Annotated in this window: 111 protein-coding genes and 1 tRNA gene (2 of these 112 only partly in view); 40 read left to right on the forward strand and 72 right to left on the reverse strand. The window is 72.0% G+C overall.

The window, feature by feature from the left end; translation table 11 throughout:
- The 4 genes in view from resB to FBY41_RS03625 are tightly spaced (at most 9 nt apart) and all read right to left on the reverse strand, a layout consistent with a single transcriptional unit that may run on beyond the window.
- Nucleotides 1-229 carry the start of a cytochrome c biogenesis protein ResB gene (gene resB, locus FBY41_RS03610; RefSeq protein ID WP_141842015.1) on the reverse strand. 1,397 nt of this gene lie to the left of the window's left edge, so 229 of the gene's 1,626 nt are visible here — the first part of the coding sequence; its start codon is at nt 227-229; the stop codon falls past the left edge of the window.
- Nucleotide 230: 1 nt separating this feature from the next.
- Nucleotides 231-974 (reverse strand): cytochrome c biogenesis CcdA family protein, encoded by a 744-nt coding sequence (locus FBY41_RS03615; protein WP_141842016.1) that lies wholly within the window; start codon nt 972-974, stop codon nt 231-233.
- Between the two features lie 9 nt (nt 975-983).
- On the reverse strand, nt 984-1,598 hold the full coding sequence (locus tag FBY41_RS03620; protein WP_141842017.1) for a TlpA family protein disulfide reductase: 615 nt from the start codon (nt 1,596-1,598) through the stop codon (nt 984-986).
- Complete coding sequence (locus FBY41_RS03625) at nt 1,598-2,278, reverse strand: histidine phosphatase family protein (RefSeq protein WP_141842018.1); 681 nt, start codon at nt 2,276-2,278, stop codon at nt 1,598-1,600. The genes FBY41_RS03620 and FBY41_RS03625 overlap by 1 nt, the downstream gene beginning before the upstream one ends.
- Before the next feature lie 147 nt (nt 2,279-2,425).
- On the opposite strand from FBY41_RS03625, the gene FBY41_RS03630 reads away from it, so the two are divergent.
- A complete protein-coding gene (locus tag FBY41_RS03630; RefSeq protein ID WP_141842019.1) occupies nt 2,426-3,043 on the forward strand; it encodes a LysE family transporter in 618 nt (205 codons plus the stop codon).
- Nucleotides 3,044-3,176: 133 nt separating this feature from the next.
- Here FBY41_RS03630 and FBY41_RS03635 read toward each other — a convergent pair whose 3' ends face one another.
- The 9 genes from FBY41_RS03635 to FBY41_RS03675 form a co-directional block, all read right to left on the reverse strand.
- Complete coding sequence (locus tag FBY41_RS03635; protein ID WP_185748873.1) at nt 3,177-3,797, reverse strand: antibiotic biosynthesis monooxygenase; 621 nt, start codon at nt 3,795-3,797, stop codon at nt 3,177-3,179.
- Between the two features lie 207 nt (nt 3,798-4,004).
- The gene (gene hemL / locus FBY41_RS03640; RefSeq protein WP_141842020.1) at nt 4,005-5,339 is read right to left on the reverse strand and encodes a glutamate-1-semialdehyde 2,1-aminomutase; all 1,335 of its coding nucleotides are present in this window, start codon (nt 5,337-5,339) and stop codon (nt 4,005-4,007) included.
- 166 nt (nt 5,340-5,505) lie between these two features.
- Nucleotides 5,506-6,003, reverse strand: a complete 498-nt coding sequence (locus FBY41_RS03645; RefSeq protein ID WP_185748874.1) for a MarR family winged helix-turn-helix transcriptional regulator — start codon at nt 6,001-6,003, stop codon at nt 5,506-5,508.
- 38 nt (nt 6,004-6,041) lie between these two features.
- A complete protein-coding gene (gene hemB, locus FBY41_RS03650) occupies nt 6,042-7,013 on the reverse strand; it encodes a porphobilinogen synthase (RefSeq protein ID WP_141842021.1) in 972 nt (323 codons plus the stop codon).
- Between the two features lie 15 nt (nt 7,014-7,028).
- A complete protein-coding gene (locus tag FBY41_RS03655; RefSeq protein ID WP_141842022.1) occupies nt 7,029-8,675 on the reverse strand; it encodes a uroporphyrinogen-III synthase in 1,647 nt (548 codons plus the stop codon).
- Nucleotides 8,672-9,649 carry a hydroxymethylbilane synthase gene (hemC, locus tag FBY41_RS03660; protein ID WP_141842023.1) on the reverse strand — a complete coding sequence of 326 codons (978 nt, stop codon included), beginning with the start codon at nt 9,647-9,649 and terminating at the stop codon, nt 8,672-8,674. The genes FBY41_RS03655 and hemC overlap by 4 nt, the downstream gene beginning before the upstream one ends.
- The gene (locus FBY41_RS03665) at nt 9,646-11,004 is read right to left on the reverse strand and encodes a glutamyl-tRNA reductase (RefSeq protein ID WP_141842024.1); all 1,359 of its coding nucleotides are present in this window, start codon (nt 11,002-11,004) and stop codon (nt 9,646-9,648) included. Before FBY41_RS03665 ends, hemC begins: the two co-directional genes overlap by 4 nt.
- The gene (locus FBY41_RS03670) at nt 11,001-11,681 is read right to left on the reverse strand and encodes a redox-sensing transcriptional repressor Rex (RefSeq protein ID WP_141842025.1); all 681 of its coding nucleotides are present in this window, start codon (nt 11,679-11,681) and stop codon (nt 11,001-11,003) included. Before FBY41_RS03670 ends, FBY41_RS03665 begins: the two co-directional genes overlap by 4 nt.
- Before the next feature lie 150 nt (nt 11,682-11,831).
- Nucleotides 11,832-12,086, reverse strand: coding sequence for a glutaredoxin family protein (locus FBY41_RS03675; protein WP_141842026.1), 255 nt, complete (start codon nt 12,084-12,086; stop codon nt 11,832-11,834).
- 223 nt (nt 12,087-12,309) lie between these two features.
- On the opposite strand from FBY41_RS03675, the gene FBY41_RS03680 reads away from it, so the two are divergent.
- Together FBY41_RS03680 and FBY41_RS03685 are read left to right on the forward strand one after the other, a co-directional pair.
- Nucleotides 12,310-13,023 carry an RNA polymerase sigma factor gene (locus FBY41_RS03680; RefSeq protein WP_141843095.1) on the forward strand — a complete coding sequence of 238 codons (714 nt, stop codon included), beginning with the start codon at nt 12,310-12,312 and terminating at the stop codon, nt 13,021-13,023.
- A 60-nt stretch (nt 13,024-13,083) separates the two neighbouring features.
- On the forward strand, nt 13,084-14,331 hold the full coding sequence (locus FBY41_RS03685; RefSeq protein WP_141842027.1) for a hypothetical protein: 1,248 nt from the start codon (nt 13,084-13,086) through the stop codon (nt 14,329-14,331).
- 148 nt (nt 14,332-14,479) lie between these two features.
- On the opposite strand, the gene FBY41_RS03690 is transcribed toward FBY41_RS03685, so the two are convergent.
- The 6 genes from FBY41_RS03690 to FBY41_RS03715 form a co-directional block, all read right to left on the reverse strand.
- Entirely contained in the window at nt 14,480-16,396 is a 1,917-nt protein-coding gene (locus tag FBY41_RS03690; RefSeq protein ID WP_260439539.1) for a 1-acyl-sn-glycerol-3-phosphate acyltransferase, read from the reverse strand.
- A complete protein-coding gene (locus FBY41_RS03695; RefSeq protein ID WP_141842028.1) occupies nt 16,393-17,439 on the reverse strand; it encodes an NAD-dependent epimerase/dehydratase family protein in 1,047 nt (348 codons plus the stop codon). Before FBY41_RS03695 ends, FBY41_RS03690 begins: the two co-directional genes overlap by 4 nt.
- 206 nt (nt 17,440-17,645) lie before the next feature.
- Nucleotides 17,646-17,744, reverse strand: coding sequence for a 30S ribosomal protein bS22 (locus FBY41_RS03700; protein ID WP_003792170.1), 99 nt, complete (start codon nt 17,742-17,744; stop codon nt 17,646-17,648).
- Nucleotides 17,745-17,971: 227 nt separating this feature from the next.
- Nucleotides 17,972-18,172 (reverse strand): helix-turn-helix domain-containing protein, encoded by a 201-nt coding sequence (locus FBY41_RS03705; protein WP_141824631.1) that lies wholly within the window; start codon nt 18,170-18,172, stop codon nt 17,972-17,974.
- 208 nt (nt 18,173-18,380) lie between these two features.
- Nucleotides 18,381-19,697 carry an aspartate--tRNA(Asn) ligase gene (gene aspS, locus FBY41_RS03710; protein ID WP_185748875.1) on the reverse strand — a complete coding sequence of 439 codons (1,317 nt, stop codon included), beginning with the start codon at nt 19,695-19,697 and terminating at the stop codon, nt 18,381-18,383.
- Nucleotides 19,698-20,211: 514 nt separating this feature from the next.
- Complete coding sequence (locus FBY41_RS03715) at nt 20,212-21,408, reverse strand: acetoin utilization protein AcuC (RefSeq protein ID WP_141842029.1); 1,197 nt, start codon at nt 21,406-21,408, stop codon at nt 20,212-20,214.
- Between the two features lie 50 nt (nt 21,409-21,458).
- Between FBY41_RS03715 and FBY41_RS03720 the strand changes: the two genes are divergently transcribed.
- Nucleotides 21,459-22,127, forward strand: coding sequence for a potassium channel family protein (locus FBY41_RS03720; RefSeq protein ID WP_141842030.1), 669 nt, complete (start codon nt 21,459-21,461; stop codon nt 22,125-22,127).
- 166 nt (nt 22,128-22,293) lie between these two features.
- On the opposite strand, the gene FBY41_RS03725 is transcribed toward FBY41_RS03720, so the two are convergent.
- The 4 genes from FBY41_RS03725 to FBY41_RS03740 form a co-directional block, all read right to left on the reverse strand.
- Nucleotides 22,294-22,821, reverse strand: a complete 528-nt coding sequence (locus tag FBY41_RS03725) for a GNAT family N-acetyltransferase (protein ID WP_141842031.1) — start codon at nt 22,819-22,821, stop codon at nt 22,294-22,296.
- Between the two features lie 147 nt (nt 22,822-22,968).
- Nucleotides 22,969-23,451 (reverse strand): GNAT family N-acetyltransferase, encoded by a 483-nt coding sequence (locus FBY41_RS03730; protein ID WP_141842032.1) that lies wholly within the window; start codon nt 23,449-23,451, stop codon nt 22,969-22,971.
- A 26-nt stretch (nt 23,452-23,477) separates the two neighbouring features.
- Nucleotides 23,478-24,284, reverse strand: coding sequence for a pyrroline-5-carboxylate reductase (gene proC / locus FBY41_RS03735; RefSeq protein WP_141842033.1), 807 nt, complete (start codon nt 24,282-24,284; stop codon nt 23,478-23,480).
- An 11-nt stretch (nt 24,285-24,295) separates the two neighbouring features.
- Entirely contained in the window at nt 24,296-25,246 is a 951-nt protein-coding gene (locus FBY41_RS03740; protein ID WP_141842034.1) for a proline dehydrogenase family protein, read from the reverse strand.
- A gap of 120 nt (nt 25,247-25,366) precedes the next feature.
- Here FBY41_RS03740 and FBY41_RS03745 point away from each other — a divergent pair, with 120 nt between their 5' ends.
- From FBY41_RS03745 to FBY41_RS03770, 6 genes are all read left to right on the forward strand, one after another.
- A complete protein-coding gene (locus FBY41_RS03745) occupies nt 25,367-26,167 on the forward strand; it encodes a maleylpyruvate isomerase N-terminal domain-containing protein (protein WP_260439540.1) in 801 nt (266 codons plus the stop codon).
- A gap of 15 nt (nt 26,168-26,182) precedes the next feature.
- Nucleotides 26,183-27,556, forward strand: a complete 1,374-nt coding sequence (locus FBY41_RS03750; protein WP_141842035.1) for an alpha-hydroxy-acid oxidizing protein — start codon at nt 26,183-26,185, stop codon at nt 27,554-27,556.
- Nucleotides 27,557-27,619: 63 nt separating this feature from the next.
- A complete protein-coding gene (locus tag FBY41_RS03755) occupies nt 27,620-28,372 on the forward strand; it encodes an SAM-dependent methyltransferase (protein WP_141842036.1) in 753 nt (250 codons plus the stop codon).
- Nucleotides 28,373-28,657: 285 nt separating this feature from the next.
- A complete protein-coding gene (locus FBY41_RS03760) occupies nt 28,658-31,279 on the forward strand; it encodes an ATP-dependent Clp protease ATP-binding subunit (protein WP_141842037.1) in 2,622 nt (873 codons plus the stop codon).
- An 86-nt stretch (nt 31,280-31,365) separates the two neighbouring features.
- Entirely contained in the window at nt 31,366-32,637 is a 1,272-nt protein-coding gene (locus tag FBY41_RS03765; protein ID WP_141842038.1) for an LCP family protein, read from the forward strand.
- Entirely contained in the window at nt 32,634-33,179 is a 546-nt protein-coding gene (locus FBY41_RS03770; protein WP_141842039.1) for an amino-acid N-acetyltransferase, read from the forward strand. Before FBY41_RS03765 ends, FBY41_RS03770 begins: the two co-directional genes overlap by 4 nt.
- A 90-nt stretch (nt 33,180-33,269) precedes the next feature.
- On the opposite strand, the gene FBY41_RS03775 is transcribed toward FBY41_RS03770, so the two are convergent.
- Entirely contained in the window at nt 33,270-34,160 is an 891-nt protein-coding gene (locus tag FBY41_RS03775; protein WP_141842040.1) for a LysR family transcriptional regulator, read from the reverse strand.
- An 87-nt stretch (nt 34,161-34,247) separates the two neighbouring features.
- On the opposite strand from FBY41_RS03775, the gene FBY41_RS03780 reads away from it, so the two are divergent.
- The gene (locus tag FBY41_RS03780; RefSeq protein ID WP_141842041.1) at nt 34,248-35,513 is read left to right on the forward strand and encodes an MFS transporter; all 1,266 of its coding nucleotides are present in this window, start codon (nt 34,248-34,250) and stop codon (nt 35,511-35,513) included.
- Between the two features lie 105 nt (nt 35,514-35,618).
- Here FBY41_RS03780 and FBY41_RS03785 read toward each other — a convergent pair whose 3' ends face one another.
- Genes FBY41_RS03785 through FBY41_RS03795 form a run of 3 tightly spaced genes read right to left on the reverse strand, consistent with a single transcriptional unit; the run spans nt 35,619 to nt 38,159 of the window.
- Nucleotides 35,619-36,551, reverse strand: a complete 933-nt coding sequence (locus FBY41_RS03785; protein ID WP_141842042.1) for an ABC transporter ATP-binding protein — start codon at nt 36,549-36,551, stop codon at nt 35,619-35,621.
- Nucleotides 36,548-37,372 carry an ABC transporter permease gene (locus FBY41_RS03790; RefSeq protein ID WP_141842043.1) on the reverse strand — a complete coding sequence of 275 codons (825 nt, stop codon included), beginning with the start codon at nt 37,370-37,372 and terminating at the stop codon, nt 36,548-36,550. Before FBY41_RS03790 ends, FBY41_RS03785 begins: the two co-directional genes overlap by 4 nt.
- The gene (locus FBY41_RS03795; protein WP_141842044.1) at nt 37,365-38,159 is read right to left on the reverse strand and encodes an ABC transporter permease; all 795 of its coding nucleotides are present in this window, start codon (nt 38,157-38,159) and stop codon (nt 37,365-37,367) included. The genes FBY41_RS03790 and FBY41_RS03795 overlap by 8 nt, the downstream gene beginning before the upstream one ends.
- 77 nt (nt 38,160-38,236) lie before the next feature.
- On the opposite strand from FBY41_RS03795, the gene FBY41_RS03800 reads away from it, so the two are divergent.
- Complete coding sequence (locus FBY41_RS03800) at nt 38,237-38,776, forward strand: gluconokinase (RefSeq protein ID WP_141842045.1); 540 nt, start codon at nt 38,237-38,239, stop codon at nt 38,774-38,776.
- A gap of 3 nt (nt 38,777-38,779) precedes the next feature.
- Complete coding sequence (locus FBY41_RS03805) at nt 38,780-39,169, forward strand: PPOX class F420-dependent oxidoreductase (protein WP_141842046.1); 390 nt, start codon at nt 38,780-38,782, stop codon at nt 39,167-39,169.
- A gap of 221 nt (nt 39,170-39,390) precedes the next feature.
- On the opposite strand, the gene FBY41_RS03810 is transcribed toward FBY41_RS03805, so the two are convergent.
- The 3 genes from FBY41_RS03810 to radA are packed head-to-tail and all read right to left on the reverse strand — an operon-like array spanning nt 39,391 to nt 42,858.
- On the reverse strand, nt 39,391-40,284 hold the full coding sequence (locus FBY41_RS03810; protein WP_141842047.1) for an A/G-specific adenine glycosylase: 894 nt from the start codon (nt 40,282-40,284) through the stop codon (nt 39,391-39,393).
- A 26-nt stretch (nt 40,285-40,310) separates the two neighbouring features.
- Nucleotides 40,311-41,387 (reverse strand): DNA integrity scanning diadenylate cyclase DisA, encoded by a 1,077-nt coding sequence (gene disA / locus FBY41_RS03815; protein WP_141842048.1) that lies wholly within the window; start codon nt 41,385-41,387, stop codon nt 40,311-40,313.
- A 55-nt stretch (nt 41,388-41,442) separates the two neighbouring features.
- Nucleotides 41,443-42,858 carry a DNA repair protein RadA gene (gene radA, locus FBY41_RS03820; RefSeq protein ID WP_141842049.1) on the reverse strand — a complete coding sequence of 472 codons (1,416 nt, stop codon included), beginning with the start codon at nt 42,856-42,858 and terminating at the stop codon, nt 41,443-41,445.
- Between radA and FBY41_RS03825 the strand changes: the two genes are divergently transcribed.
- Both FBY41_RS03825 and FBY41_RS03830 read left to right on the forward strand, forming a co-directional pair.
- Entirely contained in the window at nt 42,830-43,177 is a 348-nt protein-coding gene (locus FBY41_RS03825; protein WP_141842050.1) for a hypothetical protein, read from the forward strand. The two genes, radA and FBY41_RS03825, sit on opposite strands and share 29 nt — an antisense overlap.
- A gap of 137 nt (nt 43,178-43,314) precedes the next feature.
- The gene (locus FBY41_RS03830) at nt 43,315-43,653 is read left to right on the forward strand and encodes a histone-like nucleoid-structuring protein Lsr2 (RefSeq protein ID WP_141842051.1); all 339 of its coding nucleotides are present in this window, start codon (nt 43,315-43,317) and stop codon (nt 43,651-43,653) included.
- A gap of 137 nt (nt 43,654-43,790) precedes the next feature.
- On the opposite strand, the gene ligD is transcribed toward FBY41_RS03830, so the two are convergent.
- Nucleotides 43,791-44,681 carry a non-homologous end-joining DNA ligase gene (ligD, locus tag FBY41_RS03835; protein ID WP_141842052.1) on the reverse strand — a complete coding sequence of 297 codons (891 nt, stop codon included), beginning with the start codon at nt 44,679-44,681 and terminating at the stop codon, nt 43,791-43,793.
- Nucleotides 44,681-45,628, reverse strand: a complete 948-nt coding sequence (locus tag FBY41_RS03840; RefSeq protein WP_185748876.1) for an ATP-dependent DNA ligase — start codon at nt 45,626-45,628, stop codon at nt 44,681-44,683. The genes ligD and FBY41_RS03840 overlap by 1 nt, the downstream gene beginning before the upstream one ends.
- 18 nt (nt 45,629-45,646) lie before the next feature.
- Between FBY41_RS03840 and ku the strand changes: the two genes are divergently transcribed.
- Genes ku through FBY41_RS03855 form a run of 3 tightly spaced genes read left to right on the forward strand, consistent with a single transcriptional unit; the run spans nt 45,647 to nt 48,746 of the window.
- Entirely contained in the window at nt 45,647-46,627 is a 981-nt protein-coding gene (gene ku, locus FBY41_RS03845) for a non-homologous end joining protein Ku (RefSeq protein ID WP_141842053.1), read from the forward strand.
- A 34-nt stretch (nt 46,628-46,661) separates the two neighbouring features.
- Nucleotides 46,662-47,888 carry an acetyl-CoA hydrolase/transferase family protein gene (locus FBY41_RS03850; protein WP_141842054.1) on the forward strand — a complete coding sequence of 409 codons (1,227 nt, stop codon included), beginning with the start codon at nt 46,662-46,664 and terminating at the stop codon, nt 47,886-47,888.
- A gap of 60 nt (nt 47,889-47,948) precedes the next feature.
- The gene (locus FBY41_RS03855; protein WP_141842055.1) at nt 47,949-48,746 is read left to right on the forward strand and encodes a sugar phosphate isomerase/epimerase family protein; all 798 of its coding nucleotides are present in this window, start codon (nt 47,949-47,951) and stop codon (nt 48,744-48,746) included.
- 100 nt (nt 48,747-48,846) lie between these two features.
- Here FBY41_RS03855 and FBY41_RS03860 read toward each other — a convergent pair whose 3' ends face one another.
- From FBY41_RS03860 to FBY41_RS03885, 6 genes are all read right to left on the reverse strand, one after another.
- Nucleotides 48,847-49,581 (reverse strand): SDR family oxidoreductase, encoded by a 735-nt coding sequence (locus tag FBY41_RS03860; protein WP_141842056.1) that lies wholly within the window; start codon nt 49,579-49,581, stop codon nt 48,847-48,849.
- A 36-nt stretch (nt 49,582-49,617) separates the two neighbouring features.
- On the reverse strand, nt 49,618-50,547 hold the full coding sequence (locus FBY41_RS03865) for a Ppx/GppA phosphatase family protein (RefSeq protein WP_141842057.1): 930 nt from the start codon (nt 50,545-50,547) through the stop codon (nt 49,618-49,620).
- 116 nt (nt 50,548-50,663) lie between these two features.
- Nucleotides 50,664-51,398 carry an ABC transporter permease gene (locus FBY41_RS03870; protein WP_141842058.1) on the reverse strand — a complete coding sequence of 245 codons (735 nt, stop codon included), beginning with the start codon at nt 51,396-51,398 and terminating at the stop codon, nt 50,664-50,666.
- Nucleotides 51,395-52,153, reverse strand: a complete 759-nt coding sequence (locus tag FBY41_RS03875) for an ABC transporter ATP-binding protein (RefSeq protein WP_141842059.1) — start codon at nt 52,151-52,153, stop codon at nt 51,395-51,397. The genes FBY41_RS03870 and FBY41_RS03875 overlap by 4 nt, the downstream gene beginning before the upstream one ends.
- Before the next feature lie 10 nt (nt 52,154-52,163).
- On the reverse strand, nt 52,164-52,790 hold the full coding sequence (locus FBY41_RS03880; RefSeq protein ID WP_141842060.1) for a TetR/AcrR family transcriptional regulator: 627 nt from the start codon (nt 52,788-52,790) through the stop codon (nt 52,164-52,166).
- A gap of 9 nt (nt 52,791-52,799) precedes the next feature.
- Nucleotides 52,800-54,092 carry an ankyrin repeat domain-containing protein gene (locus FBY41_RS03885; protein WP_141842061.1) on the reverse strand — a complete coding sequence of 431 codons (1,293 nt, stop codon included), beginning with the start codon at nt 54,090-54,092 and terminating at the stop codon, nt 52,800-52,802.
- 279 nt (nt 54,093-54,371) lie between these two features.
- Between FBY41_RS03885 and FBY41_RS03890 the strand changes: the two genes are divergently transcribed.
- Together FBY41_RS03890 and FBY41_RS03895 are read left to right on the forward strand one after the other, a co-directional pair.
- Nucleotides 54,372-55,226 carry a hypothetical protein gene (locus tag FBY41_RS03890; RefSeq protein ID WP_141842062.1) on the forward strand — a complete coding sequence of 285 codons (855 nt, stop codon included), beginning with the start codon at nt 54,372-54,374 and terminating at the stop codon, nt 55,224-55,226.
- Entirely contained in the window at nt 55,226-55,915 is a 690-nt protein-coding gene (locus FBY41_RS03895; protein WP_141842063.1) for a class I SAM-dependent methyltransferase, read from the forward strand. The genes FBY41_RS03890 and FBY41_RS03895 overlap by 1 nt, the downstream gene beginning before the upstream one ends.
- 257 nt (nt 55,916-56,172) lie before the next feature.
- Here the strand turns inward: FBY41_RS03895 and FBY41_RS03900 are convergent, their stop codons facing one another.
- Genes FBY41_RS03900 through FBY41_RS03925 form a run of 6 tightly spaced genes read right to left on the reverse strand, consistent with a single transcriptional unit; the run spans nt 56,173 to nt 61,900 of the window.
- A complete protein-coding gene (locus FBY41_RS03900) occupies nt 56,173-56,799 on the reverse strand; it encodes a flavin reductase family protein (protein ID WP_260439541.1) in 627 nt (208 codons plus the stop codon).
- The gene (nadC, locus tag FBY41_RS03905; RefSeq protein ID WP_141842064.1) at nt 56,796-57,689 is read right to left on the reverse strand and encodes a carboxylating nicotinate-nucleotide diphosphorylase; all 894 of its coding nucleotides are present in this window, start codon (nt 57,687-57,689) and stop codon (nt 56,796-56,798) included. The genes FBY41_RS03900 and nadC overlap by 4 nt, the downstream gene beginning before the upstream one ends.
- On the reverse strand, nt 57,686-59,512 hold the full coding sequence (locus FBY41_RS03910) for an L-aspartate oxidase (protein WP_260439542.1): 1,827 nt from the start codon (nt 59,510-59,512) through the stop codon (nt 57,686-57,688). The genes nadC and FBY41_RS03910 overlap by 4 nt, the downstream gene beginning before the upstream one ends.
- A gap of 12 nt (nt 59,513-59,524) precedes the next feature.
- Nucleotides 59,525-59,968: an aspartate 1-decarboxylase gene (gene panD / locus FBY41_RS03915; protein ID WP_141842065.1), complete on the reverse strand. Its 444-nt coding sequence runs from the start codon at nt 59,966-59,968 to the stop codon at nt 59,525-59,527.
- Nucleotides 59,969-60,005: 37 nt separating this feature from the next.
- Nucleotides 60,006-60,941 carry a pantoate--beta-alanine ligase gene (panC, locus tag FBY41_RS03920; RefSeq protein WP_141843107.1) on the reverse strand — a complete coding sequence of 312 codons (936 nt, stop codon included), beginning with the start codon at nt 60,939-60,941 and terminating at the stop codon, nt 60,006-60,008.
- Between the two features lie 50 nt (nt 60,942-60,991).
- Entirely contained in the window at nt 60,992-61,900 is a 909-nt protein-coding gene (locus FBY41_RS03925) for a Rossmann-like and DUF2520 domain-containing protein (RefSeq protein ID WP_141842066.1), read from the reverse strand.
- A 23-nt stretch (nt 61,901-61,923) separates the two neighbouring features.
- On the opposite strand from FBY41_RS03925, the gene FBY41_RS03930 reads away from it, so the two are divergent.
- Together FBY41_RS03930 and FBY41_RS03935 are read left to right on the forward strand one after the other, a co-directional pair.
- Nucleotides 61,924-63,078, forward strand: a complete 1,155-nt coding sequence (locus FBY41_RS03930; protein WP_260439543.1) for an SAM-dependent methyltransferase — start codon at nt 61,924-61,926, stop codon at nt 63,076-63,078.
- Between the two features lie 5 nt (nt 63,079-63,083).
- Nucleotides 63,084-63,617, forward strand: coding sequence for a copper resistance CopC family protein (locus FBY41_RS03935; protein WP_141842067.1), 534 nt, complete (start codon nt 63,084-63,086; stop codon nt 63,615-63,617).
- Between the two features lie 22 nt (nt 63,618-63,639).
- Here the strand turns inward: FBY41_RS03935 and FBY41_RS03940 are convergent, their stop codons facing one another.
- Together FBY41_RS03940 and FBY41_RS03945 are read right to left on the reverse strand one after the other, a co-directional pair.
- Nucleotides 63,640-64,026 carry a VOC family protein gene (locus FBY41_RS03940; protein WP_141842068.1) on the reverse strand — a complete coding sequence of 129 codons (387 nt, stop codon included), beginning with the start codon at nt 64,024-64,026 and terminating at the stop codon, nt 63,640-63,642.
- The gene (locus FBY41_RS03945; RefSeq protein WP_141842069.1) at nt 64,019-65,290 is read right to left on the reverse strand and encodes a cytochrome P450; all 1,272 of its coding nucleotides are present in this window, start codon (nt 65,288-65,290) and stop codon (nt 64,019-64,021) included. The genes FBY41_RS03940 and FBY41_RS03945 overlap by 8 nt, the downstream gene beginning before the upstream one ends.
- 90 nt (nt 65,291-65,380) lie before the next feature.
- On the opposite strand from FBY41_RS03945, the gene FBY41_RS03950 reads away from it, so the two are divergent.
- Nucleotides 65,381-66,568 (forward strand): NADH-quinone oxidoreductase subunit D, encoded by a 1,188-nt coding sequence (locus FBY41_RS03950; RefSeq protein WP_141842070.1) that lies wholly within the window; start codon nt 65,381-65,383, stop codon nt 66,566-66,568.
- The gene (locus tag FBY41_RS03955) at nt 66,565-66,783 is read left to right on the forward strand and encodes a hypothetical protein (protein WP_141842071.1); all 219 of its coding nucleotides are present in this window, start codon (nt 66,565-66,567) and stop codon (nt 66,781-66,783) included. Before FBY41_RS03950 ends, FBY41_RS03955 begins: the two co-directional genes overlap by 4 nt.
- Nucleotides 66,784-66,828: 45 nt before the next feature.
- On the opposite strand, the gene FBY41_RS03960 is transcribed toward FBY41_RS03955, so the two are convergent.
- The 10 genes from FBY41_RS03960 to FBY41_RS04005 form a co-directional block, all read right to left on the reverse strand.
- Entirely contained in the window at nt 66,829-67,305 is a 477-nt protein-coding gene (locus FBY41_RS03960) for a DUF3180 domain-containing protein (protein ID WP_141842072.1), read from the reverse strand.
- Nucleotides 67,302-68,201 carry a 2-amino-4-hydroxy-6-hydroxymethyldihydropteridine diphosphokinase gene (folK, locus tag FBY41_RS03965; protein WP_141842073.1) on the reverse strand — a complete coding sequence of 300 codons (900 nt, stop codon included), beginning with the start codon at nt 68,199-68,201 and terminating at the stop codon, nt 67,302-67,304. Before folK ends, FBY41_RS03960 begins: the two co-directional genes overlap by 4 nt.
- Complete coding sequence (gene folP / locus FBY41_RS03970) at nt 68,201-69,178, reverse strand: dihydropteroate synthase (protein ID WP_141842074.1); 978 nt, start codon at nt 69,176-69,178, stop codon at nt 68,201-68,203. The genes folK and folP overlap by 1 nt, the downstream gene beginning before the upstream one ends.
- Nucleotides 69,179-69,212: 34 nt before the next feature.
- Nucleotides 69,213-69,785, reverse strand: coding sequence for a GTP cyclohydrolase I FolE (gene folE / locus FBY41_RS03975; protein ID WP_141842075.1), 573 nt, complete (start codon nt 69,783-69,785; stop codon nt 69,213-69,215).
- A gap of 3 nt (nt 69,786-69,788) precedes the next feature.
- Nucleotides 69,789-71,912 carry an ATP-dependent zinc metalloprotease FtsH gene (gene ftsH / locus FBY41_RS03980; RefSeq protein WP_141842076.1) on the reverse strand — a complete coding sequence of 708 codons (2,124 nt, stop codon included), beginning with the start codon at nt 71,910-71,912 and terminating at the stop codon, nt 69,789-69,791.
- Nucleotides 71,913-72,070: 158 nt separating this feature from the next.
- Nucleotides 72,071-72,895, reverse strand: a complete 825-nt coding sequence (locus tag FBY41_RS03985) for a DUF1028 domain-containing protein (RefSeq protein WP_141842077.1) — start codon at nt 72,893-72,895, stop codon at nt 72,071-72,073.
- 9 nt (nt 72,896-72,904) lie between these two features.
- The gene (gene hpt, locus FBY41_RS03990) at nt 72,905-73,456 is read right to left on the reverse strand and encodes a hypoxanthine phosphoribosyltransferase (protein WP_141842078.1); all 552 of its coding nucleotides are present in this window, start codon (nt 73,454-73,456) and stop codon (nt 72,905-72,907) included.
- Nucleotides 73,457-73,565: 109 nt separating this feature from the next.
- On the reverse strand, nt 73,566-74,564 hold the full coding sequence (gene tilS / locus FBY41_RS03995; RefSeq protein WP_141842079.1) for a tRNA lysidine(34) synthetase TilS: 999 nt from the start codon (nt 74,562-74,564) through the stop codon (nt 73,566-73,568).
- Entirely contained in the window at nt 74,561-75,679 is a 1,119-nt protein-coding gene (locus FBY41_RS04000; RefSeq protein WP_141842080.1) for a zinc-dependent metalloprotease, read from the reverse strand. The genes tilS and FBY41_RS04000 overlap by 4 nt, the downstream gene beginning before the upstream one ends.
- A 99-nt stretch (nt 75,680-75,778) precedes the next feature.
- Entirely contained in the window at nt 75,779-77,338 is a 1,560-nt protein-coding gene (locus FBY41_RS04005; RefSeq protein WP_141842081.1) for a D-alanyl-D-alanine carboxypeptidase/D-alanyl-D-alanine-endopeptidase, read from the reverse strand.
- Between the two features lie 181 nt (nt 77,339-77,519).
- Between FBY41_RS04005 and FBY41_RS04010 the strand changes: the two genes are divergently transcribed.
- Nucleotides 77,520-78,038, forward strand: a complete 519-nt coding sequence (locus tag FBY41_RS04010) for an inorganic diphosphatase (protein WP_141842082.1) — start codon at nt 77,520-77,522, stop codon at nt 78,036-78,038.
- A 216-nt stretch (nt 78,039-78,254) separates the two neighbouring features.
- Here the strand turns inward: FBY41_RS04010 and FBY41_RS04015 are convergent, their stop codons facing one another.
- Nucleotides 78,255-79,796, reverse strand: a complete 1,542-nt coding sequence (locus FBY41_RS04015) for an MFS transporter (protein WP_185748877.1) — start codon at nt 79,794-79,796, stop codon at nt 78,255-78,257.
- Nucleotides 79,797-79,804: 8 nt separating this feature from the next.
- The gene (locus tag FBY41_RS04020; protein WP_141842083.1) at nt 79,805-79,999 is read right to left on the reverse strand and encodes a hypothetical protein; all 195 of its coding nucleotides are present in this window, start codon (nt 79,997-79,999) and stop codon (nt 79,805-79,807) included.
- Nucleotides 80,000-80,253: 254 nt separating this feature from the next.
- On the opposite strand from FBY41_RS04020, the gene FBY41_RS04025 reads away from it, so the two are divergent.
- The 6 genes from FBY41_RS04025 (at nt 80,254) to FBY41_RS04050 (ending at nt 85,846) form a co-directional block, all read left to right on the forward strand.
- On the forward strand, nt 80,254-80,802 hold the full coding sequence (locus tag FBY41_RS04025) for a TetR/AcrR family transcriptional regulator (RefSeq protein WP_141842084.1): 549 nt from the start codon (nt 80,254-80,256) through the stop codon (nt 80,800-80,802).
- Between the two features lie 22 nt (nt 80,803-80,824).
- Nucleotides 80,825-81,754: an LLM class F420-dependent oxidoreductase gene (locus tag FBY41_RS04030; protein ID WP_141842085.1), complete on the forward strand. Its 930-nt coding sequence runs from the start codon at nt 80,825-80,827 to the stop codon at nt 81,752-81,754.
- A 149-nt stretch (nt 81,755-81,903) separates the two neighbouring features.
- The gene (locus FBY41_RS04035; protein WP_141842086.1) at nt 81,904-83,451 is read left to right on the forward strand and encodes a hypothetical protein; all 1,548 of its coding nucleotides are present in this window, start codon (nt 81,904-81,906) and stop codon (nt 83,449-83,451) included.
- A complete protein-coding gene (locus tag FBY41_RS04040; RefSeq protein ID WP_141842087.1) occupies nt 83,448-84,032 on the forward strand; it encodes a hypothetical protein in 585 nt (194 codons plus the stop codon). The genes FBY41_RS04035 and FBY41_RS04040 overlap by 4 nt, the downstream gene beginning before the upstream one ends.
- A 133-nt stretch (nt 84,033-84,165) precedes the next feature.
- Entirely contained in the window at nt 84,166-84,624 is a 459-nt protein-coding gene (locus FBY41_RS04045; protein WP_141842088.1) for a MarR family winged helix-turn-helix transcriptional regulator, read from the forward strand.
- Nucleotides 84,625-84,631: 7 nt separating this feature from the next.
- Nucleotides 84,632-85,846, forward strand: a complete 1,215-nt coding sequence (locus FBY41_RS04050; protein WP_141842089.1) for an MFS transporter — start codon at nt 84,632-84,634, stop codon at nt 85,844-85,846.
- 255 nt (nt 85,847-86,101) lie between these two features.
- Here the strand turns inward: FBY41_RS04050 and FBY41_RS04055 are convergent, their stop codons facing one another.
- Together FBY41_RS04055 and FBY41_RS04060 are read right to left on the reverse strand one after the other, a co-directional pair.
- Complete coding sequence (locus FBY41_RS04055; RefSeq protein ID WP_260439544.1) at nt 86,102-87,451, reverse strand: MFS transporter; 1,350 nt, start codon at nt 87,449-87,451, stop codon at nt 86,102-86,104.
- A gap of 24 nt (nt 87,452-87,475) precedes the next feature.
- Complete coding sequence (locus tag FBY41_RS04060; protein ID WP_221629198.1) at nt 87,476-88,915, reverse strand: NAD-dependent malic enzyme; 1,440 nt, start codon at nt 88,913-88,915, stop codon at nt 87,476-87,478.
- Nucleotides 88,916-89,104: 189 nt separating this feature from the next.
- Between FBY41_RS04060 and FBY41_RS04065 the strand changes: the two genes are divergently transcribed.
- Nucleotides 89,105-91,528, forward strand: a complete 2,424-nt coding sequence (locus tag FBY41_RS04065) for an HAD-IC family P-type ATPase (protein ID WP_185748878.1) — start codon at nt 89,105-89,107, stop codon at nt 91,526-91,528.
- 298 nt (nt 91,529-91,826) lie between these two features.
- Here the strand turns inward: FBY41_RS04065 and FBY41_RS04070 are convergent, their stop codons facing one another.
- The 11 genes from FBY41_RS04070 to FBY41_RS04120 all read right to left on the reverse strand — a co-directional run bounded on the left by FBY41_RS04070 (nt 91,827) and on the right by FBY41_RS04120 (nt 103,390).
- Nucleotides 91,827-92,303 carry a GNAT family N-acetyltransferase gene (locus tag FBY41_RS04070; protein ID WP_141842091.1) on the reverse strand — a complete coding sequence of 159 codons (477 nt, stop codon included), beginning with the start codon at nt 92,301-92,303 and terminating at the stop codon, nt 91,827-91,829.
- Nucleotides 92,304-92,460: 157 nt separating this feature from the next.
- Nucleotides 92,461-94,002: a M28 family metallopeptidase gene (locus tag FBY41_RS24135; protein ID WP_311769353.1), complete on the reverse strand. Its 1,542-nt coding sequence runs from the start codon at nt 94,000-94,002 to the stop codon at nt 92,461-92,463.
- 164 nt (nt 94,003-94,166) lie between these two features.
- On the reverse strand, nt 94,167-95,270 hold the full coding sequence (locus tag FBY41_RS04080) for a cation diffusion facilitator family transporter (protein WP_141842093.1): 1,104 nt from the start codon (nt 95,268-95,270) through the stop codon (nt 94,167-94,169).
- Nucleotides 95,267-95,653, reverse strand: a complete 387-nt coding sequence (locus tag FBY41_RS04085) for an ArsR/SmtB family transcription factor (protein WP_260439545.1) — start codon at nt 95,651-95,653, stop codon at nt 95,267-95,269. The genes FBY41_RS04080 and FBY41_RS04085 overlap by 4 nt, the downstream gene beginning before the upstream one ends.
- A 97-nt stretch (nt 95,654-95,750) precedes the next feature.
- A tRNA-Thr gene (locus tag FBY41_RS04090) sits at nt 95,751-95,824 on the reverse strand.
- Between the two features lie 110 nt (nt 95,825-95,934).
- A complete protein-coding gene (locus FBY41_RS04095; RefSeq protein WP_141842094.1) occupies nt 95,935-97,704 on the reverse strand; it encodes an alpha/beta hydrolase in 1,770 nt (589 codons plus the stop codon).
- The gene (locus FBY41_RS04100) at nt 97,698-99,251 is read right to left on the reverse strand and encodes an alpha/beta hydrolase (RefSeq protein ID WP_141842095.1); all 1,554 of its coding nucleotides are present in this window, start codon (nt 99,249-99,251) and stop codon (nt 97,698-97,700) included. The genes FBY41_RS04095 and FBY41_RS04100 overlap by 7 nt, the downstream gene beginning before the upstream one ends.
- 95 nt (nt 99,252-99,346) lie before the next feature.
- Nucleotides 99,347-100,507, reverse strand: a complete 1,161-nt coding sequence (locus FBY41_RS04105) for a DNA polymerase III subunit delta' (protein WP_141842096.1) — start codon at nt 100,505-100,507, stop codon at nt 99,347-99,349.
- Nucleotides 100,504-101,247 carry a dTMP kinase gene (tmk, locus tag FBY41_RS04110; RefSeq protein WP_141842097.1) on the reverse strand — a complete coding sequence of 248 codons (744 nt, stop codon included), beginning with the start codon at nt 101,245-101,247 and terminating at the stop codon, nt 100,504-100,506. Before tmk ends, FBY41_RS04105 begins: the two co-directional genes overlap by 4 nt.
- A 291-nt stretch (nt 101,248-101,538) precedes the next feature.
- Nucleotides 101,539-102,573: an aspartate-semialdehyde dehydrogenase gene (locus FBY41_RS04115; protein WP_141842098.1), complete on the reverse strand. Its 1,035-nt coding sequence runs from the start codon at nt 102,571-102,573 to the stop codon at nt 101,539-101,541.
- 58 nt (nt 102,574-102,631) lie between these two features.
- A complete protein-coding gene (locus FBY41_RS04120) occupies nt 102,632-103,390 on the reverse strand; it encodes a MerR family transcriptional regulator (RefSeq protein ID WP_141843120.1) in 759 nt (252 codons plus the stop codon).
- A gap of 169 nt (nt 103,391-103,559) precedes the next feature.
- Here FBY41_RS04120 and ddaH point away from each other — a divergent pair, with 169 nt between their 5' ends.
- From ddaH to FBY41_RS04155, 7 genes are all read left to right on the forward strand, one after another.
- Entirely contained in the window at nt 103,560-104,330 is a 771-nt protein-coding gene (gene ddaH, locus FBY41_RS04125; protein WP_141842099.1) for a dimethylargininase, read from the forward strand.
- A gap of 66 nt (nt 104,331-104,396) precedes the next feature.
- Nucleotides 104,397-105,269: a tryptophan-rich sensory protein gene (locus FBY41_RS04130; RefSeq protein ID WP_221629199.1), complete on the forward strand. Its 873-nt coding sequence runs from the start codon at nt 104,397-104,399 to the stop codon at nt 105,267-105,269.
- Nucleotides 105,270-105,419: 150 nt separating this feature from the next.
- Nucleotides 105,420-106,667, forward strand: a complete 1,248-nt coding sequence (locus tag FBY41_RS04135) for an NAD(P)/FAD-dependent oxidoreductase (RefSeq protein ID WP_141842100.1) — start codon at nt 105,420-105,422, stop codon at nt 106,665-106,667.
- 226 nt (nt 106,668-106,893) lie between these two features.
- Complete coding sequence (locus FBY41_RS04140) at nt 106,894-107,694, forward strand: DUF4397 domain-containing protein (RefSeq protein WP_141842101.1); 801 nt, start codon at nt 106,894-106,896, stop codon at nt 107,692-107,694.
- 186 nt (nt 107,695-107,880) lie between these two features.
- A complete protein-coding gene (locus FBY41_RS04145; protein WP_141842102.1) occupies nt 107,881-108,537 on the forward strand; it encodes a class F sortase in 657 nt (218 codons plus the stop codon).
- Between the two features lie 21 nt (nt 108,538-108,558).
- Entirely contained in the window at nt 108,559-109,131 is a 573-nt protein-coding gene (locus FBY41_RS04150) for an RNA polymerase sigma factor (RefSeq protein ID WP_141842103.1), read from the forward strand.
- Nucleotides 109,115-110,002 carry an anti-sigma factor gene (locus FBY41_RS04155; RefSeq protein ID WP_141842104.1) on the forward strand — a complete coding sequence of 296 codons (888 nt, stop codon included), beginning with the start codon at nt 109,115-109,117 and terminating at the stop codon, nt 110,000-110,002. Before FBY41_RS04150 ends, FBY41_RS04155 begins: the two co-directional genes overlap by 17 nt.
- A gap of 37 nt (nt 110,003-110,039) precedes the next feature.
- On the opposite strand, the gene FBY41_RS04160 is transcribed toward FBY41_RS04155, so the two are convergent.
- A complete protein-coding gene (locus FBY41_RS04160) occupies nt 110,040-110,579 on the reverse strand; it encodes a MarR family winged helix-turn-helix transcriptional regulator (protein WP_260439546.1) in 540 nt (179 codons plus the stop codon).
- Between the two features lie 94 nt (nt 110,580-110,673).
- Between FBY41_RS04160 and FBY41_RS04165 the strand changes: the two genes are divergently transcribed.
- A protein-coding gene (locus FBY41_RS04165; RefSeq protein WP_260439547.1) for an MMPL family transporter crosses the window boundary here: on the forward strand, nt 110,674-112,204 show its 5' portion. It continues 521 nt past the right edge of the window; only the first 1,531 of its 2,052 coding nucleotides appear in the window; the start codon lies at nt 110,674-110,676; its stop codon lies beyond the right edge, outside the window.

The raw sequence follows: 112,204 nt of genomic DNA on the forward strand, positions 1-112,204 counted from the left end.
TGGGGTTCTGAGCGATGTAGTCGGCGACGCGGCCGGCATCGATGTTGCGCTGCGGGAAGATCGAGCCGGGCACGGCCGCCACCGACAGGAGCAGCAGGAGGAAGAGCGCGGTGCGCATGCTCGTCAGCTGGCGCCAGGCCCAGCGGACCCAGCCGAGCGCGCTGAGCCTGGGCAGCGACGGGTCGGGTTGGGTGCGCTTGCGCGGCCGCGGCGGGGTCTCGGTCGTCATCTCAGATCGCCACCTGGAAGCCGCTGACGAGCTGTACCTGGAGCCACACGATGACGTCCTCCCAGACCCCGGTGACCATGAGCAGGCCCACCGCCACGAGCATGACGCCACCGACCGTCTGCAGTGCCCGGCGGTGCTCACGCAACCAGTCGCTGGCGCGGCCGGCGCGCTCCCAGAGGGCGGCCATGAGCACGAAGGGCAGGCCGAGGCCGATGGAGTAGACGGCGGCCAGTGCGAGGCCCCGGCCGATCGAGCCCGACTGCGCCGACAGCGGCGCGGCCATCGCCTGGATGGCGCCGAGGGTCGGGCCCATGCACGGCGACCAGCCGATGGCGAAGGCAGCCCCGAGCAGCGGAGCCCCGGCGAGACCGGCACGCGGGCGCCAGCTGACCGGTGCGGCATACGACCGGCCGAGGCCGAGGAACATCAGGCCCATGACGAGCACGACGGCGCCACCCACGCGCATCAGCGCAGCCTGGTGCTCGCGGAAGGCGAGCCCGATCGTCGACACGGCCGCGGCGGCGACGAGGAAGACGGCGGTGAAGCCGAGCACGAAGAGCACCGCGCCGAGCACGAGCCGGCCGCGGGAGCGCCGCTCGAGGGAGACGTCGGACAGTCCCGTGACGTAGCCGAGGAAGCCGGGCACGAGCGGCAGCACGCACGGCGAGGCGAACGACACGAAGCCGGCCACGAGGGCCACGGCAGCCGCGATGACGAGCGAGCCCGTGGCGATCTGCGCGTCCATGGGGGTGCCTCAGGCCCTCTCGTCGATGGCGTCGTCGATGAGACCGAGGAGCGTCGTCGTCGTGACCGGCCCGGAGACGCGGGCGGCGATGCGGCCCTGCGCATCGAGCACGAGCGTCGTCGGGGTCGCGGACGCCTTGCCCTGGAGGGAGAGGATCGGCACTCCCCCGTCGTAGGCGAGCGAGGGGTAGGTGACTTTGTTGGCCTTCTGGAAGGCGAGGCCGGTCTCGGGGCTCTCGAGCTTGTCGAGGCCGACGAAGTCCACCTTCTTGCCGTCGGCCTGGACCTTCTCCCACGCCTTCTGCAGCGCCGGGGTCTCCTCGATGCACGGCGGGCACCACGAGCCCCACACGTTGACGACGACGACCTTGCCGGCCCGGTCGGCGAGGCTCCAGGGCTGGCCCTCGAGGGTCGTGCCCGACAGCGCGACCGGCGCGCCGCGCTCGGAGACCGCGAGCTGCTCGATCGAGCCGTCACCGGCGACGTAGCCCTTGCGGTCTCCCGAGCGGGCCTGCTCCTCGACCGAGTTGGGGTCGGTCGAGCAGGCCGCGGTGACGGTCACGAGACCACCGGCGATGGCGAGGGCGCCCCACCTCAGTGCGGTGCGCCGGGCGGGTTGGCGCATCAGGCGCCCACGCTCTTGCTGGCCTGCCCGAGGAGGGCGCCGGCCGGCTCGGAGTAGGTGATCGACGAGAGCTCCTCGCCGGAGTACGTGAGCGAGGTGAGGGAGGCGAGCGTGCACTCCCGGTGGCGCGGGTCGTGCCAGAGGTGGTGGCCGGCGAGCTTGTTGCGCGCCGTCCAGATCGGCAGCTGGTGGCTCACGATGACGGCCTCGTGACCGTGGGCGGACCGACGGACATCCTCGATGGCGGCGATCATGCGCGCCGCGATCTCCTCGTAGGGCTCGCCCCACGACGGCTTGCGGGGGTTGCTGAAGAGGTGCCAGTTGCGCGGGTGGAGGAGGTCGGCCATGCCGACCGAGCGACCCTCGAAGTGGTTCGCGGCCTCGATGACGCGCTCGTCGGTCTCGATCGGCAGCTCGTGGTCGGCGGCGAGGGGCGCTGCCGTCTGCTGGGCGCGCTCGAGCGGCGAGGCGACGACGTGGGTGATGTCGTTGGGCTCGAGGTGCCGGGCGACGACCGTCGCCATCTGCTGCCCGAGGTCGGAGAGCCGGTAGCCCTCGAGCCGTCCGTAGAGCAGTCCCTCGGGGTTGTGGACCTCCCCATGGCGCATGAGGTGCACGACCGTCAGCTCGGGGGCGTCGGCCGTCCCGTCCGCTGGCATCCCGGTCGTGCTCGCACTCATGGTCGACAGTCTCTCAAACGCGCAGGCCAGGACCGAATCCGCTCCGGCGGGGTGGGGAGGGCGGCGTGCCCGAACAGGGCGGGCGGCACGTCGGCGGCAGGTGGACGCCACCGGACGGCATACCGGCTGGGTCGTAGGATCCGCGTCGTGTCGTGGTCACTGTGGCTCACCCTCGTCGCCGCCGGCGCGCTCATCTCGTTCACCCCCGGGGCCGGCGCGATCAACACGATGGCCAACTCGCTCGGGTCCGGGTGGACGCGTTCGATCTGGGGCATCCTCGGGCAGCAGGTCGCACTCGTGGCGCACATCGCCATCGTGGCTGCCGGCGTAGGGGTGCTCGTCGCGGGCTCACCCGTGCTCTTCGGCGTCATCCGGTATGCCGGTGCGGCCTACCTCGTCTATCTAGGTGTGCGCCAGTTCCGTTCTCGCGCAAAGGCGGTCACCATCGGCGAGACCGAGCCGGAGGCCGCGGGGTCGATGTTCCGCCGGGGGCTGCTCGTGAACCTCACCAACCCGAAGGCCGTCGTCTTCTTCCTCGCCTTCATGCCGCAGTTCATCGTCACCGACCGTCCGCTGCTGCCGCAGTATGCCGTGCTCGCCGCCACTGTCGTCGCCATCGACGTCGTCGTCATGTGGTTCTTCTTCGCCGCGGCCGCCCGCGGGCTCGGGCGCCTCGCCCGGCGCGAGAAGGGGCAGCGCACGCTGAACCGGGTCTTCGGTGGCCTCTTCGTCGGCGTCGGCGTGCTCCTCGCGACCGTCCACTGACGGTGACGCGGGTGACATCGCTCACCTCGCATCCCCATCCCGGGGCCTCCCCGCGCAGCCCGCACACACACCCACCTTCGTTCGCGGTGGTCGCGGCGCCCACGTGGGGGTCGCGACCACCGCGAGACGGCCGTCAGACGAGCTCGGGGACGTCGAGGTGGGCGACGGCGAGCGAGAACTCCCCCACCTCGGTGATACGCATGCCCGTCTCCTGGGCGAGGTCTGCCCGCAGTCCGATGGCGGCGTCACGCGTGACAGCCATCGCCGGCTCCGAGTCGTAGGTCACGGTGAGGCAGCCGCGCCCCGACGGCCGGTCGACGAAGAGGCTCGCGCTGCAGAAGCCCTCGAGCTGCTCGACGTGCGGCATGATCCCCATCTTGAAGGCGTCGATGACCCGCTCGACCGCTGCCGGGTCGCAGGCGGTCCACGTCACCCGCGCGCAGGCGCCGTCAGCCGCGCGGTGGTCGCGGTGGAGGTAGGCGACCTCCCACTCGTCGACGGTGGCCTCGCCGCCCATCATGGCCGCCGCCTCGGCGCGCATCGACATGACGGCTCCGGCCGTGGCCTTCATCGCGTCCTCGTCGCGCCACGCGGTCGTCACGATGCAGCGTCCGGTCGCGCGGTCGGCGAGCACGGACATCCCGATGCACCCCTCCATCGCCCTGACCTTCGGCATCACCACGTCCCGCGCGTGCGAGATGCCCGACTCCATCATCCCCGGCTGGCCCATCACGGTCGTGGATCGTGCGTGCACGGCCCACCTCCCTCACTCGAGGCGGCACCCCGACGGCGCCGCCGTCACCGACCAGCGTCCTCCTCGACGTGGCACCTTCACAATGCCCAGCAGGACCCGGCCGTATGCCGTCCGGCGCCCGCGCGCCGCCCCCTCCCCCGGTTGGAGGTCATCCCGGCCCCCGCGTGGCGGCCGGGATCACCTCGAACGGAAGGTGGAAGGGGTGCCTCAGTCCGGGGTGGCTGCGGCACGGGCGGCCGCCGGGAGGGCGCTGAGCACGTGGTCGACGGCAGCATCGTCGTGCGCCGCCGAGACGAACCACGACTCGAAAGCGCTCGGCGGCAGGTGCACGCCCTGCCCGAGCATCGCGTGGAAGAAGCGGCGGAAGGCGTCGGTGTCCTGGTCGCGGGCGTCGTCGTAGCCGGTCACGGCTGCGTCGCGGAAGAAGACGGAAAACATCGAGCCGGCCCACTGGATCGTGTGCGGCACCGACGCGCTCGTCAACGCTGCCGACGTCGCGTCGGCGATGGCGCGGCTGACGACGTCGAGCCTGGCGTAGACCTCCGGGGTGCAGCCGCGCAGGGTCGCGAGGCCGGCCGCCGACGCGACGGGGTTACCGGAGAGCGTGCCTGCCTGGTAGACGGGACCCTGCGGCGCCAGCATGGCCATGACGTCGGCTCGGCCACCGAAGGCTGCCGTCGGGAAGCCGCCGCCCATGACCTTGCCGAAGGTGTAGAGGTCTGCGGCGCCGGAGGGGTGCTCCTCGAGCCCGTGGTAGCCGGACGGCGAGCAGCGGAAGCCGGTCATCACCTCGTCGGAGATGAGCAGGGCCCCGTGGTCGGCGGTGATGCGGCGCAGCCCCTCGGTGAAGCCGGGCGCCGGAGGCACGACCCCCATGTTGCCCGGCGCCGCCTCGGTGATGACGGCAGCGATCTCGTGGCCCCGCTCTGCGAAGGCCGCCTCGAGCGCCGCGAGGTCGTTGTAGGGCAGCACGATCGTCTCGCCGGCGCTCGACCGGGGCACCCCGGCGGAGTCGGGCAGCGCGAAGGTCGCGACGCCGGAGCCGGCCGCGGCGAGGAGGGCGTCGACGTGTCCGTGGTAGCAGCCTGCGAACTTCACGACGACGTCGCGGCCGGTGAAGCCGCGGGCGAGTCGCAATGCCGACATCGTCGCCTCGGTGCCGGAGTTGACGAGACGCACCTGGTCGACGGGATCCATGCGCGAGACGATCTCCTCGGCGAGCAGCACCTCGTTCTCCGAGGGTGTGCCGAACGAGAAGCCTTTGGCCGCAGCGGAGTTCACCGCTTCAAGCACGTCAGGGTGCGCGTGCCCGAGGATCATCGGGCCCCACGAGCAGATGAGGTCGACGTAGCGGTTGCCGTCGACGTCGGTGAGCCACGGGCCGGAGGCGCTTGCCATGAAGCGCGGCGTGCCGCCGACGGCGCGGAAGGCTCGCACCGGCGAGTTGACGCCGCCCGGGATGACCCGGGTCGCGCGCTCGAGCAGGGCTGCGGACGCCGGGACGTCGGTGGTCGGCTGGGGGGTCACGATGGGCGAGCTCATGACCCCAGTCTCCCAGCCGTGCGCCGGGACCCCCACCGCCCCCTCCAGTCGAGTGCCCACTTCCCCACCGTCAGGAACTGAGCACTCGACGCCGGAGAAGTCGAGTGCCCACTTCCCCACCGTCAGGAACTGAGCACTCGACGGTGGAGAGGACGAGGGGCCCCGGTCAGCGGCCGCTCGTGCCGTCCGGGTCGAGGTGGTCGCGCACGATCGCCATGGCGTCGCCGATGGCCTGGAACTGCTCGGGCGTCATGATGTCGACGAGGTTGTCGCGCACGCTCTCGACGTGCACCGCCGCGATGTCACGCACCGCGGCGAGGCCGCCCGGGGTGAGCACGAGCTCGACCCCCCGCTTGTCGTTGGCACACTGCTCGCGCGTCACCCAGCCGCGGTCCTCGAGGCGCTTCGCGGTGTGCGTCAGGCGGCTGCGTGACTGCACGACCATCGAGGCCAGCTCCGACATGCGCAGCCGGTGGTTGTCGCTCTCGGAGAGCATCGAGATGATCTCGTACTCCGAGAGCTGCAGTCCCGACGCGTCGAGCGCGTCGTCGAGGGCCCTCTCGAGCAGTCGGGTGCCACGCAGGATGGCGCGCCAGGACGCCTGTTCCGCGTCGCTGAGCCACCGCACGTCGCCACGACCGCCATCCCCTGTTGCGGGCGCCATGGTGTCACCTCCACTCTCAACTGCCGATCGTAGTGGTGTCAGGCCAGCCATTCGGCGACGTCGAGGGCGAAATACGTCAGCACGATCTGTGCCCCCGCCCGGCGGATCGAGGTGATTGACTCGAGCGCGGCCCCCCGCAGGTCGATCCAGCCGTTCGCGGCGGCCGCCTGGATCATGGAGTACTCCCCCGACACCTGGTATGCCGCGACCGGCACCGACGCGCGCTCCGCCGCTGCTGCGACGACGTCGAGGTAGGACATCGCGGGCTTGACCATGACGATGTCGGCACCCTCGGCGATGTCGAGGTCGATCTCGCGGAGCGACTCGACGATGTTGGCCGAATCCTGTTGGTACGTACGGCGATCGCCCTGCAGGCTCGACTGCACGGCCTCGCGGAAGGGCCCGTAGAACGCGGACGCGTACTTCGCGGCGTACGCGAGGATCACGGTGTCGGTGAAGCCCTCGCTGTCGAGCGCCTCGCGGATCACGGCGACCTGGCCGTCCATCATCCCCGAGGGTGCGACGACGTGCGCTCCGGCGCGCGCCTGCGCGACGGCCATCGCGGCATACAGCTCGTTGGTGGCGTCGTTGTCGACCCGGCCACGGTCGTCGACCACGCCGCAGTGGCCGTGGTCGGTGAACTCGTCGAGGCACGTGTCGGCCATGACGACGAGATCGTCACCGACCGCGTCCCGCACGGTGCGCAGGGCGACGTTGAGGATGCCCTGCGGGTCGATGCCCCCGCTGCCGGTCGCGTCCTTGTCACGGTCGCGGGGCACGCCGAAGAGCATGATGCCGCCGAGACCCGCGTCGACGCATCGCCGCGCGACCTCGACGACGCTGACCAGAGTGTGGTGCACGACGCCGGGCATCGACGCGATCGGCGCCGGCGCGTCGATGCCGTCGGCGACGAAGACCGGCAGCACGAGGTCGCGCGGGTGCAGCCTCGTCTCGGCGACGAGGGACCTCAGGGCCGGGGTCTGCCGGAGCCGGCGCGGCCGCTCGATCATCGCGTCGCCCCGTCCTCAGCGGGCGCGGCGGCGGGACGCCGGGCGCTTGTCGCTCGGACGCTGGACCGGCTGGCCTGCCTCCGCCGCCGCGACGGCGAGGCCCACCCCGTGCCCGGCGAGGGCGTCGACGAGGCTGATCGCCGACGCCTCGGGGGCGAGCACGTCGACGCGCAGCCCGTGCTCCTGCGCCGTCTTGGCCGTGGCCGGTCCGATGCAGGCGACGACGGTGGCCGGGTGCGGCTTGCCGGCGATGCCGACGAGGTTGCGCACCGTCGAGCTCGAGGTGAAGACGACGGCGTCGTAGTCACCGCCCTTGATGGCATCGCGGATCTCGGCCGCGGGGGGCGCGGCGCGCACGGTGCGGTACGCCGTCACGTCGTCGACCTCCCAGCCCATGTCGCGCAGGCCGGCGACGAGCGTCTCGGTCGCGATGTCGGCCCGCGGCAGCAGGACCCGGTTGATCGGGTCGAGCACCTCGTCGAAGGGCGGCCAGTCCTCGAGGAGACCGGCGGCGGACTGCTCGCCGCTCGGCACGAGGTCCGGGTTGATGCCCCACTCGCGCAGCGCGGCGGCCGTGACGCCGCCGACGGCCGCGACCTTGAGCCCGGCGAAGGCACGCGCGTCGAGGCCGAACTCCTCGAAGCGCTCGCGCACCGCCCGCACCGCGTTGACCGACGTGAAGCCGATCCACTCGTAGCGTCCGGTGACGAGGCCCTTGACGGCCTTCTCCATCTGCTGCGGGGTGCGCGGGGGCTCGACGGAGATCGTCGGCACGACATCGGCCGTGGCGCCGTAGCCCTCGAGCCGGTCGACCATCGGACCGGCCTGCGCCTGCGTCCGCGGCACGAGGATCTTCCAGCCGAAGAGCGGCTTGGTCTCGAACCAGGAGAACTCGTCACGCAGGTCGACGTTGGGAGACACGATTGCCATGGTGGCACCGAACGCCTCCTTGCCGCTGAAGAGCCGCTCGACGGCACCGAGCGAGGTGGCGACCGACGACTGGTTCACCGTCGTCGCGCGCTCGCTGAGCGCCACCGGCGACTCCGCCGAACGGCCGGCGGCCAGCAGGCCGGCCAGACCCGCCCGGATCGACTCGGGTGCACCCACGAGGACGACCGTGTCGTCGCTGGAGGCGTATGCCGTGAAGTCGAGACCGCGGTCGACGCTGAGCACGTGGAGCGCACCGGACGCCTTCGACGTGAGGGGCACACCGGCATACGTCGGACCTGCGGTGACGGCGGAGACACCCGGCACGACGTCGAAGCTGAGGCCGGCCTTGCGACAGGCGCGGACCTCCTCGACGAGGCCGTTGAAGGTGGCCGGGTCGCCGTCCATGAGGCGGACGACGAGACCGGACGGCCCGACGGACTTCGCGGCCTTGACGAGGAGCTTGGCGCGCACGGCCTGGGTGAGCTCCTGGCCCTGCTCGCCGTGGCCGGCGTCGATGATCTCGACGTCGGGGCGTGCGTGACGGCGGACCTCGGCCTCGCTCGTCACGCGGTCGAGGATGACGGCGTCGGCCGCCGCGATGAGGTCGCGGCCGCGGAGGGTCAGCAGTCCGGGGTCACCGGGACCGGATCCGACGAAGGCGACGCGTGCCGGCGTCGTCGGAGCCGAGGTGGCGGGCGCCGTCGTCTCTGACGGCTGGTGGGTACGAGTCACGAGACATGCTCCGAACGGTGTGGGGCGCGGTCTGGGGTCGGGGCGACGGCCCCGATGGCGGTGGTGGTGGTGAGGTCGGCGGCGCCGTCCTCGAGGAGGATCTGGGCGAGCCGGGCCCCGAGGGACTCCGGCTCGGTGTAGGAGCCGACGAGCGAGCGCCGCAGCTCGAGGCTGCCGTCCTCGCTGCCCGCGAAGGCGCGCAGGGAGAGCTCGAGCCCGTCGTCTCCCTCGACGACCTCGGCCAGCGCTCCGACAGGGGCGGTGCAGCCGGCCTCGAGGGTCGAGAGCAGGGAGCGCTCGGCGATCACGCAGGTGCGGGTGTCGGCGTCGTCAAGCGCCGACACGGCGGCGACGACGTCGGCGCGGTCGGCGCGGCACTCGACGGCCAAGGCGCCCTGCCCCGGCGCCGGCAGCACCTGGATCGGGTCGATGACCTCGGTCGCCTCGGCGAGGCGGCCGAGCCGGGCGAGGCCGGCTTGGGCGAGCACGACGGCGTCGAGCTCGCCGGAGGTGACGAAGCGGATGCGGGTGTCGACGTTGCCCCGGATCGGGCGGATGTCGAGGCCGAGCCCCAGCGCCGCGAGCTGCGAGGCGCGCCGGGGCGAGCCCGTGCCCACGACGGAGCCGACGGGGAGCTCACCGAGGGTGAGGCCGTCACGCGCGACGAGGACGTCGCGGCTGTCCTCACGCAGCGGGACCGCTGCGAGCACGAGCTCGGGGTCGGGCGCCGTGGGGAGGTCCTTGAGCGAGTGGACGGCGACGTCGATGCGACCGTCGTGCAACGCCTCGCGGATCGCCGAGACGAAGACGCCGGTGCCCCCGATCGTCGTGAGCAGCGCGCCGCTGCGGTCACCCTCGGTCGTGATCTCGACGAGCTCGACCTCGTGACCGAGGTCGGTGAGACGGTCGGCGACCCAGCGTGACTGCGTGGTCGCGAGGGCGGAGCGGCGGGTGCCGAGGCGCAGCGTGGTCACGGGGTCACCCGCTTCGGCGGGTGCGAGACGTTGGCGACGTCCTTGGGCTCGAGGTCGAAGAGCTCGCGCAGGGCGGCGGCGTAGTCGTCACCGCTGCCCTCCATGGCGAACTCCTTGACGCGTCGGGTCGGGGTGTGGAGCAGCTTCTCGACGACACGGTGCACCGCGAGGGCCACCTCGGCGCGGGTCTGCTCGTCGAGGTGCGGCAGGCGCTGGTCGAGGCGCTCCATCTCGGCGGCGACGAGGCTCGCCGCCCGGGCTCGCAGGGCGGCGACGGTCGGGGTGACGGCCTTCTCCATGCGCCGCGTCAGGTAGTCGGCCACCTCGGCCGTGACCAGGGCGCCGACCCGGCCGACCTCGGTGCGGTCGGCGCGGCCCTCGAGGAGACGCCCGAGGTGCTGGAGGTCGACGAGCGTGACACCGGGGGCCTGGCCGGTCCACGACTCGGCGGGCTCGACGTCGCGAGGCAGGGCGAGGTCGACGACGACCTGCGGGCGACCGCCGCGGAGGCGGGCACTGCGGGCGAGCACCTCACCGGTGATGACGTGACCGACGGCGCCCGTGCACGTGATGACGAGGTCGCTCTCGGCGACGACGTCGGGCAGGTCGGCCCACGGGCGGGTGCTGCCCCCGGTGGCACCGGCCAGGCGCTCGGCCCGCTCGCTCGTGCGGTTGGCGATCGTCAGGGAGCCGATGCCGGCCCGGCTCGTCGTGGCTGCCGCGAGGCCGCTCATGCTCCCCGCCCCGATGACGGCGGCGCTGCGCTGCGTGAGGTCGCCGAGCTGCTCGGCGGCCTGCTCGAGGGCGATGTGCACGAGCGAGACGCTGTGCTGGTCGATGTCGGTCTCGGCGTGCGCGCGCTTGCCGACCCGCAGGGCCTGCTGGAAGAGCGCGTTGAGCGACTCGCCGACCTGGCCGTGTGACTGGGCCGTGGCGAGCGCGTCGCGCATCTGCCCGAGCACCTGGGCCTCCCCGACGGCCATCGAGTCGAGCCCGCAGGCGACCGTGAAGGCGTGAGCGACCGCACCCTCGTCGTGGCGCACGTAGAGGTGGTCGGCGAGCACCTCGGCGCGGTGGGGCAGGTCGTTGGCCGGCGCGGGAGAGGAGGGCTCGGAGGAGACTCCGGCAGCGAGCGCGAGCGCCTCGCCGATGGCGGCGACGGCCGGGTGGAAGGCCGGCACCTCGGCATAGACCTCGAGGCGGTTGCACGTCGAGAGGACGACGACCTCGGTCGCGGTCGCCGACGAGAGGGCTGCGGTGGCGATGGCACCGGACCGGTCGGGGTGCTCGGAGAGTGCCTCGAGCACCGCGAGGGGTGCGGTGTGGTGCGACAGGCCGATGACGAGCAGGCTCATGAGAGGACCGCCGCCCCGAGGTGCCCGGCCGCGAGCGCCTTGCGCTGCGCGTGGAAAGCGAGGATCTGCAGCTCTGTCGAGAGGTCGACCCGGCGCACGTCGACACCTTCCGGCACCGCCAGCACGGCAGGGGCGAAGTTGAGGATCGAGCTGATGCCGGCGCCGACGAGGCGGTCGCAGACGGCCTGCGCCGCCGGCGCGGGAGTCGCGATGACCCCGATGGAGATCGGGTCGACGGCGTGCTTGTCGTCGAGCTCGGAGAGCGGCCGGATCGCGATGTCGACGACGCGCTCACCGACGAGGGCCGGGTCGTCGTCGAAGAGGGCGACGATGCGGAACCCCTTGGTGACGAAGCCGGAGTACGAGGCGAGCGCGTGGCCGAGGTTGCCCATGCCGACGATCGCGACGGGCCAGTCCTCGGTGAGGCCGAGGGCCCGCGAGATCTCGAGGGCGAGCGTCTCGACGTCGTAGCCAACACCCCGCACGCCGTAGGAGCCGAGGTGGCTGAGGTCCTTGCGCAGCTGGGCGGACCGCACGCCGACAGCAGCAGCGAGCTCTTCGGAGGACACTGACGGGACGCCGTCCTCAGCGAGCCGGGACAGGGTGCGGAGGTACTCGGGGAGCCGCGCGACGGTTGCGTCGGGGATCTCGCGACGCAGTGCGGGGTCGGCGGACACGCTTGCTCACCGGCTCCTCTCGCTGAGGCGTTCTCACGAACGCGGAGCACCTGGGGACCCGATCAGGCTAGACGTTTGTGAAGCCATGCACAAAGTTGACGTGAGCGACCTATCACGACACACGACCGGGCCGTATGCCGGCCGGTGGGCTCAGGCGAGCGCCGCGCGCAGGCGCCCCTCGTCGACGCGCCAGAAGTCGTGGCGCCGGCCGTCGACGAAGGTCACCGGGATCTGCTCGGCATAGCGCCGCAGCAGCTCGGGGTCGTCGTCGATCGAGCGCTCGACCCACCGGACGCCGAGCTCCGCCGAGACCCGCGCGATGACCTCGCGGGCGTCGTCGCACAGGTGGCAGCCGGGGCGGCCCAGCAGCACGACGCGGGCAGCGGAAGGCTCGTCAGCACGCATACGTCCACTCTAGGCGGCGGCCGGTCGCCCGCGGATGGCCCCGGAGTGTGCGGCTGGCAGGGACGTGGGCGCGTCACGGGCCACCTCCGTGGGTATGTGAGCCGGGATGAGCCCGTTCAGGGGATCGGCACGCCGACGAGTCGCCGCTGTCGAAGCGGCACCTTCCCGGGCCGAGGTCGCCCGCATCTCATCCGTTTTGCGAAGAATAGGGATTGTGTCCGCCATGGGTGACTGCGCCGGCGCTGTCGCCATCACCGGGGCGCCACTCTCCGGCTGGCGGCCGGGCCTCGACGCCATCTGGGCCGCCATCGGCAGCAGCAACGACACGGCCGGAGACGGCGGCGCGCCGCCCCCGGCAGGCGGCTCCGGGCCCGTGCACGAGGACCGCGTCGACTCGCGGATCGTTGCCCTCGTCGAGCTCGCCAAGAGAGGTGACCGCGACGCCTTCGGGCAGCTCTACGACGCCTACGTCGACACCGTGCACCGCTATCTCCTCGTCCGGGTCGGGCAGCGTGCCCTCGCCGAGGACCTCACCTCGGAGACCTTCGTGCGCGCCCTGCGCCGCATCGACACCTTCACCTGGCAGGGCAAGGACATCGCCGCCTGGTTCATCACCATCGCGCGCAACCTCGTCGCCGACCACATGAAGTCGGCCCGCTTCCGCTTCGAGGTGACGACAGCCGACATGCGCGACGCCGACGGGCACGTCGACGCGCCGGACGAGGAGGTGCTGACCCGGCAGCGCGACGAGCAGCTGGTCACGGCGATCACGTCGCTCCGACCGGAGCAGGCCGAGTGCATCACCCTGCGCTTCCTCCAGGGCCTCACCCTCGCCGAGACCGCCCGGGTGCTCGGACGCTCCGAAGGCGCCGTCAAGCAGCTCCAGCTGCGGGCGACCCGCGCCCTGCGCGTCTCGCTCGAGGGGATGGACCGGTGAGCGGCGTGACGGCGCGGGCCCGCGTCTCGTTGACTCTGCGGGACGGGTAGGAGGATCAGCATGCAGTTCGGGGCGAACGCCGACGGCGCGCTGCTCCAGCATGCCCTCGAGGGGCGGCCGGTCGACGACCCCGAGATCGTGCCTCTCGTCGCCGTCGTCCGCGAGGTCGAGGCCATGGACAGCTCCGGGCTCGCCCCCCGCCCCGACTTCGTGGCCGCCCTCCGACAACGCCTGCTCGACGAGCCGCCAGCCGGAGCTCACGGAGCCCCGGCCGACGGGGCACCGGACGACGACCGCAACCCGGGGCCGGCGGTCGTCCGCTTCGGCCACAGGTCGCGGATCCTCGTCGCGGCGGCCGCCGTGCTGCTCGTCCTCGCGGGTGGCCTGGGCGCCCTCTCCCGCTCCGCGCTCCCCGGCGACACGCTCTATCCCGTCAGGCAGCTGCTCGATCGCGTCGCGCTCGAGTTCCAGCGGGAGCCGCTCGAGCTCGGCCTGACCCACCTCGCCCAGGCGCGCGAGCACGTCTCCGACACCGATCAGCTGCTCGTCAGGGCCCGGGACGGCGCGGCTGTAGCCGGCCGCGACAGCACCATCCGCACCCCTGCGCCTGACCTCGACACCGATCTCAGCACCGCCCTCGACGCCGCCACGCAGTCGTCCACCGAAGGCCACTCGGTGCTCCTCGACGCCTACCGCACCCTGCGGAAGGGGGAAGCCCTGACCGCCCTGGCCGACTACTACGCCGAGGTCGTGCCCGCTGTCGACGCGCTGCGCGAGCGGACCCTACCCCCTGCAGCCACGGTGGCCTGGCAGCGGCTCCACGACGTGCTCGCACGCGACAGCGACTCCACCCTGCGCGAGCTGGCCACCTGCACCGTCTGCGGCGATGCGTCGGCGCGGGCCCGCTCCCTGCTCTCGCGCGAGACCGCGACCACCACCTCGCCCGGCACCACCGCCCCGGAGGCGACGAGCACGCTCGCCCCGGGTTCGACTCCGGCCCGAGGAAGCGCGACGAGCACCCGCGTGCCGGCAGGTTCGCGAGACCCGGGCAGCGCCGGGGGGCCTGACGGGTCCGGCGCCGCCTCGTCGTCGCCGGCCGGCAGCGTCAGGCTGCCCTCCGTCAGCGTCACGAGCACCGGAGTCTCCGCCGGGAGTGGCGGGGTCACGGTGCCCGGGGCCACGGTCAGCCTGCCCGGCGTCGGCGTCAACACCTCGGGTGCCACCGTCGGCGGGGGCGGGGTCACGCTGCCCGGCGCCACGGTCTCGGTGCCGACCGTCACGGTGCCGCTCCCGGCCCCCCTGCCCTGACGCGCGATCGGCACCTTCCAGCCCCGAGGGGTGCCAGACGCATGACCTAACGCGCGATCGGCACCTCCCAGCCCCGCTGAGTGCTCAGGCGGTATGCCGTCCGGGCCGGACGGCATACCGGCGCGGTGGGCGTGTGGCGGGGGCGCCGTCAGAGGAAGACGGACTTGCGCTGCATGAGCAGGCTGTAAAGCGTCTGCTGGATGGTCTCGCGCACCTGGTCGGTGAGGTCGAAGACGAGCATCGGGTCGTCGGCGGCGTCGGGGCCGAAGCTCGTCGTCTCGATGGGCGGCCCGAACTCGATGAGCCACTTGCTCGGCAGCGGCACCATGCCGAGCGGACCGAGCAGCGGGAAGGTCGGCGTGATCGGCGCGTAGGGCAGGCCGAGCAGCCGAGCCACGGTCGGCATGTTGCCGAGGATGGGATAGATCTCCTCGGCCCCGACGATCGAGACGGGCACGATCGGCACCCCGGCGCGCAACGCCGCCGACACGAAGCCCCCGCGCCCGAAGCGCTGGAGCTTGTAGCGCTCGCTGAAGGGCTTGCCGACGCCCTTGAAACCTTCGGGCCAGACGCCGACGAGCTCACCCTTGCGCAGGAGCCGCTCGGCGTCGGTGTTGGCGGCGAGGGTGGAGCCCGACCTCCGGGCCATCGTTCCGACGAAGGGCATCTGGAAGACGAGGTCGGCTCCGAGCATGCGCAGGTGGCGGTGCTCGGGGTGTTCGTCGTAGACCGCGACCTGGGTCATCAGGGAGTCCATGGCGATGGTGCCCGAGTGGTTGCCCACGACGAGCGCGCCACCGACGGACGGGATGTTCTCGATGCCGCGCACCTCGACCCGGAACCACTTCTGGTAGAAGGGCCGCAGCAGCGGGAGGTGGACGTTGACGGTGTAGTCCTCGTCGAAGCCGAACTCGTCGACGACGTAGTCACCCGTCAGGCGGCGGCGGAGGTAGGCGAGGGCGTCGGCGACCTGTCGCTCGACCTCCTCGGCGGGCAGACCCGCGGAGGTGGCGGCCGCCCGCAGCACGTTGACGGCGAGGTCGACGAGCTCGGCCGGGCCGGGGCGGGCCTCGCTGCTGAACTCGGCGGCCTCGAGCACCGCGCCGACCAGCCTCTCGGCGCGCGACTGCAGACCCGAGGTCAGCGAGTGCTCCCAGCCGCCGGTCTCCGCGCTGGGTGTCACCTCGGCGTCGGTGAGGATGTCGCCGAGGATGCTGTCGCTCGGGGTCGTGCCGGAGCCCGCTCCGTCTGCCGTATGCCGTGCCGCCCGGTTCGCGCTGATCGCGGACCTCGGCGGCCGGGCCGGACGCGAGGGACGGGCGGGCCGGGCAGAGCCGGCCATGGCCGGGTCGGACGCGGGAGTGTCGTCGGGCACCGAGGGCACCGCGCGCAGTCGGGTGGGCTCGCCCTCGGCCGTGCGGCGGGCGCGCATCGACGCACGCGTCGGTCGGCGGCGCGGCGCGGGCGCGGGCTCGTCGGTCGCGGACGCGTCGGCGGAGACCTCGCCGGCGTCCGAGGCCGGAGCAGCCTCGGACGTGCTCGAGTCGGTCACGTCAGTCGTGTCTGCCCGTCCGTCGGCGGCCACGGTCGACTCCGTCGGGGTGAGGTCGGCCGGCGTCTCTCCTGCGGCCAGCTCCGCAGGGGCGCCGACGACGGGAGCCCCTTCGAGCATCGCGAGGCGCCGGGCCGCGCTGACCTCGACGGGCTCGCTCGGCAGGAGTGGGGTGCCGCTGCGACGGCGGCGCTCCCCCGACGCCCGGGCGGCGCCGGCTGCAAAGGCGCCACGCGCGGGTCGCGCGGCCGCCGCAGTCTTGCGCGCACCGGTCGCGGTGCTCGCGCTGGAGGTGCTCGTTGTGGCTGCGGGCGTTGTGGCCGCCGCGGCCTTCTTCGGGCCTGCGGCCTTCTTCGGGCCTGCGGCCTTCTTCTTCGACGTCTTGGACGCCTTCGGCTTGGCGGGCTTGGGCCGCTCCTTGGCCCGCTCCATGGCCTGCCCCGCGGCGCGCTCCGGCGCGTCCTCCGGGACGGGCTGCACGGCGCCCTGCGTCGCGGTCGTGTCGTCGCTCACGGCTGGATCCTGTCGAAGACGCGGGCGATGGCGGCCGCGGTGCCACCGGCGGCGTCGGAGACCGCGTCACCGACGCCGTCGACCCCGGGCACCGCGGGCCGCAGGTGGCGGGCGAAGTCCTCGAAGGCCGAGCGGCTGGTGTACTGCGGCTCGAAGCCGAGGACGGTGCGCATCCGGGTCGTGTCGAGCCCGCGGCCGAAGGCGAGGAGCGTGAGCTGGTCGGTGGAGAAGTCGGCGAGGCCGCTGCGCTTGACGATCGCCCCGAGCAGCGAGCCGCTCGAGAGCGGCACGGGGAAGACCGGCCGCCGGGCGAGCGCCGTGCACTGCGTCACCGTGACGAAGCCGTCGCCGGCGACGTTGACGATGCCGACCGCGGGACCCGTCGTGGCGAGCATCATCGCGGCGATGGCGTCGTCCTCGTGGACGAGCTGGAAGCGGGCGTCGAAGCCGAGCGGGATGGGCACGATCGGCAGCGAGAAGTAGTCGGTGATCGACGTGTGGATCGTCGGACCGACGACGTTGGCGAGGCGCAGCATCGTGATCTCGACGTCGGGGCGTCGGCGCGAGAAGCCGCGAACGTAGCCCTCGACCTCGACCGAGTCCTTGCCGAAGCCGGTGCGGGGCAGGCTCTTGGGACTCATGTCCTCGCTGAACATCGCGGGGTCCTTGGGCGAGGAGCCGTAGACGGCCGCAGAGCTCTTGACGACGAGGCGAGAGACGGACTCCGACTTCTGGCACGCAGCGAGCAGCTGCATCGTGCCGATGACGTTGATCTCCTTCTGCGTCACCCGGCCGCCCATGTCCTTGGGCGTCGCGATGACGTTCATGTGCACGACCGTGTCGACCCCGGCCTGGCTCATGATGCGCCCGATCATCGGGTTGCGGATGTCGGCCCGCACGAACTCGGCCCGCCCGATGGAGTGCCGGGGAGGCACGACGTCGACACCCAGGATGCGCTCGATGGACGGGTCGTGCGACAGGCGCCGGGCATAGAGGCCGCCGAGGTAACGGGACACACCCGTGACCAGCACGACGTTGGCCATACGGCTCCTCCTGTCGCCCGGCGGTCGGACTGTCCTGGGCCTGGGCGGCGTGGTGCTCCGCCCGTGCACGGCCAGCCTACAGACGCCACCGGACATCCGTGGTCGCGGGCACACGTGAGGCACCACACGGCGTACCCCGGACAACGCGAACGACCCCCACCGGCAGGTGAGGGTCGTTCGCGTTCGAGCGCGTCTCCGCGCTCAGGTCACTTCTTGTTGCGACGCTGGTGGCGCGTCTTGCGCAGCAGCTTGCGGTGCTTCTTCTTCGCCATCCGCTTGCGGCGCTTCTTGATGACAGAGCCCATGGTTCGTCCTTGTCGTGAGACGGGTGTGTGAACGTGCGATGTGCCGGCGGTGCCGACAGACCGTCGCTAGACAGGTACGCCGAACTTCACGAGCCGAACTGGACCCACAGCGTAGCGCGTGCGGGCCCCGGACCCCAAAAGAACGACAGCAGCCCCGCCAAGAACGCCCGAGGGGGCGGCTCGGACGCTGGTCCGGGCCGCCCCCTCGGGGTGCGATGCGACGCTTTTCACGCGGTGTCGATGTAGGCCGTCTGCAGGTACGTGTGCACCGCGTCCTCCGGAACCCGGAAGGAACGCCCGACGCGCACGGCAGGGAGGTCCCCGCCGTGGACGAGCCGGTAGACGGTCATCTTCGACACGCGCATGATCGAGGCGACCTCGGCGACGGTCAAGAACCGCACCTCGGCGAGCTGACGCTCATTCGACATGTGAAACCCCGATCTTCTGGTGGAGTGCACCCGCGCGTCGCCGGCTTCCCCTCCGGCGAAACGTCACGCAGGTACAAGAAGCAACATTAGGTGCTGCTGTGACTGGAGGGGAAGTGCCGAGAACGAGTTCTTCGCCGAACGCAAGGAGGCGCGCCGACGGGCGACCTCTCGATACGAGGCCGCTGAGTCGGCTCGTCACGGTCCGGGGCTACGGCGCGAGGCGGTGCAGGTCCCTCGGGAAGAGCGTCACCTCGCGAACGTTCTCGGCGCGCGTGAGCCGCGCCACCCACCTTTCCAGACCGATGGCGAAGCCGCCATGCGGAGGCATCCCGTGCGAGAAGGCGTCGAGGTAGCCGCCGAGCAGCGCCGGGTCGGTGCCGGTGCGCTCGAGAGCCGCCGCGTAGTCCGACGGCCGGTGCAGGCGCTGCCCCCCGGTCGTCAGCTCGAGACCGCGGAAGAGCAGGTCGAAGCTGTTGCTCCACCGCTCGTCGCCCGGCTGCGGGCACGTGTAGAAGGGGCGCTTGGCCATCGGATAGCCCTCGACCGCAAGGAAGTCCGAGCCGTATGCCGTCTTCGCCCACTCGCTGAGCGCCCGCTCGTGCGCGGGGCTGAGGTCGGGCTCGTCGGGGTCCGCGCCGACGCGCGCCAGGGCGTCACGGAAGTGGATGACGGGGAACTCCGCGGGCACCTCGGGCAGGTCGACGCCCAGGAGCGCAGCGGCCTCGGCGGCATACCGCTGGATGGACTCGACCATGCCCGCGATCGCCGCGCGCAGGACGACGAGCACGTCGCGATGGTCGCGGATGAAGCCGAGCTCGGCGTCGAGCGAGGTGTACTGCGCGAGGTGGCGCACCGTGTCGTGCGGCTCCGCCCGGAAGACCGGTCCGACCTCGAAGACACGCTCGAAGACCCCGACGAGCATCTGCTTGTAGAGCTGCGGGCTCTGCGCGAGGTAGGCCGTCTCGCCGAAGTAGTCGACGGTGAAGACGTTGGCGCCGGACTCCGTGGCCGTGCCGACGAGCTTCGGCGACGCGATCTCCGTGAAGTCGAGCGCGCCCAGCGCAGAACGGAACCCGGCCATCGACGCGCTCGCCAGCTGCCACGCGGCCCGGTGTCGCGGGTGGCGCAGCGTCACCGCGGCGTGGTCGAGGTGCGTGGGCAGACCGGCGCCGAACGTCGGGCGCCACAGCTCCACCGGCGGCGGCAGCGCCGGCTCGGTGAGCGCGATGATCGTCGGGGCCGTGAGCTCGGCGCCGCCCGGGGCGGAGTCGTTGGCCGAGACCGTCCCGGTCACCTCGACGACGGTCTCCTCCGGGAGCCCGTGCAGCTGCTCGATCGTCGCGGGGTCCTTGACGACGACCTGGGCGAGGCCCGTGCGGTCACGCAGCACGAGGAAGGTCACGCTCGCGAGAACGCGGCGGCGGTGGATCCAGCCGGCGAGGGTCGCCGGCTCGCCGGTGGGCAGGCTCGCGAGGTCGCGAGCGAGCACGCGCAGCGCAGGGGTTGTCGTGTGGGTGGGTTGCATTCCGTTCACCTCCGTGGGGTCGTGCCCCGGAGGTGTGGGCGATGGGGAATGTCGCTGTGCCACCACACCTTCGCCATCCGCAAACCGCGGTCGGCCTCTGGTCGTGCTCGGCTCAGGATCGTCAGGCCCGTCGTCGCCGTGTCGAGAAGGCTACCCGGGTACCCCACCGCGAGACCAACGGGTTTCGGGTCCCAGCCGAATGGCCGCGACGAAGCGAGGCGCCGAGAACAGGCCGCGGCGCCGGCGTCGCCTGGACGCAGCGCAGCGAGCGAGGAACGAGCGAGCGGAGCGGAGGAAGGCGACGCCTCGAGGGCGTCGCCTGGACGCAGCGCAGCGAGCGAGGAACGAGCGAGCGAAGCGGAGGAAGGCGACGCCCTCGAGGGCGCCGCGGCGCGTGCCGCAGCGAAGCGAGGCGCCAAAGACGCAGCGAGCGAGGAACGAGCGCGCGAAGCGGAGGAAGGCGACGCCTGAAGGGCGCCACCGCCGCGCCGCAGCGAAGCGAGGCGCAGAGAATTCAGTCGAAGTGGACGTCGAGGCCGTGGAGGGGGAAGACGGCGCTGCGGGTCGCCATGATCGCGCGGTCGACCTCGCTCGCCGGGTCGTAGCCCATCTCCCACGACCGCCACCAGAGCGGCCCGTCCTCGGTCGTGAGGTCGCCCATCCGGCGTGGCCCGGGGCGGCCGGTCACCCGCTCGACGTGGTCGCGCCAGTCCTGCGGCACGTCGGCCGACGTCTTGATCGGCACGTGGGCAGCGATGGCGGTCAGGTGGGTCCACGTGCGGGGCACGACATCGACGACCTCGTAGCCGCCACCGCCGAGGGCGACCCAGCGCCCGCCGCACACCTCGTGCGCGAGCCGGTGCATCGCCTCTGCCGCCGCGCGCTGGGCGTCGACCGACACGGCGAAGTGGGCGAGCGGGTCCTCGACGTGCGTGTCGCAGCCGTGCTGGGTGACGAGCACGTCGGGCTTGAAGGAGCGCACGAGGGCCGGCACCGTCGCGTGGATGGCCCGGAGCCAGCCGGCGTCGGTCAGCCCGGGCGGCAGCGACACGTTGACCGCGTCGCCCTCCGCGTCGGGGCCCCCGATGTCGGTCGGCCAGCCCGTGCCGGGGAAGAGGGCGCGCCCGCTCTCGTGCACCGAGATCGTCAGCACCTGCGGGTCGTCCCAGAAGATCCGCTCGACACCGTCACCGTGGTGGACGTCGAGGTCGACGTAGGCCACCCGCTTCGCGCCGTTGGCGAGCAGCCACCGGATGCCGACCGCGGCGTCGTTGTAGACGCAGAAGCCACTGGCCGCCCGCGGCATGGCGTGGTGCAGGCCGCCGCAGAAGTTGACGGCGTGCTCGGCCTCGCCGCGCCACACCGCCTGACAGCTCTCGAGGGTGCCCGTGACGACGCGCGCGCTCGCGTCGTGCATGCCGAGGAAGGCCGGGTCGTCCTCCGTGCCGAGGCCGTATGCCGGCTCGGCACTCTGGGGGTCGACCGAGGCCGCGCGGACGGCCGCGACGTACTCGGCGTCGTGCACCGTCTCGAGCACCTCGTCGCTCGCCACCTCGGCGCCGACGACCTCGACCCCGGGCGCGTCGAGCACTCCGAGGGACTCGCAGAGGCGGGCGGTGAGGTCGAGCCGGATGGGCGCCATAGGGTGCGTCGGGCCGAAGTCGTACCTCGTGAACGCGGTGTCCCAGACGACCCTGGCCTGACTTGGCATGATTGAGACGCTATCGCGGACGCACCCGCAGACGACGGAGGTTATGACCCATGGCACGCAACCGACTCTTCGACGATGACGTCATCGTCATCGGGATGGGGCGGTTCGGCTCGGCCGTGGCGCTCGAGCTGACCCGGCTCGGTCACCGGGTCATCGCGGTCGAACGCAACAACCAGCTCGCCGAGAGCTTCGTCAACAAGGTGGCCAAGGTCGTCCACGCCGACATGGCGCAGGCGAGCGCGCTCGAGATGATCCGCAGCGCCGAGCCCAAGATCGCCGTCGTCGGCATCGGCAGCTCCGTCGAGTCCTCGGTGCTGGCCGCGGCGAACCTCGTCGACGCCGGGGTGCCCTCGATCTGGGCCAAGGCGCTCTCGCCGGAGCACAAGCGCATCCTCGACCGCATCGGCGTCCACCACGTCATCTCGCCCGAGGCCGACTCCGGGCGGCGGGTGGCGCACCTCGTCAACGGCAAGCTGCTCGACTACATCGAGTTCGACGACGGCTTCGCCATCGTCAAGATCAAGCCGCCGAGCGAGACGATCGGCTTCACGCTCGAGCAGAGCCAGGTGCGCCGGAAGTACGGCGTGACCATCGTCGGGGTCAAGGCGCCCGGCGAGGACTTCACGTATGCCGTGCCGCAGACGAAGATCTCGGCGCACCACATGCTCATCGTCAGTGGTCCGACCGAGCTCATCGAGCGCTTCGCCGCCCGCCCCTGAGGCCGCCGCGCCCCAAGCCGATCGAAAGAGCAGTTCGTCGCCGTCGAGCGCGCCTGTGCGGTCTCGCGGAAGGGCGACGAACTGCTCTTTCGATCGTGAGGGTGGCCCCAGGTCGTCGGTGCAGCGCGGACTGCGGAGGTGCTGACGAACTGCTCTTTGGATCGCGTCAGAGGCGGGGGGCTGCTCCGGGCTCGCTGCCGAGCGCGAGGACCATGGCGATCTCCTCCTCGCCGTCCTCCTCGCTGACGACGCCCATCGGGCGGCGGTAGTCGGTGGGCCGGAAGCCCATGCCGCTCGCGAAGGCGACGGCGCGACCGTTCTCGGTGCCGACCCAGTAGACGAGGTGCGACTGGCCGCGGGCTGCCGCGAGGGAGGCGCCGTTCTTGACGAGACGCGTCGCCACCCCCGACCCGCGCGCCTCCGGGTGCACCCAGAGCCCGAAGAGCTCGCCGGCGTTGCCCTCGTCTGAGTCCGCCTTGCCGACACTGACGACCCCGACGGCGCGGCCCGACCGCTCGGCGACGAGACGAGCAGAGCGTCGCATCCGCTCACGCCAGAGGGCCTCGTCGAAGGACTCCTCCTCTTCGGCCGTCGCCACGAAGGCCTCGGGCGACTCGCGCAGAGCCGCGAGCCGGACCGAACGGTAGTCCTGCCAGTCGTCCTCGCCGAGGGTGCGCACGCTGATGTCGGTCATGGGGTCAACCTTCGCACGCCGGGCCGTCCCGACGCACCCGCTGGATCTCGGACGATGAGTGAACGTTCGGCGCTCCCCTGCGCCCCTCCGTAGAGGGTGTCCACCGGACATGGCCAATCGGCCTGTCCTCGGGTGGATCCACCGACGTCAGAGGTTGCACACCATCTCGACCTCGTGGATCTCGTCCTTGCGCGGATGGGGGTGCGTGGCACCCGTCACGACGAAACCGCAGCGCTCGTAGAGCGCTCTGGCGGCTGCGTTGTCGCTCGCGACCTCGAGCACGATCTCCGACTTGCCTCGGCGCCGAGCCTCCTCGAGCACTGCGGCGACGAGCGCCTCGCCGACGCCCCGGCCACGCGCACGAGGCGTGACGTACATCCCGAAAAGCGTTGCCACGGTTGCCCGCTCGGGCTCCCAGTGCAGGCCGAGACCGGCGCTGCCGAGCACTCCCTCGTCGTCGCGAGCCTGCACGAGCCACGCGCCCTCGATGCGCTCACGCCAGTCGGCCTCGTCATAGGCCGCCTCGTCGGCGTAGGTGAACCAGAAGGCGTCCGGCGCGTCGAGCAGCCCCTCGAGACGCAGGTCGCGATAGGACTGCCAGTCATCGGGATGCACCTCGTGGAGATGCATCCTCGGGTGCTGCTCCCCCACCTGGCTCACCCCTGGCCGGAGGCGAGCTGCTTCGACCTCGCTGCGGCGGCCTCGATGGCGGTGACGAAGGCGGCGCGCACCTTGTGGTCGTCGAGCTGGCGCAGGGCGGCGACGGTCGTGCCGCCGGGCGAGCTCACCTGCTCGCGCAGCACGGTGGGGTGCTCGCCGGTCTCCCTGAGCATCGTCGCCGCGCCGTAGAGGGTCTGCACGACGAGCTCGGTCGAGGTCGCGCGCGGCAGCCCGAGAACGACTCCTGCCTCGATCATCGCCTCGACGACGTAGAAGATGTAGGCGGGCCCGCTGCCGGAGATCGCGGTCACGGCGTCGAGGTGCTTCTCGGCGAGCCGCACCACCTTGCCGCACGAGCTGAGCAGCGCCTCCGCCTCGGCGAGGTGCTCCTCCGTGCAGTGCCGACCGGGCGAGATGCCGGCCATGCCCTGGTCGACGAGGGCTGGGGTGTTGGGCATGACCCGCACGACAGAGGTGCCCTCCGGCAGGCGCGACTCGAGCAGCTCGGTCGTGATGCCCGCGGCCAGCGAGATGACGGTGTTGCCCGGGGCGACGTGGTCGCGCAGCTCGTCGAGCAGGCCCGTCATGTCCTGCGGCTTGACGCAGAGCACGAGCGTGTCGGCGAGGTCGGCCGCCTCGGCGTTCGACAGGGCTCGCACGCCGTAGCGCTGCGCGAGGGCGTTGACCTTGTCGGGGGTGCGCCCGGTGACGACGAGGTCGCCCGGCTCACGCCCGGAGCGGATGAGGCCGGAGACGAGGGTCTCGCCCATCACCCCGGCGCCGAAGATCGCGGTCGTCGACATGGTCGCTCCCGTCAGCTCTTCGAGGCCACACCGCGCAGGAAGAAGGCGACGTTGGCCGGCTTCTCGGCCATGCGGCGCATGAGGTAGCCGTACCACTCCTCGCCGTAGGGGATGTAGACCCGCATCTGGTCGCCGCGGTCGGCGATCCGCTTCTGCTCCTCGGGCCGGATGCCGTAGAGCATCTGGTACTCGAACGACCGGGGATCACGCCCGGCCTGGCCGGCGAGCGCCCCCGCGATCTCGACGAGGCGCGGGTCGTGCGAGGCCACCATGGGGTAGCCCTTGCCCTGCATGAGGATCTTGAGGCAGCGCACGTAGGACTTGTCGACGTCGGCGCCGGACTGGAAGGCGACCGACTCAGGCTCCTTGTAGGCACCCTTGCAGAGGCGCACCCGCGACCCCTCGTACGCGAGGTCACGGCAGTCGGCCTCGGTGCGGTAGAGGTAGGACTGGAGCACGGCCCCGACGGTCGGGAAGTCGGCGCGCAGCTCGCGCAGCGCGTCGAGCGTGAGGTCCGTCGTCGTGTGGTCCTCCATGTCGAGGGTCACGGTCGTGCCCGCCTCACGGGCCACCTCGCAGATCTCTCGGGCGTGGTCGAGGGCGATCGTGTTGCCGTCGCCGGGCAGCGCCTGCCCGAGGGCGCTCAGCTTGAGCGACACCTCGACCGCTCCGCCCTCGGTGAGCCCCTGGTCCTTGAGGGCGGTGAGCAGCGACACGTAGGCGTCGCGGGTGTGCTGGGCCTGCGCGAGGTCGGTCGTGTCCTCGCCGAGGTAGTCGATCGTCGACATGCGCCCGGAGGCGGCGATCTCGGTGGCCGCACCGACGACGTCGGCGTTGTCGACGCCGGGCACGAAGCGGCGCACGACCGAGCGCGAGACCGGTGCCTTCTCGATGACGTCTCGGATCTTCTCCTGCTTGGACAGCTGCAGGAGCGAGTTGCGCAGCAGGTCGCTGGCGTCCACGGGTGGCCTCCGGTCGGTCTCGGGTGCGGGGTCCTCGCAAATCTACCGCCGAGACCGCCGTGCTCCGTCCGGTCCGTGCGGCAGACTCGGTCGCGACGACGAGGAGCGGCAGGAGGGCGCGTGCACGAGAGACCACCGGACGGCATACCCCTGCGGGTGCCGTCGCTCGAGGAGCTCGGCGACGCCCTCGGGGCGGCCGCCACCGTGCTGCGCGCCAACGCCGCCGCAGCGGGGCTGGGCGCTGCGGTGCCGACGTGCCCGGAGTGGACGGTTCGTGACCTCGTGGTCCATCAGGGGATGGTGCACCGGTGGGCCGCGAGCCACCTGCGAGGCGCCCCTGACACCGACCCCGAGGCCATCGCGCGGGAGGGTCTGGCCTCGTCGGACCTGCTCGGCTGGTTCGACGAGGGCGCGACCGCTCTGCTCCAGTCCGTCGTCGACGCGCCCGACGACCTCGAGGCGCTCGTCTTCCTCCGGGACGCACCCTCGCCGCGACTCTTCTGGACCCGCCGGCAGTGCCACGAGACGACGATCCACGCCGTCGACGCGCTCTCGGCCCGGCTGGGTCGCGCTCCGCGCGCCGAGGAGACGTGGATCCGCCCGTCCATCGCGCTCGACGGCATCGACGAGCTGCTGACCGGCTTCGTCCCCCGGCCCAGGCAGGGGGTGCGGCACGAGCCGCTGCGGATTCTCGTGGCGCCGATGTCGACGACCCGGGCGTGGCTGCTCGACGTCGCGCTCGACCGGGCCCCCACCGCAACGCGCCTCGAGCTCGATGCAGGAGTCCCCGTGCCCGCCCACGACGCCGTGCTCACCGGCGAGCCGGTCGAGGTGCTCCTGCGCCTGTGGAGCCGCGGCGGCGGGCCGCGCGACGAGCTCGAGCGCTGGTGGACCGACACGGTGTCGGTCACGTGGTCATGACCAAGGAGACAACGTATGCCGTCCGTCGGGTTCGGTCGTAGCGTCCAGTCCGCGATCTACGGAGCGGGAGCCTTCGGGCACCGACCGCTCGTCCCCACGGACGGGACTGCGCTGGAGGCCGCTGCACGAAAGGCCATGTCCCGCAGGGGCTTCGCCTACGTCGCGGGCTCGGCAGGATCCGAGGCGACGGCGCGGGCCAACGTCTCTGCCTTCGACCGGTGGCAGGTGGTGCCGCGCATGCTCGTCGACACGACGTCGCGTGACACCGGTGTCGAGATCTTCGGCCGGCGTCACGAGAGCCCCCTGCTCGTGGCGCCGGTCGGCGTGCTGTCGATGGCGCACGAGGAGGCCGACCTCGCCGTGGCCGCCGGGGCACGCGCCCAGAGCGTCACGCAGATCATCAGCACCCAGGCGTCGGTGCCGATGGAGGAGGTCGCGCGGACCCTGCGCGGCTCGGGCCACTGGTACCAGCTGTACTGGAGCAGCGACGACGACCTCGTCGCGAGCCTCGTCGCGCGGGCGGAGGCCTGCGGGAGCGAGGCGATCGTCGTGACGCTCGACACGGCATACCTCGGCTGGCGGCCGCGCGACCTCGACCTCGGGCACCTGCCCTTCGCCCGCGGCGAGGGGATCGCGCAGTACACGTCCGACCCGGTCTTCCAGCGCCGGGTGGCGGAGCGGGTGGCGGAGCGGGTGGCGCAGCCGACCTCCGAGCCGGCGGCGCCCGCGGCGCCTGCGACCCCCGCGAAGGGACCGGACGGCGCGGACGCTCGTCCCGCGCGTCCGCGCCCCACCGCGGCGGCGCTCGGGACGCTGCTCGCCATGAGCCGCAACCACCCCGGACGCACGCGCGACAACCTCACCGCCAAGGAGCCCCGGGCCGCCGTCGAGACCTTCCTCGAGGTCTTCAGCCGTCCGTCGCTGACGTGGGCCGACCTTCCGCGGCTGCGCGAGCTGACGAGCCTCCCGATCGTGCTCAAGGGGATCCTCCACCCCGACGACGCCCGCCGGGCCATCGACGCGGGGGTCGACGGCATCTACGTCTCCAACCACGGCGGCCGACAGGTCGACCGGTCGGTGGCAGCGCTCGACGCGCTGCCCGGCGTCGTGGCAGCGGTCCGTGATGCCGGCTCAAGCGCTCCCGTCATCTTCGACAGCGGAATCCGTTGCGGCGCAGACGTCTTCATCGCACTCGCGCTGGGCGCGACAGCAGTGGGCATCGGCAGGCCGCACGTCTACGGACTCGCCCTCGCCGGCGCCGACGGGGTCGCCGAGGTGTTGCGCAACCTGCGAGCCGAGCTCGACCTGCAGATGGGCCTGACCGGCTGCACCTCCGTCGACGACATCACCACCGACCGACTGCGTGAGGCGCTCCCGCCGCTCGGGTGATCCCGGCCACTCGAGTCGTGAAACGGCTCGACGCCCTCGTCGGCGGTGGCGCAGGATCGAGACATGCCCGCCCTCGACCACCTGAGCAAGGACGCCTACCCGAAGTCGGCAACCTACGACGCGCGGTGGCTCGTCGACCTCGACATGGGTCCCCACCCGCTGTGGCTGCTCGAGGACCTCGCGACCGACCTCGCCCTGCGTCCGGGCATGCGCGTGCTCGACCTCGGCTCGGGACTCGGGGCGACGTCGGTCTTCCTCGCCAAGGAGTACGGCGTGACCGTCGTGGCCGCCGACCTCTGGGTCGACCCCACCGAGGCGGCCGCCGTCTTCCGCAAGGAGGGCGTCGCGGACCGGGTGCTCCCGATGCGGGTCGACGCGGGAGCCCTGCCGTTCGGGCACGGCACCTTCGACGCGATCGTCAGCATCGACGCGTGGGAGTACTTCGGAACGGCCGACAGCTACCCTCCCTACCTCGCGAAGTTCCTCGTGCCCGGTGGACAGCTCGGCGTCGCCACCCCGGCCCTGACGACCGAGGTGCGCGAGCTCGGCGAGATCCCCGAGCACATCGACCGGGTCGTCGGCGCCGAGAGCGCCGCCTGGCACACGGCCGAGTGGCTGCGCAGCCAGTGGGAGTTCAGCCGGGCGTTCGCGTCGGTGACGGCCCGCACCCAGCAGGACGGGTGCGCCAACTGGCTGCTGTGGGAGCGGGCCGTGCTCGAGCTCAAGGGAGAGCACAGCTCGCCCGTGCAGGGGATGCTCGAGGCCGACGACGGCGCCTTCATCACCTTCGCCCTCGTCACGGGCACGGTCGCGTAGCTCGCCTGCGGCCGGGTCCCCTCCGCCACCCGTCTTTCCTCCCGGAGACCTGCCTGAAACACCGCCGCAACAGCGTGAGCGGAGACTGTTGGGGTACGACACGCATACGGACCGGGCCACCACGCCCCGGGCATCTGTCCGCTCACGGCGAACAGAGGGCAAACCTGAGCCGGTGACGCTCAGGATGGGGAACAGGAGGTGCACCGGCGACGTTGGTCGGGGTGTGCTCATCGACAGTGGGCACGGATAGCATCGAGATGTCTCTCGATCAGTCAGGAGAAGAACATGTTCGAACGGTTCACCGACAGGGCCCGGAGGGTGGTTGTCCTCGCGCAGGAGGAAGCACGCCTGCTCAACCACAACTACATCGGGACCGAGCACATCCTCCTGGGTCTGATCCACGAAGGCGAAGGCGTCGCCGCGAAGGCCCTCGAGTCGCTCGACATCTCGCTCGAAGCGGTCCGGGCCCAGGTCCAGGAGATCATCGGCCAGGGGCAGCAGGCCCCGACCGGCCACATCCCCTTCACGCCCCGCGCGAAGAAGGTCCTCGAGTACTCGCTCCGCGAGGCGCTCCAGCTCGGCCACAGCTACATCGGCACCGAGCACATCCTGCTCGGCCTCATCCGCGAGGGCGAGGGCGTCGCCGCCCAGGTCCTCGTCAAGCTCGGGGCAGAGCTCAACAAGGTGCGCCAGCAGGTCATCCAGCTGCTCTCGGGCTACCAGGGTGGCCAGAGCGGCGACAAGGCCGGCGCCGGTGTCGGGCCCGGCCAGGCCGAGGGCACCCCGGCAGGTTCGCTCGTGCTCGACCAGTTCGGTCGCAACCTCACGCAGGCTGCCCGCGAGGGCAAGCTCGACCCGGTCATCGGGCGTGAGAAGGAGATCGAGCGGGTCATGCAGGTGCTCTCGCGCCGCACGAAGAACAACCCCGTCCTCATCGGCGAGCCCGGCGTCGGCAAGACCGCCGTCGTCGAGGGCCTCGCCCAGGACATCGTCAAGGGCGAGGTGCCCGAGACGCTCAAGGACAAGCAGCTCTACACCCTCGACCTCGGCTCGCTCGTGGCCGGCAGCCGCTACCGCGGTGACTTCGAGGAGCGGCTGAAGAAGGTCCTCAAGGAGATCCGCACCCGCGGCGACATCATCATCTTCATCGACGAGATCCACACGCTCGTCGGTGCGGGTGCCGCCGAGGGCGCCATCGACGCCGCGTCGATCCTCAAGCCGATGCTCGCCCGCGGCGAGCTGCAGACGATCGGTGCGACGACGCTCGACGAGTACCGCAAGCACATCGAGAAGGACTCGGCCCTCGAGCGGCGCTTCCAGCCGATCCAGGTGCAGGAGCCGACGCTGCCCCACGCCATCGAGATCCTCAAGGGTCTGCGTGACCGCTACGAGGCCCACCACCGCGTGACGATCACCGACGGTGCGCTCGTCGCGGCTGCCAACATGGCCGACCGCTACGTCAACGACCGCTTCCTGCCCGACAAGGCGATCGACCTCATCGACGAGGCGGGCGCGCGACTGCGCATCCGCCGCATGACGGCTCCGCCGGACCTGCGCGAGTTCGACGAGAAGATCGCGGCGCTCGTGCGCGAGAAGGAGTCGGCCATCGACGGCCAGGACTTCGAGCGCGCGGCCCGCGTCCGCGACGACGAGAAGCGGCTGCGCCAGGAGAAGGCCGCCCGTGAGGCCCAGTGGAAGTCGGGCGACATGGACGTCGTGGCAGAGGTCGACGAGGAGCTCATCGCCGAGGTCCTGGCTGCGAGCACCGGCATCCCGGTGTTCAAGCTGACCGAGGAGGAGTCCAGCCGCCTGCTCCACATGGAGGACGAGCTGCACAAGCGCATCGTCGGCATGGACGACGCCGTCAAGGCGCTGTCCCAGGCGATCCGCCGCACCCGTGCAGGCCTCAAGGACCCGCGCCGCCCCGGTGGCTCGTTCATCTTCGCCGGCCCCACCGGTGTCGGTAAGACCGAGCTCGCCAAGACGCTCGCCGAGTTCCTCTTCGGCAGCGAGGACGCGCTGATCCAGCTCGACATGTCCGAGTACTCCGAGAAGCACACGGTGAGCCGCCTCTTCGGCTCGCCCCCCGGCTACGTCGGTTACGAAGAGGGCGGGCAGCTCACCGAGAAGGTGCGCCGCAAGCCGTTCTCCGTCGTGCTCTTCGACGAGGTCGAGAAGGCCCACCCGGAGATCTTCAACTCGCTGCTGCAGGTTCTCGAGGACGGCCGCCTCACCGACTCCCAGGGTCGGATGGTCGACTTCAAGAACACCGTCATCATCATGACGACCAACCTCGGCACGCGTGACATCTCCAAGGCCAACATGGGCTTCTCGGCCGGGCCCGACAGCCGCTCGGACTACGAGCGGATGAAGGCGAAGGTCACCGACGAGCTCAAGCAGCACTTCCGGCCCGAGTTCCTCAACCGTGTCGACGACACCATCGTGTTCCCGCACCTCAACCGGGCGGAGATCACGCAGATCGTCGACCTCGAGATCGCCAAGCTCGACAAGCGGCTCAAGGACAAGGACATGGGCATCGAGCTCACGCCCGCGGCCAAGGACCTGCTCGCCAAGAAGGGCTACGACCCCGTGCTCGGTGCGCGCCCGCTGCGTCGCACCATCCAGCGCGAGATCGAGGACGCCCTGTCCGAGAAGATCCTCTACGCCGAGTTCCTCGCGGGTCAGTACATCCGGGTCGGCACCGAGGGTGAGGGCAAGGAGGAGAAGTTCACCTTCTCCGACATGGCCCACCCCGACGCCTCGCGCCGTCCGGCCGACGACCTGGCGGAGCTCCCGGAGGGCCCGGCGCTCGACGACGCGCTCGGCGTCAACATCGCGGCCGGTCCCTCGACGGTGCCCGACGACCAGGTCTTCCCCGACTCCGGCCTCACCGGCACGGAGCGCTGACCGCTCGCACCACCGCACGACCGGAGGGGCCTGGGACATCGTCCCCGGCCCCTCCGCCGTTCCCGGTGTCGTCTACCGTGGGCCCCGTGATCTCACCGTCCCGAGCGGCCCGAGCGGCCCGAGCGGCCTGCGCGGTCCGCGCGGCCCGACCGGCTCGCCGGCAGCGCCGCGCACCGGTCGCGGTCCTCGCCGCGGCGTGCGTCGTCGGTGCAGCGCTCGGCGCCTGCACGAGCAACGGCTCCGACAGCCCCTCGGGCCCGACAGGCACTGCCGGCTCTGCGCCGGCGGGAGCTCCGACGTCCGGCGCCGGTGGCGGCTCCTCCGCCTCGGGTGTCACGGTGACGGGAGCCCCCGCCGAGCTCTCCGCCCTCGTGACGAGGCTGTATGCCGGGAGCGACCTCGGCGGGTCGGCCTCGCGCAGCGCGGCCGCCGCCCTCAAGACCCGCACGGCCGGTCCGGCGACCGTGGCGGCCACGGCGTCGGTGGGTTCCTGGATGGGAACCCCCGTCGCCGTCGTCACGGCCGCTGACGACGTCACCCTCGCCGTCGGCCCCACGTGGCGCGTCGTCGGCGGCTGGTGGCCCTCCCTCGGGGTGTCGCAGCCCAGCCTCGGCGCCGGCGGCCCCCGCTGGGTGCTCGCGATCGGCTCCGACGCCCGCAAGGGCCAACCCCTCGAGCGCACGCGCGCCGACGTGCTCCAGGTCGTCGGAGTCGACGGGCGCGGCGGGGGCGGGGTCATGGGCCTGGCTCGCGACCTCTGGGTGCCGCTCAGCACCGGCGGCAAGGGCAAGATCAACGCGGCCATGGTCTTCGGCGGGCCGCAGGCACAGGTCGCGACCGTCAAGGCGGTGACGGGCCTCCCGCTCGAGGGCTACGTCGTGCTCGGGTTCTCCGGCTTCAAGAAGATCGTCGACGACCAGGGCGGCCTGCCGATCGTCATCCCGAAGACGGTCGTCGCCTCACACGCGAAGAACCTCGTCATCAAGGCGGGGCCCCAGACGCTGTCCGGCGCCGAGGCCCTGGCCTACGCCCGCGAGCGCAAGACCCTGCCCGACGGCGACTTCGGTCGGTCGCGGCACCAGGGCGAGGTCATCCTCGCCGCCGCGGTCAAGGCCAAGCTGGCGGGACCTGCCGCGATCCCCAGCGCGCTCACGAGCTTCAGCGAGGTGGGCCGGAGCAACCTGTCCGCCGAGCAGATCCTCACCTTCACCGCGGGGCTGCACACCCTGAGCCCGTTGCAGGTCGGACGCGGGGTGGCCAAGGGCTCGTTCGGCACCGCCGCGGGCCAGTCGATCGTCGTGCTCGGTGCCGAGTCACGGGCGCTCTTCGCATCCTTCCGAGACGGGAACCTCCCATGACCGCCGACGCCTCCGTCGACCCCGACGACCCGGACGCGCTGCGCCGGCGCACGGTCATCCGGCGGGCCCGCACGGCCGACGTGCGCGGCATACGGGACCTCGTGGCGCCCTTGGCAGCACGTCGAGTGCTCGTCAGCAAGGAGGCGGTGACCTACTTCGAGAGCCTCCAGGAGTTCCGGGTGGCCGAGCTCGACGGGCGCATCGTCGGCTGCGGGGCGCTGCACGTCATGTGGGAGGACCTCGCCGAGATCCGCACCCTCGCCGTCGCCGACGACATGCTGGGGACCGGGCTCGGCGGCCGGCTGCTCGAGGAGCTCGTCGACGACGCCCGCCAGATCGGCGTCGAGCGGCTCTTCTGCCTCACCTTCGAGGTCGGCTTCTTCGCCCGTCACGGCTTCACGGAGATCGAGGGGCAGGCGGTGTCGGCGGAGGTCTACGCCGAGCTGCTGCGCTCCTACGACGAGGGCGTCGCCGAGTTCCTCGACCTCGAACGGGTCAAGCCCAACACCCTCGGCAACCACCGGATGCTGCGCACCCTCTGAGCCCGACTGGCTTGCTGGAGCCAGCCCCACACCCCGGGGTCAGCCGTATGCCGTGTGCCTCCCTCCGCGATGTGCGCCGGGCCGGCGCGGTCAGCGGGGCTGTTCCGCCAGGCGGGCGGCGAGGTGGGCGAGCAGCGCGTCGACCGCCGGCGCACGGTCACCGAGCCGCGCGATGACGCTGAGATCCCAGACGGGCCGGCGGGCGAGGGGCACCACGGCAACCCCGGTCGCGCCGAACGCCGTCTGCTCGGGCACGAGGGCGACACCGAGACCCGCCACGACGTAGGCCGGCACCGTCGACAGGTCCGGGACCTCGATCGTCACCCGGCGGCGCAGGCCTGACTCGCGCAGCCAGTCGTCGACGGCCTTGCGGGTGCCGAAGCCGACGGGCATCTCGATGAAGTCCTCGTCGAGCAGGTCCTCGACGAGGACCACCCTCCCCCGCGCGTGGGCGTGCTCGGGTGGCAGCACGGCGACGAACGGCTGGCGGCGCAGCAGCTGGGCGTGCACGCCGACAAGATCGCCCAGCGCGAGTCCGCAGAACGCGACGTCGACCCGCGAGCGCCGCACGTCGTCGACGAGGCCGGTGGAGCCGCGGGGCGACGTGCGCATCGACAGGTCGACGGCCGGGTGTTCGCGATGGAAGTCCCCGAGCACTTCCGGCAGTCCGAGCGACTCGAGGTTGGTCAGCATGCCGATGCGGATCGTGCCCTGCACCCTGCCGCCGGCCCGCGCCCCGAGGTGCCGCATCTGCGTCACGGCCTCGACGGCCGCTCGTGCCTGCGGGAGCAGCGCGCGACCCGCCGCCGAGAGTGCGACGTGCCGCGTCGACCGGACGAAGAGGGGCGCACCGACCTCGCGCTCGAGCGAGCTGATGCCCGCCGAGACCGTCGACTGCACCGCCTGCACGCGGGTGGCCGCGCGGGTGAAGCTCAGCTCCTCGGCGACGGCGACGAAGAACTCGAGATGCCGGGTGTCCACGGTCACCATCATTCACCAGAAGGATCGATGAATCTGCCTGATAATGTTCGTTGGACACGATCAATGGTGCCAGCGCACCCTTGAACCATGTCAACGACCACCTTCCCCACGGCCCCCGCCGCACCACGAGCACGGCACTCCGACGCCACCCGAGCTCGGCATCGGCGCGGTTTCTGGGTCCTCGTCGGCGCCTTCACCGTGCTCATGGCGTTCACGACGCTGCCGACGCCGCTCTATCCGCTCTACCAGCAGCTCGACGGCTTCCCGACCGTCGTCATCACGCTGATCTTCGCCGCCTACGGCCTCGGCGTCATGGCCGGGCTCTACCTCGCGGGCCACGTCAGCGACTACCTCGGCCGCCGCCGGGTGCTGCTCGCCGCCACCGCGGTCGAGGTCGTCAGCGCCGTGATGTTCGTGCTGCTCCACGACACCGGCAGCCTGCTGATCGCCCGCTTCCTCTGCGGCCTCGGCATCGGGGCCGTCACGGCCACGGCGACCGCCCACCTCGCGGAGCTGCACGCGATCGGCCGCCCCGACGCGGACGGCCGGTTCGCCGCGATCGTGGCCGGCGCGGTCAACACCGGCGGCCTCGCCCTGGGCCCGCTCGTCGCAGGCCTGCTCACGCAGTGGCTCCCCCACCCGCTCACGCTGCCGTATGCCGTGTGGATCCTCCTGCTCGTCGCCGCCTTCGCCGCCCTCCTTCTCCTCGTGCCCGAGACCGTCGACCGCCAGGGCCCCACCCCGGCTTACCGCCCGCAACGCGTCGGCGTGGAGCCGGCCGTGCGGCCGCACTTCTCGGCCGCGGCGGTCGCTGCGGCAGCAGCCTTCTCGGTGCTCGGCGTCTTCACCTCCCTGACGGCGAGCTTCGTGGGAGGCACGCTGGGGCTGCACTCGCGGCTGCTGACCGGTGCGCTCGTCTTCGGGGTGATCGGGGCTTCCGCCCTGTCGCAGGTCGTGCTGGGCACGCGCGATGTCGCCGACCGGCTCCGCGTGGGAATGTGGGCGATGTCCGTGGGCCTCGGGCTCGTCGCGGTCGGCGCGTGGTCGGCGTCGCTGCCGGTCTTCGCCCTCTCCGGTGTCGTGGCAGGGGCCGGCGTCGGGCTCGTCTTCAACGTCGCCATCACGACGGCCGCCGCCATCTCCTCCGCCGAGCACCGCGGCGAGACCCTCGCCGGCATGTTCCTCGCGGCGTATGCCGGCATCACCGTGCCGGTCGTCGCGGCCGGCGTCGCGCTGACCTGGTTCGCGGCGCCGGTCGTGCTCGTCGTCTTCGCGGGGACGGTCCTCCTGGCCGTGCTGACCTCGACGACGCGCCTCCGTCGCCTCCTCGCCAAGGACCCACACACCGCCTGACCCACGAGCCACGACCCCACGACCCCACGCGACCCCACCGCCCACACCACCTCGAGTGGCGACGCGGCCACTCGACCGCGGTGGGCGGCATACCGCCTCGGGTGGTCAGCCGCGGCCGGAGGCGGCGTAGATGCGGCGGACGACGTCTTCGATGTCGGGCTCCTCGATGGTGAGGTCGCGCACGCCGTGTCGCGCCGACACGTGGGCCAGCACCGCCGCGGCGGTCGTCGCCTCGGCGTCGAAGGCGAGCCGCTGGCGCAGGCCGCCGGACTCGCTCTCGACGAGGGTGGTGTTGGGCACGCCGGTGAGGTCGAGGCTCGGCTCCGCCAGATCGATGACGAGCATGCGCTGCGCCCCGACCGTCGCGGCGAGCCCGGGCAGGGTGCCGTCGAAGGCGAGCCGCCCGTGGTCGACGACGAGAACCCGATCGCAGAGCCGCTCGATGTCGCCCATGTCGTGCGTCGTCAGCAGCAGTGTCGTGCCCCGCTCGCGACGCTCCGCGACGAGGAACTCGCGCAGGCGCTGCTTCGAGAGCACGTCGAGGCCGATCGTCGGCTCGTCGAGAATGAGCAGCTCGGGCGTGTGCAGGAGGGCGGCCGCGATCTCGGCTCGCATCCGCTGACCGAGCGACAGCGAGCGCACGGGTGTGCCGAGCTGCGGGCCCATCTCGAGCTGCTCGACGAGACGGTCGGTGCGGGCGGCGGCGGCCGCCGGATCGAGACGGTGGATGGCAGCCAGGATGCCGAACGACTCGCGCAGTGGCAGGTCCCACCAGAGCTGGGAGCGCTGGCCGAAGACGACGCCCACGCGGCGCGCCACCCCGATGCGGTCACGCATCGGGTCGATGCCGCAGGTGCGCACGGTCCCCGAGGTCGGCTTGAGGATGCCGGTCAGCATCTTGATCGTCGTCGACTTCCCGGCGCCGTTCGCGCCGATGTAGCCGACGGCCTCGCCCGGCTCGACCGCGAGCGTCAGGTGGTCGACGGCTCGGGTCCGCTTGAAGTCGCGGACGAGGTCGCGGGTCTCGATGATGCTCATCCACCGGCTCCTTGGTAGTGACGGGTCCCGGATCTCCAGCACAGGCCCGCGAGGGCCCAGGCGAGGGCCGCGGCGAGCGGCGTGCACCACGCCAGCCACGTCGGGGCGAGGGGGTCTCCCGGTAGGTCGAGGATGGCGACGGCCGGGAGGTAGGCGACGAAGGCGGTCGGGATGACGAAGGTCCAGAAGATGCGCAGCGGGTCGGGGAAGATCTGCTGGCTCTGCTGGGCGGCATACTGCCCGCCGTAGGTGAAGGCGTTGGTGAACTCGGCACCGTCGACGAGGAAGAACTGCAGGCCTCCGGCGGTGGTGAACAGGGCGGAGAAGATCGCCGTGCCGCTGACGATCGTCAGGAGGATGAGGGCCACCGTGGCCGTCGACCAGCTGATGTCCGCGGTCGTGAGGGCGACGATGAGGGCCACGAGCGCGACGGACAGTCGTCCGACCCTCCGGAGCGACAGGTCGCTCGTCATGAGCTGGGCGAGCAGCGGCAACGGACGCACGTAGAACGCGTCGACCTGACCCGCCCGGATGTAGCGCGGCAGCTGGTCGAGGTGCCCGACGAACATGTCGGCCAGCGAGAAGGCGAGATTCGACAGGGCGAAGACGAGCAGGGCCGCCGTGAAGTCGAGGCCGCCCAGGACGTCGACGTTGTGGAAGATCACCCACACCTCCGCGAACTCCGCGAGGCCGACTCCTACGGTCCCCAGGATGTCCGTGACGAACGAGGTTCGGTACTGCATCTGCGCATGCGCTCGAGAGGCGAGCAGCACCCGGTAGGGGCGCAGCCGGACGGCGAGGTCGAGACGGCGGTCAGCCACCCTGCACCTCCAGACGACGCCGGCCGGCTCGCAGCACGACCTGCCCGAGGGCGAGCAGGGCCGTGACCCAGAAGAGCTGGATCGCCAGAGACGTCGCGATCCCGGCACCGACGACACGACCGGCCAGGATGTCGATCGGCTGCTGGAGCATCGAGGGGAACGGCGACCAGGTGGCGACGGTGCGCAGCCAGTCGGGGAACCACGGCACTGGGAGGTAGAGGCCGCAGAGCAACCCGCCCGTGATCATCCACAACAGGGTGATGCCGCGGATCTCGACGAGCCAGAAGGCGAGCAGGTTGATGACGAAGTTGCCGGCGAAGGCGACGATGACGGCGAGCAGGACCGACACGGCGCCTGCGGCCCAGCTGAGGCCCGAGGGCGGCCAGGCGATGTCGAAGAGGAGGGCACCGAGCAGGATCGCGGGGATGCCGCGGCCGATGAGGTTGATGCCCGCTCGTCCGAGATCGCCTGCGAGATAAGCGAGCTGCGGGTCGAGGGGCCGGAGGAAGTCGATCGCGATGTCGCCGGTGCGCACGCGGTCCTTGACCTCGGCGAAGCCCCAGAGGTTGACCGTGCCGAGCAGGGCCTGGCCCCACCAGACGAAGGCCACCGCCATCGATGCGTCGTAGCCGCCGATCGAGGCGCCGGCCGAGGCGAGTGCGGCCAGCAGGATGTAGGCACGGATGATCCCGAAGACGGAGTTCGTCGTCATGCCCGCGAGGAGCGCCAGCCGGTACGTCGAGTGCCGCCGGAAGCCCGCCCGGACGAGGAGCCAGAAGGTCTTCACGGGACACGGGCGGGGGCAGGCACAAGGGGCCACGCTACTCACGGATGCCGTCCCGATCAACGAGGTAGTTTCAGGGCATGCCGGACAGCCCCCCTCCAGTGCCCTCACCGCCCGACATCGTCGTCGTCATGGGGGTCAGCGGCAGCGGCAAGACGACGATCGCGACCGGGATCGCGGCGGCGACAGGGTGGGAGTTTGCCGAGGGCGACGACTTCCATCCCGCGGCCAACGTCGAGAAGATGCGGGGCGGCATCCCGCTGACCGACGACGACCGCTGGCCCTGGCTGGAGACGATCGGCGCGTGGATCAGCGCCAAGGAGGCGGCGGGCGAGTCGGCCGTCGTGACCTGCTCGGCACTGCGCCGGGCCTACCGCGACGTGCTGCGCCGAGGTCGACCGCACGTGCGCTTCCTCCACGTCCAAGCGCCCGGGGCGGTCATCGCCGACCGCGTGGAGCACCGGGCGGGGCACTACATGCCGCCCTCGCTCCTGCCGAGCCAGCTCGCGACGCTCGAGCCGCTCGGCCCGGACGAGCCCGGCGTCACCGTCACCGCCGAAGGCGCTGCCGACGCGGTCCTCGCCCGCTGCCTTCTCGCCCTCGGACTCCAGGAGGTCTGACCGATGTCCTTCGCTCCCCGGGACCTCACCCCAGCGGCCCTCGACTTCCTCACCGTTCGCCACCTGGCGACGCTGACGACGCTGCGCCCCGACGGCACGCCGCATGTCACCCCCGTGGGCTTCACGTGGGACCCCGAGACCGCGACGGCGCGCGTCATCACGAGCCGCGGGAGCCGCAAGACCCGCAACGCTGCGGCCGGCGGACCGGCCGCACTGTGCCAGGTCGACGGTCGGTGGTGGCTCTCGCTCGAGGGCACGACCCGCGTGCTCGATGACCCCGAGTCCGTCACGGACGCCGAGCGCCGGTATGCCGCCCGCTACCGCGAGCCCCGCCCCAACCCCGAGCGCGTCGTCATCGCGATCGCGGTCACGAGCATCCTCGGCAACCTCTGACCGTCGCTGCCCGGCCGGCGCGGGGTGTCGGGAAGTGGGCACTTGACTCGGGGTGTGCGTCGGGAAGTGGGCACTCGACTCGGGGTGAGCGTCGGGAAGTGGGCACTCGACTCGGGGTGAGCGTCGGGAAGTGGGCACTCGACTCGGGGTGAGCGTCGGGAAGTGGGCACTCGACTCGAGGTGAGCGTCGAGGAATGGGCACTCGACTCGGGGTCGGCGGGTCAGGCCGGGAGGCGGAAGCGACCTCGGGCGAGCGGCTCGATGAGTCCGTCGGCGACGAGGGAGTCGAGGCAGCGCATCACCTGGTCCGGGTCGTCACCGGCGTCGACGAGCGTCGCGAGCGGCACCGAGGCGTGCGCCTCACGCAGCCGCCGCAGGATCTCGCCGCGCACCTGGCGGTCTGTGCCGTGCCAGGCCTGCCCGCGACGGGGCGGCCCGTCGTAGGCCGGCCGGCCGTCGAGATTCCAGGCACAGAGGTCGGCGACCGGGCACTGCTCGCACCGTGGCCCCCGCGCCACGCAGACGAGAGCGCCGAGCTCCATGACGGCGACGTTCCACGTGTTGGCGCGGTCGCGCTCGGCCGGCATCGCCTCGCGGGCGAGGTCGGACTCGGCCCGGTTGAGGGTGACGTGCGGGAGTGCCTTGCCCTCGAGGGTGCGGGCCAGGACCCTGCGCACGTTCGTGTCGATGACGACCTCGGGGTTGCCGAAGGCGAAGCACGACACGGCCGCGGCCGTGTAGGCGCCGACCCCGGGCAGGGCGAGCAGCGCCTCGTGGTCGCGGGGGACCTCGCCGTCGTGCCGCTCGACCATCGCGGTGGCCGCCTCGTGCAGCCGGAGGGCTCGGCGGGGATAGCCGAGACGTCCCCAGGCACGCACCGCGTCACCGGGCGCGGCGCCCGCGAGGTCGGCCGGGGTCGGCCACCGGGCCATCCACTCGCGCCAGATCGGCTCGACCCTGGACAGCGGCGTCTGCTGCGACATGACCTCGGACAGGAAGACGCCCCACGGGGTCGCGTCGGGTGCCCGCCACGGCAGCTCCTTGCGGCCGGCCTCGGCGTACCAGCCGTTGACGCGCTCGTGGAGCAGCGACAGCGGGAGCTCGCGGGACGGCATACGGCAGGGGACGGCTGCGGGGCCGGTCAGACGTAGCGCTCGAGGATGCTCGACTCCGCGAGGCGCGAGAGGCCCTCGCGGACCGCGCGCGCACGGCCCTCGCCGACGCCGTCGACGAGCATGAGGTCCTCGATGCCGGCCGCGAGCAGCCGCTGGAGCGACTCGAAGTGGGCGACGAGGCGGTCGACGATCGCGGTGGGCAGGCGCGGCACCTTCGTGAGCAGCCGGTACCCCTGCGGGCTCACCGGAGCGTCGAGGCTGTCGCCCACGACGGAGAAGCCGACGGCTCGCGCGCCGGCCGCGAGGTCGAGCAGCTCGACGGAGTTGAGCTGCTCGAGGTTCTCGAGCGCGTCGTCGAGGCTGAGGCTCGACTTCGTCGCGGGGAGGTAGTCGCGGATGACGAGCTCGCGGTCGTTGCCGAGGCCGCCGATGAGCTCCTCGAGCTGGAGGGAGAGCAGGCGCCCGTCGGTGCCGAGCTCGACGACGTAGTCCTGGATCTCGGCAGAGATGCGACGCACCATCTCGAGACGCTGGAGCACCGCCGTGACGTCGCGGATCGTGACGAGGTCCTCGATCTCGAGCGCCGAGAGCGTGCCGGTGACCTCGTCGAGACGCGCCTTGTAGCGCTCGAGGGTCTGCAGGGCCTGGTCGGCCCGCGAGAGGGTCGTCGGAGAGCCCTCGATGACGTGGCGGAGGTCGCCGACGTAGAGCGCGACGACACCCATCGACTGGCTGACCGAGATGACGGGGAAGCCGGTCTGCTTGGCGACACGCTCGGCCGTGCGGTGGCGGGTGCCCGACTCGGTCGTCTCGATGCTCGAGTCGGGGACGAGCTGGGTCGCAGCGCGCAGGATGCGGGTGCCCTCACGGTCGAGCACGACGGCGCCGTCCATCTTGCACAGCTCGCGCACGCGCGTGGCAGAGAACTCCACGTCGAGCACGAAGCCGCCGGTGCAGATGGAGTCGACGATGCGGTCGTAGCCGAGCACGATGAGGGCGCCGGTGCGTCCGCGGAGGATGCGCTCGAGGCTGTCACGCAGCTCGGTGCCGGGAGCAACGGCAGCAAGGGCTGCACGCAGCAGCAGCTCGTCGTTGCGGTCCATCACATCCCTGTCAGCGAGGGGGGCGCCGAGCGCGACCACCCCGGTCGCACGCAGTCTAGACGCTGGCAACGGCGTGCGTGTCTGTTGGCCGCGGCCCGGCCAGACGGCCCATCGCCTCGATCGCGCGCGGCACGTCGGCGACCTCGTGCGTGCGGATGCCGTCGGGCAGCGCGGCGCCTCCGTCGAGGCTGCCGGGCGGCACGAGCGCGTGACGGAACCCGAGCCGTGCGGCCTCGGCGAGGCGGCGCTGCAGACCGGTCACCCGGCGGACCTCGCCTGCGAGCCCGACCTCCCCCAGGGCGATGACGTCGGTGGCGAGGGGACGGTCGATGACCGAGGAGGCGACGGCGCAGACGATGGCGAGGTCGGCGGCGGGCTCGGTGAGCCGGACCCCCCCGACGGTGGCGGCGAAGATGTCGCGGGAGCCCACCGGGGCGCCGGCACGCTTGTCGAGCACCGCGATGATCATGGCGAGGCGAGCGGCGTCGAGGCCGCTCGAGGTGCGCCGCGGCGACGGCAGCGTCGACGGCGCGACGAGCGCCTGGACCTCGGCCACGAGGGGCCGGCGACCCTCCAGCGTGACGGTGACGCAGGTGCCCGCGACCGCGAGGTCGCGCCGGGTCAGGAAGAGCCCGCTCGGGTCGGGCAGGCCGACGATGCCGACGTCGGACAGGTCGAAGCAGCCGACCTCGTCGGTGGGGCCGAAGCGGTTCTTCACCGCGCGGACGAGTCGCAGCCGCGAGTGCCGGTCGCCCTCGAACTGCACGACGACGTCGACGAGGTGCTCGAGCACCCGGGGCCCGGCGATCGAGCCGTCCTTGGTGACGTGACCGACGAGGAGCACGGCCATGCCGCGCTGCTTGGCGGCGCGGATGAGACTGGCCGCGACCTCTCGGACCTGCGAGACGTTGCCCGCCTGCCCCTCGATCTCGGCGCTCGCCACCGTCTGCACGGAGTCGACGACGAGCAGGTCGGGCGAGCGGGCCTCGACGTGGCCGAGAACGGTCGCGAGGTCGGTCTCGGCGGCGAGGTAGAGGGTCGCAGCGATGGCGTCGATGCGCTCGGCACGGCCGCGCACCTGCGCCGCCGACTCCTCACCGCTGACATAGAGCACGGCCGCACCCTCGCGCGCCGCCCGCGCCGCGACGTCGAGCAGCAGGGTCGACTTGCCGACACCGGGCTCCCCCGCGACGAGCACGACGGAGCCGGGGACCAGCCCGCCGCCGAGCACCCGGTCGAACTCGCCGACACCCGTCGGCCGTGCTGCCGCCCGCGTGAGGTCGACCTCACCGATGGGGGGCGCCGGGGTGACCGCCGTCGCCGCCGTCGTGCGCGCCGGGGCATCGCCGACCTCGGCGACACTCCCCCAGGCCTGGCACTCGCCGCAGCGACCGACCCACTTGACCGCGCTCCACCCACACTCCGAACAGCGATAGCCTGCCGTGCGCCGCGACGCCGTCCTCGTTGCCATGGCCGCCACCGTACGGGTCACCTCCGACATCGCGGCCCGCCGCGCTGATGGTCCACCCGAGATCCCGTGCGAAAATGGCCGCATGGACTCCGTCATGCCCTACGTGCTCGCACTCGTGCCGACGATCGGCATGGCCACCCTCTTCTACTTCGTCATCAAGAGCATTCTCGAGGGTGACCGTCGCGAGCGCATTGCACACGCGAAATGGGAGAAGGAGCACCAACTGGCTGACAACGGCACACAACCCGCACAATCCGCACCCTTTACCACCAGCGATGACCGAACCGGGAGCGCGACGCCTGATATCACAGGGCGCTGAGTTCGTCACACTGCAAAGAAGTGCGGCTGTGCATACCGTGTAAAGCCTTTTCTGCGCCGCGGGAGTGTAAATTGATCCTGTCCGCGGGTTGTCGACGCGGATAAACCCCTCCTACAAGACAATGCAGATGGAGAAACATGGCTCAGCGTGTCGAAGTGAAGTTGATCGACGACATCGACGGCGGTGACGCCGCCGAGACAGTGTCTTTCTCGCTCGACGGAATCTCGTACGAGATCGACCTTTCAGACAAGCACGCCAAGAAGCTGCGCGACGAGTTCGCCACGTGGACGGGCCACGCCCGTCGCAGCAGCACGGGCGGCAGATCCACGTCGCGCCGGCGCTCCGCCTCGACCGGCGGCGCCAAGCGTGGCGACCTCGGTGCCGTGCGCGAGTGGGCCCGGGCCAACGGGCACCAGGTGTCGGACCGCGGCCGGATCTCGGCCGAGGTGCAGGCGGCCTACGACAAGGCCCACTGACAGGCACCGACGTGCCCCGGCAGGCACCGACAGGCACTGCCGACGCACCATCACCGCGAACGGCCCGGCGGCACACCGCCGGGCCGTTCGCATGCCCGCCGCCTCGCCGACCTCCTCGAGCGTCTCATCGCGCCCCCTCAGGTGATGCTCTCCGCGAGGTCGCCGTCGGCCTCCACGCGAGCCAACACCTCGTCCATGCGCAGCTGCGCCAGCCCCCTGCCCCCGGACGCCTCCGCTCCCGCCTCGATCTCGGCCCACGAGCGCGGCGCCGCGACGGTCGGCTCGTCGCGGCCCCGCAGGGAGTAGGGGCACACGGTGGTCTTGGCCGCGACGTTCTGGCTCCAGTCGAGGAAGACCTTGCCCGGGCGCAGCTCCTTGGCCATCTTCCACACGACGAGGTCGGGGTGGGCCTTGGTCAGTTCCTGGGCGAGCTGCTGCACGGTGTCGCGGATCTCGTCGCTCGTGTGCGCACCGGGCAGGACGGCATACAGCTGGAGACCCTTGCTGCCGCTCGTGACGGGCACGGTCTCGAGGCCGATGCGCCCGAGGCGCTCGCGCACGATGAGCGCGACGCGAGCGCACTCGAGCAGGCCGGTGCCCGGCCCCGGGTCGAGGTCGATGACGAGGCGGTCGGGGTTCAGTGCGACGGCGTCTCGTCCCTCCCCCTCGTAGCGCCACTGGTGCACGTGCAGCTCCAGGGAGTTGAGGTTGGCGAAGTAGGTCAACCCGGCGAGGTCGTCGATGAGCGGGAAGACGGGGTCGCGCCCGGCGCGCCGGATCCACGCCGGCGTGCCGGCCGGGATGTTCTTCTCGAAGAACTGCATGTCTCCCACGCCGTGCGGGAAGCGGATCCGCGTCACGGCGCGGTCGCGCAGGTGCGGAAGGATCGCCGGCGCGATGCGCGCGTAGTAGTCCAGCACCTGCGCCTTGGTCGTGCCGGTCCGCGGGAACATCACCTTCTCGAGGCTCGACAGCCGCAGCCGGTGGCCCTCGACCTCGACGGTGACCTTCGTGGGCTCGTAGGCCATCACTCACCGAGTCCCTGCTCGTCGACGTCGCCGGGCGTGAGGTCGACCCGCAGGCCCTTGTATGCCGGCTGGCGCAGTCTGCCCTGACCGCCGAGTCCCAGCGACTGCACGTCGGCGACGAGCACCGGGTGCACCCACGTCGCCCCCAGCGCGTCGACCGCGGGCACCTCTGTGCCGAAAGGTGACTCGTCGGAGGCAAGGGGCTCGAGCTCGCGCATCAGTGCCGTGCCGAGCTTGCCGGCCAGCCCCGAGCCGACGCGTCCCAGGTAGCGCAGGCCGCCCGGTCCGGGGACCCCGACGAGCACGGCGCCGAGGCGACTGCGGACCGTGCCGGTCGACTCGGGTCGCCAGCCACCGATGACGACGGAGACGGTGCCGCGGTGAGGAGACTTGAGCCAGAAGGGACTTCGCACTCCGGGGGTGTAGCGGGAGTCGACCCGCTTGGAGACGATGCCCTCGAGACCCTGCTCCTTCGTCGCCTCGTGGAGCACGACTCCGTCGTCGAACGTCGGCGGCGTCTGCCACCTCGGGCTGTCGAGCTCGAGCCGCTCGAGCGTCGCCCTCCGGTCGCTCCACGGCCGGTCCATCAGCTCGACACCGTAGAGGCGCAGCAGGTCGAAGGTCATGAGCGTCACCGGCGCCTGCTCCGCCAGCTGGCGGGCCTTGCGCGCGTCGGTGACGTGGAAACGCTCGGCGAGGGCGGCGAACGACGGCGTGCCGCCCTGCATGGAGACGATCTCGCCGTCGAGGAGCATGTCGGCGTACTCGGTGGCCAGCCCGCCCAGCTCGGGGAAGGCCACCGTGACGTCGCGCTCGGTGCGCGACCACACGGTCAGCGCGCCCTCCGAGACGTCGGCCAGCACCCGCATACCGTCCCACTTGACCTCGTGCTGCCACGCGTCGCCGGACGGAATGGTCACCGTCGGCGTCGCGAGCATGGGGCGCATGGGTGCATTCTTGTTCTCATGCGAGCCATCTGGAAAGGCGCGGTGTCCTTCGGACTCGTCAATGTCCCGGTCCGTCTCTTCTCGGCGACCGAGAACCACGACGTGCAGTTCCGGCAGGTCCACGAGAAGGACGGCGGGCGGATCCGCTACAAGCGCGTCTGCGCCATCGACGGCGAGGAGGTGCCCTACTCCGACATCGCCAAGGGATACGAGGCCGCCGACGGCCAGATGGTCGTCCTCTCCGACGAGGACATGAGGAGCCTTCCGTCGCGCTCGACGAAGGAGATCTCGATCGAGAAGTTCGTGCCGTCGGAGCAGATCGACCCGCTCCTGTTCGACAAGTCCTACTACCTCGAGCCCGACAAGACCGGCCTCAAGCCCTACGTGCTCCTGCGTGACGCGCTCGAGAAGGCCGACCGCATGGCGCTCGTGACGGTCTCGGTGCGGTCGCGGATGACCCTCGCCGTCCTGCGGGTGCGCGACGGCGTCATCGTGCTCCAGACGCTGCTCTGGGCCGACGAGGTGCGTGCGCCCGAGTTCGAGTCGCTCTCGGAGGAGACCCACGCGACGGCCAAGGAGCTCGCCATGGCGTCCTCCCTCGTCGACTCGCTGTCGGGCGACTACGTGCCCGACGAGTTCGAGGACGACTACTCCGAGGCCGTCGAGGCCCTCGTCGCAAGCAAGATCGAGGGCGGCGAGATCACGGCGACTCCCGAGGCGGAGGGCGAGGAGACCGAGGTCGTCGACCTCCTCGCGGCCCTGCAGCGCAGCGTCGACAAGGCCAAGGCCGCCAAGGCGGGTCCGGCCGCCACCGCAGGAGCGACCGACGACGCGTCGAGCGACGACGCCGCGACCGGTGCGAAGAAGTCGACCGCGAAGAAGTCGGCGGCCAAGAAGTCCACCACCGGCACCACCAAGACGGCGGCCAAGAAGACGGCCGCCAAGAAGTCCACGTCGGGCACTGTGACCAAGAAGGCAGCGACGAAGAAGGCAAGCTGACCCGGCACGGTCCGGTCTACGCCACGATGGGAGGGTGCAGACCGTCACCGTGGAGGACCTGCAGGCGCGGTTGCGTGCCCTGCCCACCAACCCGCGCGTCGTCGTCAGCGGCAACACCGCGATCCCCTGGGAGGGCGTGCGGGCCGTCGACGGGGCGCTGGAGCGCTACATCATCCATGCGCTCAACGCGCCACGCGGCATACCTGATCGTGAGGGCGTGACGGCCGAGACGTGCTTCGTCGGCCCCGGTATGCGTCACCACCCGCAGCTGCACTACGTGCCCTCGCGCCTGTCGCTCGTGCCGCTGCTCTTCGCCCGCACCCTCGTGCCCGACGTCGTGCTCGTCCACTGCACCCCTCCCCAGGGAGGGCACGTCAGCCTCGGGCTCGAGGTCAACATCCTGCCGGCGGCGATCGACTCGGTCCGCGCTCACGGGGGCCTCGTCGTCGCGGTGCTCAACCGTTCGATGCCGCGCACGTCGGGTGACGCGCTCGTGCCCGTCGAGTACATCGACCTCGCGATCGAGGTCGACGAGCCGCTGCCCACCCACGCCCCGCTCGAGCCCGACGACGAGAGCCGTCTCATCGGGGAGCGCGTCGCCGCCCACGTGCGCGACGGATCGACGCTCCAGCTCGGCATCGGCGGCGTGCCCGACGCCACCCTCGGCGCGCTCACCGGCCGGCGCGGCCTGCGGATGTGGACGGAGATGTTCTCCGACGGCGTGCTCGCCCTCGACGCCGCGGGTGCGCTCGACCAGGACCACCCCCTCGTCACGTCGTTCTGCTTCGGCTCGGCCGAGCTCTACGAGTGGATCCACGACAACCCGCGGGTGCGGATGCTGCGCACCGAGAAGACCAACGACCCCGGCCTCATCGCGCAGCAGCGCCACATGACCTCGGTCAACACCGCCCTCGAGGTCGACCTCTTCGGCCAGGCGAACGCCTCGCGCATCAACGCCCGCATCCACTCCGGCTTCGGGGGCCAGACCGACTTCATCGTCGGGGCCCTGCACTCCCAGGGTGGGCAGTCGTTCATCGCGCTGCGGTCGTGGCACCCCAAGGCCGACGTGTCGACGATCGTGCCGCTCCTCGACGAGCCGGTCACGAGCTTCCAGCAGAGCGCGGTCGTCACCGAGCACGGCATGGCGCAGCTCTGGGGCCGCAGCGAGCGGGAGCAGTGCCACGACATCATCGAGGAGTGTGCGCACCCGCGCGTGCGCGACGACCTCCGCGAGGAGGCCCACGCCCTCGGCCTCGGCTGAGACCGAAGCCCGGGGCCCTCCCGGCGCGAGCGGCGAGGCGCGGTGACGGAGAATGACGCCATGACCATCCGCATCGGGCTCTCGTCGTCGTCGGTCTATCCCGACAACGCCGCGACCGCCTTCGCGACGGCCGACCGCCTCGGCTACGACGGCGTCGAGATCATGGTGTGGACCGACCCGGTCACCCAGGAGGCCGGGGCGCTCAACGCGCTCGCCGAGCTGCACGGCATACCGGTGCTGTCGGTGCACGCGCCCACGCTCCTGCTGACCCAGCGCGTCTGGGGCACCGACCCGTGGGGCAAGGTCGACCGCTCGATCGAGCTGGCGCTCGAGGTGGGCGCCGACACGGTCGTGCTGCACCCGCCGTTCCGCTGGCAGCGCGAGTATGCCGCCGGGTTCGTCGAGGGGATCGCCCGCCGCGAGCGCGAGTCGGGGGTGCGCCTCGCGGTCGAGAACATGTATCCGTGGCGCACGGCCCGCCGCGAGGTGCTCGCCTACCTGCCGCACTGGGACCCGACGACCCAGCCCTACGACAACGTCGTCATCGACCTGTCGCACACGGCCACCGCGGGCTCGGACGCCGTCGAGATGGTGCGGTCGCTGGGGCCCCGGCTCGCCCACCTGCACCTCGCCGACGGGCTCGGCTCCTTCAAGGACGAGCACCTCGTGCCGGGGCGCGGCACGCAGCCCTGCACGGAGGTCCTCGAGCTGCTGTCGGACTCGGGGTGGCAGGGCGACGTCGTCGTCGAGGTGTCGACCCGCAAGGGCACGCGCGACCAGCGCGACCTCGACCTCGCCGAGTCGCTGGCCTTCGCCCGCTTCGGCCTGCTGCCGACGATGGGTGCCTCGCGGATCTGAGTCGCGCTCGACCGCTCCGGCCGAGGGCTCAGTCCGAGGCTCAGTCCGAGGCTCAGTCCGAGGCTCAGTCCGAGGCCCAGCCCGAGGCTCAGTCCGAGGTTCAGTCCGCGTCGGGGCGCCAGCCGCGCGGGCGGACGGAGACGAGGTCGACGCTTGCCCGGGGACCGGCCTCGATCGCGAGCCGCGCCGCGGCGACGACGGAGTCGACGTCGAGGTAGGCCGTGGCGTCGTAGTCGGCCCCCTCGTGCCCGACGAGCTCGTGCTGCATGTCGGTGTCGACGCGGCCCGGGTGCAGCGACGTGACGCGCACGCCGTTGCCCCGCTCCTCCTCGCGCAGGGCGTCGGTGAGGGCGCGCAGGGCGAACTTCGACGCGCTGTAGGCACCCGACTGCGCACCGGAGGTGAAGCCGGACCCTGAGTTCACCGCGATGACGAGGCCGTGCGCGGCGCGCAGCGCTGGTAGCAGGGCCCGGGTGACGGCAGCGACGGCGACGACGTTGACGGTCATCGACTCGGCCCAGTCCGAGACCGTCGCCTCGGCGAGGCTGCCGTGGCGCAGGATGCCCGCGGAGTGCACGAGCACGTCCACCCGGGGCACTGTCGGCACGAGGTCCTCGAGCGCTCGCTCGAGCGAGCCGCCCGGCGCGCAGTCCCCGAGGTCCGCGACGAGGCCCTGGGCCGAGGGCAGCTCGGCGACGAGGCGGCCCACGGTGTCGGCGCTGCGGCCGCCGACGACGACGTGGTGCGTGGGGGCGAGGTCACGCACGATGCCGAGGCCGATGCCGCGGGTGCCCCCGGTGACGACGGCGACGGGACGGGTCTGCTGGGTGCTCACCCGCAGAGCCTACGAGGGACGCCGGTCGGGACCGCCCTACGGAGCGAGCTGGTCGAGGCGACGCAGGATGAGTCCCTCGCGCAGCGCCCACGGGCAGATGTCGATGCGCTCGACCTGGAGCAGGTCGAGGGCGGCCTCGGCGACGAGCGCGCCGGCGAGCATCTGCGCGGCCCGGCCGGCCGACACGCCGGGCAGCTGCGCCCGCTGCGACGCGCCCATGGCGGCGAGGCGGTCGACGATGCCGTGGAGGTCGTCGCGGCCGAGCCAGCGCGGCACGAACGGGCCCTCGGCGCGCGGTGCGGCACCCGCGATCCGGGCGAGCGAGCGCATCGTCTTCGAGGTGCCGACGACCCGGTCGGGTGCGCCGACGGTGAGCAGCGGCCGCATCTGCTCGGCGAGCGAGGTGCGCACGTAGGACCGCAGCGCCCGCACGTCGGCCGCGTCGGGCGGGTCACCGGCGAGCCGCTCCCGGGTGAGCCGGCCGGCCCCGAGGGGCAGGCTGAGGGCGACGTCGGGCTCCTCGTCGATGCCGGAGGCGAGCTCGAGGGAGCCGCCCCCGATGTCGATGACGAGGAGGCGCCCGCTCGACCAGCCGAACCAGCGACGGACCGCGAGGAAGGTCATGCGAGCCTCGTCCTCGCCGCTCAGCACGTCGAGGTCGATGCCGGTCTCCTCGCGTACCCGGGCGATGACCTCGTCGCCGTTGGGCGCCTCGCGCAGGGCCGAGGTCGCGAACGCGAAGACGTCCTGCACGCCCTGGTCCTCGGCCACCCGCAGGCACTCGCCGAGGAAGTCGACGAGCCGGTCAGCCGTCGCCGGGTCGACCCGCCCGTCGTGGTCGAGGCTCTCCGAGAGCCGCAGCTCGGTCTTGTGCGAGAACGCCGGCAGCGGGTGACCGCCGCGGTAGGCGTCGACGACGAGGAGGTGAACCGTGTTGGACCCGATGTCGATGACGCCCAGTCGCATGCTCTCACCCTAGTGGCGCAGCCGCCCTGCGCCCCGCGCTCACGGGCACTCTCGCAGACTGCCGGCATGCCGTCCGGTGGCGTCGTGCGCCCTGCTGCCGTTGCTGCCGTATGCCGTCAGGCTGAGCGGCGGCTCAACGTGAGTGACGCGAGGGCGAGCGCCCCCACGATGAAGCCGAGGACGATCCCGAGGTCGCCCGCGACCGCCGAGAAGGGGTCGGTGTTGCGGGTGATCTCCTTCATGGCGTCGACGGCGTAGGAGAGGGGCAACAGGTTGCTGATCCACTCGAGCAACGGAGGCAGCAGCTCACGCGGGATGAGCAGCCCGCAGAGGAGGAACTGCGGCAGGATGAACGCCGGCATGAACTGCACCGCTTGGAACTCGGTGCGCGCGAAGCCGCTCGCGAGCAGCCCCAGTGCCGTGCCGAGCACGGCGTCGGCGACGGCCACGACGACGAGCAGCCAGAGCGGCCCGGCCACGTCGAGGTCGCAGACCCAGACGGCGAATCCCGTTGCCACGACGGCCTGCACGACGGCCAGCAGACCGAAGCCCACGGCATACCCGATCATGAAGTCACCCTTGCCCATGGGCGTGGTCAGCAGCCGCTCGAGGGTGCCCGACTGGCGCTCGCGCAGCGTCGCGACCGAGGTGACGATGAACATGACGACCATCGGGAAGACACCGAGCAGGGCCGGCCCGATGCGGTCGAAGACGGGCGTGCCGGTGTAGATCCAGGCGAGCAGGCCGAGCAGGACGCAGGGCACGACGATAATGAGGGCGATGGTGCGGTGGTCGGTGCGCACCTGGCGCAGGACCCGGCCCGCGGTGGCGAAGGTCAGGCCCGGGTTCACGACGCGCTCCGGTGGCTGGCGGCCTCGGCGTCGATGAGGGCGAGAAAGGCGGCGTCGGCGTCGACGGCACCGGTTCGCACGAGCAGCTCGTCGGGCGTGAGGTCGGCGAGCACCTCGCCCTCGCGGAGGAGGACAAGACGGTCGCAGCGGGTGGCCTCGTCCATGACGTGGCTCGACACGACGAGCGAGTGGCCCTGCTCGGCGAGGCGCGCGAAGAGCTCCCAGAGGTCGCGGCGGAGCACCGGGTCGAGGCCGACGGTGGGCTCGTCGAGGACGAGGAGGGTCGGACGCCCGACGAGCGCTGCGGCGAGGGAGACCCGCGACTCCTGGCCCCCGGAGAGGTCGCGGACGAGCTGCCCCGCGAAGTCGACGAGGTCGACCTCGACGAGCGTGCGGTCGACGGCGTCTCGCAGCCCGGTGCCGCGCAGACCGACGGCCCGGGCGAAGTAGGCGATGTTCTCACGCACCGTCAGGTCGTCGTAGACGCTCGGGGTCTGGGTGACGTAGCCGACCTCCCGGCGCAGCGCCGCGGAGCCCGCGGGGTGGCCGAGCACGGTGACTGTGCCGGCCTTGACGACCTGCACGCCAACGATGCACCGCATGAGAGTGGACTTGCCCGAGCCGGAGGGCCCGAGGAGGCCCACGACCTCGCCGGCGGGCACCTCGAGGTGGAGGCCGGGGATGACGTCGCGGTGGCCGCGCACGACCTGCAGGCCGCTGATGACGACCGCTGGCCCGTCATAGTTATTCATCATGTGATGAAATCTACTCCTGTCGCCGCGGCCCGTCCACCAGATAGCCCTGGAGGACCGGTCCGAGATGCTCCACGAGGTCGGCAGGGCTCGCCTCGGCGAGACCCGGGACGCGCACGACGTAACGGGCCATGACGAGACCGATCATCTGGGAGGCCGCGAGGGCGCCACGCAGCTGCGGGTCCGGGGCGCCGGTCGATGCCGCGATGCGCCCGAAGACCTCACGCCCGAGGAACTCGCGCAGCATCCGGGCAGCCTCCTCGCTCGACATGCTCGAGCGGGCGAGCGCGACGATGGCCTCGCGCCGCTCCGGCGGCTCCCAGACCGCGAGGAAGGTCTCGACGAGCCGCCACCCGAGCCGGTCCCGGTCGCCCGCGATGACGTGGGCGATGACCTCGGCGGGGTTGACCGGCACGGCCATGGTCTCGGCGAAGAGCGCCGCCTTGCCCTCGAAGTAGTGGTGCACGAGGGCAGGGTCGACCCCGGCATCACGGGCGATCCCGCGCAGGCTCGACTTGTCGTATCCCTTGGTGGCAAAGGAGCTTCGCGCCGCATCGACGATCGCGGCGCGGGTGTCGGGGCCGCCCGGTCGGCGTCCGCGTCCGCGCTGCGCGGCACCGTCCTCGACGCGTGGGCTCATGCCCCAACGCTAGCCCCGCCCGTCGCCCTCCGGCCCGTATGCCGTCCGGGTGGCCCTCGCTCTCCGCCGGGCCTCCGCCTCGCGCAGCAACCGCTCGGCCTCGACGTTGCGACCCCACTGGGCCCAGCCGGCCGGGGTCGTGCCGTGCACGGCATCGACCACTGCCGGGTCGGCACCTGCCTCGAGGAGCTCGCGGATGAGGTCGAGGTCGCCGAGCAGCGCGGCCTGGTGCAGCGCCGTGCGGCCGTCGTCGAGGTGAGGCGAATCGGCAGCGTGTGGCACAGCGGGCCGCAGTGTGTCCAGCGTGTCCAGGGTGTCCAGGGTGAAGCCGTGGGCTGCGAGCAGTGCTGTGCGGCGGGCGAACCCGTGGCTCGCGGCCCAGTCCAGCTGCCGGGTCATCATCTCCTCGAGCGACTCGGCCGCGACCCCGAGTCGGTGCGCCCACACCTCGCCGGCGGGGCGGCCGAGCCCGTGGTCGAGGAGCAGCTCGAGGTGGCTGTCGTCGCGGCCGAACATCCGGTTGTAGAGGGCCTGCCGGTCGTTGGGGTCGGCGCCCCTCTCGAGGAGCAGCAGCGCAAGCTCGTGCCAGGCCGGGTGGCGCGGCTGACGCCCCGGCCCGGACTCGCCCTCGCCGAAGATCCCGGTCAGCACGGTGAACGGGGTCGGCAGACCCTGCCAGAGGTAGCCGCTGTCGGGGTCCGCCCCACCGTCGAGCAGGAGGCGCGCACTGCCCACGGCATCACCCTGAGGCACCCGGGAGTAGGCGAGGTAGAGGATCGGGGGCCAGTCGAACGGGCCACCGGACCGCGTTGCCGCTCGCGGGTCGTCGTCGAAGTGGCGACGCAGGATCTCAAGGTCGCCGACGGTCGCCGCGACGAAGACGTCGTGCTCCGGCAGCCCTGGGTGCCGCTCGAGCAGCTCGCCTGCCCTGGCCCACCGCATCGGCTCGTCGGCGCCGTCGTATCGCAGGCAGGCGAGGGCGGGCACGGACCGAGCCGCGCGCTCGAGGGGGTCTGCGCCCGAGTCATCCGGCTCCTCGACGAACGCGGCCGGGTCGCGGCGCAGGCCCTCGCTGCGCCGGAGGTAGGCGCGCAGCCGGGGCCAGCTCCCGAAGCCGTAGGAGCGGGCGAGCACGAGCTGCGCCTCGGCCAGGGTGAGGCTGCCGCCCTCGGCAGGAGACGGATGGTGTCGCGCGACGAGCGCGAGCGCCTGCGGGGCCCCGTCGCGGGCGCCGCGCTGCAGCCGGCGCGCATCGCGACGGAAGCGCTCGAGGTCGGGGTTGCCGGGCAGTGACAGGGCCATGACGGCCTCCTCTCGTCGTGCCCGGCGTGCGCTGGTCGGGCCGAAAGGAGGTCGGGCCGAACGTCGTTCACCACCAGGGAGGCTGTGCCCCTTCCCGCGCACCGGAGGCGACCTGGACGCCCCCGCCAGCCTACTGCGCGAGCCCGCCCCACGGCATACGCCGGCGAAGCCCAGAGGCCCTCCCGATCGAGAGAGCAGTTCGTCGGCCTCCTCAGCGGGCGCATCCGCCTGATGAGCGCGCCCAGCGCACGGTCGAGCGTCACGACATAAGGTGTCCCGGTGGCTGAAGCACCGTTGGACCTGCCTCGCGTCTGGGTCGAGTTCACCGACCCGGCGGACGAGAACCAGCGCTACCGCTGCGACCTCACCTGGCTGACGAGCAGCTGGACCTGCGTCTACGGCAGCGGGTGCAAGGGCATCTACGCCGACCGCCCCGACGACGGCTGCTGCACGCTCGGCGCGCACTTCACCGACAAGGACGACCTCAAGCGGGTGGCTGATGCGGTGGCCGAGCTCGGTGAGGACGAGTGGCAGTTCCACTCGGTCGGCACGGCGACCGGCTCGCGCTCCGACTGGACCGAGAAGGAGGACGGCGCACGCAAGACGCGCGTCGTCGAGGGCGCCTGCATCTTCCTCAACCGGCCGGGGTTCCCTGCCGGTGACGGGTGCGCGTTGCACCAGCACGCCGTGCTCACCGGTGTCCAGCCGCACACCCTCAAACCCGACGTCTGCTGGCAGCTGCCACTGCGTCGCACCTTCCGCACCGTCGAGCTGCCCGACGACACGAGCTATCTCGAGGTGACGATCACCGAGTACGACCGGCGCGGCTGGGGCCCGGGCGGCCACGACCTCGACTGGTACTGCTCCGGCAACTCCGAGGCGCACGTCGGACGCGAGCCCGTCTATCGCTCGAACCGCGCGGAGCTCGTCGAGCTCATGGGGCAGGCGGCCTACGAGCAGCTCGCGATCCGCGCCGAGGGGCACCTCGCCCAGGTCAAGGCGGTGCGCGCGAGGGGCGTGCGCCAGCTGCTCCCTCTCCTTGTCCACCCGGCCACGCTCGAGGCACAGGCGACGGCACGGACCCGCGCGGCGCAGGCCGCCCGGGCGGCACGCACGGCCCGGAAGCGGGCGTGATGAGCGAGATCATCCCGAGCCCCAACATCTGGGGGTCACCCGACGTCTACGAGGTCGAGAACCGCGGCGTCGACCGCGACCACGTCATCGAGACGGCGATGCGCTCGGTGCTCGACTGGGCCGGGCACGACGTCGTCGACATCGGATGCGGCACGGGTTACCACCTGCCCCACTTCGCGCGTGACGCTCGGTCCGTCGTCGGCGTCGAGCCGCACCCGCCGCTGGCCACCCTTGCAGCGCAACGTGTTTCGGGCATGCCGTCCGTCTCCGTTCGCGAGGAGGGTGCAGCCGCGATCGGGGTGCCCGACGCGTCGTTCGACGTGGCGCACGCACGGTGGGCCTACTTCTTCGGGCCGGGGTGCGAGCCGGGCCTCGCCGAGCTCGACCGCGTCATGCGCCCCGGCGGAGCGGCCTTCGTCGTCGACAACGACGCGACCCGCTCGACGTTCGGCGCCTGGTTCCGCCGCGCCCTGCCGACCTATGACCCGCGCGCCGTCGAGCGCTTCTGGGCGCGCCAGGGGTGGGAGCGCGAGCGACTCGACATCCGCTGGGACTTCGACTCACGGGCGGACTTCGAGGCCGTCGTCGCGATCGAGTTCGACCCGGAGCACGCCGACCTCATCCTTGCCGAGCACCCGGACGCCACCGGCGTCGACTACGCCGTCAACCTCTGGTGGCGCCGCTACTGAGCGCGCCCGCAGTCGAGTGCCCAGTTCCCCACGTCGAGAAGTGAGCACTCGACCTCTCACCCGACGAGTGCCCAGTTCCCCACGTCGAGAAGTGAGCACTCGACCTCTCACCCGACGAGTGCCCAGTTCGGGACGCCCCGGCACCGTCGAGTGCCCAGTTCCCCACGTCGAGAAGTGAGCACTCGACCTCTCACCCGACGAGCTGCTCTTTCGATTGCTCACGTGGGCCCGACGGAGTGCTCTCTCGATCGGGGTGGTCAGTCGCGGTAGGGGCGGCGCGCGATCTCGCGGATCTCGCCGAGCAGGCCCCACTCGTCACGCCCGAGACGCGACAACGGCTTGATGCGGTGGATGTCGACGTGCGGAGACCCCGGCACGGACTCGTCGAGCACGTCCTCGGCCACGGCGACGTGGAGCACCTCACCGATGACGACCCAGCAGTTGCCGGTCGGACGCACCTCGTGCAGCCGGCACTCGAGGATCACCGGGGACTCGGCGACACGAGGGGGTGCGACGGTCAGTGAGTCCTCGCGCGCGATGCCTTCCGCATCGAACTCGCTGACCCCTGCGGGGTAGTCGGTGCCTGTCCCGTTGACCTGCTCGAAGAGCCACTCCGGGGTGAGGTTGACGACGAACTCCCTTGTCGCCTCGACGTTGTCGAGAGTGTCCTTGCGACCGACGGAGGTGAAGGCGACCATCGGCGGGGCGGTGCTCACCACGGTGTAGAAGGAGTGCGGTGCGAGGTTGTCGATGCCGGCCGCCGACCGGCTCGACACCCAGGCGATGGGTCGCGGCACGACCGACGCCGTCAGCAGCCGGTAGGCGGCACCGGCTCGCAGGCGCGCCTCTTCGGGCCCGTGCAGCAGGGGGAAGTCACGCCTCACACGAGGTCCAGGGCGATGTCGACGATCGGCGACGAGTGGGTCAGCCCACCGACGCTGATGAAGTCGACGCCGGTGAGGGCGTAGTCGCGGGCCACGTCGAGCGTCATGCCTCCCGTCGCCTCGATCTCGACCGGCTCCCCGGCCGCCCGCAGCAGCGCCACCGTCTCGCCGAGCACCTCGACCGACATGTTGTCGCACATGATGAAGCGCGCGCCTGCGTCGTAGGCCTCCTGCGCCTCGGCGGGTGTCGTCACCTCAACCTGCACGGTGACGTCCGGAAAGCGTTGGCGCACAAGGTCGTAGGCGGCTGCGACAGAGCCGGCAGCGAGCTTGTGGTTGTCCTTGATCATCGCAACGTCGTAGAGCCCCATGCGCTTGTTGGTGCCTCCACCGCATCGCACGGCGTACTTCTCCAGCCAGCGCAGCCCCGGCGTCGTCTTGCGCGTGTCGAGCACCATCGTGCCGGTGCCCTCGAGCGCGTCGGCCCACCGCCGAGTGTGCGTGGCGACGCCGGAGAGGCGGCTGAGGATGTTGAGCATCGTGCGCTCGGCGACGAGGATCATCTGCGTCGGGCCGGAGAGCCGTGCGATGACGTCGCCACGCTCGACCCGGCCACCGTCCTCGACGAGCACCTCGACGGCGACGTCCACGTCTGCGACGTCACGCCCCACCGTCTCGGCGACGGCCGCGAGCACGAGGTCGATGACCGGCACACCCGCCACGACACCCGGTGCGCGGGCCACGACCTCGGCGACGCGACGCTGGTCGGCAGGGATGGTGGCTCGCGTCGTCACGTCGACCCCGTCAGGACCGAGGTCCTCGAGCAGGGCGACGCGCACGACGTCCTGCGCCCACTCGAGCGGGAAGCCGCTCAGCCCGTCGCCACTCACGTCGTCTCCTCCGTCTCTTTCGCCGAGTCCGTATGCCGTGCAGCCGGTTTCGCTGCGCCCGGTCCTTCCGCGCGGTCCTCGTCGAGCACGTCGACCGGAACCGGGGCGCCGAGGTCGAGGCCGTCGAGGTTCGACTGCGGCACCGGCACGATGCGCGCGTCGAGGGCGCCGGCCACCGAGCGCTGCAGGTGCACGTGGTGCAGGAAGTGCTCGTCGTCCCGCGCCGGGAAGTCCTCACGAACGTGACCGCCACGGGTCTCGTCACGCAGCGCGGCGGCATACGTCAGGGCACGGCCGAGGTGGAGCAGGTTGGTGGTCTCCCAGCTCTTCGGTCCCCCCTGCTTGTCGGCGTCGGCGCCGACGGCCCGGGCGGCCAGCGCGGCCAGCGTCTCCTGGGTGGCGGCGAGCGAGGACGCCGAGCGCACCGTGCCGGAGCCGGCCGTCATCGCGCGTTGCACGTCGAGGCGACGCTTGCCGCGGATCAGCTCCGGCTCGCCCGAGGGCGCCACGGGCGTCGTCTCGGGCAGCTCCCCGGCGCCGAGGCGGGTCGTGAGGTCGTCGGCGATGCGCCGGGCGAAGACGAGGCCCTCGAGGAGGGAGTTGGAGGCGAGACGGTTGGCCCCGTGGACGCCGGTGCACGAGGTCTCGCCACACGCATACAGCCCCTCGCGCGACGAGCGGCCGCGCAGGTCGGTGCGCACGCCTCCGCTCGCGTAGTGCTGGGCCGGCGCGACCGGGAGCAGCTGTGTCGCGGGGTCGAAGCCGAGCTCACGACAGCGTTGGACGATCGACGGGAAGCGCTGCTCGAGGAAGTCGGCGCCGAGGTGGCGGCAGTCGAGGTAGACGTGGTCGGTGCCGGTCTCACGCATCCGGGTGATGATCGCCCGCGAGACGACGTCGCGCGGGGCGAGGTCGGCGAGCGGGTGCTGGCCCTGCATGAAGCGCTCCCCCGCCTCGTCGACGAGGAAGGCCCCCTCGCCGCGGACGGCCTCCGAGATGAGCGGCTGCTGGCCGCGCGACCCCTCTCCGAGCCACAGCACCGTCGGGTGGAACTGGACGAACTCGAGGTCGGCGAGCACGGCGCCCGCGCGGAGTGCGGCGGCCATGCCGTCGCCCGTCGCGACCGAGGGGTTCGTCGTCGAGGAGTAGATCTGGCCGAGGCCACCGGTGGCGAGCACGACGGCACGGGCGTGGGCCGCCCCGACGCCGTCGACCTGGCCCTCGCCGATGACGTGCAGCGTGACGCCGCAGACCCGCTCGTCGGCGTCGGTGAGCAGGTCGACGACGAGGGCGTGCTCGATGACCTCGATGCCCGGGTCGTCGCGCACCCGGTCGAGGGCGGCGATGAGGGCCCGCGAGATCTCCCGCCCCGTCGCGTCGCCCCCGGCGTGCAGGATGCGGTCGCGGTGGTGACCACCCTCGCGGGTCAGCGAGATCTGCCCGGTGTCGCCGCGGTCGAAGTCTGCCCCGAGCGCGATGAGGTCCCACACCGCGTCGGGCCCCTCGGTGACGAGCGCCTCGACGGCGTCGACGTCGCAGAGCCCGACGCCGGCGACGAGGGTGTCGTGGATGTGCTCGGCGGGGCTGTCCTCGGGCGACATGACGGCCGCGATGCCGCCCTGCGCCCAGGCGGTCGACCCCTCGTCGAGCACCGTCTTCGTCACGAGCAGCACCCGGGCGACACGGCGTCGCAGCCGCAGCGCCGTCGTCAGGCCGGCGATGCCGGAGCCGACGACGATGACGTCGGCCGTCGTCGTCCACCCCGGCGCGGGCGCCCGGAGGCGCCTGGGGATGGAGATCTCGGGGAGCCCGCTCACCGGCATACGCTCGGCCTCTCAGTCATCGACGTGCTGGTAGTCATGGTGGCGCTCGGTGACGGCCGACGTGCGCAGCCCGAAGCCGTCGGGCACGTCCCCCGCGTCGTGCCCCACCTCGACCATACGGTTGTGGCTGTCGACGAAGACGACGCGCGGCTCGAACTCTCGCGCCTCGGCATCCTCCATCGCGGCGTAGGCGATGATGATGACGGTGTCGCCCGGTGAGATGAGCCGAGCGGCGGCGCCGTTGATGCAGACGATGCCCGTGCCACGCTCGCCCTCGATGGCGTAGGTCGTGAGGCGGTTGCCGTTGTCGACGTCGACGACATCGACCTGCTGCCCCGGCCAGAGGTCGGCGGCGTCCATGAGATCACGGTCGATCGTCAGCGAGCCGACGTAGTGGAGGTCGGCCTGGGTCACCGTCGCCCGGTGGATCTTCGAGTGGAGCATGAAGCGCTGCAAGGGAGTTCGTCCTCAAGTTGGCTACGGGGGCTTCCGGTCAGGGCCGGGAGAACGTCTCGAGGGCGCCCCCTCCGGGTCCGACGAGGAGCGGCAGGTTGTCGATGAGCCGGGTCGTGCCGACACGCCCGGCGACGGCGAGGAGCGCCTCGCCGCGATACCACTCCGGCACGTCCTCGAGGGTGTCCGGGTGCACGAGCACGAGGTAGTCGATGAGCGCGAGGGGCTCGCGCACGAGCACGGCGCGAGCGGCACGACGCACGGCCGACGGGCCCTCGGCAGCGGCCTCCGCCCCGGCCCGCAACGCGGCCGAGAGGCAGCGCGCGGTCTCGCGGTCGGACGGGGTGAGGTAGGTGTTGCGGCTCGACATGGCCAGCCCGTCGGGCTCGCGCACCGTCGCGGCGGCGACGACATCGACCGGGAAGTCGAGGTCGCGGCACATCCGCCGGATGAGGAGGAGCTGCTGGGCGTCCTTCTGCCCGAACCACGCCGCGTCGCACCGGGTGAGGTGCATGAGCTTGGAGACGACGGTGAGCATGCCGTCGAAGTGGCCCGGGCGGGACTGCCCCTCGAGGACGTCGCCGAGCGGGCCGGCCGAGATGCGCACGCCCGGGTCGCCGTCGGGGTAGACGACATCGGGGGTCGGGGCGAAGACGAGGTCGACGCCGGCGGCCGTGCAGATGTCGAGGTCGGCGTCGAAGGTGCGCGGGTAGCGCGAGAGGTCCTCCTTGGGCCCGAACTGCAGCGGGTTGAGGAAGATCGTCACGACGACGTGGCGGTGCGCCTTGCGGGCCTTGTGGATGAGGGTGGCGTGCCCCTCGTGGAGCGCCCCCATCGTCATGACGACGGCGACGTCGCCGTCGTCGAGGGCGGCTCGCGCCTCGCGGAGCTCCTCGCGGGTGCGTGCGACGACGGGTCGCTCCGGAGCGGGCCGCTCGGGCGTGGCCTGCCGAGGGGCGGAACCGTCGGAGGCCACCGTCACGGGTGGCGTGGCCGCGTCGGTCGCGGCGCCGGTCACTGGGTGGGTCACGTCTCGTCCTCCTCGTGGGCGAGCAGCTCGAGCAGCGGCTCGGCCGTCACGGCACGGAGCCGGCCGCTGAGCAGAGCACGCTGCGCCGTCGCGCGGGCGAGCGCGAGGTAGGTCGGACGGATGTCCGGTGCCACCCTGCGCAACATCGCGACGTGCCCGGCCACCGTACCGGCATCGCCGCGCGCGACCGGCCCCGTGAGGGCGGCGTCACCCAGCTGCAGGGTGTTGGACAGGGCCGCCGAGAGCAGCGGCTCGAGCACGCGGGCGGGGTCCTCGACCCCCGCCTCGGTGAGCAGCTGCATCGACTGCGCGACGAGCGTCACGAGGTGGTTGGCGCCGTGCGCGAGGGCCGCGTGGTAGGTCACCCGCTCGCCCTCCGGGATCCACACGGGGTCGCCCCCCATCTCGATGACGAGCGCCTCGCCCAGCGGTCGCGCCAGGTCGACGGTCGTCACCCCGAAGCAGCAGTCGTGCAACCGGTCGAGGTCGACGGCGGTGCCGGTGAAGGTCATCGCCGGGTGGAGCGCAAGGGGCACGATGTCGCTGGCCGCTGCAGCCTCGAAGACCCCGATGCCGTGGGCGCCCGAGGTGTGCATGACGAGCTGACCGGGCGTGAAGGTGCCCGTCGAGCTGAGCCCGGCCACGAGGTCGGCGAGCGCGTCGTCGGGCACGGCGAGCACGACGAGGTGGGCGCCCGAGACCACCTCCGGGATCGGCCGCACCGGCACGCCCGGCAGCAGCGTGGCCGCGCGCTCGAGGCTGGCCCGGCTGACGGCCGACACGCCCGTGACATGGTGCCCGGCGCGACGCAGCGCCGCGCCGAGCACGGCACCGACCCGCCCCGCGCCGACGATCCCGACCTCGAAGCGGGCCGGTCGCTCGTGCGGAGTGCTCACCCACGGCACGCTATCGCCTACAGTCCGTGGGCGTGGATGCCCTTCCGTGGCGCGAGGCCTGGCACGACGCGCTGTATGCCGCAGGGAGGGGTTTCTACGTCACCCGCGGCGGGCCGGCCGAGCACTTCACGACGGCGACCCACGGGGTGACCGGGGCGGTCCTCGCCGAGTCCCTGCTCCGGCTCTGGCTCCGCGAGCACGAGCAGGCGCCTGCGGTCGTCGTCGACGTCGGCGCGGGCCGCGGTGAGCTCGCCACCCACCTCCTGACGGCCCTCACCTCGCTCGAGGAAGCTCGACCCCACCACCCCGACGAGTGCCCACTTCCGGACACCCCCGACCGTGGGGAACTGGGCACTCGACCCCACGCTGACGACCCCCCCGACGAGTGCCCACTTCCGGACACCCCCGACCGTGGGGAACTGGGCACTCGACTGGAGGGGGAGGCCGGGCGCGGACTCCCCGCGACTCGGGTGGTGGCCGTCGACGTCGTGGCGCGGCCGGCCGGGCTCGACGAGCGCATCGACTGGCTCCGCTCGCCCGGGGGCGCGGCGCTCCCCGCCGAGCTCACCGGCCTGCACGACGCCCTCGTCATCGCGCACGAGTGGCTCGACGTCGTGCCGTGCACGGTCGCCGAGGTCGACCCGGACGGCGAGACGCGTGTCGTGCTCGTCGACCCGGTCACCGGTGCCGAGTCGCTCGGGGCTCCCCTCGACCCCGCTGACCGCCACTGGGCCGACCGGCACTGGCCCACCACGACCCCCGGCGAGCGCCTCGAGGTCGGTCGCACCCGCGACGAGGCCTGGGCCGACCTCGTGTCGCGGGTCGGGACCGGGCTGCTCGTCGCCGTCGACTACGCCCACGTCGCGCGCGAGCGTCCGGGCGCGGGGACGCTCACGGCATACCGCCGCGGTGTGCGGACCGAGCCGGTGCCCGACGGCACGATGGACCTCACGGCGCACGTGGCGATCGACACCCTCGACGCGGACGACGTCGGGCGCCAGCGCGACGTGCTGCGCGACCTCGGGGTGCGCGGGCGCACGCCGCCGCACGCGCTCGCGGCGACGGACCCGCTCGGCTACCTGCGCGCCCTCGAGCGAGCGGCCGCGGAGGCCGAGCTCATCCGGCCGGGCGGCTTCGGCGACTTCTGGTGGGCGGTGAAGCGAGCCCCGGGCGGGGACGTAGCCTGAGGGCCATGGCTCGCGTGCTCTCGGTCCTCGCCGTCCTCGCCGTCGTGCTCCTCGGCACGCCGCTGACCGCGAGCGCCCACGACGTGCTCGAGAGCACCTCCCCGGCCGCCGGCTCGACCGTGCAGCGGATGCCGCAGAGCGTGACCCTCACCTTCACCGAGGCGCCCCTCTCGATCGGCACCCAGGTCGTCGTCACCGGGCCGTCGGGCGCGATGCAGCAGGGGGCGCCGACGATCGACGGCCGCGTGGTCACCCAGGCGATCGCGCCGAGCGCACCGGCGGGCAGCTACACGGTGACCTACCGCGTCACCTCCGACGACGGGCACCCGGTGACCGGCTCGTTCGCCTTCGTCGCGACGACCGGCCTCGACGGCTCGACGGCGAAGCCCGGCACCGCCGTCCAGCAGGTGGCGAACCCGGCCGACGACAGCTCGTCGTTCCCGCTCGCCGCCGTGCTCCTGACGATCGTGGGCACCCTCGTGCTGCTGGGGATCGGCGGCTTCGTCGCCCTGCGCAGCCAGTCGTCCGACCGACCCTGAGCCGTCGGCACCCCGCAGCCCCCTACGGCAGCGGCTGGTTGAGGAACCAGCGATGCCCGAACGGGTCGTGGAAGACCGCGACCCGACCCACCGGGGGGTTGTCCTCGGGCTCGCGGTCGACCTCGGCCCCGCCCTGTCGCACGCGGTCGCAGACCGCGTCGACGTCGGCGACGGTGAGGTGCAGCGTGACGGCGTTGCCGCGTGAGCGGTCGGGAGGCGCCACACCAGCCGACTCGAAGGCGTCGGACATCATCCAGCGGGCGCCGTCGACGGCGAGCTCGCAGTGGCCCACCTGGCCGTCGGGCATGACGATCGGCTCGTAGGTGACCTCCGCACCGAGGTGCTCGCGATACCACTCGATCGCGGCGCGGGAGTCGGCGACGCAGATGTAGGGGGTCAGCTCACTCATGACCTCCACCCTCCTCCCCCAGAGCGCGCTGTGGGGCCGCACGCACCACGAGACTCTCGAAGCCGCGCAGCACGAAGGTCGGTCGCCGCCGCGCCTCGACCACCTCGAGCCGGCCGAGGCGCCGGAGCAGCGCCCGCACCGAGATCTGCAGCTCCATCCGTGCGAGCGGGGCGCCGAGGCAGAAGTGGATGCCGGCACCGAAGGCGAGGTGCGGGTTGGGCTCACGATCGGCGCGGAAGCGGTCGGGCTCGTCGAAGAGCGCCGGGTCGCGGTTGGCGGCGCCGAGCAGGGCGGCGACCTTCTCGCCCGCGCGGACGGTCACGCCGTGCAGCTCGACGTCGCGCGTCGCCGTGCGCTCGAAGAAGTGCAGCGGCGAGTCGTGCCGGAGCATCTCCTCGACGAGGGCCGCGACCGCCCGGTCGTCGTCGAGCCGTGCCAGCACCCGCGTCAGCTCGTCGGCCTCGCCGAGCAGTGACGCCACCCCGTTGCCGAAGCCGTTGACGCTCGCTTCGTGCCCCGCGTTGAGCAGCAGCACGACGGTCGCGACGAGCTCGCGGCGGGAGAGCCGGTCGCCGCCGTCGCGCTCCAGCACGAGCGAGGTCAGCAGGTCGTCACCGGGGTGGGCGGCCCGCTCCGCCGCGAGCCCGTCGACGTATGCCGCGAACTCGGCACTCGCTCGCTGCGCCTCCTCCTGCGCGGGTGGGGTCGGCGCGACCTCGTACATCGTCACGATGGCCTGCGACCAGTCGCGGAGCAGCTTCCAGTCGGAGGTGGGCGCGCCGAGCAGCTCGCAGATGACGAGCACGGGCAGCGGCTCGGCATACGCCTCGATGAGGTCCACCTGCCCTGCGCCGCCGCTCGGTCGCCCCTCCACCGGCTGCGCGAGGCTGCTCTCGACGCGGTCGAGCAGCTCGGCCGCGATCTGCTCGACCCGGGGCCGCAGTCGCTCCACGTGGCCCTTGTTGAACGCTCCGGCGACGAGGCGGCGCAACCGCGTGTGCTTCGGCGGCTCCGAGTCGAGGATCGAGTCGGCGTGCAACCAGTCGAAGACCGTCCACGGGTCGTCGTCCCCGGTCCCCCGCGGACGGAAGATCCGCCCGAGGCGGCGGTCGCGCAGCACGTCGTTCGCCGCAGCGTGGGTGGTCGCCACCCAGAGCCCGAGCCCGTCGTGCCACTGGACGGCCCCGTCGGCGCGGGCCGCCGCCAGGGCGGGATAGGGGTCGGCGACGAAGGCGGGATCGGACAGGTCGAACGAGGCGCTCACCCCTCACACTCTGCCCGACCGGGAGCGACGCGTGACGCCGAGACGGGCCACACGGCATACCGCAGCGGCGGGGGCCGTAGGCTCGGGGCCATGACGGAGACCACCGCGGCGTCGTCGCGCGAGCGTCGGGCGCTCACCGTGGGCGTCGGCGCGGGCGGCCTCGCGACCGCCGACATGGTGCTCAACATCGGCCCGCAGCACCCGGCGACCCACGGCGTGCTGCGCCTGCAGATCGTCGTCGACGGCGAGCGGATCGTCAGCGCCGAGCCAATCATCGGCTACATGCACCGCGGGGCCGAGAAGCTCTTCGAGGTGCGCGACTACCGCCAGATCCTCGTGCTCGCCAACCGGCACGACTGGTTGAGCGCCTTCTCCAACGAGCTCGGCGTCGTCCTCGGGGTCGAGCAGATGCTCGGCATGGAGGTGCCCGAGCGCGCCGTCTGGGCGCGCACGGCGCTCGCCGAGATCAACCGGGTGCTGAGCCACCTGATGTTCCTCGGCTCCTACCCGCTCGAGCTCGGCGCGATCACGCCCGTCTTCCACGCCTTCCGCGAGCGCGAGGAGCTCCAGGCGGTCATGGAGGAGGTGTCGGGCGGGCGCATGCACTACATGTTCAACCGCGTCGGCGGCCTCAAGGAGGACCTGCCGGCCGGCTGGATGGGCCGGGTCGACAAGGCGATCGCCAACGTGCGCGCCCGGATGCCCGACCTCGAGCGCCTCATCGTCGGCAACGAGATCCTCGAGGGGCGCACCCGCGGTGTCGGTGTGCTCCCCCGCGACCGAGCGATGGCCTACGGCGTCTCGGGGCCGATCGCCCGGGCGAGCGGGCTCGACGTCGACCTGCGCCGTGACGCCCCCTACCTCGCTTACGGCGAGCTCTTCGGCGAGAAGGGGCCCGGACGGGTCGTCACCCGCACCGCCGGCGACTGCCTCGCCCGGCTCGAGGTGCTCATCGAGCAGACCCACGTCGCGCTCGACCTCGCCGAGGCCTGCCTCGACCGTCTCGTGCAGCTGCCGCAGGGCCCGATCAACGTCAAGCTGCCGAAGGTGCTCAAGGTGCCGGAGGGCGAGATCTACTGCGCCACCGAGAACCCCCTCGGCTTCAACGGCTACTACCTCGTCTCGCGCGGGGAGAAGACGCCGTGGCGCCTCAAGCTGCGCTCGGCGTCGTTCAACAACGTCTCGGTGCTCTCCGAGATGCTGCCCGGCCAGCTCATCGCCGACATGGTCGCGATCCTCGGCTCGATGTTCTTCGTCGTCGGGGACGTCGACAAGTGACGCGCGCGACCTGGGTGCGCGCGGCCGCGGTCACGCTCATCACCACCACCATCACGCTCGCAGCGGCCTGCTCCGACCAGGACACGGTCGACACCGTCCCGCCGCCGTGGCCGACGCGCACGACGACACCCGACGGTCCGCCGCGTCCACCCTCGCAACCGACGCCGACGACAACGGTCACCACCGGAGCCGAGACGCAGGTCGGCACCACCTGACGCTCGTCCAGCCCCCACTACCCCACGCGCGTGGAGGCGGGGGTTTCAGGCGGGGGGTTCGACGTCCTCGTCGTCGCGTGGTCGCAGGCGGCACCACCACTGCACGACCATGCCGCACGCGGCGAGCAGCAGCGCGACGAGCGCATGCAGCACGAACGGCGTGATCCGGTCGCGCTGCGACTGCACGTCGGCGTTGGGCAGCAGCACGAGGACGTTGGCGACATACCACCCCACGAGCACCGAGCCGGTCAGCGCCGCGGCCTGGGCGAGCACGAGGGTGCGGGCTGCTCGCAGCGGTGACACGGTGCCGTCGGAGCGGCCGTCACGGACCTTGCGCACCTGCCACCCCGCGACGAGCAGTCCCGCCCCGAGGAAGACCATCACAGCGATCGCGATCCAGCCGGGCGGGGGCATCTCGGCGCCGCCCGAGGTGACCCAGCGCAGCAGCAGCCACGAGAGTCCCATCGAGACCAACCCGGCGATGACGAGCGTCGTCGCACGGATGCCGGTGTGTGGTGTCACGGGTGCTCCCATCCGGGGCCGGGTCGCACACCCGCCGCGTCGAGGTCGGGCGAGACGGCGTCGAGCAGCTCGGCCACCGGGCGTATGCCGCCGTCCCCCGGTGCCACGCGCAACGTGGCCTTCGGGTCGGCGTCGAGCCACGGCGCGAGCACGAAGGCACGCTCGGCAGCCCGAGGGTGCGGAAGGGTGAGCCTCGGGTCGTCACTGACGACCTCTCGGGGACCGCCCGGGTTGCCGAACTGGATGAGGTCGAGGTCGAGAGTCCTCGCGCCCCAGTGGATCTCTCGCGTTCGACCGTGTGCGGCCTCGATGCGGTGCAGCTCGCCGAGCAGCGCGTCGGGCGGCAGGGTCGAGCGGCCCACGGCCACGGCGTTGAGGTAGGGAGGCTGCTCGGGACCCCCGACGGGGTCGGTCTCGACGATCGCGGACACGGTCGTCACGGTGAGACCCGGCACCTCGCGCAGGGCCACGACCGCGGCGGCGAGCGTCTCGCCGCGGTCACCGAGGTTGGAGCCGAGGGCGATGACGACCGCGGCCCCACCCGGCCGCTCGAGCCGCACCTGCACGTCGGTGAAGGGCTGGCCGACCGGCGCCTCCGGCTTGTGCACGACGACCTCGACGACCTCGACGAGGTCGTGGCGCAGGACGTCGTCCGCGATGACCTCGGCGAGACGCTCGATGAGGTCGAACGACGGACCCGTGACGCGCGCGACGACATCGGCTGCGACCTCGGCGTAGTTGACCGTGGCGGCAAGGTCGTCGGTGCGGCCGGCCCGCTCGAGGTCGCAGGTCATCGTCACGTCGACGACGAAGGTCTGGCCGTCACGCTTCTCGAACGCGAGCACGCCGTGGTGGCCGCGGGCGGAGACGCCCTGCAGGACGATGCGATCGGCCATCAGCCGAGGTCGCCGTCGTGGTGGTCGTCGTGGTGGTCGTCGTGGTGGTCGTCGTGGTGGTCGTCGTGGTGGTCGTCGTGGTCGTCGTCGTGTTCGTGGTCGGGCGCGTGCTCGAGGGCGGCCTGGACGACCGACAGGGCTCGCACGGTGGTCTCCACGTCGTGCACGCGCACGCACCACAGGCCCGCCATCGCGGCCATGACGGACGTCGCCGCGGTCTCGGGGTCTCGCTCCGCGGCCGGCCGGGGCGCCTCCCCCTCGGCCCGGCCGAGCCTGCCGAGGAAGGTCTTGCGCGAGGCCCCGAGCAGGATCGGGTGGCCGAGGTCGTGCAGCACGGGCAGCGCCGCGAGAAGGGCCCAGTTGTGCTCGGCGTGCTTGGCGAAGCCGAGGCCCGGGTCGAGCACGAGGAGGTCCTCGGCCAGCCCGGCACCCAGGAGGGCGTCACGGCGGGAGGCCAGCTCGCGGCATACGTCCTCGACGACGTCGTCGTAGACGGCCCGCGACTGCATCTCGGTGCTGTGCCCGCGCCAGTGCATGGCGATGTAGGGGACGCCGGCGGCCGCGACCGCAGGCACCATCTCGGGGTCGGCGAGACCCCCGGACACGTCGTTGACGAGCGCCGCGCCGGCCGCGACCGCCTCGAGGGCCACCTCGGCGCGCATCGTGTCGATCGACACGACCGCTCCTTCGGCAGCGAGTCCGCGCACGACGGGCAGGACGCGGCGCAGCTCCTCGGCCACGGAGGGCCGGTCGGCCCCGGGCCGCGTCGACTCGCCGCCGACGTCGACGATGTCGGCGCCCGCAGCGAGCACCTCGAGGCCGTGCGCGAGGGCGGCGTCAGGCTCGAACCACTCGCCGCCGTCGGAGAAGGAGTCGGGGGTGACGTTGACGACGCCCATGACGAGCGTGCGGTCGCTGACACCGAGCAGGGACGCCGCGTCGACGGTGGCGCGCGCCCGGGGGGTTGACGCTGTCATGGGCGCCATACTGTCGCGAGTCGGGTGCCGGCGGTCACTTGTTGCCCTCGAGCATGAGCGCCATGGCCTCTGCTCGAGTGGCCGGGTCACGCAGCTGGCCCCGCACGGCCGAGGTGATGGTGCTCGCACCCGGCTTGCGGATGCCGCGCATCGACATGCAGAGGTGCTCGGCCTGGACGACGACGATGACGCCCTGCACGTCGAGGTGCTCGACAAGGGCGTCGGCGACCTGCGACGTGAGCCGCTCCTGCACCTGGGGCCGGCGAGCGTAGACCTCGACGAGGCGAGCCAGCTTGGACAGGCCCGTGACCCTCCCGTCCTGGCTCGGGATGTAGCCGACGTGCGCCACCCCGTGGAAGGGCACGAGGTGGTGCTCGCACGTGCTGTAGAGCTCGATGTCCCGCACGATGACGAGCTCCTGGTGGTCGATCATGAAGGTCGTCCCCAGGACGTCGGCGGCGTCCATGTCGAGACCGGCGAAGATCTCGGAGTAGGAGCGGGCCACGCGGGCCGGGGTGTCGAGCAGCCCCTCACGCGCGGGGTCCTCACCGATGGCCAGCAGCAGCTCGCGCACGGCCGCCTCGGCCCGCGCCTGGTCGATCGCCATCGATCAGCTCTTCTCGCCCGGGTTGACGGGTCGGTCGTCCGGAACCTCGATGATCTGCTGAGGGGGGTGCTCGTCGGCGAGCGGGTGCGCCCCGACGGAGGCCGCCTCGTCGATCTTCTCCTCGATCTCGCGATCGGGGGCAACCGGCGGCGGCAGGTGGCCGTACTGGCCGTTCTGCCCGTTCTGCCCGTTCTGGCCGTTGCGCGCGGCGATCTCGCCGCTCGTCAGCACCGGCGGGCGGTCGCTCGGCACACGGTCCTGCGACGAGAGCCACGTCGGACGCTCCGGCACCCGGACGACGTCGGTGAAGATCTGGGCGAGCTCGGCCTGGTTGAGCGTCTCGCGCTCGAGCAGCTCGAGGACGAGCTTGTCGAGGACGTCGCGGTTGGCGTTGATCGCCCGGTAGGCCTCGTCGTGGGCGGCCTCGATGAGGGCGCGCACCTCCTCGTCGACGATGCGCGCGATCTCCTCGGAGTAGTCGCGCTGGTGGCCCATGTCACGGCCGAGGAAGACCTCGCCGGTGCCCTGACCGAGCTTGATGGCACCGATGCGCTCGGACATGCCGAACTCCGTGACCATCTTGCGGGCCATGCCGGTGGCCTTCTCGATGTCGTTGCTCGCGCCCGTCGTGGGCTCATGGAAGACGATCTCCTCGGCGACGCGGCCGCCCAGGGCGTAGGCGAGCTGGTCGAGGATCTCGTTGCGCGTCGTGGAGTACTTGTCGTCGACGGGCATGACCATCGTGTAGCCGAGCGCGCGGCCGCGCGGCAGGATCGTCACCTTCGTCACCGGGTCGGTGTGGTTGAGCGACGCGGCGACGAGCGCGTGACCACCCTCGTGGTAGGCCGTGATCTTGCGCTCCTTGGCCGACATGATGCGGGTGCGCTTCTGCGGCCCGGCGATGACGCGGTCGATCGCCTCGTCGAGCGAGTGGTTGTCGATGATCTTCTTGTCGCTGCGTGCCGTGAGCAGCGCGGCCTCGTTGAGCACGTTGGCGAGGTCGGCACCGGTGAAGCCGGGCGTGCGGCGGGCGACGGCGAGCAGGTCGACGTCGGGGGCCATCGGCTTGCCCTGTGCGTGCACCTGAAGGATCTGGTTGCGACCGAGCATGTCGGGGGCGTCGACGGCGATCTGGCGGTCGAAGCGGCCCGGACGCAGCAGGGCCGGGTCGAGGATGTCGGGGCGGTTGGTCGCCGCGATGAGGATGACGTTGGTCTTGACGTCGAAGCCGTCCATCTCGACGAGCAGCTGGTTGAGGGTCTGCTCCCGCTCGTCGTGACCGCCGCCCATGCCGGCGCCGCGGTGACGGCCGACGGCGTCGATCTCGTCGACGAAGACGATGGCGGGCGCGTTGGCCTTGGCCTGCTCGAAGAGGTCGCGGACGCGGCTCGCGCCGACACCGACGAACATCTCGACGAAGTCCGAGCCCGAGATCGAGTAGAACGGGACGCCCGCCTCACCGGCGACGGCGCGGGCCAGCAGCGTCTTGCCGGTGCCGGGCTGGCCGTAGAGCAGCACGCCCTTGGGGATCTTGGCGCCCACGGCGAGGAACCTCGCGGGCTCCTGGAGGAACTCCTTGATCTCGGTGAGCTCCTCGATCGCCTCGTCGCAGCCGGCGACGTCGGCGAAGGTGACCTTCGGGGTGTCCTTGGTGGCGAGCTTGGCGCGGGACTTGCCGAACTGCATGACCCGGTTGCCGCCGCCCTGCATCTGGCCCATGAGGAACCAGAAGAGGCCGAGGATGATGATGATCGGCAGGATCGAGAAGAGGAGCGAGCCGACCCAGCTCTGCTGGTCGATCTGGTCGTCGACCCCCTTCGTCGGGGGCTTGGCGTTGAGCGCGTCGACGACCTCCTGGCCGCGCGCGTCGACGTAGAAGGCGTAGACCGACTTCGCGTCCTTCACGCTGCCGTCCGGCGACGTGTAGGGCTTGATGAGCGTGAGCTCCATCTTCTCGTTGTTGAGCAGCTTGGCCGACTCGACGTTGCCGCTCGTGATCTGCTGCATCGCGGCGGAGGTGTCGATCCGCGGCGGCCCGGACTCGGAGAACAGCATGCCGAAGACGAGCGCGCTGATGAGGACCATGATCCACAACAGTGGCGTGCGCAGTATCCGTTTGGCGTCCATGTACGTGCGAGGCCGACGGCCCCGGTCCTCCTGCTCGTCCGGTGAGTTGATCCACCGGCACAACGTCCGGCGTTCTACCAGTGTTCCGCATGTCGCGCTCGCGTGACGAACTGGTCCGAGCGACCGGCGGCGGGCGACAGGCGGCCCGGGCCTGCCCCTCAGGCGGTGGCGGCGCGCAACGCCTCGAGCACCCGGCGGTCGATGCCCTCGGGGCTCAGCCGCGCCTCGTAGTTGGCGTTGCCCGCCCAGTCGGCCAGCGCCGTCGCGAGGTCGTCGCCGCTGAAGCCCAGGCGGGCCAGGCCCGAGCGCACCTCGTCCGCGAGATCACCCTCGAGCGGCTGCACGTCCTCGGGCGCACCGAAGTACATCTCCCACTCCGACAGCAGGCGGCCGAGCTCGGTCACGGGGGCGGCGTGGTCGTCGACGCGCAGGTCGGCAAGCACCCCGCTGGCGTCGTAGCCGGACCCCGGCTCGACGGCATACATCGAGGCGCTCTGGCGCCCCCGGGAGTCGCCGCCGGCCTCGTCACCCGCGACGAGCGCGGCGTGGAGGCGCTGCGGGAGCGACTGGCCCGCTGACGCGTGCCACGCACGCTCCATCGCCTCGACCACCTCGGGCCCGGTGAGGATGTTGCCCTGGATGGCGTATGCCGTGTCGCCCTCGTCGCGCGCGACGCCGCCCGCCCAGGCGTTGCACTCCGAGCCCGTGAAGCTCGCCGCGCTGCCGACGCCGACGACTCCGACCTGACGGGTCTGCCGGCCGTCGTCGAGCGCCGTGGCCGCTGCCAGCGCCGCGTCGGCGGCCTCGCCCGCGGCGAGGCGCCCGAGCAGCTCGTCGAGGTAGGCGACCCGGGCGAAGGACTGGGTCGCGACGGCGCCGACGCCGATGCGGGCAGCCGGCACGACGGCGCCGACCGCGAGGAACTTGCTCGCGACGGCGACGCCGTAGGCCTCACCCTGCCGGGCGACGATGGAGAAGGTCACGCGCGGGCCTCAGGAGTAGACGTGGGGGGCGAGGGTGCCGACACAGCGCAGGTTGCGGTACTGCTCGGCGTAGTCGAGGCCGTAGCCGACGACGAACTCGTTGGGGATGTCGAAGCCGACGTAGCGCACGGGGATGTCGACCTTGACGACGTCGGGCTTGCGCAGGAGCGTGCAGATCTCCACCGAGGCGGGGCTGCGCGACTCGAGGTTGGCCTTGATCCACGAGAGCGTGAGGCCGGAGTCGATGATGTCCTCGACGATGAGGACGTGGCGACCCGAGATGTCGGTGTCGAGGTCCTTGAGGATGCGCACGACACCCGAGCTCTTCGTGCCCGAGCCGTAGGACGAGACCGCCATCCAGTCCATCGGGGCGGTGCCGGGCAGGGCCCGCATGAGGTCGGCCATGACGACGACGGCCCCCTTGAGCACGCCGACGAGCAGGAGGTCCTTGCCCTCGTAGTCGCGCCAGATGTCGGTCGCCAGCTCGCCGAGTCGCGTCTGGATCTGCTCCTCCGTCAGCAGGACCGTCGCGAGGTCGTCTCCCATGTCGGTGTGGTCCACGAGGACTCCTCCGTGTGGTGGTGCAGTGGCGGGTGAGGTGGCAGGCCCGCCGGGGCGTCGAAGAGCCCCGGCGGGCGGTGCCAGACCATTCAACAGCACCCTCGGGCGCTCAGGCGCTGGCGGTCTCTCGCAGCAAGGTGAAACGGATCTCTCGGCCGGTGCGCGCCACGGCGATGCCACCCGGCACGTGCAGCGGGCCCTGACCGTGCCACGACGTCAGGAGCGCGTCGAGCGACTCGACGTGCGCGGCGCTGACGTCGGCCAGGGGTGCGCCCGCCTCGGCGGCGAGGAGGCGCCAGACCCGGGTGCGGATCGCGCGGGGCAGCGCCGCGAGGGCCTCGAGGTCGACGCCGGGGTCGCCGGCCGCCTCGGGCAGCTGGGCCCTCGCCCGGATCGCGAGGGTCTCGAGGTGGTCGGCGTCCTCGCGCAGCAGGTCCGCCGAGCGTGCCAGTGCCGCAGCGAAGCCCGGGCCGAGCTCGGACTCGAGCGTCGCGAGCAGCCGCCGGGCCCGCACCCGGCGGAAGGAGTCGTCGCTGTTGTGCGGGTCGTTCCACGGCTCGATGCCGTATGCCGCGCAGGCCGCGAGCGTCGTCGCGCGCGGGAGGGCGAGGAGCGGGCGGATGTAGCGGTCCCGGCGCACCGGCATACCGCTGAGGGAGCGCGCGCCGGAGCCGCGGGAGAGGCCGAGGAGCACCTGCTCCGCCTGATCGTCGCGCGTGTGGCCGACGAGGATGGCAACGGCCTGCAACCGGTCGGCGACGGCCTCGATCGCGGCGTAGCGGGCGCTGCGGGCATCGGCCTCGAGGCCGGCGCCGGTCTGACGCACGTCGGCGCGCACGACCTCGACGGGGTCGAGCCCCATCTCTCGGCAGAGCGCCGCAGCCGACTGCGCGACGTCGTCGGAGCCCGGTTGCAGGCCGTGGTCGACGATGACCGCACCGGCGCGGATGCCTGCCCGATCACCTTCGAACGCGAGCGCCGCAGCCAGCGCGACCGAGTCGGGGCCTCCCGAGCAGGCGACGAGGACGGTGGCGCGGGCCGGGAGGTCTGCGAGGTGATGGCGCACGGCCAGCCGGGTGGCCGCGACGGCTGGGTCGGGACCACTCATCGGAGGAAGTCCGCCCCGCCGTGGACGCGGCGCACCCAGGCGGCCGGCTCCACGATCTCGGCGGGCCGAGGGAGGGTCTCCGGCGAGGTCCACACGGCGTTGAAGCCGTCACGGCCCACCTGGTCCATGACGGCCCGCACGAAGATCGCGCCGTCGCGGTACTGCCGCATCTTGGCCTCGAGGCCGAGCAGCTTGCGCAGGAGTCGGTCGACGCCGACGGCGCCGTTGCGGCGCTGCTCGAACTTGCGGCGGATCTCGTCGACGCTCGGAATGATCTTGGGTCCCACGTCGTCCATGACGACGTCGGCGTGGCCCTCGAGGAGCGACATGACGGCGGTGATCTCGGCGATCCGGGCCTTCTGCTCCGGGGTTGCGAGGATCTGCCCGATGCCCTCACCGGAGGAGAAGACCTCGGGGAGGTTCTTCGTCAGCTGCTCGAAGCGCCTGGTGAGGTCCTCGGGTGTCGGGGCGAGGTCGACGGCGAGGCTCTGGGTGCGCCCCACCATGTGGTCGCGCAGCCAGGGCACGGCGGTGAACTGCACGCGGTGCGTCTCCTCGTGCATCGCGACCCACCGCCGGAAGTCGGTGGGGTCGACCTCGAGACGACGCTCGGTCGCGACGATGTTGGGGGCTACGAGCAGCAGACGCGGGGTGCCGCCCGGGGCGAGGTCGTACTGCCCGAGCACCTTGCTCGAGAAGAACGCGAGCAGGCCTCCCATCTCGGCGCCGGTCACCTTGCCGCCGATGGCCGACGCGGTCGCGCTGGGCGCCTGGCCCTTCTTGCGGGTGTTGAGCTTGTCGACGACGGGGTCGAGCATCGCCTTGAACGAGTCGACGTTGGCGTCGATCCAGCCCGCCCGGTCGACGACGAGCACCGCCGGCGCGTCGTCCGGGGCGTGCAGCCGGCTCGTCTCGGCGACCGGGCCGACCGCCCCGGCGGCAGCCGCGCGCAGGTCTGCCACGATCTCGGCGGCCTCGGCGCTTGAGACCTGGGGGCCGGGGCTGACGATGGTGCGGCCGGTGCGCTTGGCGAAGGCGTAGTCGACGTAGGCCACGGGACCGCCGCGCGAACCGTCGCTCGCCCCCGTGTCGGTGGTGACGGTCGTGTCGGTCATGCCAGTCCTCCCGGTGCCCTCATGGGTCCTGACGGCTCTGTCGTGGATCTGGTGCTTCGGTCTGGTGCTTCGGTCGTGCCGCATGCTGCCGGCGCTCGCTCAGCGACACCCGCACGCGGCGAGAGTCGCTACAAAACGGTCCAACGCGGCGCGTGCCTCGGTGGTTCCCGCGCCGGCGACCATACCCGCGAAGACGAGCAGCCGCCCGTCGTCGTCGACGACGCTGCCCGCAAGGGCGTTCGCGCCCGTCAGGGTGCCGGTCTTGGCCCGGGCCCGGCCCGCCGCGTCGGAGTCGGCTCCCGTGAAGCGGTCGTCGAGCGTGCCGGTGAGGCCGCCGATGGGCAGGCCGTCGAGGGCCCGGCGCAGCACCGCGTGCTTGCCGTCGTAGCCGAGCACGAGGATGCGGGTGAGCAGGTCGGCACGCACACGGTTCTCGCGGGAGAGACCGCTCGCGTCGCGCAGGACGACACCCGTCGTGTCGATCCCGAGGGCGGCGACCTGCGAGACCACCCAGGCGCCGGTGTCGGCGAAGGTCGTGCCGCCGCCGGACCGGAAGGAGGCCTGCCGGGCGAGGATCTCGGTGAGGGCGTTGTCGGAGTCGGTGAGGGCGAGGGCGAGCTGGTCACGGACCGGAGCCGACACGATGCGGCCCAGCACCGAGCCGGGGCCGGCGGTGGGCGCCGGGGTGGGCGCGGTGGCCGGAGTGGGCGCCGGGGTGCCCGGGCTGGCCGTGGCCGAGGGGGTCGATGACGATGCTGGCGCCGTCGGCGTCGCTACTGACGGCGTGCCGCGAGGTGCGAGTCTGACGTCGATCCCCCGTCGCTCGAGCTGGCGGGAGAACAGGTCGCGCACGGCGGCGACCGGGTCGGCCGGCCCCACCCGGCCCCCGGTGGCCCGTTGGCTGGAGAGCCCGAGCATCGCCACCGCCCCTGTGATGCCCGACGGCCGGAAGCTCGCGTCCCACGTGGGCGCCACCCCGGGACCGTAGGCGTAGCTCTCGTCGACCCGCAGGGTGACGGAGCGCTGGCCCGCCTTCTCGAGCACCGCGGCCACTTGGTCGGAGAGGTCGGCAAGGCCGGCCCGGCCGGCGACGGCCTCGGGGTCGCCCTTGCCGGGATCGATGAGGGAGTCGCCACCGGCCACGAGCACGATCTCGTCGCTGCCCGCGCCGCGCTGCACGACGGTCTGGAGCGTGGCATCCGGCGCGAAGGCCTGGCCGACCGCGGCCGCCGAGAGCAGCTTGGTCGTCGAGGCCGGGATGCGCAGCTCGGAGCCGTCGGCGTCGAAGAGCACCTCACCGCTCTGACCGTCGCGCACGACGAGCGCCGAGTCGGTCAGGGCCGGCAAGGCCACGACCGGCCGCAGGGCCCGCGTAACGCCCTCCGCGGTGGGCGCCTCGGCGTCGCCCGCGAGCGGGGGCAGCGGCTCCCCCACCGACGTCGACGGTGTCGGCTGGGCCACGACGGGCAGCGTGCGGGTGCCGGGGGTCTCCGTGGGCGCGGGCGGTGGTGGGGCGGTCAGCGTCAGCACACCGGGGGCGGCGTCGGCGACGTCGAGGACGGCATACCCCAGCAGGATGGTGACGACCGAGAGGATCGTGGCCATCGTGTAGGTGAGCCCGCGGACCGGGGGGCCGGGGTCGTTCGGCGACGACGTCATGCCCACCCCCGTCCATCGTTGTTTCGCGCGAGGCCGCTCGTTGCTGCCACACTGTCGCGGACGATTCTGTCAGCCGTGGCCATGTGCACCCGCACGCGCGCCGCGCAGACGAGGCCGAGAGCGTCGCGCAGAGTCGGCCGTAGCCACCCGAATCACCTGAAGCACCCGAGAAGGGACAGACGTGGAGTTCGACGTCACCATCGAGATCCCGCGCGGACAGCGCAACAAGTACGAGGTCGACCACGAGACCGGTCGCATCCGGCTCGACCGCTACCTCTTCACCCCGATGGCCTACCCGGCGGACTACGGCTACATCGAGGACTCCCTCGGTGAGGACGGCGACCCGCTCGATGCCCTCGTCCTGCTGCCCGAGCCCGTCTTCCCGGGCGTCGTCGTCAAGGCTCGGCCCGTCGCCATCTTCCACATGACCGACGAGGCCGGCGGTGACGACAAGGTGCTGTGCGTGCCCGTCGACCCGCGCTGGGCGGACGTGCGCGACCTCGGCGACGTGAGCGAGTTCGTCCGCGGCGAGATCCAGCACTTCTTCGAGCGCTACAAGGACCTCGAGCCGGGCAAGCACGTCGACGCCTCCGAGTGGGGCGACCGTGCCGACGCCGAGAAGATCATCGGCGAGGCGTTCGCGCGCGCCAAGGAGCAGGGCACCTCGACCTCCCGCTGGGCGATGCCCGAGGGCCACTGACCCGCCAGACCCATCCGGGCAGGTATGCCGCCCTGCCGCACGCACGGAGCCCCGTCACCTCGAGTGGTGACGGGGCTCCGGTGCTTCTCGCGCCGGGTCAGGCAACCGCGCGAGCCGTGCCGGACAGCGCTCGGGACCAGTCGGGAACGACATCACCCGCAGACTGATCCGCAGTCTGATCAGCAGACTGATCCGGCCGGTCGATCACGCGGCGGATCAGTCGGCGTCCACTGCTGCCAGGGCGACACCGGATGCCGACTGATCTGCAGACTGATCTGGCCGAGCCGCGACTGCCTCGTCCGCCGACCGACGACGCGGACGCAGGACGACCGCTGCGACGATCAGGGCCGTCAGCGTGAAGCCTGCCGAGGTGAGGAAGGCAGGCTCGACACCGGGGACGAACTGGCCCGGAACCGACTGGGACGCATAGACGCTCACGATCGCGGCCAGACCCACGGCGCCGCCCAGCTGCTGCGCCGTCTGGAGCAGGCCCGAGACGGTCCCCGCCTGGGCGCGGTCGACCCCGCCGAGGACGATGACGGTGACCGGCATGAAGACGAGCGCCGCTGAGACGCCGTTGAGCACGAGGGCGCCGAGGAGGTGGGCGGCATACGTGCTCGTCGTCGTGATGCTGCTCAGCCACACGAAGCTCGCGGTGAGCCCGAGGGTGCCGACGAGCAGCAGCGGGCGGGGCCCGACGAGAGCGACGAGGCGTGCGCTGACGCGTGAGGTCGCGAAGATCGCGAGGCTGAGCGGGAGGAACGCAGCCCCCGTCGCGACCGGGCTGAAGCCGAGGACGAGCTGGAGGTACTGGGTCACGAGGAAGAACGTCGAGAACTGCGCCCCGACGACGAGCGCCATGAGCACGAGCGCCCCGGCCCGCGAGCGCTCCCGGACGAGCCCGAGGGGCAGCAGCGGCGCGGCGACCCGGCCCTCGGCGCGCACGAAGAGTGCGAGCAGGAGCAGCCCGACGGCGAACGACGCGAGGGTGATCGGCGAGCTCCAGCCGCGGTCGGCGGCGCTGATGAAGCCGTGGACGACCGAGACGGAGCCGAGCGTCGCGGTGACCGCGCCGACGACATCGAAGCGCACCCGCACACGCGGCGTCTCGGTGACGAAGCGGCGTGCGAGGACGAGCACGACGGCGCCGATCGGCACGTTGACGAAGAGCGTCCAGTGCCAGCTGACGAAGTCGGTGAGCGCGCCCCCGAGCAGCAGGCCGATGGAGGCGCCGGCCGACGACACGGCGGTGAAGAGGGCGAGGCCGCGGTTGCGGGCGGCCTCGTTCGGCGCGCTCGTCGTGACGAGCGCGAGCACGCTCGGTGCGGCGAGCGCCGCCCCGACGCCCTGGAGGGTCCGCGCGGCGATGAGCCAGGCGGGCGTCGTCGCGAGGCCCCCGAGGAGGCTCGCGACGGTGAACACCGCGAGCCCGATCTCGAAGCTGCGCAGGCGCCCGAAGACGTCCCCGAGGCGACCGCCGAGGAGCAGCAGGCCGCCGAAGGCGAGGGTGTAGGCGTTGAGCACCCAGGACAGGCCTGCGGGGGTGAAGCCGAGGTCGGTCTGGATGTGCGGGAGCGCGACGTTCACGACGGTCGCGTCGAGCACGAGCATGAGCTGCGCGACGAGGACGACCCCGAGGCCGATGGCCGACCTGCGTGCGGCCCCGCCCGGGGCGGTGGCGGTCGTGACTGGTGCAGTGGGGGTTGCGGTTGCGATGGGGGCTGCGGTGGCCGTAGCCGAGGTGGTGCTGATCGACATCTGGTGCCTCAGTGTTCGTCGTGCTGGGCGTGGTGGCGCGGCGTCTCGTCGGCGAGCGGCTCGCGGGACATCGGGATGAAGGACGTGGGGCGCGAGCCGGCGGAGGCCGGGTGGCGCGGCACGAGGGGGGCGCGGTGCGTCGTCGCGAGGTGCGACATGTGGACGCGCAGGGCCTGTCGGGTGGGGCGGATCGTGGTGGTCATGGCTGCCGGACTCCTCTGTGACGACGGTCGGCTGTACGATTAACGGAGAGCCACTCCGGTTCTGCATCCCCGACTATACGGAGACTGTCTCCGCTTTTGCAAGGAGCTTTTCTGTGACGCCCCCCGAGGTTGCCAAGGCCGTGGCCGAGGCGGATGCCCTGGCGACGTCCGCGTCGTCCCCGGGATCCGTTGCTGCTCAAAAAGATTCGGCAGCGGCTGCCCCCGAGGTGGCCCGTCAGAGGCCGGCTCGCCCGATGCGTGCTGACGCTCGCCGCAACTACGACAAGATCCTCTCGACGGCCCGCATCGTCTTCACCGAGCGCGGCACGGACGCGTCGCTCGACGAGATCGCGAGGCGTGCCGGCGTGGGTCCGGGCACTCTCTACCGCCACTTCCCCACGCGTGAGGCCCTCGTCGACGCCCTCATGCAGGATTGGACCGACCGCGTCTCGGCCGATGCCGACGCCGCGATCGCCACCGACCTGCCCGCGCGCGAGATGCTCTCCGACTGGTTCGAGCACTTCATCGAGCACATCACGCTGCACCGCGGCGCCGCGAGCAAGATCGCGGCCGCCATGGACGACCCTGCCTCGCCGATGTATCGCAAGTGCCAGGTCATGGCCGATGCCAACCGGCGGGTCATCGACCACCTCGAGGCGCGCGGCGAGCTGCGTCCCTCCGTCGACCCCGTCAACGTCATGCGCCTCGTGAGCGGGGTCGCGACGGTCGCCGACTCCAGCTGCACCGACCTCGACGTCACCCCCATGCTCGACGTCGTCGTCGACGGGATCGTCGCAGACTGAGGCCTCCGGCAGGATGGGCGCCATGGACCTGCGCATCTTCACCGAGCCCCAGCAGGGCGCGACGTACGACGACCTGCTCGCGGTCGCCCGCGCAGCCGAGGACCTCGGCTTCGACGGCTTCTTCCGCTCCGACCACTACCTGCACATGGGCGGCGACGGCGGCGCCGGCCCGACCGACGCCTGGACCACCCTCGCCGGGCTCGCCCGTGAGACCTCGACGATCCGACTCGGAACGCTGGTCACGTCGGCCACCTTCCGCTACCCGGGTCCGCTGGCCGTCCAGGTAGCCGGCGTCGACCAGATGAGCGGCGGACGCGTCGAGCTCGGCCTCGGCGCGGGCTGGTTCGAAGCCGAGCACACGGCATACGGCATCCCCTTCCCGCCGCTCGGCGAGCGCTTCGACCGCCTCGAGGAGCAGCTTGCCGTCATCACCGGGCTTTGGGAGACGAAGCCGGGAGAAACCTTCAGCCACAACGGTGCCCACTACCCGGTGGTCGACTCCCCCGCGCTCGCGAAGCCGGTCCAGGAGGGCGGCGTGCCCATCATCATCGGCGGCGGGGGCAAGCGCCGCACCCCCGCTCTCGCGGTCCGGTATGCCGCCGAGTTCAATGCCGCCTTCGCGTCGGCTGCCGACTCGGGCCGGCTCTTCGAACGGGTTCGCGAGGTGGCCGGCGACGCCGGACGGGACCCGGCGTCGCTGACCCTGTCGGCAGCCCAGGTGGTCTGCCTGGGCAACGACGACGCCACGCTGGCCCGGCGTGCGGCTGCCATCGGCCGCGAGGTCGACGAGCTGCGCGCGAACGGGCTCGCCGGGTCCGCCGACGAGGTCGTCGACCGGATCGGCGCCTTCACCGAGGTCGGTGCGCAGCGGCTGTACCTCCAGGTCCTCGACCTGTCAGACCTCGACCACCTCGCCGACATCGCCGACGGGGTGCTGCGCCAGCTCTCCTGACACCCGCGGTCCCCTCACCCGTCCGGCAGGGCCATCCGGAGGAACACGCGTGGCCGTGCGGTGCCGGCTCGGCTTCGGCGCACAGACGTATCACGGGCGCCCGGGAGGCGCTCCGTCAGGAGAGCGTTGGTTCGTCCTGAGGAGCGAGCATGCCGGAGCGCCGCACCCGACCCACCGGATGGTTCCGGTCAGCGTGCTGCGCGGCCGCGGTCCTCCTCCTGGCCGGCCTTCTCGCGACACCCGGAGCAGGCGCGCTCGCAGCACCCCGCTCAGGCCCGGGGGCTGCGTCGCTGTTCGCCGTGTCCGTGACTCCCACGGCGGCCGAGCCCGGACAGGACGTCACGGTCTCGTTCACCGCGCTCAACGAGAACCTCTTCATCCTCAGCTGCGGAGCCACGCTCGACGGGCGGGCGCTGCCGGAGTGCACGGGCTCCGGCGGCGCCTGGTCGGTGCACTTCACCCTCCCCCCAGATGCCAGGCCGGCCACGACGACGATCGCGTGGGCGCTCACGTACTTCTCGACGCCGGACTCGTACCTGGGGGCCGGCCCGCTCAAGGACTTCGTGGACTTCACGGTGCTGGACCCGGTGGACCCCGCCCACGTCTCGTTCTCGCTCGACCGCACGTCTGGTCGGCCCGGCGACCAGGTCGTCGCGACGTTCAGACCGCTCGACCCGAAGACGACGATCACGACGTGCAGCCTGCTCATCGCGGGCGTCCCCTTCAGCGACTGCGCCGCCTCGGACACGGATTGGTCTCTGCCGTTCACCGTCCCCCGGGGCGCCTCTGCAGGCAGCACACCCGTCGAATGGAGCGTCGTCTACGAGCGAGGCGAGGAGAAGCACCATGCCAACGGCACCGCGACGTTCACCGTCCTCTCCCCTGACGCACCGACACCCACGTTCTCGGTGTCCGTCATCCCCGGCTCGACACACGCTGACGGGACGGTGACCCTCGGCTTCTCCGCGGACGACAGCCTGGGGGGCATCACCGGCTGTTCGGCCCAGCTCGAGGGCGTGCCGCTACCGGACTGCCAGGAGTCAGGCGGGGCATGGTCGATCCGCTTCACCATGCCGAAGGACGTCGCCGTCGGTCGGCACACCATCACGTGGCAGCTGACCTACGCGCGCAACACCCTCGTCCTCGACGCCCAGAGCGACACCCCGAAGGACGCCCCCAGGATCGCGGTGAGCGGCGAGAGGAAGGGTCGGGCGTCGGTCACCGTGCTGCCAACGGTGACGGCGACGACGACACAGTCGAGCTCGGGCTCCACGACGAAGCGCGCAGGGACGGGACAGGGGGGCACGTCACACCGCTCCGGGTCCACGGGGGTGGCGCCCGGACCGCCGATCGGCGCGGGCCCCCACGCCGTCGAGCCGCCGGTTGCCCAACCCGTCGAGACCGGGCCGATCGCCTGGGTCCGGCAGCACTCCGAGCTCGGTCTGCTCCTGGCCGTGATCGCCCTGGTCGTCCTCGCTGGGCTCGTGCTGGGTTCCCGGGGCCGTCCGGTGCGGCGAGTCCCGGGCGACCGGGCGGACGACTCGCCACCCGGCGCGCAGGTCTGGGCTGTGGGCCACCCCGGCACCATGCCCGTCCTCGTCGTGCGCGACACCGATGGCGGCCGTAGGAGCAGGACCGTTCGCCTCGCCGCCCAGTGCCCACCTGCCTCGTCCGACCTGAAGGAAGTGACGTCATGACCACGACCGACCTCACCGAACCCCTCGGTGTCCGCACCATGCTCTTCGGCAGCGACGACGACGCGGTCACGGCGCTGACCCACGCCCTCGCCTCCGATGGGGTGGCAGACGTCCTCGGGTCGGCCCTGACATCGTTCGCGGCGACGACGCGCGTCGCTGCCGTGCGCGAGCTCAGCCAGGTCGCGAGCGGACTGCTCGCCGTGGACCTGGGCGACGTCGTCGTCAAGGGCTGGCGGACCCACGCCACGCTCCGCGCCGCTGCACACCGCACCGCACAGAGCCCGCACACCCGCGAGCTCGTCGAGGTCGCGACGCATCAGGTGAGGTGGGCCCAGGAGCCCTACGTCGAGCTCTTCGTCGAGGGGATCCGCGTGACGACCGTCCACTTCGAGCTCGCCCTCGAGCTCGAGGTCAAGGGGCTCGTGGTCGCCGTGGTCGGCGGACGCCTCACGGCCGTGCACGCGGGCCGCTGCGATGCGCGGGCCTCCCTGAGCGCGGAAGGCCGCACGCTCGCCGAGCGAGGCGCCCAGGTCCACCTGCCTCTCGTGCTGCGTCTGGGAGACGGCGTCACCCTGCTCTGACCTGCAGACCCCCGCCGCCCTGGCGCGTGCGCTGGGCGAGCCGGAGTGCCGAGAACGCCGCACGCGCCCACCCGACCCGGCGGGGCGTGGTGCACGCTGGACATGCATAGATTATCTATGTAATTTGGTGCGGGTGACCGAACCGACGAGCCTGGGCAACGACCTGCTGCGCTCCGCTGCCCGCCTCTCCCGCTGGGCGAGCCGGCACGCGTCGTTCGACGTGCCCTTCGCCCAGGCCCGGCTGCTCGCCCTGCTCGACGAGCTCGGCCCTTCGCGGGTCAGCACGCTCGCCGCCGCCGACCACAGCAGCCAACCCTCGATCACGACCCAGCTGCACCGCCTCGAGGCGGCGGGCTGGGTCGAGCGCGCCGTCGACCCCGACGACGCCCGGGCGAGCCTCGTCTCGCTCACCCCGGCCGGCAAGGACGCCCTCGAGGACGTCCGCCGCGCCCGGGTCGCCGTGCTCGCTCCGGCGCTCGACGGCCTCGACGGGCCCGCGCTCGTGCGGGTCCGGATGGCCATCGACGTGCTCGACGAGCTGCTCGCCGCCGCCGCCGAGCCCCCATCGCACCCCACCCGAAAGGACGGATGACCACCCCATGTGGCGCCAACCCAAGACCGTCTGGTCGATCGCCTTCGCCTGCGTGATCTCCTTCATGGGCATCGGCCTCGTCGACCCCATCCTCAAGCCGATCGCGGATGAGCTGGGCGCCGGCCCGTCCCAGGTCTCGCTGCTCTTCACGAGCTACCTCGCCGTCATGGGCGTCGCGATGCTCGGCACCGGGTGGGTCAGCAGCCGCATCGGTGCGAAGCGCACGCTCCTCGTCGGGCTCGTGCTCATCATCGTCGGCTCGGCCCTCGCCGGCAGCCAGGACACCGTCGGCGGCATCGTCGCCTTCCGCGCCCTCTGGGGCCTCGGCAACGCCCTGTTCATCGCCACCGCGCTCGCGACGATCGTCAACGCCGCGTCGGGCTCCGTGAAGCAGGCGATCATCCTCTACGAGGCTGCCCTCGGGGTCGGCATCGCGACCGGACCGCTCCTCGGCGGCTGGCTCGGTGGCATCTCGTGGCGCTGGCCGTTCTACGGTGTCGCGCTGCTCATGGCGATCGCCTTCATCGCGACCCTGACGACCCTCCCGGCCACGCCGCGCGCCGCGCGCCCCACGTCGATCACAGCGCCGCTGCGCGCCCTCGGGCACCGCGGCCTGCTCACCGTCGGCATCACGGCCCTGCTCTACAACTTCGGCTTCTTCACGCTGCTCGCCTTCACGCCGTTCCCGCTGGCCATGGGCGCCCGCGAGATCGGCCTCATCTTCTTCGGCTGGGGCCTGCTGCTCGCGATCACGTCGGTCTTCGTCGCGCCGGTCATCCAGCGCCGCTTCGGCACGTTGCCGGGCATCGTCGGGGCGCTGCTGGGCTTTGCCATCATCCTCGCGATCATGGCCGTCGGGACCGACAACAAGACCGTGCTCATCGTCGGCGTCGTCGTCTCGGGCGCCTTCCTCGGCATCAACAACACGCTCATCACCGAGACGGTCATGAAGATCTCTCCCGTCGAGCGCGGGGTCGCGTCCGCGGCATACAGCTTCGTCCGGTTCAGCGGTGGCGCGGTCGCGCCCTGGCTGGCCGGCACGCTCGGCGAGAAGTCGATCCACCTGCCCTTCTGGGTGGGCTCGGCCGCCGTCGTCCTCGCCGTCCTCGTGCTGCTCACCGCCCGTCACCTCATCTCGGCGCTCGACGCGGAGCCCGGTCACGGCGCGGAGCCGGTCGGCTCGCGCATCGAGGCGGAGGCCGTCACCGTCGGCGACGCCTGACCCGCGATCGAGGGGAGCAGTCCGTCGGCGCCGCCTCCCTCGAGAGCCGCCGAGTCCACCGAGCAGCGGTATGCCGTCCGGCCCTGCGCGCACGCACGCGCGCTGGGCGGGCGGCTCGCTTTCGGTCACGGCGTCGGCGCACCCGCCGACGGACTGCTCTCTCGATCGGGGATGCGGCCCCCGGAGCGGACGTGCCGACGGACTGCTCTTTCGATTGGGGGGGGTGCGGACCCGGCAGGGTCCGTCGGAGTCGCGTCAGTGGAAGGTGACGGAGCGACCGGCGCGCATCGCGGCATACGCCTCCGGGTCGGCCTCGAGCGCGGCGCGCCTGGCCTTGTGGCGCCACCGGAGGATCTGCACGATGCCGAGCGCCCACACGGGGTACTGCACCGTCATCGCGAGCCGGAAGGCGTCGACGTCCCACGACGACGGGCCGGCCGGCGCGACGCGGTCGAGCACGATGCCGACGAGCGCCACGGCGGCGAGCGTCGCGAGGAAGCCGCCGGTGTTGACGATGCCGGACGCGCTGCCGATGCGCGTCGGCGGGTTGAACGTGCGGGCGACGTCGAAGCCGATCATCGAGCCCGGACCGCCGATCGCGATGAGCACGACGAGGACGACGAGCAGCCACATCGGGGCTCGGCCCGGCCAGAGCAGCACCGTCGTCCAGGCCGCGATGGCGGCTCCGACGATGAGGAGCACGAGCGTGCTGCGCGAGAAGGGGTAGCGCGCCGTCAGCGTGCCGATGACCGGGCTCGACACGATGGCCGTGACGACCATGAGGGAGAGCACGACGCTCGCCTGGGTCGTCGAGAGCCCCTGCCCCGAGATGAGGAAGGGGAAGCCCCACAGCATGGTGAACATGTTGGCCGAGAACTGCGACGTGAAGTGCGACCAGAGCCCGAGCCGCGTGCCGGGCACGAGCCAGGCAGCCCGCAGGGTGCGCCCGAGCGCGCGCAGCCGCATCTCGTCACGGTGCTGGTCGACCCACGGGCTGTCCTTGACGATCAGGACGAGGGCGATGCCCGTGACGACGCCGAAGGATGCTGCGACGGCATACGTCGGCGTCCACCCGAAGGCGTGCAGCGCCGCCGCCAGCGGGCCTGCCGCAGCGAGCGCACCGAGCTGGCCGAGCAGCCCGGTGAACTGCGTGACGAGCGGCGTGCGGCGCGGGGAGAACCACAGGGCGGCGAGGCGGAGCACGGAGATGAAGATCATCGCGTCGCCCATGCCGAGCAGCACCCGGCACAGGAGGGCGAGGGCGTAGGAGTCGACGAACGCGAACGACAGCTGCGCGACCGTGAGGAGGGTGAGCCCGACCGCGAGCATCCGCTTCGAGCCGTAGCGGTCGAGCAGCGCACCGACGGGCAGCTGCATCAGCGCGTAGACGAGGACCTGGAGGATCGTGAACGTCGACAGCTGGGCCGAGGTGATGCCGAAGCGCTCGGCAGCCTCGATGCCGGCGACGCCGAGCGAGGTGCGGTGGAAGACGGCGAGGACGTAGACCGAGATGGCCGCGCCCCACACCGCCCAGGCCCGGTGCCCGTCGAGGGGGTAGCGCAGCCTCGGGGTGCCGGGTCGGGTCACCCGCTCGGCGTCGCTCACTGGGTCACGTCGGTCACGCGAGGCTCAGTTCGCGCCGATCATCGGGATCGACGGCTTGGGAGCCTTGGGCACGCAGTCGACGATGGCCTTGGCGACCGTCTTGCTCATGTCGGGCTGGAACACGCTCGGGATGATGTAGTTCGGGTTGAGCTGCTCGTCGGTGACGACCGAGGCGATGGCGTCGGCCGCCTTGATGAGCATCTCCGTCGTCACGTCGGTGGCCCGCGCGTCGAGCAGCCCGCGGAAGACGCCGGGGAAGGCGAGCACGTTGTTGATCTGGTTGGGGTAGTCGCTGCGGCCCGAGGCCACGACCGTCGCCCGCTGGGTCGCCTCGTAGATGTCGACCTCGGGGTCGGGGTTGGCGAGCGCGAAGACGATGCGCTGCTCGGCCATCTCGTCGATCCACTCCGGCTGGAGGATGCGCGGCGCGCTGACGCCGATGAAGACGTCGGCGCCCTGGAGGCCGTCGCGCAGGGTGCCGGTCAGGCCGCGCGGGTTGGTCTTCTCCGCGAGCTCGCGCCACGCCGGGGTGAGCGACTCGTCGGCCTTGTTGAGCAGGCCCGGACGGTCGGAGACCGTGACGTCGACCGCGCCGGCGGCGAGCAGCAGCTGCACGATGGCCGAACCCGCGGCGCCACCGCCCGAGACGATGATCTTGGCGTCGGCGAGCTTCTTGTCGGTGCAGCGCAGCGCGTTCTTCAGGGCCGCGAGCACGACGATGGCCGTGCCGTGCTGGTCGTCGTGGAAGACGGGGATGGAGAGTCGCTCGCGCAGCTTGGCCTCGACCTCGAAGCAGCGCGGCGCCGCGATGTCCTCGAGGTTGATGCCGCCGAAGCCTGGGGCGATGAGTTCGACGGTGCGCACGATCTCGTCGACGTCGGTCGTGTCGATGCAGATCGGCCACGCGTCGATGTCGGCGAAGCGCTTGAAGAGCGCAGCCTTGCCCTCCATGACGGGCAGCGCCGCCATGGGCCCGATGTTGCCGAGGCCGAGCACGGCCGAGCCGTCGGTGACGACGGCGACGGAGTTGCCCTTGATCGTCAGCTTGGGCACGTCCTCCGGGTGGTCGGCGAGCGCCTGGCTGACGCGGCCGACGCCGGGCGTGTAGGCCATCGCGAGGTCCTGGCGGTTGCGGAGGTTGACCTTCGACTCGACGGAGATCTTGCCGCCGAGGTGCATGAGGAAGACGCGGTCGGAGACCTTGTGCACCCGCACGCCCTCGAGCGTCTCGACGGCGGCGACGACCTCGGTGGAGTGCTCGGCGTTGGATGCCGAGCAGGTGAGGTCGATGACGAGGCGGTCGGGGTGCGAGTCGACGATGTCGAGCGCGGTCGTGATGCCACCGCTCTCGGCGACCTTGACCGCGAGCGCGCCGATCACCGCTGGGTCGGTGCCCGCGTGGATCCGCATCGTGATCGAGTAGGACGCGGTGGTGGCACGGGCTCTCTGGATCGACTCAGTCACCGCGCAATCGTCCCACGATCCGAGAATCACCCCCGACATCGTCCCGAAGACCGATCAGTAACAAGCGGAGCCGCCACAATGCGCGCGCCGGCACCCCCTCTCCCCCGCCCGCCCGCGTATGCCGTCCGGCCGGGAAGGTGACCGCGCGACGTCCCGTGAATCCGGGAGACGGCATACGACAATGGGTCGGTGAGCTCGCCCGGGGACAAGACCACGCTGACGAGACCGCAGGGTCTGACCACCGCCGAGGTCGCCGAGCGGGTCGCCCGCGGCGAGGTCAACCGATTGGCGGAGCGCACGTCACGCTCCATCGGCGAGATCGTGCGGGCCAACGTGCTCACCCGCTTCAACGCGATCCTCGGCGCGCTCTTCGTCCTCGTCATGGTCACGGGCTCTGTCGCCGACGGGCTCTTCGGGATCATCCTCGTCGTCAACTCGGCCATCGGCATCGTGCAGGAGTACCTCGCCAAGCGGAAGCTCGACCGTCTCGCGCTGCTCAACGCACCGACGACCCGGGTGGTGCGCGACGGAGCGGTGACCGTCGTGCCGACGACCGACGTCGTCAAGGACGACCTCATCGAGCTGCGCACCGGCGACGAGGTGCCCGCCGACGGCACCCTGCTGACGAGCGCCGGGCTGGAGCTCAACGAGGCCAACCTCACCGGCGAGTCCGACCCGGTGCCGCACGGCGAGGGCGACGCCATCATGTCGGGCACGAGCGTCGTCGCCGGTGCGGGCCGCTACCACGCGAGCCAGGTCGGCGCGGAGGCCTACGTCAACCGGATCGCGGCCGACGCGCGGAAGTTCACCCGCACGCGGTCGGAGATCCAGGACTCGATCAACACGCTGCTGAAGTACATCACCTGGGTCATCGCGGTCGCCCTGCCCATCACGATCTGGTCGCAGTGGAACACCGTCGGCGAGCAGGGCTGGCAGCAGGTCGTCATCCGGTCGGCGGCGGGCGTCGTCGGACTCGTGCCCGAGGGGCTCGTCCTGCTGACCTCCGTGGCCTTCCTCCTGTCCGCGGTCCAGCTCACCCGGCGCAACGTCCTCGTGCAGCAGCTGCCCGCCGTCGAGGGCCTCGCGCGCGTCGACGTCGTCTGCATCGACAAGACGGGCACGCTGACCGTGGGAGAGATCGCCTTCGAGGGCGTCACCCCTCTCGAGGGACACGATGAGGACGAGATCCGTTGCGGGCTGGGCGCGCTCGCCGACGACCCCAACGCGAACGGCACCTTGACCGCGGTCGCCGCAGCCGTCGAATCGCCCGGATGGAGCCGCACGCAGACCATCCCGTTCAACTCCGCGCGCAAGTGGAGTGCGGCCTGCTTCGAGGGTCACGACACCTGGTTGCTCGGCGCGCCGGAGGTGCTGCTCGACGGCCCGGGTCCGATCCGCGACGAGGTCGAGCGACTCGCCGACTCGGGGCGGCGCGTCGTGCTGCTCGCGCGCAGCGCGGAGCAGCTCACCGAGGCCGTGCTCCCCGGTGACCTCGTCCCGTGTGCCCTCGTCACCCTCACGGAGCAGGTACGGCCCGATGCCCGGGCCACCCTCGACTTCTTCCGCGAGCAGGGGGTGCAGGTCAAGGTCATCTCCGGCGACAACCCGGTCACCGTCGCTGCCGTCGCCCGGGCCGTCGGTCTCGACGTGGGCGAGCCGGTCGACGCCCGCACCCTCCCCGACGACCAGGACGCGCTGCGAGAGGTGCTGGGCCGCACGACGGTGTTCGGCCGGGTGACCCCGGAGCAGAAGCGCGCCTTCGTGCACGCCCTGCAGGCCGACGGTCACGTCGTGGCGATGACAGGTGACGGCGTCAACGACGCCCTCGCCCTCAAGGACGCCGACATCGGTGTCGCCATGGGCAACGGCGCGCAGGCGACCAAGGCGGTCGCCGAGCTCGTCCTCCTCGACGGGCGGTTCTCGCACCTGCCCGACGTGCTCGCCGAGGGCCGCCGGGTCATCGGCAACGTCGAGCGGGTCGCCAACCTCTTCCTCGCCAAGAACGCGATGAGCCTCGTCGCCATCCTCGCCGCCGCAGTGCTGACCGTCCCCTTCCCCTTCCTGCCGAGGCACCTGACCCTCGTGTCGGCGGTGACGATCGGCATCCCGGCCTTCTTCCTCGCGCTCGGGCCCAACAAGCGGCGCTACCTTCCGGGCTTCCTCGGGCGCATCCTGCGCTTCGCGGTGCTGGCCGGCGTCATCGCCGGGCTCGCCGTCATCGCCTCCTACCTGCTGGCCGGCAGCACGTACGGCGTGCCCGAGGACGAGTTCGTCTCGCGGTGCACCGTCGAGGCCGGCACCAAGACGGTCAGCGACGTCGCGTGCTGGCAGCCCGGCACCGGCGCCACGATCACCCTGCTCGTCGTCTTCTTCTGGATCCTCATCGTGCTGGCCAGGCCGTTCCGCCCGTGGAAGGTCGCCCTCATCGGGGCGATGGTCGGCCTCGCCGTGCTCGCCTTCACCGTGCCCGTGGCCCGCACCTTCTTCAACTTCGACGCGCCGGCGCCCCTCGTGTGGCAGTCGCTCGCCGTCGGAGCCGTCGGGGCGGCCCTCGTCGAGCTCGTCTATCGCACGTCGTCGGCGGTGAAGGCGGCCCACCACCTCCCCGACTGACGTTGCGGTCACGAGATGGTGAACAACGCTCCCCTCGGGCAAATCGGGTGATACCTTCCGCAGGCATGCTGCCAAGGGGGCAGCTTTTGTCATGAACAGGGGGACCTGCCGTGCGGCGGTCTGTCATCACAGGCTGTCGCCCGCTGCCACCTTCCTCACGCGAACGTTAGCGTCGACATCGCGGGCCGCTTCGACGTCTCGGCCCGCCGGCACCGCACTCGCCGAGCGGGCATCCCTGGGTTCAGGGGTGCCCGCTCGTCGTCACGCTGCCGGATCCCTCCGAGCCGAGCTGCACCGTTCACCGATCGAGCCGCAGACGCATCGCGGGCCAGGCGGTAGGAGTGAAGCCCAGCTCCGGATAGAGACCCGAGCCCTCCCCCGTCGCGAAGAGCTCGACGACGCTCGCCTCGGTCTCCTCCCGCAGCCAGCGCAGCACCACCTCGACGCAGGCCCTGGCCAGTCCCTGCCGCCGCGCCTGGGGCTGGGTCGCGACGTTGTTGAGCAGTCCCCACACGCCGTTGGGGTTGACGGGCGAAGGCGCCTCGAACCGCAGGGCGGCCATCGCCGACGCCACTGCCCGTCCGTCGGCCGCGACCGCGAGCGCCACGCAGGTATGCCATCCGCCGAGCTCGCGCTCGAGCCAGCCGTGCGCGGCCTCCCGCCAGAGGGGGTCATCGACGCCCGCCACTCCCATGGAGGCGAACATGAGGGCGCGGAGCTCGACGACGGCGCTTGCGTCGGCGGGAGTTGCCCGCCGGATCGTCCAGTCGCTCACGCGTCCACTCTCGCAGAGGCCGACACGGCACGCCGCCGGTGGGGCGAGTGCGCCACGCCGCCGGGCCACCGTGCAGATGCGAGGTGACCCGGCGGCATACTGCTGCGGGACGACTGGGGGTGACGGTTACCGTGAAGCGGTCACCTGAGGGGACGGGTCAGCTGGCGTCCTCGTGGTCCTCGTGGAGGCCGCCGCCCTCACCGCCGGCGGCGACACCGGCCATGACCTTCGCCGGGTCGAGCAGCGGGGCCTGCACGAAGTCACGACGGCTGTAGGTCAGCACGGCGTGCGCGACGGCGTCGCTCATCTCGTCGAGGCCGGTCTGATTGACGTTCGTGAACGCGTCGCAGAAGAGGTGGTAGCACTTGTCGTAGGGCTGCCCTGCCTGGCCGCCGTAGACCTCGGCCTCCTTGGCCGTCTTCGTGCCCTCGGCGCCGGTGAAGAGGCCACCGGCGGGGATTCCCTTGGCGATGAAGGGCCCGTAGTCGGACCGACCGCTGAACGGCGTCTCGGAGCTCGCGAGTCCGACGGCGTCGAAGTAGCGGTGGAAGGCGTCCTCGATGGCTCCGGATCCTGCCGGGCCGACGGCCGCACCCGGACCGACCGGGAAGGCGGAGTTGTCGCCGTCGTAGACGAAGCGGACGTAGTTCGGCGAGCCGATCATGTCGAAGTTGAGGTTGAGCGCGATCTTGTCGAGCTCTGCCTGCGACAGCGAGCCGACGTAGTGGTTCGAGCCGAGCAGGCCGAACTCCTCGGCGCCCCACCAGGCGAAGCGGACCTTGCTCGTCGGGGTGCGCTCCTGGGCGGCGAACGTCTCGGCGACCTCGAGGATCGTCGCGGAGCCGCTGCCGTTGTCGTTGATGCCGGGACCTCGGGGCACGCTGTCGAGGTGCGCGCCCACGACGACGACGTTGTTCGGGTCGCCGCCCGGGGTCTCGGCGATGACGTTGTACGTCGTGCGGGTCTCGTTGACGCGCTCGACCTTGACCCGCGCCGTCGTCCCCGGCGAGAGCATCCCCTGCCCCGTCGCCGTCGTCGTGCCGACCACCGGAACCGTGATGCCGGGTGCCCCGAGCGTGCCGGAGAGCCCACCCGTGGTGTTGTTGTAGATGATGACGCCGAGGGCCCCGGCGGCTGAGGCGTGGGCGGCCTTGATGGCGAAGCTGCAGCTGCCACGCTGGAGCAACGCGATGGTGCCGGCCGGGAAGCCAGCGAACTCGGCCGCCGTGCAGCCTGCGGCAGCGCTGCCCGTGGACACCGGCGTCACGGCAGCCGTGACGTCACCGTTGCCGCTGTACGTCATGGACGAGAAGTCCACTCCGTCGACGAAGGTCGCCGGGTTTGGTGAGATGCGCTGGAGCACGGCCGGCGACACGTCAGCGTTGTAGGGGAACGCGAAGGGCTGGACCGTGACGTCGAGACCGGCCGCCTCTGCCTTGCTCTTCACGTAGTCCACCGAGGCGTCGAACTTCGGCGTGCCAGAGACGCGGTTGCCCCCGGCGGCGATGGCCTCGAAGGCCTTGAGGTGCTCGTTGATCCCTGCGGTGGTGACCGCCTTGCGGAATCCCTTCGTCAGCGCGATCTCGCTCGTGTCGTTGCCGGACGGCGCTGCCGTGGCCTGGGGCGCGAGCCCCGCGGCGAGCAGCGCGGCAGCCGCGACGGCGGCCCCGGCGGACACGATGCGCGTGCGTGAGTGCATGCTCATCTCCTCTGTCTGACCTGCAGGGCATGACGCCGGTCGTGCTGTGTGAGTTGCTGCAGGCGGTGGGTGGTGCGGACTCTCCCCCGAGCGTCGTTCGGCACTCAGAGGCTAAACGCGAACCACTCCCCGCGCGAGAGGTGGACGGCGAGAAATTCCGTCGGTCAGGGGCGGGCGAGCGCCTCCTCCCCGGCGTGCTCCGGGTAGGCGTGGACGACGGCCGAGGTGAGTCTCGGCGTCGTGCGCACGAGCTCGGCCTCCGCGCTGTGCGCGAGGGCGTGCGCCTCGATGAGGCCGGTCGTCGCCGCCACGTCGAGCTCCGCCTCGGCGTGCATCGCGTGCCCGATCCAGCGCATGCGCACGCTGCGCACGGCGAGGACACCGGGCAGGTCGGCGAGCGTGGACTCGGCCCGCTCGACGAGCTCGGGCTCGACGCCGTCCATGAGGCGGCGGAAGACGTCGCGGGCCGCGGTGCGCAGCACCATGAGGATGGCGAGGGTGATGGCGAGGCCGACGACCGGGTCAGCCCAGGTCCAGCCGATGGCCACGCCGCCGGCCCCGACGAGCACCGCCAGCGACGTGAACCCATCGGTGCGGGCGTGGTGGCCGTCGGCCACGAGCGCGGCCGACCCGATCGCGCGTCCCTCCCGGATCCGGAAGGCCGCCACCGTCTCGTTGCCGATGAAACCGAGGAGACCGGCGAGCGCCACCCACCCGACGTTGTCGACGGGGGCGGGGTTCAGCAACCGGTCGATGGCCTCCCACGCCGCGAGCACCGCGGAGAGGGCGATCATGGCGATGACGAAGAGCCCCGCGAGGTCCTCCGCCCGCCCGTAGCCGTAGGTGTAGCGCCGCGTCGCGGCTCGCCGGCCGACGACGAAGGTGATCCACAGCGGCACGGCGGTGAGGGCGTCGGAGAAGTTGTGGATGGTGTCGGCGAGCAGGGCCACCGAACCCGACGCCGCGACGACGACGAGCTGCGCAACCGCGGTGACCCCGAGGACGACGAGGCTGATCTTGACCGCTCGGATGCCACGGGCGCTCGTCTCGAGAGCGGAGTCGATGGAGTCGGCGGCGTCGTGCGAGTGCGGCGCCAGGGCGTGCCGGATCGTCCCCCAGAAGCCGTGCGAGTGGTGGTGGCTGTCGTGGTGGTCGTGGTGGTCGTGGTGGTCGTGGTGGTCGCGCTCGTGGTCGTCGTGGTCGTGCTCGTGGTCGTCGTGGTCGTGCTCGTGGTCGTGGCCGTGCTGGCCTCGCGAGGACGCGGTCACTGCGCGCCCTCCGCGCTCATCGGGGTGACCGACGAGCCCGCAGCGGCTCGGTGGTGTGCCGGTATGCCGTCCGAGGCGTGCTCCGCGTTGTGGATCGCGTCGCGGACGAGACCCGCGACGTGGTCGTTCTCGACCCGGTAGAAGACGTGGGTCCCCTTGCGCCGGGTCCGCACCATCCGGGCCATCCGCAGCTTCGCGAGGTGCTGCGAGACTGCCGGCGCGGGCTTGCCCAGGGCCTCGGCCAGCTCGCCCACCGACAGCTCGGCGTCGCTCAACGCCCACAGCAACCGGATGCGGGTGCCGTCCGCGAGCATGCGGAACATCTCGACGGCGAGCTCGACCTGATCGTCCGGGACGATCGGTACCTGCATATCTGCCTTCATGCGCAGATAATACCTACGACGCCCGGCTCAGGGCGCTCGACCGGGGAACAGAAAGGCCCCCGCCTCTGACGAGACGGGGGCTTGACCTGCTGTACGGAGCCGCTTGTCGGAATCGAACCGACGACCTATTCATTACGAGTGAATCGCTCTGGCCGACTGAGCTAAAGCGGCGAGTGACGGCCGTGCCAGAGGCACGATCGAGCACGGTGGTTGAGTATACGCACGACCCCAACCGGGAGAAAAATCGCGCTCGCGCGGGCTGCGTCCGCCCCACACCGCCCTCAGCAGGCATCGCCGTCGGGGGGCACCTTTCCCTCGATGAGGTAGGCGTCGACAGCGGCGTCGACGCAGTCGCTGCCGGCGAAGTAGGTGCCGTGGCCGTCGTGGTCGGAGGTCAGCAGGACGCCTGATGCGAGGTCGCTCGCGAGCTGCTTCGTTCCGCCGATCGGGGTCGCGGGGTCGCGTTCGTTGCCGATGACGAGGATGGGTGCGGCCCCGACGGCCAGGGTGGCGCCCTTGGGCGTGCGTCCCGCCGTCGGCCAGGCCTTGCAGTTGTCGTAGAGCTCGCCCGTCATGCGGGCCCACAACGGGTGGGCCGCCTTCGCCTTGGCGCGCGCGGCCTCGAGGGCCGGGGTCGCCGGCGTCCGCGGCCAGTCGGCGCAGCGGACGGGCAGCATCGCCTGGAGGTACGTCGAGTCGGCGTACTGCCCCGACGTGTTGCGCTCGACGACGGACATGCCCTTGGCAAGCAGGATGTCGCCCCTGCCGGTGAAGGCCTGGGCCAGCCCCTTGTTGAGCGTCGGCCACGACTGCGACGAGTAGAGGCACATGAAGATCGCGAAGCCGACCCAGCCCTCCCCGATGCGCTGCAGACCCGGCTTGCCCGTCGTCAGGCCGTTCTTCTCGACCGCGTCGAGCAGGGCGACGATCTTGCCGCGGGCGGCCGCCTTGTCGGGCCCGAGGGCGCAGTCGGAGCGCGCGACGCACCAGGAGATGAAGGCATCGATGGATGACTCGAAGCCCTGGATGTCGTAGGTCATCTCCTGCTGCTCGGTCTGGTTCGGCGACATCGCGGAGTCGAGGACCATCCGGCCCACCTTCGTCGGGAAGGTGTCGGCGTAGATCGCCCCGAGGAAGGTGCCGTAAGACCCCCCGAAGAAGTTGAGCTTCGGGTCGCCGACGAGGACGCGCAGGATGTCCATGTCTCGGGCCACCTCGGTCGTGCTGAGGTGTCGAGCGCGCTCACCTCCTCGCCTCGCGCAGTCGGTCGTGATGCGGTCGGACTCCGAGAGCAGCGTCGAGCGCTCGGCGGGGGTGTCGGGCGTGGGATCGACGCTGAAGAGGCGGTCCAGGTCGGCGTTGCTCAGGCACCGCACCGGCGAGGACTGGCCGATGCCGCGCGGGTCGAACCCGACGATGTCGTATGCCGCTCGCAGCTCGGGCGTGAACGCGAAGGACGACAGCTGGGCGTACTGCACGCCAGACGCGCCCGGGCCGCCGGGGTTGACGAGCAGGGAGCCGAGGCGCTTGCCGGGGTCGGTGGCCGGCGCCTTGCGGACCGCCAGGGTGAAGCGGTCGCCGCCCGGCTTCGCGTAGTCGACCGGCACCTCGATCGTGGCGCACTCGTGGTCGGAGGCGTCGCCGCACGACGTCCAGTTCACCTGCTGCGTGTAGTAGGCGGCGAGCGCGGCCGGGTAGTCGGTGTCGGCCGGTGCCGTCGAGGCGGGTCCCGAGGGCGCGGTCGCCGTGGGAGCCGGTGCACCCGGCGCGATCGGGGTGGCCGGTGCTCCGGAGCCCGTCTGCGACCACGCGTCACCGGCGACGGGCTCGGACGAGCGGAAGAGACCCCAGACGGCGAGGAGCGTCGCCGCGAGCAGGGCGATGATGGCGACCGCCGCGACGACCTTGCGCAGCGTGCCGCTCATCAGTCCGTCGGGTCCCGGCCGCTCCGGCGCGCTCGGGCTGCGGGGCGCGAGCTCCGGCGGGAGGGCGGCATACGGGCTCGGCTGCGGCTCGGGGAGGTCCTCGGGGCGGGGTTCGTCGTTCAGCACGTGAGTCCGTCCTTCGGCACGCGGCCCTGCACGTAGTACGCGTCGATGGCGCTGTCGACGCAGTCGTTGCTGCGGCGGTATGCCGTGTGGCCGTCGCCGTCGTAGGAGAGCAGCACGGCGTTGGAGAGCTGGTCCTTGAGCCGCTTCGACCACTCGTAGATCGTCGCGGGGTCACGGGTCGTGCCGACGACGACGATCGGGCCGCTGCCCGCGGCGCTGATCTTGTGCGGTCCGGAACCCTCCTTGGCCGGCCAGATGCCGCACGCCAGCCCGCCCCACGCGAGGGCCTCGCCCCACGTCGGGGCCACCTCGGTGAACGTGTCGGCGTACCCGCGGTAGGTCGCGAGGTCGGGGCTGTCGGGACGGTCGAGGCAGTTCACCGCGGGCAGCACCTCCATGATGTTGCTCGAGTAGGTGCCGTTCGGCTCCCGGCCCGCGTAGGCGTTCGCGAAGGCCATCAGCCCTGCGCCGTTGCCGGCCTTGGCCTCACGCAGGGCGTCGGTCAACGCCCCCCACGAGCTCTGGTCGTACATCGCCTGGCCGAGCCCCCACGACGCCCAGGCCTCGTTCATCTGCGGGACGTTGGGGTCGCCGGTGGGGATGGGGGTGCGGTCGACGTCGGCGAGGAAGCTGCGGATCCACGCCATGCCCTCGTCGACCGAGGACCCGAGCGGGCAGTCGCCCTGGGCGACGCAGTCGGCGACGTAGGTGCGGGTCGCGAGCTCGAAACCGCGGGCCTGGCCCTCGGACAGCTCGGCGTTCGTGAGGTCCGGGGGCACGACCCCGTCGAGGACGAAGCGGCCGACGCGCTTGGGGAAGAGGCCGGCATACGTCGAGCCGAGGAAGGTGCCGTAGGACTTGCCGAGGTAGTTGAGCTGGCTGTCACCGAGGGCGGCCCGCAGGACGTCCATGTCCTTGGCCGAGTCGGCCGTGGACAGGTGCGGCAGGAGGGTCGGGTTCTTCGCCTCGCAGGCGTCTGCGAGGGTGCGGGCCTGCGCGAGCAGGTCCTGCTCCTCGGCCGCGTCGTCGGGGGTCTGGTCGGCCCCCATGTAGGCGTCGAGCTGCCGGTCGGAGAGGCAGTCGAGCGGGGCGGAGCGGCCGACACCGCGCGGGTCGAAGCCGACGACGTCGAAGTAGCGCCGGACCTGCGTGCCCACGATGGCATCGGCGGCAGCGGCGTAGTCCATCGCCGAGGCGCCGGGGCCGCCGGGGTTGACGACGAGCGAGCCGATGCGGCCCTGCTGGTCCTTGGCGGGCACGCGGAGCACCTTGAGCGTGAGGTCGGTCGACGGGTCGGGATTGGCGTAGTCGAGCGGCACGCGCAGGTCGGCGCACTCGTCGGCTCCGTTGCACGGCGACCAGGTGAGCTTCTGCGCGTAGTAGCCGTCGAGCGAGGCGGACGGGGCAGCCGTCGCGGGCGGCACACCGGTCGCGCCGGTCGTCGGAACGGGCGCCTCGGAGCTCGAGCACCCCGCCGTCAGCAGGAGCCCGAGCACCGCAGTCGTCGCGGTGAGGGCTCGGGCGATGGCGGCGAGGGGCGTCGTCATGCGGGAAACGGTAACCCGACAACCTGCGCGCGACCGATCTCGCACCGGGGTCGTGACCGACCTGAGGCCGAGGCGGCCCGGTCGCGTGGCAGGTCTCACATGCCGAGGTCGCGGGGCATCCGCAGCTGGAGAGCCATCGCCTCGAGCGCGAGCAGCGGCGGCACGTTGGCGTTGATGCGGTCGCGGGCCTCGGTGATGGCGTCCATCGCGCCGAGCAGCTGCTCGGCGCTGAAGACGCTCGCGAGACCGCGGACCTTGTCCATCGCGTCGGGGTTGACGAGGTCGACGTCGGAGCCGAGGCGCACCACGAGGGCATCGCGATAGACCGAGGCGAGGTCGATGAGGGCGCGGTCGACGACGTCGCGGCCGTGGCGGGTGGCCCGCGTCTTCTGCTCCTTCTCGAGAGCGGCGATCTGCGACCGGATGTGCGGCGGCTGCGTGCGCGCCGTCGGGTCGGCGCCGAGGGTCTCGAGCAGCCGTGCCCGCTCGGCGGCGTCGCGCTCGGTCGCCGAGGCGCTCGACTCCTCGTCGGCGATCTGCGCGAGGTCGGCGGCGGCGCCGATCGCGTCACCGACTCCGACGATCTTCGTCGCCATGGCCACGACGTCACGCCGGCGGATGCGGGCCTGCTCGTCACGGGCAAGGCGACGTGCGAGACCGATGTGCGACTGGGCGGCTCGCGCGGCGTGCAGCGCCATGGCCGGGTCGACGCCGTCGCGGCGCTGGAGCAGGTCGGCGACCGCCTCGACCGGGGGTGTGCGCAGCCGAACGTGCCGCGACCGGGAGCGGATCGTGACGATGACGTCCTCGAGGCTGGGCGCACAGAGCATCCAGACGGTGCGCGGCGTCGGCTCCTCGAGCGCCTTGAGCAGCGCGTCGGCCGGGGCGTCAGTGTAGGAGGTGAGGCGGTCGGCGTCCTCGATGATGATGATGCGCCAGCGCCCCACCGAGGGGCGCAGGGCCGCCTCCTGCACGAGGGCGCGGGCCTCGGCGACCTTGATCGAGAGACCCTCGGTGGCGACGACGTTGACGTCGGCGTGGGTGCCGTCGAGGGCGGTGCGGCACTCGACGCACTCACCACACCCACCCCTCGGGCACTGCAGCGCCGCCGCGAAGGCCCGGGCAGCCGTCGACCGGCCGCTGCCCGGCGGTCCGGTGAAGAGCCACGCGTGCGTCATCGCGGAGTCGTCGCGCACCGCGCGCGAGAGGGTCTCGACGGTCGGCTCCTGGCCGACGAGGTCGCGCCAGACCGTCATGCTCCGCCTCCCCCGGCGGCCGGGGGCTGCTGGGCCGCCCCGCCCTGCTCGGCGCGCTCGACCTGCTCGACCTGCTCGACCTGCTCGACCTGCTCGACGGCGGCGGCGACCACGGCGCGGATCTGCTCGACCGGCAGAGCCGCGTCGACGACGAGGTAGCGGTGAGGGTCCTGCGCAGCGAGGTCGAGGAAGCCCTGGCGCACAGCGGCATGGAAGGCGTCGGCCTCGGACTCGAGCCGGTCGTGGAGGTCACCGCGCCGGGACCGGCCGACCGCGGGAGAGACGTCGAGCACGATGGTGAGGTCGGGCAGCACGCCGCCGACGGCCCAGTGCTGCAGCGCCCTGATCTCGTCGGCGCCGAGGTCGCGACCGGCGCCCTGGTAGGCGATCGAGCTGTCGGTGTAGCGGTCGGTGATGACGACCTTGCCGGCGGCGAGCGCCGGGGCGATGAGCTGGTCGACGTGGTGCGCCTTGTCGGCCGCGAAGAGCAGCGCCTCGGCGCGGGCCGACACGTGGTCGCCGTGGAGCACGAGCTGGCGGATCTGCGAGCCGAGTGGTGTGCCGCCCGGCTGTCGGGTGACGACGACCTCGCGGCCGCGGCGCTCGAGGGCCTCGGCGAGCAGGCGCACCTGGGTCGACTTGCCGGCCCCGTCGCCGCCCTCGAAGCAGACGAAGAGCCCGGGCGCCGTCGTGGCGCGCGGCGTCGCCTCCTCGAGCGTTGCGGCGAAGTCCTCGGTCACGCGGCGAGCCTATGCGACCCCGGTGACGCCCACTCCCCGCTGCCCACCGGCAGGGCGCCACCCACCACGACACACCCCGCAGACTGATCCGCAGACTGATCCGCAGACAGATCGCCCACGCAGTTCAATCTGCGGATCAGTCTGCAGTTGGTGTCGCCAGAGCAGCAGCGGGCGCCGACTGATGCGCAGTCAGATCCCTCCAGCATCACGCTGCGGATCAGTCTGCAGTTGGTGCCGTCAGAGCAGCAGCAGACGCAGACTGATCCGCAGACAGATCGCCTCGGTCAGCCGTCAGCGACGCTTCAGCAGCTCTTCGGCGATCTGGACGGCGTTGAGGGCCGCGCCCTTGCGCAGGTTGTCGCCGACGACGAAGAGCACGAGGCCCTTGCCCTCGGGCGCCGCCTGGTCGGCGCGCACCCGCCCGACGTAGACCTCGTCGCGGCCGGCCGCCTCGAGCGGGTTGGGCACGTCGGTGACGACGACCCCGGGCGCGTTCTTCAGCAGGTCGAGCGCCTCCTCGGGCGAGATGTCCTCGGCGAACTCGGCGTGGATGGCGAGGCTGTGCCCCGTGAAGACCGGGACGCGCACGCAGGTGCCCGAGACCCGCAGGTCGGGGGCGTGCAGGATCTTGCGCGACTCGTTGCGCAGCTTCTGCTCCTCGTCCGTCTCCAGCGAGCCGTCGTCGACGACCGACCCCGCGAGGGGCACGACGTTGAAGCCGACGGGCACGGCATACAGCTGCGCCTCGGGCACGGCCACCGCGCGCCCGTCGAGGGCGAGCCCGGTGGGGTCGCCTGCGGCATACGCGCCCTGGAGCTGGCGGTCGAGCTCTCGGACGCCGGCGCCACCGGAGCCGCTGACCGCCTGGTAGCTCGAGACGTGCAGCCGCACGAGGCCGGCGCGCTCGTGGAGCGGCTTGAGCACCGGCATCGCGGCCATCGTCGTGCAGTTGGGGTTGGCGACGATGCCCTTGGGGATGTCGTCGAGGTCGGCGGCGTTGACCTCAGAGACGACGAGCGGGACCTCGGGGTCCTTGCGCCAGGCGCTCGAGTTGTCGATGACGGTTGCGCCGGCCGCGGCCACCCTGGGCGCGAGCTCGCGGCTCGCGGCGCCGCCGTTGGAGAAGAGCGCGATGTCGATGCCGGAGAAGTCCGCGGTCGCCGAGTCCTCGACGGTGATCTCCTCGCCCTTGAACGGCAGCGTCGTGCCCGCCGACCGCGCCGACGCGAAGAAGCGCACCTGCGTGACCGGGAAGGCGCGCTCCTCGAGAAGGGCGCGCATGACCCCGCCGACCTGACCCGTTGCACCGAAGACTCCGACTCGCATGGCCCAAGGTTAGGACGGCTGCGGCCCCCTCCCCCACCACGTCCACACTCCGAGTCGCTCAGGCGTGCCGGTCGGCGTTCGCGTGGATCGCGTCACGGACGTATGCCGCGAGGCCGGGTGCGAGGTCCTCGTACGTCTTCGTGAAGCGGGGGTCCGCGACGTACATGTCGGCGAGGCCGCGGTGGACGTCGTGCGACAGGTCGTAGAAACGCCGCTCGATGTGGAGCCGGTGGGCCTCGGCAGCGTCCATCGCCGCCTCCCCCGTCGCCGGCTCACCCGACTCGAGCGCGGCGACGAAGGCGGCGTTGACCGCCTCCATCTCCGCCTTGACCTCGGCCCAGTCGGCCGGGGTGTAGCGGCTCGTGCGCGCGGCCGACTGCTTCCACGCGTCGGTCTCACCCCACCGCTCCTGCGCCTCCTGCTGGTAGTCGTCGCTGAAGCCGTCGCCGAAGAGCTCCTTGAGCTCGGCGGTCGTGGCGGGTCGTTCGTCCATCTCTCTCTCCAGTGCTCGGTCGATGGCCACGACGAGCTCGGTGAGCTCGTCGAACCGCTGCATGACCACCTCGCGCTGACGGCGCAGGTGCACGTCGGGGTCCTCGTCGCCGTCGAGCAGGCTCGCGATCTCGTCGAGCGGGAGCTCGAGCCGGCGGTAGACGACGATCTGCTGGAGACGGCGGAGGTCCTCGTCGGTGTAGAGGCGGTAGCCCGCGGCCGAGCGCTCGCTCGGCACGAGCAGGCCGATCTCGTCGTAGTGGTGCAGCGTGCGCACCGTCACGCCGAAGACGTCGGCCACCTGCCCCACCGTCCAGGTGGTCATCTCCTGCATCCTCCGCTCCGTGCTGGTCATGTCACCGAGGGTCGCGCCTCACGCAGCGTGAGGGTCAAGTCCCTTTCGGCACAAGCCTTTGCTGCCGTATGCCGCCGCCCTCCTCACACGGTAGGCGCCGGGGACGCGGCCGCCCGGCCAGTCACCCTAGAGTGAGCGCGTGCATCGTCGCCTCGCCCTCGTCCGCCGACCCTCGCCCCGTCTGGCGGACGGGCTCGTGACCCACATCGCGCGCTCCGGCGCCGTCGACCCGGGCCTGGCCCTGCGCCAGTGGCAGGAGTACATCGACGTCCTCCAGCGGCGCGGCTGGTCGGTGATCGAGGCACCTCCCGTCGACGACTGCCCCGACGGCGTCTTCATCGAGGACCAGGTCGTCGTGCACGGCGACGTCGCCGTGCTGTGCCGCTCGGGCGCACCGGAGCGGCGGGCCGAGCGGGTGGGTGTGCGCGAGGCCGTGGAGTCGCAGGGCTACCGCGTCAGCGAGATCGAGGCTCCCGGGACTCTCGACGGCGGAGACGTCCTGAAGCACGGTCGCACGGTCTGGGTGGGCGTCGGCGGGCGGTCGAACACGTCCGGTGTCGACCAGCTGCGGACCGCGCTCGAGGGACACCGGGTCGAGGTCGTGCCCGTGCCGGTGACGAAGGTGCTCCACCTCAAGTCGGCCGTGACGGCGCTGCCCGACGGAAGCATCATCGGCTACCCACCGCTCGTGGACGACCCGACGGTGTGGGACCGATTCCTCGCTGTGCCAGAGGAATCCGGCGCGCACGTCGTTCTGCTCGGCGGGGCGTCAGTGCTCCTGTCCGCCGCTGCACCGCGCACCGCGCAGCTGCTCGAGGAGCGTGGCCTCGACGTGACGACGGTCGACATCTCGGAGTTCGAGAAGGTCGAGGGCTGCGTCACCTGCCTGTCGGTGAGGCTTCGCGGCTGAGCGATCTCTGTTACGGTCGTTAAGCAACTGAGCAATCAGGTTAGCGACTGAACCGGAGGCCTCACGATGTCCGACCGACCCACCCGCCGCACGAACGCGCCGACGCCCCACCCCGAGGCGACCGCCCTGACGCCGGCCGACCAGGTCCGCCGCATCGCCGTCGTCGTCGCCGAGGTGCTGTGCGTCCTCGGCACGCTCGTCGGCGTCGGCGTGCTCGGCACCCGCGTCGAGGAGTCGTCGGGCGGCGCCCTCGCCGCGACCGCGACCCTCATCGCGCCCGCGGGGCCGGCCTTCAGCATCTGGAGCGTCATCTACCTCGGCCTCTTCGCGTATGCCGTGTGGCAGCTCCCCGCGCGCAACGCCACCCGCGAGCGGGTGCGCAGCACCGGCTGGCTGGCGGCCGCCTCGATGCTGCTCAACGCGGCGTGGCTGCTCGTCACGCAGCAGGGCTGGATCTGGGTCAGCGTCGTGGTCATCCTCGCGCTCGCGCTCGTCCTCGGGCTGCTCGTCGTCCGGCTCGGCGCCGAGCCGGCCCGGTCGTTGCCCGAGCGGATCGTGCTCGACTGGACCTTCGGGCTCTACCTCGGCTGGGTGGCGGTGGCGACCTGTGCCAACATCACCGCGGCGCTCGTCGACTCGGGGGTCGACCTCGGCGCCGTGGGCTCACAGGTGGCGGCAGTCGTCGTGCTCGCTGTCGCGGCCGTGCTGGGCGTCGTCTTCGCCCGCCGCCTCGGCGCGCGATGGGCGATCGCGGTCGCCATGGCCTGGGGCCTCGCCTGGATCGCCGTGGGGCGCCTCACGAGCGAGCCCTCGTCGGTCGCGACCGGTGTCGCGGCAGCCGTCGCCGCGGTCGTCGTCCTCGCCGCCGTGTGGACGGCCCGCCGCTCGCAGCCCACCGTGACCGACAGCCCCGCGAGGACCACCACCGCCGTGAGCTGAGAGCGCCGCGCCACACCCGTCACGCTCGAGTGGCCGCTGCGCCACGCACGTGACGGAAGCGCCTCAGACCGATGGGGACGGAACGTCCGTTTCGAGCTTCCTGCGACTAGGCTGCCCCGGGGGCCACTCGAGCAGTGAGGTGATCCGTTCGTGGACGCTGACGTCGTCATCGTTGGTGCCGGTCTGGCTGGGCTGCGCTGTGCGCGGCGGCTGACCGAGCTCGGACGCGACGTGATCGTGCTGGAGTCGGGCGACGCGGTCGGGGGCCGGGTCCGCACCGACGTCATCGACGGCTTCCGGTGCGACCGGGGTTTCCAGGTGCTCAACCCGGCCTACCCCGCGGTGCGACGCTGGGTCGACGTCGGCGCGCTCGACCTCAAGCCCTTCGGCTCCGGGGTGCTCGTGCGACGTTTCGACGGGCTGCAGGTCGTCGCCGACCCCGTGCGCGAGCCGCGGCTGCTCGCCCAGACGATGCGCAGCGGCTACCTCCACCCCCGCGAGCTGGTCGGCGTGACCCGGTGGACGGCGCGTGCAATCGCTGACCCGAAATCCATGATGCGTCAACCGGATTCGACGCTGGCGGAATCACTCGACGATGCCGGCGTCACCGGGCGCCTGCGTCACGAGGTCATCGACCCCTTCCTCGCCGGCGTTCTCGTCGACAGCCACGGGGCGTCGTCGGCCAACTTCACCAAGCTCCTCGTGCGGATGTTCGCCCTCGGCCGGCCGGCCGTTCCGGCGCGGGGCATGAAGGCCCTCCCGGAGCAGCTCGCCGCACCTCTCGGCGACCGCGTGCGGCTCGAGCACCGCGTGGAGTCGATCACCCCGCGCGATGGCGGCGTCGACGTCCAGGTCGACGGGACGCCGCTGCGGGCCCGCGCCGTCGTCGTGGCGACCGACCCGATCCGGGCGGCGCAGCTCACCCCGATCCCGGAGCCCACGACCAAGGGTCTGGTCACCTGGTGGTTCGAGGCGCCCGAGCCCCCCACCCGCCTGCCGCTCATCGCCGTGGACGGCCGGCGCACGGAGAACGTGCCCGGCCCGGTCTGGAACACCGCCGTGCTCACGGCCACCGCACCGAGCTATGCGCCCCCGGCGAGGCACCTCGTCGAGGCGACCTGCCTGCTCGACCGCCCCGACGGCGACGCCTCCGAGGCCGAGGTGCTGCGCCACGTCGGTGAGATCTACGGCTGCGACACGGCGGGCTGGCGCACCGTCACGCGACACCGCGTCGATGCCGCCCTGACCGCGATGGCGCCCCCGCTCGAGGTGCGCTCGACGGTGACGCTCGGCGACGGCATCTTCGTGTGCGGCGACCATCGCGACACGGCCTCCATCCAGGGTGCCCTCGTCTCCGGCCAGCGCGCCGCCGAGGCCGTCAGCTCCCACCTCGGCTGAGGACGCCCCACCCGACGGACTGCTCTTTCGATCGGGGTTGTGAGGCGCGTCTGCCGTTTGTCTCGGGCCGGCCTGCGAAGAAAGTTCGCCGGAGCTGCATCCGGATGGTGCCGTGCCGCGGAAGAAGGGGCAGACGGTCACCACATGCCGTCGTCACGACAGCAGGACCGCTCATGCAGATCCCATCAGGCACTCACAGCTTGCGCCTTTCTGAAAGGACCCCCTCATGAAGACCCTTCGCATCGCCGCCGTGGCGTCGCTCGTCCTCGCCCCCGTCGCCTTGGCGGCTCCGGCCCACGCGGCCGACGCCACCGTGTCGATCCTGCACGGCGTCCCCGGCGCGACGGTCGACGTCTACGCCAACGGCAAGGCGCTCCTCACCAACTTCAAGCCCGGCACCCTGACCGACCCGGTGATGCTTCCCGAGGGCACCTACGACCTCAAGGTGACGGCAGCCGGGGCCGGGGCCGACGGCGCCGCCGTCATCGAGGCCAACGACGTCAAGGTGCCCGGCAACACGAACATCACGATCGTGGCCCACCTCGACGAGGGCGGCAAGCCGGTGCTGACGCCCTTCGTCAACGACACCTCCGCGATCGACGCCGGCAAGGCCCGGATCACCGTGCGGCACACCGCCGCGGCTCCCGCGGTCGACGTGCGGGCCAACGGCGAGGTCGCCTTCAAGGACCTCACCAACCCCAACGAGGCCAAGGCCGACCTCGCCGCCGGCACGATCAAGGCCGACGTCGTGCTCGCGGGCACCGACACCGTCGCGATCGGCCCGGCCGACGTCAACCTCAAGGAGGGCACGAACACCATCGTCTACGCCTGGGGCAGCGCGGCCGACAAGAACCTCGCCCTCGCCACCCAGGTGCTGACCGGTATGCACTCCGCTCCGGGCGGCGTCCCCGCCGGCGCCGGTGACGAGTCGTCGGCGGCCGCCCGCTGGGCCGCCATCGCCGGCGCCTCGGCTCTCGCCGGTGGGCTCGTGCTCGCCGGACGTCGCCGCACCGCTGCGGTGCGCTGACCGCCGGGCAGCCGCACGAGCGACACCATCCGGCCCCGCCGGACGAGTACCACGACACCAGCAACCCCCGAGAGCACCGAGAGCACCGAGCCGATGACCCGACACCGCACCCCTTCGCCGGTTCCCCGCCGGATGGCGGAGCCGGGTGGCGACGGCCGCTCCGGACGCTCCGGCAGAGCCAGGGGGGTGGCCGCAGCACTTGCGGTCGCCCTCCTGGCGGGGTTCGTCACGTTCTGGCTGACGCGACCGTCGGATCCGATGTCGGACGTGCCGGCAGCCGACACCCTCGCCGCGCCGGCCTCGCCGACGACGACGACGGCGACGGCGAGCGAGCCGGCCCCGGCGCAGGCAACCCAGCCGAGCGCGCGGCCCGCCACCCAGGCGGCCTCCGGCTCACGACCCGCTCCGACCCGGCTCACCATCGAGCGGCTCGACATCGACATGCCGGTGCGGCCCGTGGGAGTCGCCCGGGACGGCGAGATGGCGCTGCCGGCCACTCCCGCCGACGTGGGGTGGTACGAGTACGGCCCGCGCCCGGGCGACCCTCGGGGCGCGACGGTGCTCGCGGCGCACCTCGACATGCCGGGCTACGGGACCGGCCCGATCGCCGCCGTCGAGGACCTGCGCCGAGGTGACACGCTCGTCGTTCGCTCGCGGGGCACGTCGACGCGGTATGCCGTGAGCGACGTCCGCAGCATCCGCAAGTCCCAGCTCGACCTCCCTGCGCTCTTCGCGCGCGACGGTGCGCCGGTGCTCCATGTCGTCACCTGTGGCGGCACCTTCGACCCGGATGCGAGGCGTTATGACCGCAACATCGTCGTCACCGCTACCCCGGTGTCGTGAGGGCGTGGTTAGGGTGGGCACGTGCACGTGCATGACGACCCCGACGTCGAGGCCGCCGACCTCGCCGCCAGGCTGCGATCGGGCGACCCCGAGGCGCTCGCCGAGATGTATCGCCGCTGGTCCACCCTCGTGCACACCATCGCCCTGCGCAGCCTCGGCACCCGCGAGGACGCGGAGGACGTCACCCAGCAGGTCTTCGTCGCGGCCTGGCGGGGCCGCCACACCGTGCGCCCCGACCTCGGCTCGCCGGCGGCCTGGCTCGTCGGCATCACGAAGCACCGGATCGCCGACCTACGCACGGAGCGCTATCGCACCCATCGCAACCTGCAGGCGGTCGCCTCCGAGCTCGCTGCGTCGCCCGTCACGGTCGACGACGCCAACTGGGCCGAACGACTCCTGCTCGTCCACGAGCTCGAGCGGATGGGCGATCCGCGAGCGACCGTGCTCCGAATGGCTTTTATCGAGGACCGCACCCACGAGGACATCGCCCAGGCTCTCGACCTGCCGCTCGGCACCGTCAAGAGCCACGTGCGGCGAGGACTCATCGCACTGAGGGACCGGATGAAGGAGGTGGAGCGTGTCTCATCCCACTGAGGACGAGCTCGTCGATCTCGCCGTCGGCGACGACTCCGTCGCGGCATCCGTCTCCGCCCACGTCGCCGGCTGCGACGCCTGCGCAGCCACCGTTGCCGAGCTGCGCCGGACCGCCGCTCTCGTCGCCACCGCCCCGGCGTATGCCGCCTGGCAGACCCCCGGGGACGCCGTCTGGGGCCGCATCGCCGACGAGATGGCCTCCGACGAGATGGCCACCGACGACCGGGGTGCCGGCGGAGGAGGACCGCAGGGGCAGGACACCGTCAGCCTGACGACCGACGAGCCGACGTCCGACGACCTGCCGCCCACCGGGCCGGTCCGGCGTGAGCCCGCCACCCCGCCCACCGGGACCGTCCGGCGTGAGCCCGCCACACCGCATACCGGCGACGAGCTGGCCCAGCGACGCGCGGGTCGCGACGAGCGCCGTGGGCGGGCACGCCGGCTGTCCGTCGGGTGGGGAGCCGGGCTCGCGGCAGCGAGCCTCGCGATCGGGCTGCTGGCCGGACGGGCCATCTGGCAACCGGACACGCCCGTGCAACCCGTCGCCCAGGTGGCTCTCGCTACGCTCGACACGAAGCAGGACGAGGGCAAGGCCACGGTGGTGCGCTCGGGTGACGGCCTCGACCTCACGGTCGCAACGTCGAAGCCCCTCGACGCGGGTGACGGCTACCTCGAGGTGTGGCTGCTCAACGCCGACGGCAAGCGCATGGTGTCGGTGGGCGTCCTGGCACCCGGCGACAAGGCCTCTTTCCCGATCAGCCAGACCCTCATCGACCAGGGTTACGTCATCGTCGACATCTCGCGAGAGAAGTTCGACGGCTCACCGGCGCACTCCGGTGACAGCCTGCTGCGCGGCAAGCTGCCTGCCTGAGCGGGTGCCGGGCCGGGCCTCGAGCCGGCCCGGTCGCTCAGGCGATGAGGTCGTGCATGGCAGCCGTCGCACCCCGCAGGTAGCGCTCGACGACGACGCGGTCGTCGTCGCTCAGGGAGGCATCGAGCTCGGCGAGGGCGACGAACATCGGCCTCATGCGGGCGGTCACCTCGGCGCGCCCGCTGTCGGTGATGACCACCTCGGTGCGACGACCGTCATCGGGGTGCGCCTGCCGCACGGCGTGCCCGTGGCTGACGAGGCGGTCGACGACGCCCGACGATGCCGCCGAGGTGACGCCGAGCACCTTCGCGAGGTCGACGGGACCCATCGGGCCACGCATGAGGTGCCGCAGGGAGTGCAGCTCCGAGGTGCTGAGACCGGCCTGGCGAGCGACGACGGCGGGCACGGACTCGGCCACCTCGACGAGCTCCTGCAGGGCCGAGAGCGTGCCGGTGAGACGCCAGTTCGGCACTCCCGTCGCGGCGCTGGCCCCCGGCTGCTCGGGGGCAGCACCGATTGCACCGTCGCGGCCGAGCGGTGATTGGCGGTCGCTGGGTTTGCTGCTAATGTCACTCACCAACTTAGTAATCTTCTGAGTAAACAGATTACTCATCCTAGCGGAGGTACTCGTGCGTTCGGTGACAGACAGGATCACACTCAAGTGGTGGGCGGTGGCCATCGTCATCCTTGCCCTGGGCGGTGCGATGGGAGTCGTGTCCGTCGTCGGTGAGGCGACGCGCACCGCGTCGGCCACCGATGCCCTTCCCATCGGCTCGGACAGCGCGCAGGCGGTCGAGATGCGCGAGCAGCTGCCCGAGTCGGAGGGATCGACGGCCGTCATCGTGTTCAGCACGGAGTCCGGGCAGCTCTCCTCGAGCGCCGTCAGCGCGATCGAGGCTCGGCTCGCAGAGGTGCCGGGCGCCGGGCGCGTTCCGGTGCAGCGCAGCGAGGACGGCACAGCCGTGCTCGCCGTGGTACCGGTGGACGCCAACGACGCGACGGCGACCGCCGAGGCCGTCAAGCAGATCCGGGCGACCGTCAAGGCCGACCTGCCCGACGGGGTCACCGCCCAGGTCACCGGCCCGGCAGCGGTCCAGGCAGACCTCGCGGCGGTCTTCTCGGGTGCCAACACCCGCCTGCTCATCGCGACCGCGTCAGTTGTCGCACTGCTGCTCGTCATCACGTACCGCAGCCCGATCCTCTGGATCTTCCCGCTCATCGTCGTCGGCGTGGCCGACCGGCTGGCCGCCGTGCTCGCCACCCACACCCTCGCGGCGTTCAACGTCGTGTGGGACGAGTCGACCATCGGCATCCTCTCGGTGCTCGTCTTCGGCGCCGGGACCGACTACGCCCTGCTGCTCATCTCGCGCTACCGCGACGAGCTGCGCCGCCACCACGACCGACGCGAGGCGATGTCGCTGGCCCTGCGCCGCACGGCCGAGGCCGTCCTCTCCAGCTCGGTCACGGTCGTCCTCGGCCTGCTGACCCTGCTGCTCTCGCTCTTCCCGGCGACGCGCGGCCTGGGGCTCGCCTGCGCCGTCGGCATCGTCGTGGCGGCGGCCTTCGTGCTCGTCGTGCTGCCCGCGGCCCTCGTCATCTTCGACCGATGGATCTTCTGGCCCCGCATCCCCCGCGAGGGCCAGGCCGCTCTGGCAGACGGACAGTCGCTGTGGCGCAAGGTCGGCGACCGTGTCGCCGCGCACCCGAAGCGGGTCATCAGCATCACCCTCATCGGGCTCGCCGTCCTGGCAGCGGGCATTCCCTCCATCGACACCGGCCTCAAGACGTCGGACCAGTTCCTCCAGAAGCCCGAGGCGATCGCCGCGAGCGAGCGGCTCGCCCGATCCTTCCCGGCCGGTGCCGCCGACCCCGCCATCATCATGACGACGAACGACCCGGAAGCCGTTGCCGCCGCCGCCAAGGGCGTCGAGGGCATCGCCGGCGCCCGGTTGGTCAACCAGGGCAACGGGGTCGCAGAGGTCGATGCGGTCATCGAGGCGGCCCCGGGGTCCGAGGCAGCCGCCGACACCGTGGTGGCCCTGCGCGCGGCGCTCACGGGGCTGCCGGAGAGCCACGTCGCCGGCACCGAGGCCGTGGCCCTGGACCAGGCAGAGGCATCGAAGCGCGATCGGCTCGTCATCTTCCCGCTCGTGCTGGCGCTCGTCCTCCTCGCCCTCGTCGTGCTGCTGCGGTCGGTCCTCG

The sequence above is a fragment of the Humibacillus xanthopallidus genome, from assembly GCF_006716675.1.
GTDB lineage: Bacteria > Actinomycetota > Actinomycetes > Actinomycetales > Dermatophilaceae > Humibacillus > Humibacillus xanthopallidus_B.

What these genes read in the sequence shown, in the direction of transcription:
- tilS (WP_141842079.1), bottom strand. Translation starts at nt 74,564, where the DNA reads ATGAGTGGTCCCGACCCAGCCGTCGCGGCCACCCGGCTGGCCGTGCGC.
- FBY41_RS04005 (WP_141842081.1), bottom strand. Translation starts at nt 77,338, where the DNA reads ATGACGTCGTCGCCGAACGACCCCGGCCCCCCGGTCCGCGGGCTCACC.
- FBY41_RS03785 (WP_141842042.1), bottom strand. Translation starts at nt 36,551, where the DNA reads ATGAGCATCATCGAGACCCGCGACCTCGTCCGCGACTTCAAGCGGACC.
- FBY41_RS04140 (WP_141842101.1), top strand. Translation starts at nt 106,894, where the DNA reads ATGAAGACCCTTCGCATCGCCGCCGTGGCGTCGCTCGTCCTCGCCCCC.
- FBY41_RS04035 (WP_141842086.1), top strand. Translation starts at nt 81,904, where the DNA reads ATGCCGGAGCGCCGCACCCGACCCACCGGATGGTTCCGGTCAGCGTGC.
- hemL (WP_141842020.1), bottom strand. Translation starts at nt 5,339, where the DNA reads ATGAGCTCGCCCATCGTGACCCCCCAGCCGACCACCGACGTCCCGGCG.
- FBY41_RS03620 (WP_141842017.1), bottom strand. Translation starts at nt 1,598, where the DNA reads ATGCGCCAACCCGCCCGGCGCACCGCACTGAGGTGGGGCGCCCTCGCC.
- FBY41_RS04100 (WP_141842095.1), bottom strand. Translation starts at nt 99,251, where the DNA reads ATGACGACGCCCCTCGCCGCCATCGCCCGAGCCCTCACCGCGACGACT.
- FBY41_RS04020 (WP_141842083.1), bottom strand. Translation starts at nt 79,999, where the DNA reads ATGACCACCACGATCCGCCCCACCCGACAGGCCCTGCGCGTCCACATG.
- FBY41_RS03840 (WP_185748876.1), bottom strand. Translation starts at nt 45,628, where the DNA reads ATGCGCCCCATGCTCGCGACGCCGACGGTGACCATTCCGTCCGGCGAC.
- folP (WP_141842074.1), bottom strand. Translation starts at nt 69,178, where the DNA reads ATGACAGCGTCAACCCCCCGGGCGCGCGCCACCGTCGACGCGGCGTCC.
- FBY41_RS04105 (WP_141842096.1), bottom strand. Translation starts at nt 100,507, where the DNA reads ATGACGGTCTGGCGCGACCTCGTCGGCCAGGAGCCGACCGTCGAGACC.
- FBY41_RS03800 (WP_141842045.1), top strand. Translation starts at nt 38,237, where the DNA reads ATGCCGGACAGCCCCCCTCCAGTGCCCTCACCGCCCGACATCGTCGTC.
- FBY41_RS03875 (WP_141842059.1), bottom strand. Translation starts at nt 52,153, where the DNA reads ATGATGAATAACTATGACGGGCCAGCGGTCGTCATCAGCGGCCTGCAG.
- FBY41_RS24135 (WP_311769353.1), bottom strand. Translation starts at nt 94,002, where the DNA reads ATGCACTCACGCACGCGCATCGTGTCCGCCGGGGCCGCCGTCGCGGCT.
- folK (WP_141842073.1), bottom strand. Translation starts at nt 68,201, where the DNA reads ATGGCCGATCGCATCGTCCTGCAGGGCGTCTCCGCCCGCGGCCACCAC.
- radA (WP_141842049.1), bottom strand. Translation starts at nt 42,858, where the DNA reads ATGGCAACGAGGACGGCGTCGCGGCGCACGGCAGGCTATCGCTGTTCG.
- FBY41_RS03855 (WP_141842055.1), top strand. Translation starts at nt 47,949, where the DNA reads ATGACCATCCGCATCGGGCTCTCGTCGTCGTCGGTCTATCCCGACAAC.
- FBY41_RS03810 (WP_141842047.1), bottom strand. Translation starts at nt 40,284, where the DNA reads ATGCCGTCCCGCGAGCTCCCGCTGTCGCTGCTCCACGAGCGCGTCAAC.
- FBY41_RS03685 (WP_141842027.1), top strand. Translation starts at nt 13,084, where the DNA reads ATGCAGTTCGGGGCGAACGCCGACGGCGCGCTGCTCCAGCATGCCCTC.
- FBY41_RS03715 (WP_141842029.1), bottom strand. Translation starts at nt 21,408, where the DNA reads ATGCCAAGTCAGGCCAGGGTCGTCTGGGACACCGCGTTCACGAGGTAC.
- FBY41_RS03770 (WP_141842039.1), top strand. Translation starts at nt 32,634, where the DNA reads ATGACCGCCGACGCCTCCGTCGACCCCGACGACCCGGACGCGCTGCGC.
- FBY41_RS03645 (WP_185748874.1), bottom strand. Translation starts at nt 6,003, where the DNA reads ATGGCGCCCGCAACAGGGGATGGCGGTCGTGGCGACGTGCGGTGGCTC.
- FBY41_RS03780 (WP_141842041.1), top strand. Translation starts at nt 34,248, where the DNA reads ATGTCAACGACCACCTTCCCCACGGCCCCCGCCGCACCACGAGCACGG.
- disA (WP_141842048.1), bottom strand. Translation starts at nt 41,387, where the DNA reads ATGGACCGCAACGACGAGCTGCTGCTGCGTGCAGCCCTTGCTGCCGTT.
- FBY41_RS03695 (WP_141842028.1), bottom strand. Translation starts at nt 17,439, where the DNA reads ATGGCCAACGTCGTGCTGGTCACGGGTGTGTCCCGTTACCTCGGCGGC.
- ku (WP_141842053.1), top strand. Translation starts at nt 45,647, where the DNA reads ATGCGAGCCATCTGGAAAGGCGCGGTGTCCTTCGGACTCGTCAATGTC.
- FBY41_RS03615 (WP_141842016.1), bottom strand. Translation starts at nt 974, where the DNA reads ATGGACGCGCAGATCGCCACGGGCTCGCTCGTCATCGCGGCTGCCGTG.
- FBY41_RS04015 (WP_185748877.1), bottom strand. Translation starts at nt 79,796, where the DNA reads ATGTCGATCAGCACCACCTCGGCTACGGCCACCGCAGCCCCCATCGCA.
- FBY41_RS03950 (WP_141842070.1), top strand. Translation starts at nt 65,381, where the DNA reads ATGACGGAGACCACCGCGGCGTCGTCGCGCGAGCGTCGGGCGCTCACC.
- FBY41_RS04000 (WP_141842080.1), bottom strand. Translation starts at nt 75,679, where the DNA reads ATGACCGACACGACCGTCACCACCGACACGGGGGCGAGCGACGGTTCG.
- ftsH (WP_141842076.1), bottom strand. Translation starts at nt 71,912, where the DNA reads ATGGACGCCAAACGGATACTGCGCACGCCACTGTTGTGGATCATGGTC.
- FBY41_RS04085 (WP_260439545.1), bottom strand. Translation starts at nt 95,653, where the DNA reads ATGAAGGCAGATATGCAGGTACCGATCGTCCCGGACGATCAGGTCGAG.
- aspS (WP_185748875.1), bottom strand. Translation starts at nt 19,697, where the DNA reads ATGCAACCCACCCACACGACAACCCCTGCGCTGCGCGTGCTCGCTCGC.
- proC (WP_141842033.1), bottom strand. Translation starts at nt 24,284, where the DNA reads ATGTCGACGACCGCGATCTTCGGCGCCGGGGTGATGGGCGAGACCCTC.
- FBY41_RS03720 (WP_141842030.1), top strand. Translation starts at nt 21,459, where the DNA reads ATGGCACGCAACCGACTCTTCGACGATGACGTCATCGTCATCGGGATG.
- FBY41_RS03700 (WP_003792170.1), bottom strand. Translation starts at nt 17,744, where the DNA reads ATGGGCTCTGTCATCAAGAAGCGCCGCAAGCGGATGGCGAAGAAGAAG.
- FBY41_RS04030 (WP_141842085.1), top strand. Translation starts at nt 80,825, where the DNA reads ATGGACCTGCGCATCTTCACCGAGCCCCAGCAGGGCGCGACGTACGAC.
- FBY41_RS03865 (WP_141842057.1), bottom strand. Translation starts at nt 50,547, where the DNA reads ATGCGACTGGGCGTCATCGACATCGGGTCCAACACGGTTCACCTCCTC.
- FBY41_RS04120 (WP_141843120.1), bottom strand. Translation starts at nt 103,390, where the DNA reads ATGACCACCTGGACGGTGGGGCAGGTGGCCGACGTCTTCGGCGTGACG.
- FBY41_RS03885 (WP_141842061.1), bottom strand. Translation starts at nt 54,092, where the DNA reads ATGGCCCTGTCACTGCCCGGCAACCCCGACCTCGAGCGCTTCCGTCGC.
- FBY41_RS03880 (WP_141842060.1), bottom strand. Translation starts at nt 52,790, where the DNA reads ATGAGCCCACGCGTCGAGGACGGTGCCGCGCAGCGCGGACGCGGACGC.
- FBY41_RS03830 (WP_141842051.1), top strand. Translation starts at nt 43,315, where the DNA reads ATGGCTCAGCGTGTCGAAGTGAAGTTGATCGACGACATCGACGGCGGT.
- FBY41_RS03895 (WP_141842063.1), top strand. Translation starts at nt 55,226, where the DNA reads ATGAGCGAGATCATCCCGAGCCCCAACATCTGGGGGTCACCCGACGTC.
- hemB (WP_141842021.1), bottom strand. Translation starts at nt 7,013, where the DNA reads ATGATCGAGCGGCCGCGCCGGCTCCGGCAGACCCCGGCCCTGAGGTCC.
- folE (WP_141842075.1), bottom strand. Translation starts at nt 69,785, where the DNA reads ATGGCGATCGACCAGGCGCGGGCCGAGGCGGCCGTGCGCGAGCTGCTG.
- FBY41_RS03805 (WP_141842046.1), top strand. Translation starts at nt 38,780, where the DNA reads ATGTCCTTCGCTCCCCGGGACCTCACCCCAGCGGCCCTCGACTTCCTC.
- FBY41_RS03730 (WP_141842032.1), bottom strand. Translation starts at nt 23,451, where the DNA reads ATGCATCTCCACGAGGTGCATCCCGATGACTGGCAGTCCTATCGCGAC.
- FBY41_RS04050 (WP_141842089.1), top strand. Translation starts at nt 84,632, where the DNA reads ATGTGGCGCCAACCCAAGACCGTCTGGTCGATCGCCTTCGCCTGCGTG.
- FBY41_RS04130 (WP_221629199.1), top strand. Translation starts at nt 104,397, where the DNA reads ATGTCCGACCGACCCACCCGCCGCACGAACGCGCCGACGCCCCACCCC.
- FBY41_RS03760 (WP_141842037.1), top strand. Translation starts at nt 28,658, where the DNA reads ATGTTCGAACGGTTCACCGACAGGGCCCGGAGGGTGGTTGTCCTCGCG.
- FBY41_RS03680 (WP_141843095.1), top strand. Translation starts at nt 12,310, where the DNA reads ATGGGTGACTGCGCCGGCGCTGTCGCCATCACCGGGGCGCCACTCTCC.
- FBY41_RS03750 (WP_141842035.1), top strand. Translation starts at nt 26,183, where the DNA reads ATGCCGTCCGTCGGGTTCGGTCGTAGCGTCCAGTCCGCGATCTACGGA.
- ligD (WP_141842052.1), bottom strand. Translation starts at nt 44,681, where the DNA reads ATGGCCTACGAGCCCACGAAGGTCACCGTCGAGGTCGAGGGCCACCGG.
- FBY41_RS04115 (WP_141842098.1), bottom strand. Translation starts at nt 102,573, where the DNA reads ATGCGAGTCGGAGTCTTCGGTGCAACGGGTCAGGTCGGCGGGGTCATG.
- FBY41_RS03675 (WP_141842026.1), bottom strand. Translation starts at nt 12,086, where the DNA reads ATGCGTGCTGACGAGCCTTCCGCTGCCCGCGTCGTGCTGCTGGGCCGC.
- FBY41_RS03725 (WP_141842031.1), bottom strand. Translation starts at nt 22,821, where the DNA reads ATGACCGACATCAGCGTGCGCACCCTCGGCGAGGACGACTGGCAGGAC.
- FBY41_RS03940 (WP_141842068.1), bottom strand. Translation starts at nt 64,026, where the DNA reads ATGAGTGAGCTGACCCCCTACATCTGCGTCGCCGACTCCCGCGCCGCG.
- FBY41_RS03625 (WP_141842018.1), bottom strand. Translation starts at nt 2,278, where the DNA reads ATGAGTGCGAGCACGACCGGGATGCCAGCGGACGGGACGGCCGACGCC.
- FBY41_RS03705 (WP_141824631.1), bottom strand. Translation starts at nt 18,172, where the DNA reads ATGTCGAATGAGCGTCAGCTCGCCGAGGTGCGGTTCTTGACCGTCGCC.
- FBY41_RS04040 (WP_141842087.1), top strand. Translation starts at nt 83,448, where the DNA reads ATGACCACGACCGACCTCACCGAACCCCTCGGTGTCCGCACCATGCTC.
- FBY41_RS03910 (WP_260439542.1), bottom strand. Translation starts at nt 59,512, where the DNA reads ATGCCGGTGAGCGGGCTCCCCGAGATCTCCATCCCCAGGCGCCTCCGG.
- FBY41_RS04025 (WP_141842084.1), top strand. Translation starts at nt 80,254, where the DNA reads ATGCGTGCTGACGCTCGCCGCAACTACGACAAGATCCTCTCGACGGCC.
- FBY41_RS03935 (WP_141842067.1), top strand. Translation starts at nt 63,084, where the DNA reads ATGGCTCGCGTGCTCTCGGTCCTCGCCGTCCTCGCCGTCGTGCTCCTC.
- FBY41_RS03665 (WP_141842024.1), bottom strand. Translation starts at nt 11,004, where the DNA reads ATGAGCCTGCTCGTCATCGGCCTGTCGCACCACACCGCACCCCTCGCG.
- FBY41_RS03755 (WP_141842036.1), top strand. Translation starts at nt 27,620, where the DNA reads ATGCCCGCCCTCGACCACCTGAGCAAGGACGCCTACCCGAAGTCGGCA.